The sequence below is a fragment of the Ensifer sp. R1-3 genome, assembly GCF_056739175.1.
In genome coordinates this window covers 969,132-1,084,180 of sequence record NZ_CP096516.1, presented here as the reverse complement: position 1 = coordinate 1,084,180, position 115,049 = coordinate 969,132, and the positions used below count along the sequence as shown (strand labels likewise).

The following is a 115,049-nucleotide window of genomic DNA, read 5'->3' as shown; positions in this document are numbered from 1 at the left end:
TGAACAGCAGGCGCTCGGATACTGCCAACCGCTTGGAGCGTCGTGGGCAAAGGCCGTCGTTGCGGACAGCCCGGCGAGTAGGAAGAGAAATCCGCGCATGGGGTCTCCTTTCAGGAGCAGTCACCAATCCGGACTGCAGCCGGCAGGTTCGCTACGGCGGCGGTGCGTCCAAGCGCAGAACCCGCCTAGCACTTTGCGTGCTCCATGACATTGGCCCGCAATCGGCTCCGATTTAAGGAATCATGCAGCAAGCTTCAAACCTGCGGATCGGTAAAATGATCCACCCCGGCCGGGCTTATGTCAGCCGCGACTTTCGTCCCCATTGACGAGAAAGCCGTCGCTTTCGCCCTCGACCAGCTCCATCGGCCAGACTGCGTTTACCAGCGCTTGCGGATAATGGTCCTTGAAAGCAGGCATCGTCGACAGCAGCGTTTCCGCAAGCGCTATGCCGAGGTCGCGCAGCGACAGGCGGAAGCAGGTGAGCGGCGGCGAGAGAAAGTGTGCATGCGGGCTGTAGCGCCCGATCACTGCAATGTCGCGGCCCGGCCTGACGCCCGCTTCGGAGAGGCCCTGGTAGAAGCCGATGGCGATCGTCTCATTGACGAGCAGGGCAGCCGTCGGCCGGTCCTTGATGGCCAGGAGTTCGCGCGCGATCTGATAGCCGCCGGTCTCGTTCGGCGTCGATCGGAAGATCAATTCTTCCTCCAGGGGAAGGCCATGCGCGGCAAGCGCTTCGCGGCAGCGGTCGACGAAGACATAACCGAGGTTGGCATCGTCGTGCGGACGGGTGACCGCGATGCGGCGATGTCCGCGCGCAACCAGACGGTCGATGGCGATCTGCGCCATCCCCTCGAAGTCGAGGTCGAGCCAGGGGCGGCCGGCATCCGTCAGGCTTCGGCCGAGCGTTACGAAGGGGATATTGCGTTCGGCCAGAAACTCTATGCGCGGATCGTGACGCCGGGTTGCCGAAAGGATCAACCCGTCGGCAAAACCGCGCGCGACGACGCGGCGCAGGTAATCGGTCGGATCTTCCTCGGACGAGCAGAGCAGGGCGACAAGGTCGAGCTTGTGCCTGGCGAAAACTGCCTGCACGCCGTCGAAGACGCTCATGAAGAACGTGTCGCCCTGACCGGTGATCTCCGTTCCGGTCTGCATCATGAAGCCGATGATGTTGGTGGTGCCCTGCCTCAGGCTGCGGCCGGACTGGTTCGCCACATAACCGAGCCTTTCAGCCGCCTCCAGGACACGCCTGCGAGTCTCCTCATTGACGTCGGGGCGGCCGTTCAGTGCACGCGAAACGGTTCCGATCGAAATATCGAGATGCTGCGCCAGGCGCCGAATTCCCTTCATGCGAAGCGCTTTTCCTCTCTAATCACCGGTCAACCCGGTCATACCGACCCGCAATCAACGCGACCGATATACTTTGAAGTTGAACCGGGCAGGCGGCCATAAGCAGCCCGCGATTTCCCTCTCATCGACCGAGCTTTCCGAATCCCTATTGACATGTTTCGGAAAGTCCGCATAGTTCCGTAAACGTTTACGGTGGCCGAAACAAGCCGGAAACCAAGGTTTGTGGGAGGAGAATGGTGATTTTGCGCGCAGTTCTGTGCGGGTGCGGAGCTATGGCCAAAGGTTGGCTCAAGGCGATCGCCGCGGACCGCGAACTCCAGTCGGCAATCCGGATCGTCGGGCTCATCGACGTCAATCCCGAAGCGGCTCGTGCGCTCGCGGCGGAGTTCGAGATCGAAGGCGCCGTTGTCGGTTCAGACCTCGATGCGGTGTTGACGGAGACGGCACCCGACATCCTTTTCGACATCGTCGTACCTGCTGCGCGCCGCGACGTGGTCGCCACCGCGCTCAGGCACGGCTGTCACGTGCTGAGCGAGAAGCCGATGGCCGCCTCGCTCGAGGCCGCCCGCGAGCTGATCGAACTCGCCAGGAATGCGGACAGGATCCATGCAATCGTGCAGAACCGCCGCTTCATCTCCGGCATACGCCGCATACGTCGCTTCATCGAAAGCGGCGCGATAGGAGATCTGACGGGCATCCACTGCGACTTCTTCATCGGCGCGCATTTTGGCGGCTTTCGCGAGGAGATGGAACATGTGCTGCTTCTCGACATGGCGATCCACACCTTCGATGCCGCCCGGTTCATCGCCGATAAGACACCGCTCGCCGTGTATTGCCACGAAGAAAACCCGCAGGGCTCCTGGTACGCGCACGGCGCGGCCGCCACCGCGATATTCGAGCTTTCCGACGATGTGACCTTCACCTATCGCGGTTCCTGGTGTGCCGAAGGCGCCAATACGAGCTGGGAGAGCGAGTGGCGGATTATAGGCACCAAGGGCACGCTGCTCTGGGACGGCGCCGAGGCGCTGAGCGCGAACCGTGTCGCCGGCAGCGAGGGCTTCTTCCGTCCGCTCGTACCGGTCGAAGTTCCCGAAGCAGCCGATCCGCTTGAGACGCACGGGCATGCCAGCGTCATCGCCGATTTCGTCGCTGCGGTCCGCTCCGGCACCAAGCCGGAAACGGCGGGCGACGACAATTTCAACAGCCTTGCCATGGTCTTTGCGGCGATCGAAAGCGCCCGCACCCGGCAACGCGTGACAATCTGAAGTGAGGCATCTGATGAGCAATCCAGCCAAATCCATCCGCGTCGGCACCATGGTCAGCGCCACAAAGGGCGAAGCCGCGAAGCGCATAGGCGAGATCGCCGATCTGGGGTTCGAAAGCTTCGAACCCTTCTTCTGGCAGACCACCAACGGGCAGGATCTTGCCGAGCTCGGCAAGCGCTGCCGTGAGGCAATCGGCGACCGCGACATCACGATCTCGACGCTCGGCATGTTCGGCAATCCGCTGGAGGAGACCGACATCGACCTCCAGAGCCTGCAGGGCTGGAAGGACTGCATCGACAACGCCCATCATTTCGGCGCGACATGCGTCGCCGGCTTTACGGGACGCATCCGCAACCGGCCGCTGACCGACAGTCTGCCGCGCTACCGCAAGATCTGGCGCGAGCTCGCCCAGCGCGCCGCCGATAAGGGCGTAAAGATCGCCTTCGAGAACTGCGCCATGGACGGCAACTGGGCGACCGGCGACTGGAACATCGCTCACAATCCGGACGCCTGGGAACTCATCTTCAACGAGACGCCGGACGACAACATCGGTCTGGAGTGGGAGCCTTGCCACCAGATGGTCTATCTGATCGACCCGCTGCCGCAGATCCGCAAATGGGCGCCCAAGATATTCCACGTGCACGGTAAGGACGCGACGATCCGCTGGGACGTCATCCGCGAGCACGGCATCTTCGGCAAGGAGAAGTTCGTCTTCATGCGCACGCCCGGGTTCGGCGACAGCAATTGGACCGACATCATCTCGGAACTCCGGCTCGCCGGCTGGTCCGGTTCGATCGACATCGAAGGCTGGCATGACCCGGTATACCGCGATGCGCTGGAAATGACGGGCCAGGTGCACGCTCTGAATTACCTGAAAGGCTGCCGTGGCGGCGACTTCGTCGCCGATCCGGCCTGAGACATGAACGACGGCCGGCACGGGGGGCGCCGGCCCTCGGAAAAACCCGAAAGAGGAGGAGTCCATGGGTATCCGTAAATATGCAATGCTGGGTGCATTCGCCCTTGCCAGTGTTTCCTTGCCGGCCTTTTCGGCAAGCGCTGAGGATGTAACGATCAGTGTCTGGTCGCTGGACCGGGACATCCAGCCGGCACCGAACTTGATAAAAGATTTCAACAAGCTGAACACCGGTATTAAAGTGGAATATCGGCAGATCCAGTTCGACGACGTGGTCAGCGAAGCGATGCGAGCCTATTCGACGGGGCAGGCGCCGGACATCATCGCTGTCGACAATCCCGAACACGCGCTCTTTGCGTCCCGCGGTGCATTTCTCGATCTGAGCCAGATGATCGCGAAGTCCTCGGTCGTCAAGCCGGAGAACTACTTCAAGGGGCCACTCGCCTCCGTGACCTGGGACGGGAAATATTACGGCGTCCCCAAGGCAACCAACACGATCGCCCTTTACTACAACAAGGACATGTTCAAGGCCAAGGGCCTGGACCCGAACAAGCCTCCGCAAACCTGGGACGAACTCGTCGAGGCGGCGCGCAAGCTGACCGACCCGGCTCAGAACGTCTACGGCATCACCTTCTCGGCCAAAGCCAACGAGGAGGGGACATTCCAGTTCCTCCCCTGGGCGCAGATGGCCGGCGGCGGTTACGACAACATCAACGCCGAGGGCGCGGTCAAGGCGCTGGACGTCTGGAAAACGATCATCGACCAGAAGCTCGCCTCGCCCGACACGCTGACACGCAGCCAATGGGACGCCACCGGTACCTTCAATTCCGGCAACGCGGCCATGGCGATCTCCGGTCCCTGGGAAATCGATCGTATGCTCGAGGAAGCGAAGTTCGATTGGGGCGTAGCGCTGCTGCCCGTACCGGAAGTCGGCGCTGAACGCTCTTCGGCCATGGGCGATTTCAACTGGGCGGTCTTCGCGAATACCGAGCATCCGGAAGAAGCCTTCAAGGTCCTCGAATATTTCGTTTCGCAGGACGACCGGATGTTCAAGGACTTCGGGCAACTGCCGCCGCGCTCCGACATCGCCATCCCGGCGACCGGCGAGCCGAAAAAGGACGCGGCTCTCCAGGTCTTCGTGGAACAGCTGAAATATGCGAAGCCCCGCGGCCCCCATCCCGCATGGCCGAAGATCTCCAAAGCTATTCAGGACGCCATCCAGGCGGCGCTTACCGGGCAGATGAGTTCCAAGGAAGCGCTCGACCAGGCGGCCGAGAAGATAAAGGCGGTTCTCGGCTGAGCCCGCAAGTGCTTTTCCTGGAATGATCTAAACGGCAAATGGAGTTCACTGGTGGATTGTAGCGACGATCCGCCCAGGATTTTCTCCCGAGAGAGGCGATCCCCGGCTTCGGCCGGGGTCGCCGCTGCATAGGCCGCGCAAGACTCGGCCAAGGGACAGGTGATCGCCAATGAAAAGAATTCTATCGAGCATTACGGATGGCAGGGGCTTCGATATCGGCCTTGTGAGCTTGCCGCTCGCATTCCTGTTCGTCCTCTCCGGACTGCCGCTTGTCTACAATGTCGTGATGAGCTTCCAGGAAGTCGACATGTTCAGCCTCGGCAGCTTTTCGCGGCCGTTCGTGGGCTTCAAGAATTATATCGACCTTTTCGCTCAACCCGAAACCTGGCCCATTCTCCTCAACACGGCCATCTTCGTGACCGCCTCGATCGCCGGGCAGTTCCTCATAGGCTTCGGTCTCGCGCTGTTCTTCTGGGTCAATTTCCCCGGTGCGTCGTGGCTGCGCGGCCTCTTCCTCGTCTCCTGGGTCATGCCGGGCCTCGTGGTCGGCGCCATCTGGAACTGGATTCTCTCGGGTGATTTCGGCGTCCTCAATTTTCTGCTGCGGGAAACAGGCGTGATTTCCGACAACATCTTCTGGCGTTCGGACCCGAACTATTCGCTCTGGGCCGTGATCATCGCCAATATCTGGCTCGGCACGTCATTCAACATGATCCTGCTTTCGGTCGGCCTGTCAGGTATTCCGAAGGACCTCTACGAGGCGGCCGAGCTCGACGGTGCCAATGCGTTCCAGCGCTTCTGGACGATCACTCTGCCGATGATGCGCTCGACGATCGGTGCCATTGTCGCGCTCGGGCTCATCTTCACTTTGCAGCAATTCGATCTCTTCGCCGCCATCACGTCCGGAGGGCCGAACAATACCTCCAATGTCACGCAATACTGGGCCTGGGACCTTTCCTTCCGCCAGTATGATTTCGCCAAGGGCGCGACGATCTCGGTGATCATGATCGTCTTCGTGATGTTCGCCTCCGTCGTCTATGTCCGCTCAACGCGCCATGAGGTCAGAGGATGAGCGACACTTTCCGCAACCGGTTGATGCTGGCTGTCGCGCTCGTGCTCGCGGCCATCTATCTCTTCCCGCTCTACTGGATGTACATCACCGCCCTGAAGACCGGGTCGGCGATGTTTGCGACCCCGCCGAAATTCTGGCCGAGCGAGCCACAATGGAGCATCTACGCCTTCGTCTGGGAGAGCCGCAACATGGCGCGGTATCTCTGGAATTCGCTCGTCATCGCTTTCGGCTCGGTGGCGCTGATCGCCGTGCTCGGCGTCGGTTGCGCCTATGTGCTCGCGCGCTATCGCAACGTCTGGGTGGACATCGGCCTGTTTCTCATCCTGATGCTTCAGGTGTTGCCCGCTTCGCTGATGGTGACGCCGATTTTCGTCGGCTTCTCGCAAGTGGGCCTCCTCGATACGCCGCGTCTTGCCGTGATCCTGGCGATCGCTGCCAAAAGCATGCCCTTCTTCGTGGTCCTCGTCCGCGCGACCTTCATGAGCGTGCCGATGGAGCTCGAAGAGGCAGCGCTCGTCGACGGCAATTCGCGCATCGGCGCCTTCTTCAACATCGTGCTGCCGCTCGCCCGGAACGGCATTCTCGTGAGCGCGATCCTGATCTTCATGCAGGCCTTCGGCGAATTCGTCTATTCGAAATCGATGATCCAGGCCGTCGAACTGCAGCCCGCAAGTGTCGGCCTCAACACCTTCATGGGGCCGAATACCAATGAATGGAACAATATCATGGCCTATGCCACGATCTATGTGACGCCCATCCTTGCCGCTTTCATCCTCTTGCAGCGCCGCATCGTTTCCGGCCTCACTTCAGGAGCCCTCAAATGACCCTTCAGATCGAGCTCAACGGCGTCAACAAATTCTACGGTTCCTACCACGCACTCAAGGACATCGATCTCGCGATAGAGGAGGGGACCTTCGTTGCCCTTGTCGGGCCTTCCGGCTGCGGCAAGTCCACGCTCCTGCGGTCTCTGGCCGGGCTCGAGAAGATTTCGGCCGGTGAGATGAAGATCGCCGGGGCGCGGATGAACGACGTTCCGCCGCGCAAGCGCGACGTCGCAATGGTCTTCCAGTCCTATGCGCTCTACCCCCATATGACGGTGGAGGAGAATCTGACCTACAGCCTGCGCATACGCGGCGTGAAAAAAGCGGAGGCCCTGAAGGCGGCGGCCGAAGTGGCGACGACCACCGGTCTTTCCCACCTCATGAAGCGCTATCCTCGCGAACTCTCCGGCGGGCAACGCCAGCGGGTTGCGATGAGCCGCGCCATCATTCGTCATCCCAAGGCATTCCTCTTCGACGAGCCCTTGTCCAATCTCGATGCGGCGCTGCGCGTGCATATGCGCAAGGAGATCCGGGCGCTGCATGACCGGCTGGGGGCGACCTCCGTCTATGTGACCCACGATCAAATCGAGGCAATGACCATGGCGGACCATGTCGTCGTCATGCGCGACGGGGTCATCGAGCAGCAGGGCCGCCCGCTCGATCTCTACGACAGACCGGCCAACCGCTTCGTTGCAGGTTTCATCGGCTCGCCGGCGATGAACTTCATTCCGGCGGTCGTGGAGGCGGACGGCAGCCATTTGGCTCTCGACCTCGGCGCCACAAGGGCGAGCTTCTCGCTCATCGACCCGGTTCGGCCGGGGGCATCGGTCACGGTGGGCATTCGGCCGGAACACATCCGCATCGTCGGCGCCGGGCAGGGTGCATTCGATATTCCCGTCGGCGTCGTGGAGTCGACCGGCTCGGCCACCTACATAACCTCCGCGACCCAGCCGGAACTCATGGTCGTGGAGACCGGACGCTCCGCTGCAGCGGGCGGGGAGCTTATCGGTCTGGCGATTGACCCGAAGCAATTGCATCTCTTCGATGCGGAAACGGGGAAGCGCCTCGAACCGCAAAAAGCGCCATTGGACGCCCAAATCACGTCTCGCGCCGCCCCTCATCCCGCTGCCGCGACCTTCTCCCCGTCTTGACGCGTCTTGACGGGGAGAAGGGGCAAGCGGCTGCGTCACAGGCCTCTCAGCGGCTCGTAAGTGAGGCGGAGGGTCCCGCGAGTCCTCTTCGCCCCGCCTGCGGGGAGAAGGTGGCCGGCAGGCCGGATTAGGGGCCATCGCCTCGCTAACTCTCCCGGCCCCTCAGATCCATGATCAACCGCTCCTGACCGACGCGGATCACGTGTTCCATCGCGTTGCGCGCGCCTTCCTCGTCGCGGCGGCGGATTTCCTCGACGATGCGGATATGCGCGATCGCGACGCGGTCGATCTCCGTTTCATCGGCTGTCGGGCTGGTAAGCTGAAAAACGCCCATCAGCGCCGCCTCGATCAGGCTGCCGACCGTCCGCATGAACGGATTGAGCGAGGCTTCCAGGAGGCGGAGGTGGAATTCGAGATCTGCGAGCGCCAGCGTGTGGGGGCTGTGGCTGGCATCGCCCATCGCGACGGCAAGCCGCATCATCCGGGCGATGTCCGCATCGCTGGCGCGGCGCGCCGCCAGTGCCGCCGCATAGGGTTCGAGGGCCAACCGCACCTCGCTCACATGACGCAGGAAATCCTCGTCGACACCGGCGCCGAAATGCCAGGTGAGCACGTCGCTGTCGAAGAGGTTCCAGTGCGCCCGGGGCAGCACGCGCGTGCCGATGCGGGCGCGGGCGACGACGAGGCCTTTGGCGGCAAGTGTCTTCATCGCTTCGCGCAGTACGGTGCGCGATACGCTGAAGCGCGCGGCGAGATCCGTGTCGCCCGGCAGCGTCTCGCCGATCGCAAACTCGCCGCCGACCACCGCCTGGCCAAGCTCCTCGACGACGAGCCTGTGGCTCGTGCGTTTGCCGCGTTGATTTCCGAAGGTCCCCGGCATGGCACCCGGTCCCGCGGCTACGCCCGCTGCCGTTCGGGGCGCGACAGGTGGATGATCCCCTTCTGCAACAGGATGAAGGCAAAGAGCAGGAGACCGATCAGGATCTTCGTCCACCAGCTCGAAAGTGTGCCGTCGAACGTGATGTATGTCTGGATGAGACCCTGGATGAGGATGCCGACCAACGTTCCGGCAACGAAGCCGGATCCGCCGGTAAGCAGTGTCCCGCCGATGACGACGGCGGTGATGGCGTCCAGCTCGACGCCGACGGCGGCCAGCGAGTATCCGGCGGAGGTATAGAGCGAGAAGACGATGCCCGACAGGCCGGCGAGCAGCCCGGACAGCGCGTAGATCCGGATCGTGGTGGCGGCAACCGGAACGCCCATGAGCTTTGCCGTCGCCGTGCCGCCGCCGAGCGCATAGATATTCGTGCCGAAGCGGGTCCGGTGGGCGATGAGAATGCCGACCGCGAAGACGAACAGCATCAGGCCGCCTATGAGGGTGATGCGGCCGCCGCCGGGCAACTTGAAATAGAGGCTCTTCAAGGTCGCGTAGAAGGGGTGCTTGATCGGAATGGAGTCGATCGACAGTACGAAGGCCATGCCGCGGGCGAGGAACATGCCGGCGAGCGTAACGATGAAAGCCGGCATTTCGAGATAGTGGATGATCGCCCCCATCAGCGCTCCGAACAGCGTCGTGATGGCCAGCAGCAACGCGAAGGCGACGAGCGGATGCATGCCGCCATGCTCGAGTACGACGGCCAGAAACACACCGGCAAATGCGATCACAGCGCCGATCGACAGATCGATGCCGCCCGAGAGGATGACGAAGGTCATGCCGACGGCGGCGATGCCGAGGAAGGCATTGTCGGTCAGAAGGTTTCCGATCACGCGGGTCGAGAGCATGTTCGGATACTGCGCGACGCAGAGCGCGTAACTTAAGACAAAGATCAAGATCGTCGCCGTAAGTGGAAGATATTTCTGCTTCATTTCGCTTCTCGCTCGGTCGGCTTGCCGGCTGCCTTCGGGATACTCAGAAACGAGACCCCCGTGCGGAAGCGCGGTGACTGGAGCACCAGGATGAAGATGATGATCGCCGCTTTGATGATGAGGTTGAACTCGGGCGGGAAGCCGGACAGGAGAATGCCGGTATTGATCGCCTGGATGATGACGGCGCCCAGCACCGACGCCGCAATGCTGAAGCGGCCGCCGAGCAGGGATGTGCCGCCGACGACCACCGCCAGAATGGCGTCGAGTTCCAGCCAGAGACCAGCATTGTTGGCATCGGCGCCCCGGATGTCGGCGGCGGCGATGATGCCGGCAATCGCGGCGCAGAGACCCGAGAGCACGTAAGCGGCCACGAGCAGGACGGGGGTGAGCACGCCCGAGAGCGTGCTTGCCTGCCGGTTGATGCCGATCGCCTCGATCAGCATGCCGAGCGCCGTCCGCCGAACGAGAAGGGCGACGAGCAGGCCGAAAACCAGCCAGATCACGATCGGCATGGGCAGGCCGGCAAAGGAACCGCTGCCGATGAAGATCAGGCCGGGATCATTGAAAGTTAGAATGGTTCCCTCGGTGATGAGCTGGGCTATGCCGCGCCCCGCCACCATCAGCACGAGAGTCGCGATGATCGGTTGGATGTCGAGGACGGCGACCAGAACCCCGTTCCAGATGCCGCAGATAATGCCGACCGCGAGCGTGGCGAGGAGGGTCTCGGCAAGCGAATGCCCCGACGTGATCAGCGAGGCGGCAACTGCGCCGCAGATCGCCATAACCGCGCCGACCGAAAGATCGATCCCCTTGGTAGCGATGACGACGGTCATTCCGATCGCCAGAAGAACGACGGGCGCGCCGCGGTTGAGGATGTCGATCATACTTCCATACAGACGACCATTCTGGATCTGCAGGTTTAGAAAACCGGGAAAGACGATTGAAATCGCTATGACAATTGCCGCTAATGCGATGAGCTGCGGCAGCAGGCGGCCGGCATAGGTCCGCATGATCGGAATCAAGACGCTTCCCTCCCGTTGGTCGCAGCGATCGCTTCGACGATCCGATGGGCAGTCAATTGAGCGCCATCGAGTTCGGCAACGTGGGCGTGGTCGCGAAGGACGACGACCCGCGTGCTGTAGGCGGCGAGTTCTTCTATTTCCGAGGAGATGACGATGAGCGACATGCCCTTCTCGCGCAGGCTCTCGATGAGCCTGATGATTTCCGCATGCGCCCCGACGTCGATGCCGCGCGTCGGCTCGTCGAGGATGAGCAGTTCCGGTTCGGTCGCGAGCCAGCGCGCCAGGATGGCCTTTTGCTGATTGCCGCCGGAAAGCAGCCTGATCGGTTTCTCGCGATCCGCCGTGCGGATATCGAGTGCCCGGATGTAGTGGTCCGCGAGCCGGTTCTGCTCCGCGCGCGGAATCGGGCGGGTCCAGCCGCGCCTTGCCTGAAGGGCGAGCACGATATTCTCGCGCACGGACAGGTCGCCGACGATGCCGGCGGTCTTGCGGTCCTCGGGGCAGAAGCCGAACTTCTGCCGGATTGCGGCACGCGGCGAGGAAAGATCGACGGTCCGGCCATCGATCTCGGCCGTACCGCTATCGGCGCGATGGGCGCCGAAGAGGATTTCGGCGGTTTCCGTCCGCCCTGAGCCGAGCAGGCCTGCCATGCCGACGACCTCGCCGGCGCGGACATCGAGATCGAAGGGGTCGATCTTTCCGCGGCGGCCAAAGTTTCGGAAACTGTAGCGTGGCTCACCCGCGACCGCGTCGGAATGGGCGGAATGGATCTCTGTCGCCAGTTCCCGACCGATCATCATTGCGATCAGCTCGCGCCGGTCGAGATCGGCCGCGTTGCGCGTGCCGACCAACTGCCCGTTCCGCAGAACGGTGATGCGATCGGAGATGGCGTAGACCTGTTCCAGGAAGTGGGTGATGAAGATGATGCCGAGCCCGCGTTCCTTGAGGCGGCGTACGATGCGGAAGAGCATCTCCACCTCGTGCGCGTCGAGGCTTGCGGTCGGTTCGTCCAGAATCAGGACCTTGCCGGAAAGATCCACGGCCCGGGCGATGGCCACGACCTGCTGAATCGCCACGGAGTAGCTCGCGAGATCACGGGTGACGTCGATATCGAGTTCGTATTCCGCGAGCAATTCCCGCGCCTTGCGATTCATGGTGCGCGTGTCCACCATGCCGAAGCGGCGGGGCTGCCGTCCGAGAAAGAGGTTCTCGGCAACGGTGAGGTTCGGCAGCAGGTTGACCTCCTGGTAAACGGTCCCGATGCCCAGCCTCTGGGCATCGAACGTGTCGCGCGGGTCGGCCTCGGCTCCGTCGAGCAGCATGCTGCCGCCATCCCGGCGATAGGCGCCCGTCAGGCATTTGATAAGCGTCGATTTGCCGGCGCCATTCTCCCCGAGGAGCGCGTGAACCTCGCCGCGCCGCAGGTGAAAATCTACCCTGTCTAGCGCCTTCGTGCCGGGAAAGCCCTTTTCGATCCTTGTGGCCGAAAGGATATTGTCACTGCTGGTCTGCATGGCTGCCGTCTCTGGATTGCCGCCCGACGAACGAGCGGGCGTCCGTTCGATGGAATGGCCCGCGGCGGCTGCCGCGGGTTCTGGCGCACTGCGCATCGGCCCGAAAATCGGTGCCGATCTTCGGGCCGAGCGCTGAGCGGGATCAGTAGCCAAGGCCCTTCTTTTCTTCGTAGACCTTCATCGGGTCGTCGGCCTGCGTGTAGAGCTTCGATTCCGTCTGGATCCATTTCGGCGGCTCTTTGCCGTCCTTCAGGAAGGCAGCAAGCGCATCGAAGGCGGGGCCCGCCATGTTCGGCGTGAGCTCGACCGTCGCATTGGCTTCGCCGGCAGCCATCGCCTGGAAGATATCCGGAACAGCGTCGATCGAGACGACGAGGATGTCCTTGCCCGGCTTCAGACCGGCTTCCTTGATCGCCTGAATCGCGCCCACCGCCATGTCGTCGTTATGGGCGTAGAGCGCACAGATGTTCTTGCCGCCGTCCTCGGCTTTCAGGAAGCTTTCCATCACTTCCTTGCCCTTCGTCCGGGTGAAGTCGCCGGTCTGGCTGCGGACGATCTTCAGATTGTCGTTGCCGGAGAGCGCCTGCTCGAATCCCTTCTTGCGGTCGATCGCCGGCGAGGAGCCGGTGGTGCCCTGAAGTTCGACGACGTTGCACGGCTTGCCCGCAACGGTATCGACAAGCCATTTGCCGGCCACGCTGCCTTCGTGGACGAGATCGGAGGTGACCGCCGTCAGATAGAGATCGTCGGAGGCGTCGACGGTGCGATCGAGCAGGATGACCGGGATCTCCGCGTCCTTGGCCTCCTCGAGAACTTCATCCCAGCCGGTCGCGACGACCGGAGCGAGAAGGATGGCATTCACCCCCTGCGCGATGAAAGAGCGGATCGCCTTGATCTGGTTTTCCTGCTTCTGCTGCGCGTCGGCGAATTTTAGGTCGATGCCGCGCTCTTCCGCCTGCTGCTTCGTCAGCGTCGTTTCAGCTGCACGCCAGCCGGACTCCGATCCGATCTGAGAAAAGCCGACGACGAGTTCGGCGGCCGAAGCGCTGCCGAAAGTGCAGGCAGCAAGGATCGTTGCACTCGCAAGTGCCTTCACGATTTTCATGATTTCCTCCCAAAGAAAGCTGCTCTTCCATGCAGCTGACGAGAAAAAATCATACTATATTACTTTTGTAAACTCACTTTTGTTGACGGCGTGACGGGCCGGTGGATTAGACTAGCCCACAGATCGTGCGGTGCGCGAGATCCCGAAGGCACCTCCTCAAAGGACCGCCAATGTGCGGTTCGGAATGGCCCCGCGGTAGAGCTCCTGGATTCGCACTTTGTTTTCCAGCGCGATCATGATGTCTTCGCTGAAGTCCACACCGTGGAGCGCTGCAATCTCTGGAAGACCGCCCGGCGTGAAGACGTTGGCTTCCAGCACCTTGTCACCGACTATATCGAGCCCGACCAGGAACATGCCGTCTTCGATGAGCTTGGGACGGAGCCGTTCCGCGATCTCTAGGATCTCAGGCGTAACGGTCGCGGCTTCGGGCGTGCCGCTCACATGCATGTTCGAGCGTACGTCGCCCTCGGCAGGAACGCGCCGGAAGGCGGCGTAGACGCCGTCGCGCTCGAGCGGTCTGCCGTTCAACAGGAACAGACGAATATCGCCGGCGACCGCGTCGGGAATGTAGTTCTGCGCGATCAGGTAGCCGCCGCCGCTGGCGACCTCGAAGATCTGGTTGAGATTGGCCTCGTCCTTGGAGTTGATCTTGAAGACGTTCTTGCCGCCGGAGCCTTGCAAGGGCTTCAGGATAGCCCCGCCCGGATGATCCTCGATGAAGCTGCGGATTTCCTCGATGCTTCTCGAGATCAGGCTGGTTGGCCGGATGATCTCGGGAAATTCCTGAAAATAGAGCTTGTTCTGCGCGAGCGACAAACCGTCCGGGTCGTTTACCACCAGAACGCCGCGTGCGGCGGCGAGTCGCCCGAAATTCGTGCCGACATAGACTGCCCATGGCCGCGTGTCCGCGTCTTCGGAAGGGTCGTTCCGCAGAAAGAGCACCTGTACCTCATGCAGGTCGAGCGTGCTGATCTTTGCCTGCTCGCCCTTGAGCGCTGTGAGCAGCGTCTCCGGCTTCTTCGGCTTCGTACCTTTCAGGGTCGTTGCGCGGATCAGCAGACTGTCGTCAGGGCGCAGCACGAAATCCCCCGGCGTGACGTAGCAGACCTCGTGACCGCGTGCGAGCGCCGCGAGCGCCAGCCATGTCGTCGTATAATAGGGGGCTTCGCCTTCGACGGAGTTGACGAAAAAAGCGATGCGCATGTGGGCCGCTCCTATTACCGCAGCATATCGAGTGGAGCCATCCGCTCGCGCGCCCTGGCAAGCCGCGACGGCGCTTCCGGACCATCCAGAAACATGGGTCGAACCGAAGGGCCGCCGAGCAGGCCGCGGGCATGCAGTTCCTGCATGACGGCAAAATGGGAGGCGGCTATCTTGCCCATCCAGAAGGGCTCGAGCGCGCCCCCTGCTGCGAGATGATCGAGCAGCTGCAGAAGTCCCCGCAGGTAGATCGCGTCCTTGACGAGACCGCCGCCGCGATAAACGCGCAGAACAACATTGAAGGCGTCCGCCCTCTGGAATCCGTGTTCGTGGACGAGCAGGTGGTAGACCTCCGGCAAGGACGCGCCATCGATCATCGCGGCGCAGGCGAGCACGCGGGCGGCGAGGAGACGCAGCCGCTCGCTCGTCATTCCCCCCGAAAGATATTCCGCGAATACCGCAAGGCCCTCCTGCATTCCTTCATACCCGGCAAGACCGGAGCGAAACAGGCGAAGCCCCTGCGCCGATCCATTGAAGTAGGTCAGAAGGTGAACGCCGATTTCGTGGCTGAGGATCGGACCGACGCGATCGGACTCCATGATCGTGCTGCGCGCGATCAGGAGCCGCCTTCCCGAAACCAGCAACCCGGCGGGAAGATCGTCCCGCACCTCCACGAGCGCTTCGAAGCCCTCGTAGCGCTGGGCATATGCGGCGATCATCTCGCCCGCCCGCATTTCGACGAAATGGCTGTCGGCACGGCGTTCGGCGGGTGCTTGCGGGTCCGCGGCGACCTTCTGGCTGCGGGCGAGGATCTCTTCGGCTGCGCTGAGGAGGTTCGGCTCGACGGGACCGTACAGTGCACGGCCGAACTCGATGAACTTCCTCGTTTCACGGGCGGAGAGCATCGTCAGCTGCAGATCGACTTCCTGCTGCTTTTCACGGTAGAGTTGGTAGAGCACCGGGTCTTCGAGGTGATCGAAGGGGATCGAGAACAGCGTCTTCTTTGCGGCTTCGATCTCGATGATCAAAGGCCGATAGAGGAAACGCGGCGCGCGCGCGAAATCGCTTGCCGCGAATTCGCTCCAGGCGGCTTCCGCATTTATCGGCGTAACGGCGAGAAGAAAATCGAAGCTGGAGGCGACGTCGTCGATGCTGCGGTCGGTGCGCTCCACGGCATCGATGAATGCCTTTCTGCCGAGCGCGCGATGGGTCGGGAATTCGAGGCTGCGCGTCGATCGCGCGAAGGCAGCGAAGGCGTGCAGGGTGGCATCGAAGATGCTCGCGATCAGCCGCTCGCGCACTTCCGGGAAGATCCGGCCGGAATTGTGCTGCCGGTAGACGGGTGCGAAACGAACCCGCATTGAAGGGAATGGCAGATCGAGCGTCTCTCCCTCTAGTGTGGATTCCTGCGGCCATTCATGGAGCTCGACCCGCGGCGTTCGGAACTTCGCGGGGATCGCTTCGACGGCGTCGACGAATGCCATTGCTGCGGCTCGGATATTTCCCTCGGCGCCGGCCATCACTTCGACCTTGAAGGGCGGCAGCAAAGGAGCATTGTCGGTCAGGAGCTCATCCTGGGCGAGTTCGTCCATTTCGAGCACCATGAAGGCGCCGAATCGACGCTCGAGCAGTTTTCCGACGGCGGCGACGATAGGTTTCGCCGTGGCAGCGCCTGGTGCGAGCAGGTGAGAGGCGTTCGCGCGGACCACTTCGCGCGCAACAGGTGCCTCGTCGCTGCGGGTAAAATGCACGCAGAGAAAGGGCAGGGCCCGGTCAATGTGAAGGCGTCCGCCGCCTTCGAACTCCTTGCGGACAGCTCTGCCTGCCTCGATTGCGGCCAACGCATCCGCAAGCCAGTCGGGTGGATCGGCCTCGAGTTGGATGGGTGCGCGCGCAAGCTTCATCGACCTCGCTCCAAAGCGTCGATAAGTGCCGGCAGGGTCGAGGCGAGCAATCTTCTGAGCGCTACGAGCACCTCGGGGCACGGCTCGCCCGTCCATTCCTCCATGAAGACTTTCTTGAATTCGACGGCAATGGCGCAGCCCGTGTCGGGGAAATGCTCATGGATGAAGCGCGTCTGCTCGCCCCGCCCCTGGAAGGCGATGTTTTCGCGCACGTCCAGTGGTCCGCCTGGAAAATCGAAGGAGCGAAGCGCCGCCATGAAGCTGTCGACCACATGCGCCCATTTTCTGCGTTCCATCGAGATGGTGCCGATGTTGATGTCCGGCGCATCGGTCGAAAGCGTCGGCTCCGCTTCAGGCCCGGCACGGCGATGATTGTAGCTGTGAACGTCGAGGACGACGAAGCATCCGTGGCAGCGTTCGATACCGGCAAGGAACGATGCCAGCATCTCATAATACTCGTCGTGCACGGAAAGGGATGCATCGACGACGGCCTGCGGCGGTTCTTCCGCCCATACTTGGAGACCCCAGGCCTGTTCCGGCGGCAGGTAGACTGCGCCGCCGCGGGGACGGTTGACGTCGACTTCGAACCGCGAGCGATGGACGATGATCCGGTTGGCGAAGTCGCGGATCAGGAACTCGGTGAAGGGGTCCTCCTCCCGCAGGCGTTCTTCTTCGGAAATCGCGAACATGCGCCGCACCGCGGCGCGCGTGGCATGGCCGTCGTGAATGGCGGTCGCGACGACGGGTGTATCGCCGCGGTGCTGGGTCCACCAGGCGGATGTGGCGGGTGGCGTCAGATCCGCCAACAGTTCTGAGACACGGTTCATGTCCATCGCTTCCGCAGACACGTTCATGGATTACAATTCCGGATCGCGATTTCGGTTCCAAGCGCCTCAGGCACGATTGATCGTCGGAAGGAGGAGTTCCACTTCGCGCTGCATCTGCGGCGACAGCGTCTCGATGTTGCTCTTCCAGAAGTCCTCCGCCTCCTTGGGCTCGTTCTCCCAATTCCTAATCGAGGTCTGGTTATCATCGATCACCACTCGGCGATGGCCGCCGAGGCGCAGGTACTCGGTCGCAAGTTTACGTGCGTTCGTCAGTTCCATGGCTGTACTCCAGGTCTTGAGATTTCGGGACGCCAGCCGGCTGCCACATATTCGAAAACGCTCCGGGCTCTTGGACGTTCCCGGTAGATTGCGACTTTGATCTTGCTCCCGGTTCTTCCGGCCCGGAAGAAAAATCCGGTTTGACACCAATGACTAAGCCACCGGTCTCACGACGTCAGAAGCCGGTAGGCCAAATAGGCGACGGCGAGACTTGCAGCAAAGCCGAGCGCCATGAGGAACCCGTTTCTGACCAACAGTCCCAGCCCGAATATGGCAACAATGGTCATAGGAACATTCGTTAGAAAGGGGACGAATTCGAGAAGGGGAACGGGTACGGCCAGGAGGATGCAAATCAAGCCGGCGAGCCGGTCGAAGGGCCGCTGAGTCAAAGGGCGCAGTCCGCGCGTCAGCCATGGATCCAGCCAGCGAGACCACTTTTTCATCGTCCTGCCCGTCCCTTCGACAAGCCGCCGAGACAGGGTCTTCCGGCGCAGAAACCGCGGCATCCAGATATGCCGCTGGCCAGCGACGATTTGCAGCGAAACGAAAGCGACGACCGCTGCGAGCAGCGTGGACGCTGCCGGAATCACCCCGGCCGGTGAGAGGTTCGCGCCCGCCGCCAGGACCAGAACGGCGCCGAAACTTCGATCGCCAATCAGGAGCAGCAATTCGCCCAGCGACAAAGACGGCTGCCGGGCAGCCCCGGCGACGAGCGCATCGGCGAGAGTACCGATCGATGGAGCGTCCTTCCTGTCGCGCCGGCCGCCTGAGCGAACAACATCGGTGGGGCGAGCCTTCATGAATCGATAACGCCTGACGCGATCGGATTGTTCGCGTAGGCGTGGTCCGTCGAAGGCGCAGCAGAACAATCTTATCCGTCTTCCGATACGTTCCTCATGCCGCCTCGAGGCCGACTTTCTTGGCCTCGCCTTGCGGCGTGGAGGCGGTCTGCCTCAGGACACCCGGAAGGTTCTGGTAAATGTCGAGATAATCGCGTGTCATCCGTTCGGTAGTGAACCGTCTCTCGAAGCTCTCGCGAACCTTGCGCCTGTCGAGTTCCAGCACGCGTCCGAGGCTTTCGACTGCTTGCTCGACCGTGTCGACCAAGATCCCCGACACGCCGTCGTCGATCACCTCCGGCGCCGAGCCATAGCGGAAGGCAAGCACCGGAGTGCCGCAGGCCATCGCCTCGATCATCACGAGGCCGAAAGGTTCCGGCCAGTTTATCGGAAAAAGGAGCGCTGCGGCATTGCCGAGGAAGTCCGCCTTCTGGCCTTCGTCTATCTCGCCGATGTATTCGACATTGGAATGGCTTGCGATGAGAGGTTCGACGACTGCTTCCCAATAAGCGCGGTCCTGGGCGTCGATCTTCGCAGCGATCTTCAGAGGCATGCCGGACCGTGCCGCGATTTCGATCGCGCGGTCGGGACCCTTCTCCGGTGCAATGCGCCCGAGGAATGCCAGATACTCGTCAGATCGTCCTTCCCGCAGCGGCAAGACCGTCGGGTCCAGTCCATGCAGCACAGTGCCCCTCCAGTTGACCGGAGGCATCGGCACTCGCTGATGCTGCGATATCGAAACCAGGGGGATATCCGGGAAGGCCAGATAGAAAGGCTGCAGATCGGGCAGATCGAGGCGTGTATGAAGTGTCGTCACCGTCCTGTCGGCGAAATCTCTGATCAGGGGGAAATGCAGGAATTCGATATGGAAATGCAGAACGTCGAATTGAGGCGCGCGGCGGCGGACCTCTTCCAGCATCGCGATGTGATGGGGAAGGAAATCTTGCACTCTCGGATTGAGCCTGAGCGCGACGTCGCAACAGGGCACCAGCTCGGCACTTGTAAGCGAATCGCCGCTGGCAAAAAGGGTCACGTCATGGCCCAGTCTTACGAGTTCTTCGGTAAGGCAATGGACGATTCGCTCCGTGCCTCCGTAAAGCTTCGGCGGGACGCGTTCTGCAAGGGGTGCGATCTGCGCAATTTTCATCGCTCAACTCCTGATATCGAGGGGCGTCGGCAGGACGTCCCTCGGCGATAAGAAGGATGTTCTCACCCCTGCACAATTGTCGGGGAGCCACTCTTGTTCCGGAGTGCCAGCTGTGCTTGCAGAGTTGGGCCGCGCGCATGCACCCGCGGCTGCATGTGCGGACGCCATGCAGCCGCAGGGAAGCTGCGCGCGCTACTGCCGATAGTGATGGTGTGACGAGAAGAACCGAGAGTTTAGGATGATTTCGAAGAGGCCTGAACGCAGATGATCGCAGCTTATGTAGGCCTCTTCGTCGTCGCCTTCGGGGCGGCCACCGTCCTGCCGTTCCAGTCCGAGCCGTTGCTGGTGGGGCTGCTCGCATCCGGCAAGTTCTCGCTCGTGGCACTTGTCGCCGTGGCGAGCGTCGGCAATATCCTCGGGGCCCTATGCAACTGGTTCCTCGGGAGGTTCATCGACCGTTTTCACGACAGACCGTGGTTCCCGGTGAAGAAGACGTCGCTGGAGAGGGCAGGCGGATGGTACCGGCGTTATGGCCGCTGGACACTCCTTTTCTCCTGGATGCCCCTTTTCGGGGACGCCTTTACCGTGATCGCCGGCGTGTTGCGCGAGCCGCTCTGGTCCTTCCTGATCCTCGTCGCCATTGCCAAGACAGGCCGATACGTCTTCCTTGCCGCGGCCACTCTCGGCGCCAAAGCCGTCCTAGGCTTCTGATGCGCTTACGTCAGCCATATCCGCACGCCTCCCAGTTTCAGGAATGCTATTTCAGCGCGGCAACGCCGAAGCGGGGATTGACCTCCATATTCACTTGGGCGGACCCGTTCGCGATTTCCTCGATGATCGGGCAGTCCGGCCGATCGTCGCCGTGGCAATGGCCCGCGAGATGCTTGAGCGTCCGCGTCATTTCCTGGATGGCGGCTATCTTGCGTTCCAGTTCCGCGATGTGTTCGAGGGCGACCGCCTTGACGTCGGAACTCGCCCTGGACCGATCGCGCCAGAGAGCAAGGAGCTCCTTGATCTGCTCCACCGAGAATCCCAGATCCCGTGCCCGGCGCACGAAGCGAAGCGTATGGACGTCGTTGTCGCCGTAAGTCCGATAGCTGGACTCGGTTCGAAGGGCGGGACTGATAAGCCCGATCTGTTCGTAGTAGCGGATCATTTTGGAGGAGACGCCGCTGGCTTTGGAGGCTTCGCCGATATTCATCTGTTTCTCCTTTTCTGCGAGCGTGGCTTGCGGCAGCCGGTCGCCCTCGCATCATGCCTTCAGGCCGGGTTGACCGATTTCAGCCGCAGCGCATTGCCGAGGACGAAAACGCTCGACATCGCCATGGCCGCTGCCGCGAAAATCGGCGAAAGCAGAATGCCAGTCACCGGGTAAAGGACGCCGGCTGCGACGGGTATCAGACTGACGTTATAGGCGAATGCCCAGAACAGATTTTGCTTGATGTTCAGGATCGTCGCCTTGCTGAGCGCGATCGCCTTCGCAACGCCGTTCAAGTCGCCGGACATCAGCACGACGTCGGCGCTTTCTATCGCGATGTCGGTTCCCGTCCCGACTGCGATGCCGACATCCGCTTCGGCGAGAGCCGGCGCATCATTGATGCCGTCGCCGATGAACGCGACCGACCGGCCGCCCTGCCGAAGCTTTCTGATCGCCTCGACCTTGCCTTCCGGCAAGACCTCGGCGACGACCTCGTCGATGCCGAGCTTTCTGGCGATCGCCTCGGCGGTGCGGCGGTTGTCCCCGGTGATCATCGCCACCTTGAGGCCGAGCTCGTGCAGGGACCTGATCGCCTGAGGCGTCGTTTCCTTGACCGGATCCGACACTGCGACGATCGCCGCCAGCCGACCGTCGATGGCCGCATAGAGCGGCGACTTGCCGCTGGCGCCGAGCAGCTCGGCCTCGGTTGAGAAACCGGAAACGTCGATCCCGTTGGTGGCGAGCGCGCGGTCCGCACCGACCAGCACCTGCCGCCCGGACACCGATCCGCTTACGCCAAAGCCGGGCGTCGCTTCGAAGCCGTTGACCGCGGCCGTCGCGATCCCTTTGGACTTTGCCGCCGACACGATGGCCTCCGCGATCGGGTGCTCGGAAAGCGTTTCGAGACTCGCGACGAGGAAAAGCACTTCGTCGGCCTCGAAGCCCTCTGCAGCGACGAGGTCGGTCAGTTCCGGGCGGCCCTTCGTCAAAGTCCCGGTCTTGTCGAGCGCGACCACATCGGCGTCGCGCAGCCTCTGGAGAGCCTCTCCCTTGCGGAACAGGATGCCGAGTTCGGCGGCGCGGCCGGTACCGACCATGATCGAGGTCGGCGTCGCCAGGCCCATCGCACAGGGGCAGGCGATGATCAGCACCGCGACGGCATTCACGAGGGCGAATGAGAGCGCAGGCGAGGGGCCGAAAGTGTACCAGGCGGCAAAAGTCAGCACCGCTGCGAGAATCACGGCCGGAACGAACCATCCGGTAACCCTGTCGACCAGGGCCTGGATCGGCAGCTTCGAGCCTTGGGCGGTTTCGACCAATTTGATGATCTGCGCAAGCAGCGTGTCGCTGCCGACCTTGGTGGCCTTGAAGGTAATGGACCCGGTCTTGTTGATCGTGCCGCCGACCACCGCGCTGTCGGCCGTCTTCTGGACGGGAAGGGGTTCACCGGTGATCATCGCTTCGTCGACATAGGAGCTGCCGTCGATGACCGTACCGTCCACAGGGATCTTCTCACCCGGCCGGATGCGGATGACGTCACCGGCAACGACCTCGCTGATTTGCGCCTCGACGAATTCGCCGCCGCGCAAGACGAAAGCCGTCTTCGGCTGCAGGCCGACGAGCCGCTTGATCGCCTGGCTCGTGCGACCCTTCGCCCGTGATTCCAGATAGCGGCCGAGGAGAACCAGGGTGACGATGACGGCGGCCGCCTCGTAATAGACATTCGCCGTTCCCGAAGGCAGAACTCGGGGAACGAAGGTCGCAACGACCGAATAGCCCCATGCGGCCGTGGTCCCGAGGACGACAAGCGAGTTCATGTCGGGCGTCCAGCGCAGAAGATTCGGCACGCCCTTCCGGAAGAACCGCAGCCCCGGTCCGAAGAGGACGAGCGTGGCGAGCGCAAACTGTAGGTACAGATTGTTTCGCATGCCGATCGTGCCCATGATCAGCTCATGGACGCCTGAAATGAAGTGTGACCCCATCTCCATCAGGAAGAGCGGAAGGGTCATCAGCACCGAGATCGTCACCGCGGATTTGAGAGAGCCAAGCTCGGCCGCGCGATGGTCCTCGTCTCCTGCCGAAGCCTCGGCAGGCTTGGTCTTGCGAAGCTCGTATCCGGCACCCCGGACCGCAGCTTCGAGGGCGGACAGATCGGCGGTTCCGGAAATCAGGCTCACGGTCGCCTTCTCGGTCGCAAGATTAACGGCTGCATCCGCAACGCCGGGAACGGCCTTCAGCGCCTTCTCTACGCGAGAAACACAGGAGGCGCAGGTCATGCCCTCGATCTGGAGTTCCTCAGTGGCGATCCTCGGCGCGTAGCCGGCTTTCTCGATCGCGTGGAGCACCGCAAGCGTGTCCGGTTCTCCATCGAATTGAACCGTTGCCCGTTCCGTCGCCAGATTGACATTCGCGGACGCGACGCCCGGCACCGCGGTGATCGCCTTTTCGACGCGCCGGACGCAGGAGGCACAGGTCATGCCCTCGATTCCGAAGTTGGTGGAAACCGGAAGCGGAGCGGCTTTTTCGATCTTTTTCAGTGCAGTCATCGGAACGTCCTTTCCCAAACTGCACCCTTCATAATCCTTCCAATAATGGGAAGGTCAAGCGCCTTTGCGCGTTTTCTTCCGGCCACGCACAAGACCGTAGCGGGAGGCTTAGAGCGGTTCCAGGAAAGTGCAGACGGTTTTCCGCCCGAAGCGCGTCGCTCTTAAAAAATTAGAGCAGTTCAGTGCTTCAATGAAACACTGAACTGCTCTAGCGGTGCACGGCATTCAGGCCCCTTGGCTGCAGCAAGCGTTGCTGGCGGACGCCTTCTAGCCGGCATCCTCGATGGCGGCGACAAAGGCAGCGAGACCAATGTCGGATTCGATCGATGCGGTTTTCGCCAGGAGGTCGACGGTGACCCTGGCGTTCGGATCGACCGATTTCACCGCCGTCTCGACGGTACCGGCGCAGTGGCTGCAGGTCATATCGGATATGCTGAGACTGTACATGGAAACACCCTTGCTTCACGAAACCGCCACAGCATGCATCTTCCAACGATGTCAGGGTCAAGGGAGCGCCCGGATTTCATTTTCGGACGCTGCGGCGCGTTCGCCGGCAAGTCAGCGCGAATGCCGGCCGTCGCTCCATACAAGAGCCAGCTGGCCGGCATTCATCCAACCGCGTCAGTGGCGAGACCACCCGAGTGCTGCAAACGGCTTCGACTTAGGCGCCGTCAGCCAGCCCGGCTCGGATGGCCGTTGCTTCATTCGACAACGCAATCGTCAGACTTCGCGGCGGCTGCCTGCTCGCCTGACTGCTGAGCTTCGGCGTCCTGCTGCGACGTAGCGAGGTTCTTGTCTCCTCCGCCTTGTTGGTTGGCCAGAGGCATCGTCTGACCGTCCTTGCTGGCAGCATTGTTCTCGGTCTCCAGCGGGGCCTTGGTTCCGTCCTTGGCTATCCCCGGCTTTTCAGCATTGATGGAAGCGGTGGTGTCCGTCGAAGTCCCATCTTTGCAGGCGCCCGTGGCTGAACCGGATGCGAGGCCCACAATCGAAATTGCTGTAAAGATCGTGGCGAGTACCCTCATTGTAATCTCCTTTATCTCCGAACCAGATGTGTGAAAACAAATCGGCAGGCCGATCGTTCCATGGCTTGCGCGGATCAAGGATTTGAAGGTCAGGAAGCGTGATCTCACTTCGGGCTTGTCGATCTGCGTCAGGTCGGCTACGCATTAATTTGATTATTGTAGGAAGATTGAAATATGGAAGAGCGACAAGCCCGATCGTCCTTCGCCGCCCTGTCGCAGGAGACGCGCCTGGGAATTGTGAGAACACTCGTCGTCGCGGGACCGGTCGGCATGGCTGCGGGTGCGATAGCAGAAAAGATGGGCGTCTCACCCTCGAACGTCTCCTTCCACCTGAAGGAGCTGGAGCGGGCCGGATTGATCACGCAGAGGCGCGAATCGCGCTCGATCGTCTACAGTGCCAGCTACGACGCCCTTGCCGATCTTGTGAAGTTCCTGATGGAGGACTGTTGTGTCGGACACGCCAGCGTACGTGCATCACTGAACGAGCAAAACCCGTGTCGCGTGGCATCCTCCACGCCGGCCGAAGGCGGGAACGGCTGATATGAAGTCCGGGGTCCCCGCGGGCATCGTCGCCGCACTCGGTCTCACCCAGATCATCGGCTATGGCACGCTCTACTACAGCTTCAGCATCCTTGCGCCCGCAATGGCACGCGACCTCGGCCTGACCGTCGAGCAAGTGTTCGGCGTGTTTTCCGCTTCGCTGCTGGTGGGCGGCCTATCGGCTCCTCTCGTTGGAGGATGGATGGACCGGTTCGGCGCGGCGACGATCATGACTTTCGGCTCGGCCGTCTCCGCTCTGGCTCTTTTGCTATGCGCCTGGTCTCCCTCGACGGCTGTGTTCGCCATCGCCATAGTCCTCCTGGAAGTGGCCTCCAGCATGGTGCAATATCAGGCTGCCTTTGCGGCACTTGTGGAAATCCGTCCCAAGGCGGCTTCACGCAGCATCACCTATCTGACGTTGATCGGGGGCTTCGCTTCGACGATCTTCTGGCCGATTGCCGCGAGCCTTGGAGAGTTTCTCTCGTGGCGCGAAATCTACATCGCTTATGCGCTGTTGAACCTGCTTGTCTGTCTCCCGCTGCATCGCTGGATCATGCGAAGCCGGACGCCTGCAGCGATCGAATCTTCCGGCCTGAACCGGGAAGCGATTGCCGGCGCGCTTCCCGTACAGGCAAGGCGGCGCGGCATGCTTCTTGTCTCGTTGGCCTTTGCCTTACAGGGGTTCACACTTTCCGCGATACTGACGCATATGGTTCCGATGCTGGGAGCGATCGGCTTCGGGGCGGCAGCCGTGATGATCGGCTCGCTCTTCGGACCTTCACAGGTTCTGAGCAGGCTCATCAACATGACATTCGGCGCAAACTTGCTGCCCCCCATGCTCGCGACCCTGTCGGCCACGCTCATCGTGGCGAGTGTCGTCGTCCTCGGTCTTTCCGGAACCTGGTTGCCAGGCGCCGTGGTCTTCGCGATCTGTCTGGGTCTCGGCTCCGGCGTCAACAGCATTGCGCAGGGATCGCTTCCGCTCTGGCTGTTCGGATCGGTCGGCTATGGTGCGATTACGGGAAGAATGGCCGCCGCACGGCTGGCGGCAGGCGCGATGGCACCCTTTGTCTTCTCCGTCCTGATGGAACGCTTCGGCACGGATGTCGCCTTGTTGGCCAATGCCTGCCTCGGCGCGGTCGGTATGGGGGCCTTCCTGGCGGTAGCATTGGCCGCCAAACGTCGGCCGGACGCTCTCACGCTTTGACGCTGCGCACTTCCGCACGGAAAACCGTCAACCCCTTTCCTGCACGTGCTCCAGAGGTGCGATTGCCCGAGATGCGGACACTTGTTCGCGCCATCTTAGGTATGAAGTCAGATTAGGTGAGGGGGGTGGAGTCCAGTCACCGTCTACCCAAGGAGGTCAGCTCTTGGGTGGACGGCATTTGGAAACGGTCTGGCAGGGTTCCTTCTCCGTGTCCTGATCATGGGTTTAGCAAGCTCACTTTGAGCCAACTGCTCAGCAACTTTACAAATATTCAAACTCCGCGGCTCTTTCGAAAACCGCCAGCGGACCAAGACTCGGGTCCACCGGTATACGGATCAAATTCGGGACGGTTATCAGTGACGAAAGAAGTGGGTCAGGCGCCGAAAGCGGACGATCCGACTGCGACCGGAAAGCTCACGGTGCATACGAGGCCTGTACGGTTGTCGGACAGAAAAATTTGACCACCGTGCAAATCCGCGACGGCTCTCACCAGACTCAGCCCCAACTCGGTTCCGGGTGAACCGAGCGTCTTGTCGAGGCGGTAGAAACGCCCGAAAACCTTCGTCCGCTCGGCAGCCGGGATGCCGAGGCCATTGGCACAAACGATCAACTTCACCCATTCCGCGTCGCTGGAAAGTGTGAGTTCGACCGCCGGCCCGCAAGGAGTGTGGCGAGTAGCGTTGGTAAGAAGATTGACGCAAAGCTGCTTTACCAAATCAGCATCGCCAAAGATGAAACCGGAGCTTTGGAGATTCAACGAGAACCGATACCCGAGGAAGCGAAGTAGGGGCCGCCATAGCCGCCATGGTAGTCAAACCGAATTTCGGCGTAGGTCTTTAGCGCGCCGTTTCGGTGTCCGAAGCGGTCAAGAACCCGGGAAGCGCGCTTCACGACGCGGTCCAAGTCCGACCCCGATGTAACGTTCCGCACTCGACAATGGAACGGTCGAGCGGACGAACAGCCGGCTTGGTACTGTCTTTATTACCAGGCGGAATGGAGCCGGACGTCGCTCAGCAGATGAGCGTTCGGTTGCGTAGCGGGGGCAATACCCGAGAGGGAGGGTGGCGCGACCGTAAGCGCTACTCACCCGGCGGGGTGAAAGCTCTTGAACAACGGTGCGAGATCCGGCTCCTAAGCTGTTTCGATCGGGTCTCGAGTCATCGGAGGATGCGACGTTCAGTCGATGAACTCGGCGACCACCCCTGGCTTGACCATCGCCGCAAGTTCCTCCGCGTCCCAGTTCGTCAGGCGAACGCACCCGTGTGACTGAGCTTTATCGATCAAGGACGGTTCGGGCGTGCCATGGATTCCATAGGTGGGCTCCGTCAGATCGATCCAGACGGTTCCCACCGGGTTATTGGGGCCTTTGGGAAGCGTCAGGGCCTCGTCGTTGTCGCCCTGCTTGAAGTTGACGTCGGGGTCGTATTCGTAAGGGGGCATTCGCGCGACCCCCTTGACCTTGTGGGTGCCCGTGGGGGAGGGGGACCCTTCGCTGCCGATGGAGGCAGGATACGCAGCGAGCGGCGAACCATCTTCGGCGAATGCCAGAACTTGCCCGGCTCGCTTGCGCACTTCTATCCTTTTGACCTCGCCTTCCTTTGCGGCGCCGGGCTTTGCAACCCAAACTGTCTCACCGACGGCAAACGACGAACCTGGATTCAGCGCCTTCAACAGGTCGAGGTCCATGTGAAACCGCTCGGACAATCTCTCCTCGACGCTCGTATAACCCAGGTGATCCATCTTGGCCTGCTTGGAATAGTCGTCGGGAATCTCGTCGACGAGATCCTTGGCGTCCTCTTCCGTGATGGCATAGGACTGGATGACAGGCTGGTCCTGCGGAAGCCGGCTGAAGACCTCAGGGTCCAGCTTTCCATCGACAGGAAGACGCTGCATTGCCTCGTATCCCGCAACGGCCTTGGTGACATTCTCGCCGTAGTAGCCGTCGATCACCCCGGGAGAGGATCCCGCGCGATCCAGAAGAATCTGGAGGTGGACGATGGCCGGATCCGGGTGAGGCGGTTCCTTCGGTGGCCGTTCCGGCGCGATCGAGGCAATCGGAGCATTGTTGATCGCTTCCGGCTGAAGGTCTTCAGCACTGGCGGTGGAATGGAGGCCCAATGACAGGGCGGCTGCGACAAGAATGATGTTCTTCATGAACATCAAATGGACAGCCCGCCCGACTTGTTCCGCCCACTGATTTCCTTGCCTTGGCAGTGGATGCGGCGTGCATCTTGCACGCCGCACGGAGAAAGGCCGTCAGAGCGCCGCTTTGATCTTCTCGGCGGCTTCAGGCGAGACCCACTTCGACCACATGTCCTCGTTCTCTTCGAGGAAGCGCTTCGCACCTTCTTCACCACTGGCCTGATTGTCGGTCATCCAGGCCATGAGTTGGCTGACGGTCTCGTTGCTCCAGGAGCGCTTGGTCAGATAGTCCATGACCTCGGGGCCGACCCGCTCGGAGAAGGGCTTGGCAACCAGCGTCACGATCGTGTCGACCGGCCATGCATTCGGCTTGGGGTCGGGGCAATCCGCTACGGTGTTGCAGCGTTTCCATTCGGCCGCGTCATGGGGCACGCCGGGGTCCAGCTTGACCATCTTGTATTTACCGAGGAGGGCGGTAGGAGACCAGTAATAGGTAAGAAGACCCTCCTTGCGTTCATAGGCCTTGGCGATGGCGCCGTCCAGGCCGGCCGCGGAGCCGGTGTCGACCAGGGTGAAGCCGGCCTTCTCGCCGTCGAAGGCGCTAAAAAGCTGCGTCGTCACCACCGTTCCGCCCCAGCCCTGTGGCCCGTTCAGGATCGCGCCCTTGCTGGGGTCCTCGGAGGCAGGAAAGAGCTCGGGGTGCTTCAGCGCGTCGCCGATCGTCTTGATGTCCGGGTGTGCGTCGGCGAGGTATTGCGGGATCCACCACCCCTGTACGCCGCCGTCAGGCAGCGGGGAGCCGACTGTGATGATACGACCGTCGTCCTGGCCTTTCTTGACGACATCGGGCAGGAGGTCGATCCATGCTTCCGGCGCGATATCGGGTTGGCCCTTCTCGGCCATGGAGGTGATCGTCGGCACGGTGTCGCCGATCGTGATCTCGGCACTGCAGCCGTAGCCTTCATTGAGAATGAACTTGTCGAGGTTGGAGAGGACCTCCGCACTCTGCCAGTTCATGCTGGCAATGGTGACGGTCCCGCACTCGGCGGCACTCGACGTCGATGCTCCTGCGATGAGACCAAGCATCAGACATGTCGACGCAAGCAGCTTTTTCATTACATTGTTCCCTCTTCTTTTTGCGGCGTCTTATCGGAAGAGCAGGGTGCCGCGTATACCCGCTCCTGCCTCGCTCGTTCCTTATCCTCCTTTGTCGCTATCCGGAGTAGCCATGCCGGGCGAAGAAGCGGTCAAGCTCTCTCTGCTCCGGGACTTGTCCGGTGAAGATCTCCACATATTCCGGGATGCGCTTCATCCGCACGGATACGTCTTCCTTCGTCTGCATCGAGATATAGCCGATCTGCACGAGATAGATCGTGCGCGCACGTACATCGGCCCGCGCCTCGTCATGCCCGAACCGCAGGAACATGCGCGTGAGCGCGTCGAGTCGCTGCTGATCGGCGCTCTGGACTTCCGCAAGAATTTCAGGCGACTGCAGAGCCCAGCTTCGCACCGCGAACTCGAACTGCGAATCGAACAGGCTGCCATCAAGCCAGCAGTCGAAGACGTTGAGCATCGCTTCGGCAATCGTCTCAGCATAGGCCTCGGATTGTCTTACCAGATTGCCGGTATTCTTTTCGCGCCAGCGCGAGACGAGCCTGTCGAGCAGTTCCTCGCGGTCCTTGAAAAACCAGTAGAAGCTCGTCCGCGACAGATTCAGCTTCTTCGCGAGCGGCTGGATCTTCACCGCATCGATGCCGGCATCGAGCAGGGATTCGTAGGCCGCTCCAAGCCAGACATCCGGGGAACCGCGCCAGCCGCTGTCGCTCGTGATCTGCTCCATCGTTACTGTTTAACAGATCGAAGGATACCCCGCAAGAAAAATGTACATCAGTGTCTCCGTCCCCGACTGCAATGCCTGATTTGTTGACACATATGTACATTTTCACATAGGCTGCCGACAGACCAAGCCGGAGACCCGCAGATGCCGAACGACCCCCTCCTTCAACCGTACCAGCTGAAGCACCTGACGCTGCGTAACCGCATCATCGTGACGGCACACGAGCCGGCCTATCCGGAGGACGGCATGCCAAAGGAGCGCTATCGCGCCTATACGGTGGAGCGCGCGCGGGGCGGCGTGGCGATGACGATGACCGCCGGTTCGGCGGCCGTCTCGAAGGACAGCCCGCCGGTCTTCAACAATCTGCTCGCCTACAGGGACGAGATCGTGCCGTGGATCAGGGAGATGACCGACGCCGTGCACGAGGAGGGGGCGGCGATCATGATCCAGCTCACCCATCTCGGCCGGCGCACGCGGTGGGACAAGGGAGACTGGCTTCCGGTCGTCGCTCCCTCGCATCACCGCGAAGCGGCGCATCGCGCCTTCCCCAAGAAGATCGAAGACTGGGATATCGACAGGATCATCAAGGATTTTGCCGATGCGGCGGAGCGCATGAAGGCCGGCGGAATGGATGGCGTCGAACTCGAGGCCTACGGTCACCTCATCGACCAGTTCGCCTCGCCATTGACGAACGAACTCGATGGTCCCTACGGCGGCTCGCTCGACAACCGCATGCGCTTCTGTTTCGACGTCCTGAAGGCGATCCGGGCACGTGTCGGAGACGAGTTCATCCTGGGCGTGCGATACACGGCCGATGAATGCCTTCCCGGGGGGACGGACAAGGCGGAGGGCCTTGAGATATCGAAACGCCTCAAGGAAAGCGGACTTATCGACTACCTGAACATCATTCGCGGCCATATCGATACCGATCCCGGACTGACGGATGTAATTCCTATTCAGGGCATGGCCAATTCGCCGCATCTCGACTTCGCCGGCGAGATACGCGCAGCGACGAACTTCCCGACCTTCCATGCGGCGAAAATCCCTGACGTCGCGACCGCGCGCCACGCGATTGCGTCCGGCAAGGTCGACATGGTCGGGATGACCCGCGCCCACATGACCGATCCGCATATCGTCCGCAAGATCATCGAGAAGCGGGAGGAAGACATTCGCCCCTGCGTCGGTGCGAACTACTGTCTCGACCGCATCTATCAGGGGGGCGCCGCCTATTGCATCCACAATGCTGCGACCGGACGGGAGCTGACGATGCCGCACAGCATCGCAAAGGCGCACTGTCGCAGGAAAGTGGTCGTCGTCGGGACCGGACCGGCTGGTCTCGAGGCGGCACGCGTGGCGGGGGAGCGTGGCCACGAGGTGATTGTGTTCGAGGCGGCGAGCGATCCGGGCGGCCAGGTCCGCCTGACTGCGCAGAGCCCGCGCCGGCGGGAAATGATCAGCATCATAGATTGGCGCATGAGCCAGTGCGAGAAACTTGGCGTCACCTTCCATTTCAACACATGGGCGGAAGCGGAGGCCATTCAGGCGGAAAGTCCTGACGTCGTCATCATCGCCACCGGCGGGCTTCCGCATACGGAGGTGCTGTCGAGGGGCAACGAGCTCGTCGTGTCCGCCTGGGACATCATTTCCGGGGACGCAAAGCCGGGCACCAATGTTCTGATCTTCGATGACGCCGGCGACCACGCCGCTCTGCAGGCCGCCGAATTTCTCGCCACTGCCGGCGCCAGGGTCGAGATCATGACGCCCGACCGCTCCTTCGCGCCGGAGGTCATGGCGATGAACCTCGTGCCTTACATGCGTTGCCTGCAGAAGCTCGATGTGACCTTTACCGTCACCTACCGTCTGGAAGCGGTAGAGAAGAGCGGCAATGAACTGGTCGCCCATGTCGGCAGCGACTACGGGGGTATCTCCAAACAGCGGACTTTCGACCAGGTGGTGGTCAATCATGGGACCATCCCGCTCGATGAACTCTATTTCGAGCTGAAGCCCTTCTCCAGCAATCTGGGCGAGATCGCGCACGACCAAATGATCGCCGGGGAACCGCAATCGGTCGTCCGCAACGCCGAGGGCAAGTTCCAGCTCTTCCGTATCGGCGATGCGGTCGCGGCGCGCAACACCCACGCCGCGATCTACGACGCTCTACGCCTTCTCAAGGATATCTGACGCCAGGCAGGTCCCCAGACCTTTTCACTCCTAGAAGGACCTATCAATGTCACCTCGCAGCGATGCCCTTCAGTTGTTCATCGACAGTGCCTTTGAAGCGTTCGATCATTTCGCGCAGGCTCCGCAATCGCGCCGCTCGATCCTGCAGATTTCTTCTGCGCTCGAGGTGCCGGGTGTGGAAAGGCGGGGCCACGGAAGCCGCCTGCCGGTGTGTTCCCACCTTGAGCCGGCGCTCTCCATCGAAACGGAACACGAGCCGCTGCGACGTCTGATCGATCGGTTCAGGGCAGTCGAGCCCTTTCTCGCATGGCGCCGGCGCACCGGTTGCGACGGTTCCGCGAGCGCGAATTTCCTCGAGGGCCATGCGAACGCGATGATCGTCGGACCTGGCGGTCTCGAAGAGCGCAGGGACGTCTGGCTCGGAGTTACATTGATGGCGCCGCATGTGCGTTATCCGGACCATGAGCACGCGCCTGAGGAGGTCTATCTCGTTCTGTCGAAGGGAGAATTCCGGCAGGGGGAGGGAGAATGGTTTTCACCGGGCCTCGGCGGCTCGTTCTACAACGAGCCGGGCATCAGGCACGCAATGCGGTCGGTCGACACGCCGCTACTGGCATTCTGGGCATTACTGGCGGAGCCGACTTAGGGCCTGTTGAGATTCGGGATACCCGCCGCGACTGTTTGATTTCCTCATCCCTGTGCTCGTCACAGGTATCCAACCAGACCAAGTCCTTGGTCTGAAAGAACTCTCCCTGCCCCGCAGACGCGGCGCTGCTGGATCTCTGTGACAAGCACAGAAACGAGGGCGAGGACAAGCGCCATCATCCATCTCGCAGCAGCCGGAGCGGGAAGACGCAAGCGTCCTTTAACGCCGAAACTCAGTGAATGTTGAATTCGCCATCCACCTGCCGCCACTCGTTCGGGCCGATCAGCCGTTTGTGGGTGAATCGCACGGAGTGGAGCGGCCCGTCGAGATTAGTCTGCCAGAAATCGAGGAACTTTCGCATCTGGGGAAATTCAGGTGCGAGGTCGTAATCCTGCCAGACATAGGTCTGCAGGACGGATTCGAAATCGGGAATGCGGTAGAGGATATGCGCGGTTGTGAGACCGTAACCGTTGAGCTGGCGCTCGAGATCCGATGAAAATCGCATGCTTCATCTCCGTTACATATCATTCGCCGGCTCCCGGCTGATCTTGCGCGGGCGCCCCGGCATGACCTTAACGTCACAGCGAAATTCGGGTTCCTTTCCAGTCTGTTAGCAGCCGCCTCGAAGCGCTGCTAATTTTTTTGCCGGGGCCTCTTGAAATCCATTTTTAGCCCAACCAGATCATCCCGCGCGAAGTGCTCGAACGAGGCTTCGCACCCGTCCGGATTGGTCATCCGGTCCGGGATGGGGAACAAGATCATCAATGTTTGTCCATGGAGGAAAACATGGCGTTTCGACCGCTTCATGATCGTATTCTCGTCCGCCGCGTCGAGTCCGAAGAGAAGACCAAAGGCGGCATCATCATCCCCGACACTGCCAAGGAGAAGCCCCAGGAAGGCGAAGTCCTCGCTGTAGGTCCCGGCGCGCGCGGCGAAAAGGGTCAGATCCAGCCGCTCGACGTCAAGGTGGGCGACCGCATCCTGTTCGGCAAGTGGTCCGGCACCGAGATCAAGATCGACGGAGAAGATCTCCTGATCATGAAGGAAAGCGATGTCATGGGAATCATCGAGGCCCGGGCCGCCGAGAAGATAGCCGCCTGATAACGCGAAGATACAGTCAACAAGCTGCCTATCAAGGAGTGAAGAAATGGCTGCGAAGGAAGTCAAATTCCAGACCGACGCACGCGAGCGCATGCTGCGTGGTGTCGACGTGCTGGCCAATGCCGTAAAGGTAACTCTCGGTCCGAAGGGCCGTAACGTCGTTATCGACAAGTCGTTCGGTGCGCCGCGGATCACCAAGGATGGCGTCTCCGTCGCCAAGGAAATCGAACTCGAGGACAAGTTCGAGAATATGGGCGCGCAGATGCTGCGCGAAGTCGCATCCAGGACCAACGACCTTGCCGGGGACGGAACGACGACCGCTACGGTGCTCGCACAGGCAATCGTCCGGGAAGGTGCCAAGGCCGTCGCCTCGGGCATGAACCCGATGGACTTGAAGCGCGGCATCGATCTCGCAGTCGATGCGGTCGTGAAGGAATTGAAGAACAACGCCAGGAAGATCTCCAAGAATTCCGAGATCGCTCAGGTCGGTACCATTTCCGCCAATGGCGACACCGAAATCGGACGCTATCTCGCCGAAGCCATGGAGAAGGTCGGCAATGAAGGGGTGATCACGGTCGAGGAGGCCAAGACGGCCGAGACGGAACTCGAGGTCGTCGAGGGTATGCAGTTCGACCGCGGCTATCTCTCTCCCTATTTCATCACCAATCAGGACAAGATGCGCGTGGAACTGGAGGATCCCTATATCCTCATCCACGAAAAGAAGCTTTCGAACCTGCAGGCCATGCTGCCGGTGCTCGAAGCGGTCGTCCAGTCCGGCAAGCCGCTCCTCATCATCGCCGAGGATGTGGAAGGCGAGGCGCTCGCCACCCTCGTCGTCAACAAGTTACGCGGCGGCCTCAAGGTTGCTGCCGTCAAGGCGCCTGGCTTCGGCGACCGCCGCAAGGCCATGCTGGAAGACATCGCCATCCTGACCGGCGGCACCGTCGTTTCGGAAGACCTCGGCATCAAGCTTGAAAGCGTCACGCTCGACATGCTGGGCCGTGCTAAGAAAGTCTCGATCGAGAAGGAGAACACCACCATCATCGACGGTGCGGGTTCGAAAGCCGATATCGAGGGCCGTACCGCGCAGATCCGCGCCCAGATCGAGGAGACGACCTCTGACTATGATCGCGAGAAGCTGCAGGAACGCCTTGCCAAGCTCGCCGGCGGCGTCGCAGTCATCCGCGTAGGTGGCTCTACCGAAGTCGAGGTGAAGGAAAAGAAGGACCGCGTCGACGACGCGTTGCACGCGACGCGGGCGGCAGTCGAGGAAGGGATACTGCCCGGCGGCGGCGTCGCGTTGCTGCGGGCGGTCAAGGCTCTCGACGGCCTTAAGACCGCCAACCACGATCAGCGCGTCGGGGTCGATCTCGTGCGCCGCGCTATCGAAGCTCCCGTCCGCCAGATTGCGGAAAACGCCGGAGCCGAGGGCTCGATCATCGTCGGCAAGCTGCGCGAGAAGACGGAGTTCTCTTATGGCTGGAATGCCCAGACCAACGAATATGGCGATCTCTATGCCATGGGCGTCATCGACCCGGCCAAGGTCGTCCGCACCGCGCTTCAGGACGCAGCGTCGGTTGCCGGTCTTCTCGTCACGACCGAAGCCATGATCGCCGAAAAGCCCAAGAAGGAAGCCGCACCGGCGCTTCCGGCCGGCGGCGGCATGGACTTTTAAGCGATGGACCGGGCCCGCCCTTGCCCTCGGGGCGGGCCTCCCTTCCGAGGGCATGTTCCTTAAGGCCTCGCTAGTCCTGGTTCCGGAACGCCGCCTCTCCGGCGTCCGACACTTCGACCCACTTCTTGTCCGGCTCGGCGTCTTTGACGTAGCTGTCGTGCCAGTTCCACCATTTGTAGGTCGGGGTCTGCGGATAGCCTTCGGGCGAATCCTCCCAGACTTCCTGCCGGCCGAGCGGCGTGATGTCGAGGTAATTCCACGTGCTGCCCATCTGCTCGTCGCCGCGATTGTTGATGAAATAGGTACGGAAAACGCGGTCGCCGTCGCGATAGAACACGTTCGTGCCGTGCCACTCGTCCACCCCGAAATCGGCGTCGAAGCTGTCCGTCACGGTAAACCACGGGATCTGCCATCCCATGCGCGCCTTCAGCCGGGCGATGTCCGCCTGGGGTGCCCGCGAGACGAAGACGAGGGTTGTGTCACGGGCGTTCAGGTGGGCAAGGTGCGCCACCTGATCGGCCACCATGGAGCAGCCTCTGCAGGCGTGATCGGGCCAGCCGAAAACGCCCGGTTCGAAGAAGGCGCGGTAGACGATCAGCTGTCGCCGACCCTCGAACAAGTCGACGAGGCTGACACGGCCCTCCGGGCCTTCGAACGCATATTCCTTCTCTACAGCCATCCATGGCATCTGCCGGCGCTCGGCGGCCAGCGCGTCGCGCGCCCGCGTCAGGGCCTTTTCCTTGACGAGCAGCTGCTCGCGCGCAGCCTCCCAGGCCTGCGGCGGGACGACGGGTGGCGTGTGCATTGGTTTCGTCATGGCTCGGCACCTCCAGTTTGTGTGCTTTGGCAATCTGTACGCATTGGCGCCTCCTGGAGGCGCGTTCCCGATCGCGCCATGGCCTGGCTGTCGGGCTTGAAGTAGTTTGGCACCGGAACGCCGATGATGGGAGTAACAAGTGTGGCGCCATTCCACTGGAGCTGCTGGTGGCCCGCGCGGCATTCCGACATATCGCGTGAGGTCGCCTTGGACATGTCGATCGAGCGGGACTGACCTAGATTACGTTGGTACATTGGAGGAACGTGGCCGCGAATGATCGTATTCCTGGACTTCGAAGCGTCCTCTCTGAACAAGAAAAGCTTCCCCATAGAGGTCGCCTGGGTCTTCCAGGACGGCCGCTCGCGTTCCTATCTGATACGGCCGGCTCCGGATTGGACCGACTGGTCCGCCGAAGCCGAGGAAGTTCATGGCATATCGAGGGGTATGCTTCGCGCGGAGGGGCTCCCTGTCGCGTTCGTCGCCGAAGAAATGATCCGTGAGCTGGCCGGACACCGGCTTTATGCCAGCGCACCATCCTGGGACGGCAAATGGCTGAGCGTGCTGCTGAGAGCTGCCGGGCTGCCAAGGCATGCTCTACGGCTGAAAAGGTCCGACGAGGCCTTCCTCGATGCGGCACGGCGCAAGATGGGCGACAGATTTTCGGATCAGGAGATATCGGACCTGGTCCTCGGCGTCATCGGCGCAACCGGGCCGCCGCCCGTCCATCGAGCGCTTCCGGATGCGTGCCTCGAGCTGGATCGATTGAGAATGGTCACCAAGGCGGCGGCGGAGCGTGCCGGATCGTTGTAGCCCGTGCTCGCGTCCCCAGTCTACGGCGCCGCGGCTTTACATTTCTTTACATTCGCCCAGAACGGTCGAAACGTTGCCCGGTTAGCTTTCCTCCATCGCAGCAGGTGCTGCGGAGCAAAGGAGACTGGCAATGGAAAACGAAGACAATGACCTGTCGGGCCGGGGCGCCGGCAAAGCCGTTTCGAAAGGATGGGGACGGCACGCCGCGATCGGCGGCCTCGCAGCCGTCGCGGCCGTCAGCGCGGTCGGATTTGCAGCCGCGCGTAGCGACGATTTCGGCTTCGGCATGGGCCGTTTCGGCATGGGCGGCCATGTGATGCACGCGCATATGGGAGGTGGCGGCTTTATGGAACACCGGATCGGCACCATGCTCGACGAGCTCGATGCGACACCCGAACAGGAAGACAAGCTTTGGGACATCATCGATGATGCCCGCGCCGAGATCAGGCCGACGTTCCGGGACTTCCGCGAGACGCGCGAAGAGGTTATCGAACTCCTGGGCGCGCCGGGCATCGACCGGGCCGCCGCCGAGAAACTTCGCAGCGAACGCATCGCAGCCATTGACGAGGCCTCACGCAAGATGACGACCGCGCTGCTCGACGCGGCCGAAGTGCTGACGCCGGAGCAGCGCGCCAAGCTCGTCGAGCATTTGAAGAAGCGCAGGGGCCACGGCCGGTGGTAAATATGAGTCGGGCGGAAGATTGAGCGGAGCGCAGGGATGGCGGAACGGGTCTTGATTGTTGACGACGACACGCGCCTGTCCGCCATGCTCTCCGACTATCTCTCCGGAAATGGCTACACCGTTCATACCGCGGCGACCGCCACGGCGGGCATCGCCGAACTCGGGCGCCGCACCCCTGACGTCGTCATCCTCGACGTCATGCTGCCGGATTTCGACGGCTTCGAGACCTGCCGACGCATACGCGCGGTCTCGGACGTCCCCGTCTTGATGCTCACGGCTAAAGGCGAGGAGACGGACCGGATCGTCGGGCTGGAGCTCGGGGCCGACGACTATCTGCCCAAGCCCTTCAATCCGCGCGAGCTTCTGGCGCGGCTGAAGGCGATCCTGCGCCGCCGAAACGGCAGCGCCGCGGTTGCGCGGACCCTTCGCTTCGGACGGCTCGAGATCGATCCCGGTTCCCGCTCCGTCAGGATCGACGGCCGCGAGTGTACGCTGACCAGCTACCAGTTCGATGTGCTTGTGGCGCTCGCCGAAAATCCCGGCCGCACGCTCTCGCGCGAACAGTTGATGGATGCAGTCAAGGGCGAGGAGCTGGATGCTTTCGACCGCTCGATCGACGTCCATATTTCGCGCATCAGGGCGGCCATCGAGAGCGATCCCAAGCATCCGAGGCGCATCATTACCGTGCGCGGCGCCGGCTATGTCTTCGCCCGCTATCAGGACGATACGAGATAGAGCGATGCGCAGCCGGCTGTTCCTGAAAATCTACCTGACACTGCTCGCGAGCCTTGCCGCGGTTGCCGTCGCCAGCGCCGCATTCGTATGGCTCGGGCAGGGCGAGGAGGAATCCGGCTGGCAAAGCCAGCGCGCCCGGTTCGTCGCCGCGCTCATTCCGCCGGACATGGACGACCGGACCGTCGAGGCGACCATCGAGCGGTTTTCACGCGCTTTCGATGCCGACATTGCCGTATACGACCCGCGCGGCAGGCTGATCGCAAGCGGCGGCAGCCCGATTCCGCGCGACATTCTCGACCAGCCTTGGCGCCACGGCCCGGGCAATTTTCACACCATGGTGACCGAACTGCCCGACGGCCGTACCGTGGCTGCGCGCATGGAGCGGCCCTTGCGTCCGTCCGGCCGCAATCCGCTCGCCTACCTGGCTTTGATCGCCGGTGTCATCGGGCTGGCCGCCTATCCGGTGGTCCGTCACCTGACCCGCCGGCTGGAGCGGCTGCGCGTGGGCGTGGATGCCTGGGGCAAGGGCGATTTCGTGGTTCGCGTGCCGGAGGACGGCAGCGACGAGGTGGCGGCGGTGGCCAAGAGCTTCAACAGGGCCGCCGACCAGGTCGAGCGGCTGATCAAGTCGCACCGGGCCTTGCTCGCCAATGCCAGCCATGAATTGCGCTCGCCGCTTGCGCGCCTGCGCATGGCGATCGACCTCTACGAGCAGGCGCCGAACGACGATCGCAAGCAGGAAATCATCCGCAACCTTTCCGAACTGGACACGCTGATCGAGGAGATCCTGCTGGCAAGCAGGCTGGACCACGTCGAGAAGCTCGATGCGCTGGAGTCCGTCGACCTTCTGGCTCTCGTATCGGAAGAGGGCGCGCGCAACGATGTAGAGGTTTTCGGAATGCCTGCGATCGTCGCATGCGATGCTCGCCTGCTTCGCAGGCTCGTGCGCAACCTCCTGCAGAACGCACTGCACCACGGCGGTCCACCTGTCACAGCCGCTGTCGCGCAGGCAGACGATGCTGCGATCCTTAGGGTCCGCGATCACGGGCCCGGCATAGCGGATAGCGAGAGGCATCGCGTTTTCGAGCCTTTCTACCGCCCGTCGGGACGTAGCGAGGCCGCGGGCGGCTGGGGTTTGGGACTGGCGCTGGTGCGCCAGATTGCCGAACGTCACGGCGGCGCCGTCAGCTACGAATCTCCGCCGGACGGCGGTGCCTGCTTCGTCGTGACGCTGCCGGTGCAAAGCAAGCCTGTGAGGGATCGGTAAGGCGCCGGGGTCACCACCGCGTGCAAAATTCGGAGAGAGGGGGCAGGGCACTCTTACTTTGAGAGATCACGGCATCTCGACGCGGCAGTTGGACTGCGGCAAAGTGGTGATGTGCGCTTATGTGCAAAGTGGTGTCACGCTGAGCCGTTATCCGACCTCGTGCAAGTACACGCTACCGCCCACACGAGCCGTCACTTCACCAAACTGTATATTTTGCAAATATTCGAGCATGCTAGCATCCGCGAAGCTTGGGTTAGCTGCAGATTAAGAAGAGGGGACAGCCATGGGCGGGAAAGCGCTTGCGGATACGACGGCCCACATCCGTCGTTTGCAGCGGGGCTTATCGCCACCCCTTGTTGCAGAGGTGTTTTCGGATGATACGCGACTGGTCGGCCGGTGGTGGAACAAACCGTTCGAGTATGAGTTGCCGCCGCTGAAGGACCATGTGCTTTCTGCGAAATACTCCGGGCAGGGCATGGCCTCGGTGAAGATCGGCGGTCAAACGATTTCCGCTCCCGCGGCGATGGGGACGATCACGTTGGCACCAAGAGGCCACGGTGGCTTTTGGCGTGCCGACGGCCATGTCGAGGTCTCGAACATTTTCCTGGGCCACAAGCGCCTTCTAGCCAGCGCGGATCAGGTGGGAAATGGCCGGGAGCCCGAGCTGCTTGACCGGGTCAACTTCAGCGATCCCAAACTGTTCACCATCATGGCTTTGATCAATGACGAGATAAATTCGGGAGACGCGATCTCCCACTTGTACATCGATCAGCTCCTCGACCTTGTCTGTCTTCAGCTCCTCAGGGCTCATTCCGCAAGTTCAATGCCTATCTCGCCTGGACCGCAGCGTGGTCTTTCGGGTTGGCAGGTCAAGCGTGTCACCGGCTATATGCGCGAAAATATGGCGGAGGATATCCGGATTCAGGAACTGGCGGACCTGGTAAACTTGAGCCGGTTCCACTTCTGTACGGCCTTCCGTATGGCCACCGGACAGACGCCATACGGATGGTTGACTCGTCAGCGCATCGCCTACGCCAAGACGCTGCTGAGAGATATGAAGCTGCGCGTCAACGATATCGCTCTGGCCGTGGGCTATGAAACACAATCCGCTTTTGCCGCTAGCTTTCGGAAAGCGGTGGGGATCACACCGACCGAGTTTCGCCGTCGGCTCTGACATCTTGCACCGGTCTCATCGGCGGAATGCTTCAGCAATGCCTGTGTTTGCGGCAGCTTGTTTGATGGCTGATGGCTGACTCTCGCCGCAGTTCTTGATCGTCACAGCAACATCCGAACAATTCCGAAAGACCGGAACAGTGAACTCGCGGCGCACGTCCTATTCTCTCTCGCCATTACTGAGCCGAAGGGGACCTTTCATGACTGACGAAACAGCAGAATTGCATCCGCCTGGTCTTACCATGTCACGCCGAGAAGCGCTTCAGGCAACCGCCGGGGCCGTGGCATTTGCCGCGCTGCCGCTCCCGGCCGAGGCAGCAGCGGATTCAACCGCAACGCCCGCGCCTCCCACGCACACGCTGCCGTTGGAAGTGACCGTGAATGGTCGAGTCCATCAGCTGGTTGTCGATCCCCGCTTGTCTGTTCTGGATATGCTGAGGGAGAGGCTCTCTCTGACCGGCACCAAAAAAGGGTGCAACCAGGGTGCGTGCGGGGCCTGCACGGTGCTGATAGACGGCCAGCGCGTCAATGCGTGCCTGGCGCTCGCCGTCATGTATGACGGCGCGAAGATCACGACCATCGAGGGTGTCGCAGAAGGAGAGGCGCTGCATCCGCTGCAGGTGGCCTTCATCGAGCATGACGCCTTTCAATGCGGCTATTGCACATCGGGACAGATCATGTCGGGGCTCGGCTGCATCAGCGAGGGTCATGCATCCTCGGCCGAGGAGATCAGCTACTGGATGAGCGGCAACATCTGTCGCTGCGGTGCCTATCCCGGGATCGTTGCGGCCGTCGCCCAGGCTGCCAAGGAGGATCGCACATGAGACCCTTCGAATTTCAACGGGCGGCCAGCGAGTCCGAAGCGATCGCCGCAGGCGCTGCCGGAGCCAGATATCTTGCCGGCGGGACGACCCTCGTCGACTTGATGCGAGAGGAGGTGGAGACGCCGGAAAAGATCGTGGACATCAATCGCCTGCCGCTGAATTACATCCGGGCCACGGATGAAGCGATCGTCATCGGCGCGCTGGCCCGCATGTCCGAGGTCGCCGCCAATCAGGATGTGCGCAGATTGCAGCCGCTCATCCCGGAGACGTTGACCGAGGGTGCATCGCCGCAGCTCCGCAATGTGGCGTCGATCGGCGGCAATCTGCTGCAGCGGGTCCGCTGTCCCTATTTCCGCATGCTGGACGCGCCTTGCAACAAGCGCGTACCGGGTTCGGGATGCTCGGCAATCGACGGCTTGAACGCTGGCCATGCAATTCTCGGCACCAGCGAGCACTGCGTCGCCACGCATCCATCCGATCTGGCCGTTTCTCTCGTCGCCCTGGGAGCGATGCTCTCCTTGAAGGGGCCGCGCGGCGAGCGGACCATTCCGGTAGAGGAGCTCTTCCGGCTTCCGGAGTCGACGCCTCATCTCGAGCACACGCTGGAACCAGGCGAACTCATCGTGGAGGTCCACATTCCAAACGGTCCCTATGCGAGAAAGGCGCGCTATTTGAAGGTCCGGGACCGATCCTCCTACGAGTTTGCGCTCGTATCGGCGGCAGCGGCTCTTCACGTGGAGAACGGAATAATCAAAGAGGTCCGCATCGCCGCGGGGGGCGTGGGCACCCGCCCGTGGCGCATGAACGCTGTCGAGCAGGCGCTGGTGGGAAAACCCGCCGCCCGCGCCAGCTACGAGATCGCGGCGGCGGTTTCGACCGAGGAGACGCGTCCTCTCTCCCACAACGGATTCAAGGTGAAACTCCTTCCCGCAACGATCGTACGAGCACTCGAAATGGCAGGAGATGTGGCATGACGACGGCTATCGGTAAATCCTTGTCGCGCATCGACGGCCGCCTGAAGGTCACTGGCCAGGCCACATACGCGGCCGAGTTCAACCAGGAAGGCCAAGCCCACGCAGTCATCGTGGGCAGTACTGTCGGGCTCGGTCGAATAGAATCGATTGACAGCGCAGCGGTTGAGAAAATGCCGGGCGTCGTGGCTGTCATAAGCCACCTCAACGCGCAGCGGCTTGCCTACAACGAACACCGCGGACCTATCGATCCGCCGGCGGGAGAACGGCTTCACGTGCTGCAGGGCTCCGAAGTACGCTTCTTCGGAGAACCGGTCGCCATCGTCGTCGCCGAAACGCTCGATCAAGCGGAGCATGCGGCCAACGCGCTCAAGGTCACCTACTCCGCCCGCCCGCCGCAGGTCGATGCCCATGCCGGCGAGCAGGTCGTCCCGGCGGTCGCGCGCCGGCCGGGTGCCCGGGCCGAAGCCGATGTCGCCCGCGGAGACGCCGACAAGGCGCTCGAAACCGCGGCCGTGAAGGTCGAGGCGGAATATGTCATCGCGCGCGAGAACCACAATCCGATGGAGCCGCACGCGACCATCGCCGCCTGGGACGGCGACCGCCTGACGCTTTGGAGCAAGAGCCAGTTCGTGGTCAACGAACAGGCCGAAATCGCCGCCGTCTTCGGGCTTCCGCCGGAGAATGTGCAGGTGATCTGCCCCTTCATCGGAGGCGCTTTCGGTACCAGTCTGAGAACCTGGCCGCACGTCACCCTGGCGGCTCTGGCCGCGCGGCACGTCAACCGTCCGGTGAAGCTCGTGCTCACCCGCAAACAGATGTTTTTTGCGACGGGGCACAGGCCTTACACGCTACAGCGCATCGCCCTGGGGGCGCAGCCCGACGGCAAGCTCATCGGTATCGTCCACGAAGGGGCAGGGGAGACGAGCCGTTACGAGGAATTCATGGAGGCGCTCACGTCCGTGACGAGCTTCATGTATTCCTGTCCGAACGTGCGCACGAGCTATCGCCTCATTCCCCTGGACGCGAGCACACCGACCTATATGCGGGGCCCCGGCGAGGCGAGCGGTATCCACGCGCTCGAATGTGCGGTCGACGAACTGGCCTATAAGCTTCAGATGGACCCGATCGACTTGCGGCGGATCAACGAGCCGCAGATCGACGAAGGGCGGCAGGTGCCGTTCTCCAGCCGATCGATGCTGAAATGCTACGATCTTGGAGCCGAACGCTTTGGCTGGAGTCGCCGGACGCCCGAGCCGGGCTCGATGCGGGACGGGCGCCTTCTGATCGGTTATGGAATGGCCAACGCCTCTTATCCATGCCTGTTTGCCCCGGCAAGCGCCCGAGTAAGACTTCTCCCCGACGGGACGGTGGAGGTTGAGGCGGCGGCAAGCGACATGGGGCCGGGCACCTACACCTCGATGTCGCAGGTCGCCGCGGAATATCTGGGAATTCCCGTCGAGAGAATCCGGTTTTCTCTTGGCCGCTCCGATTTTCCGGCGACGCCGCCCCATGGCGGGTCGATGACCATGGCTTCTGTCGGCTCCGCGATCAGAGCCGCATGCCTCGATCTTCAGGCGAAGGCGGCCGTGCTTGCGGCAAAAGGCGGCGGCAATGCGGGGCTCGCCGGGCAATCGCCGGAAGCGCTGGAATGGCGCGATGGCATGCTGTTCGTGAAAGGCCGGTCCGATCGAGGCGTCACCTATGCTGACCTCGTGTCCTATGGCGGGGAGAGCCCGCTCGTCGGGGAGGGGACTGCCGCCCGTGACGCCGAAACCGGACAGAAATATTCGATGCATTCATTCGGCGCGGTCTTCGCCGAAGTCGCCATCGATCCCGACGTGAAGACGATCAAGGTCAGGCGAGCCCTGGGCGCCTACGGAGTCGGCCGGGTCGTCAACCCGAAGCTTGCGACGAGCCAGTGCATCGGCGGCATGATCGGCGGCATCGGCATGGCCATCATGGAGCGAACGCTGCTCGACAGGCGCAACGGGCGTCCGATCAATGCGCACATGGCCGATTATCTCGTGCCGGTGAACCTCGATACGCCGCATATCGAAGCCCACTTCATCGATGAGGAAGACACGATCGTCAATCCGCTGGGGGTGAAGGGGCTCGGTGAAATCGCGCTTGTGGGAATGTCGGCGGCGGTCTCGAACGCCATTCATCACGCCACCGGAAGGCGGGTGCATGAACTTCCGATCATGATCGAGAGCCTGCTGTAGAACGTAGCCGCTTTCGTTTCCTCATTCCTGTGCGGGTCACAGGAATGAGGATCGCGGCTTCGACGCTGCCTCTGCTTCGTTCACGCCGAACCGCCGGGCGGCACGGCCTCCACCGGCTCCAATTTGCCGCTGAAGAGCGGCCGCCCGGCATAGAGGCCGCCGACCAATTCGAGCTCGAGCCGCTTCTCGTCCCGCTGCCGAACCTTCTCGATGATTTCGGCGACCTCCGGCAGATCCGCTCCCAACGCCTCCAGTGCTTTCTGCCCGAGAACCAGCGAGGATTCGAACGTCTCACGGATGTGGAAATCGGCGCCCGCGGTGATGAGATCCAGCGCGTGCCGCCGGTCAGAGGCACGCGCGAGAACCGGGATGAGAGGGAACTCCGCCTTGATGAGCTCGACGATTTTCGTGGCGTCGTCCGCCTTGTCCACGCAGACCACGATCGCACTGGCGCGCTCGGCGCCCGCCGCATGGAGGATGTCGAGGCGCTTGCCATCACCGTAATAGACCTTGAAATCGAATTCGCGCGCGGTGTTGATCATCTCCACGTCGGTATCGATGATGGAGATGACGTGACCTCGTGTCAGAAGGACCTGACTCACGATCTGGCCGACACGGCCGAAACCGATGATCAGGACATTGCCGCTGAGGTTCTCGGGCCGCTCCACGCCGTCCGTCGAGAGCGGAATGTTCCTTTCCACGAGACGCAGCGCCGCGATCAGCAGCGGCGTCACCATCATCGATACGATGATGATCGCCGTCAGAATGGCGTTCTCTTCGCTGCTGATGATGCCGGTGCCGAGGGCCGCGGCATAGAGCACGAAGGCGAACTCGCCGCCCTGCGCCATGAAAACCGCACGCTCGATCGCCTCCCAGTTGGACGCCCTGAAGAGCCGCGCCACAAGGTAGATGACGATGGCTTTCACGACCATGTAGGCGGCCACGTAGAACAGGATCATCGCCCAGTTCCGGGCGATGACGCCGAGATCGAGCGACATCCCGACCGCAAGAAAGAAAAGGCCGAGCAGAATGCCCCGGAACGGTTCGACATCGGCCTCGAGCTGATGCCTGAACGTCGACTCCGACAGCAGGACACCGGCGAGGAAGGCGCCCATCGCCATGGAGAGACCGCCGAGCTGCATGACATAGGCCGACCCGAGCACGACCATCAGTGCTGCCGCCGTCATCACCTCCCTGGCTTCGACGCCTGCAATGAGGCCGAAAAGCGGATTGAGCAGATAACGCCCGGCGAGGACGAGGCCTGCAATCGTAACAAGCCCGATCGCGATCGAAAGCCAGTCGATCGCCCCGGACGCGGCAACGCTTCCGGGCACGATCGGTGCGAGGAAGGCGACCAGCGCAAGCAAGGGCACGATGGCCATATCCTCCACGAGGAGAATCGACACGATGCGCTGCCCCTTCGGCGCCGCCATCTCCCGGCGTTCCTCCAGCAACTGCATGACGATCGCAGTCGAGGTGAGCACGAAGCCGGCGCCGGCGACGAAGGAGGGGGCTACCGGAAAGCCGGTCAGAACGCCGACGCCCGTCAGAAGCAGCGCGCAAAGGGCGACCTGTACGATGCCGAGCCCGAAAATCTCGCGGCGAAGCCCCCAGAGGCGCGAGGGCCGCATCTCCAGTCCGATGATGAAGAGGAACATCACCACGCCCAATTCGGCGACGTGAAGAATGGATGACGGCTCCTGGAGCAACCGAAGCCCGAAGGGGCCGATGGCAATCCCGGCGGCGAGATAACCGAGAACAGAGCCGAGTCCGATGCGTTTGAAAAGCGGAGCCGCGACGACGGCCGCTCCAAGCAGGGCGATAACCGGCAGCAGGTCTATGCCGTGGGACTCAGCAGCCATGTTTCGCTCCGAATTTCCAGATGACGAGCGCCTCCTAGAGCGGCGCCAGCGACCGTTGAGGCCCGGACATCCTTCCACTCAACTTGCTTTGAATCAAGTTCGATCACTTGCGACAGAACCTCGATCCGCTGCAGATACCGCTTACTCATCGCAATCAATCCCATCCGCAATCTCCTACGACGTCAAAACGCCGGGAGAGTGACGTTCTTACTTTGCAGGATCAGGACACTTCAACTTTGCGGTGTAAGCGGCGGGCGTAGCGCCGTCGGGCATGCCTCGGCCTGCGCCTCGCACGACGCTGCGGCAGGGCTTCTCGGCGATGACGGGGCGCTCAGGCCGGCCGATCGCCAGCGAGCGATCCTGCGACGTTCATCCATATCGATCTGGGAGTAGGTGCGCTCATGAGCCATTCCTGAGCGTGATAGTCCATTGGCATCTATCGTAAGTCGCACTTAATCCTTAGTCCGCAACTATAAGGCGTAAAATCAGATAACGCATGTTATGGAACATCCAGGCGGTTTTGTTCCTTTCGACGGCATTTGATCATTTGATTGACGCGACAATGATCATCGAACACGCTGATGGTCGCCGATTCAGTTTGGATGGTGCACCTACCTTGTACACGTTGAAGCCCGGCATAAAAAAGGACCCGGTGCGGCGCTGGGCTCTGCCTGACCGCGTCTTCTTCGGAAATGGCGCGTGTGCCATTCTCGCCGGTGTGTTTTTGAGCGAGGCACCCCTTCCCGGATTTTATGCCGAGCGCATCATCCCCGGCGAAGGCTTCGCCGGTAACCATATTTTCGTGACCGACGGCGTAATCGCTTTCGACCACCACGGCTACTCGCTTCGGAGCCGACTGCTGACATACCACACGAACGGATGGGCGGGCCGATCTCCGGAAGGATGGAATTGCCGCCTCGAACGCGTCACCTTTGATCTGCTCGACAGGCGCGATCTCAATGACAACCAGATGCTCGGACCGGAGCAGTATCTGCACGACCCGATCGTGCGTGCCAAGACATATCTTGGCAGGGTGAACCATGCCGAAGCGAGCGCGCGTGCACGCGCAAAGAATGGCGCAGCGATTTAAGCAACAGAAGGCAATCCTGGGCCGCTTCTCTGGCTCGAGGTAGTTCGCCGACAGCTCGTAACTTCAGGTCCGCAAGCCGGTCGTCGTCGATACCCGTGATAACCGAGACGGTCGAGCGCATTACGGCCCAGTTCGGCTTTAAGTCCCAATCCCTCTAAATCGGTCGGTCGAATGAAAGTAGCAGACTTTCCACGCCGCGCTCGATGACGTCTCGATACGGCAGAAACCCTGCGGACAGCGAACCACGAATAGCTATTTTGTTCTCTTTAGCGTGACAGATGAAGCATTTGCAGTCTTGCGGAAAAATGGAAGGAACCACGTTCAGCACATAGGAGCGAAGCATAGCCTTCCCAAAGCCCTTCCCTATGAAACGCTCCTCACCGATAAATAGGTCGACGGCTACGCCGTCTTGCTCGCCTATCTCAGACGCGAAATCGGGATAGTTGCGAAGCGAATAGCACTGCAACATTCCAAAAGGCTCACCATTATATCGGGCTATATGGCAATGGGTGGGATGGCTTGGGCTCAGGCGCTCAGAATACTTCCCCTGAACTTCCTCGATCGTTATCGGCGTCTTCTGATAGTGAGCACGCATATGAGGGCTATTTAGCCATTCACACAACATCAGAAAAATCTGCTTCGGTCAGTGACCTGAATTCAATCATCCGGTTGTACCTTCAGGTCGGTAGCGCCGATTCCATAGAACGCCTGTGATTACAGGACTTTCCAGGCACTCATTCACCCAGATTCGGAGCCGGAACCGCACTCTTTGGAGCTTTGGCGTGGAATTAACGGGATATGCTTGATCGTCGTTCGCCGCATCTAGTCTAGCGACCTGAGAGCTTGAACTCCGAAGTGACTTCCAGCGCGCGGTCCTGGCGCGCTTCGACGCTTTCGGGCTGACGGTGTGCCAGCAAGGTGCGGTCACGCTCGCGGATCAGTTCGGTTATTTGTTGCTCGTAGGCGGTGAAAATTGCCGTCAGCCAACGGTTCACGAGATAAGACGGCCGCGGCATCTGCACGTCGAAGCGCGGCAAAAGAGCGATCGTGCCTTCCGCGCCGAGCCAATCATCGCCGACCACCCACTGGTTCACCGTGAAAAGCCGCAGAAGGCGCCCGTGAGCGTCGACCCCCACAGCCGCGAGATGGTGGATCGGCCCTTGCGGTCCTTGCGGTCGCAAGAAGCAGTGGAAATGGCCGTGTTCTTCCGCCCCCTCTTCAGCCGGGTGGCAGTGATAGAACCACTGCGCGCCGCTCGTCGGGTCGAACACATCGCCGGTCGGGTAGTGGTCCCAGGCCTTGATTTCAGCCGTGTCGCGAAAGGTCTCGCTGAGCACGTTGAGGCCGCCCTTGGCGAGCAAGGTTTCGCAGTAGGCGATCTCGCGGCGCGCGAGTTCTACGGCTTCCTCAGCCATTTCCCTGTACCGGCAAGGGAGCGGGCGGCGGAGGCGGCGGAAGCTTCTTCCCCTCGGTCGGCAGGGGAGCCGGCGGCGGCGGAGGCGCGAGCTTGGGTGCCACTGCCGTTGAGGGCGCTCCGGCGGCACAAGGCATAGAGGGCATTGGCGCGGGCGGTGGAGGTGGTGCTGCGAGCGGAGCGCCGGCGGCGCACGGCGCGGCAGCGGAGCACGGGGCACCTGCGGCACAGGGTGCTGCCCCTCCTGCCGAACCGGAGGTCGCTGCTGGCTGGGCGCGCGGAACGGGATGATTGTGGTGATCGACTGCCACAGCGGCGGTCGCCGCCGCCAGCGCTGCACCGAAAAGAAGCGTGTTCCTTGTCGTCATTTCTTCTTGAACCCGTCGAGACCGAAAAGCGGACGCATCCAGATGCCGACGAATGAGCCGACAAAGGCAGTTGCAAACCACAGCCAGCCATGCAGGCTGCCCGAAGCGATGCCGGAGAACAGCGCGCCTATATTGCAGCCGAAGGAAAGCCTTGCGCCATAGCCCATCAACAAACCGCCGACGACGGCCGCGAGCATGGAGCCAAGCGGGATTTTCGCCTTCGGCGCGAATTTTCCGGCAAGACTCGCGGCGGCTGCCGCGCCAAGAACGATACCGAAATTCATCACCGATGTGACGTCGGCGAGCACGCTTGCACTGAGCGCCGCTTGCGGCCCCGGCCAGTTCCAGAACTCCCACGTCGCGACCGGAACGCCGACCGCTTGCGCCGCCTTGGCGCCCCACAGGCCGAAGCCGAACGTGACCGACCAGGGATGGCCGGCAAGGAGCAGCGTGGCGACGTTGAGCAGAGCCATGAGCAGCCCTGCCCCCACCAGGGGCCATGGACCGTAAAGCAGCCAGGTCCAACCCGGACGCGACGGTTCCGGCTCCCTTTCGATGTTGCCATGCGCCCGCCGCTCGATCAGCGCCGTCGCCAGGGCGACGAGGCCGAGGCCTGCGAGCGTCGCGAGGATCGCAGTGCCGGTCCCGAGCTGCCGGCCGAGATCGATCGTGCCGAAGGATGGAAGCGTCAGCCACCACGGAAGATGTGCCGAGCCGATGAGCGCGCCGACGATGAAGAAGGTAAGCGTTACGAGCATGCGGGCCGAACCGCCGCCGACCGTGAACAGTGTGCCCGAACCGCAGCCGCCGCCAAGCTGCATGCCCAACCCGAACATGGCAGCCCCGACGAGTACCGAAACCCCGACCGGCGCCAGCGCGCCGACGAGCGGCTGGCCACCGAGGCTGCCCGCCGAGATCAGCGGGATCATGGCCAATGCCGCCACGCCGATCATCAGCATCTGGGCGCGGATGCCGCGCCCGCGGCGCTCGACCACCATCCGGCGCCACCCGCCTGTGAAGCCGAAGGAGCCGTGATAAAGGGCGACCCCCAACAGACCGCCGACGACGAAGAGGGCCGCCTGCCGCAGATCGATCAACTGCGCGATGACGAGAAGGCCTATCAGCAGTGCGCCGCCGGCTACGAGCGCCGGCCCACGGTCGACAACCGCCGACGGCAAATATCGCGAACGATCAAAGGAAATGTCGGTCATTTCGAAATCCCGCCGCCTATGCGGCATTGGTCAAATCCCAATGTCCGCAGCTTGCGGACATTGGCCTGTTCTTCCGTTGGCGCGGATCGGTCCTGGTCCGCTGGCGTCAGGTGCCCGACTTGTTCTCGACCGGGCGCGCCGGATCGGCCGTCCATTCGGCCATCGAGCCGTCATACATGGTGGTGTTCTTGTTGCCTAGCACCTCGGACAGGGCGAACCATGTTACGGATGCCCAATGCCCTGTGTTGCAGAAGGTGATGTTTTCCTCCTCCGCAGCCAGACCGGCGGCCTCGGTCAGGGCCTTCACAGTCTCGGGGCGGGCGAAGAGCGCGTGGTCCTGGCTGTAGAGCTTGGAGTGCTCGATGTTGATCGACCCCGGAATCGTGCCGTTGGCGCGCACGACCGGGCTCTTCGACTTGCCCTGGTGCTGCTCGGCCGGCCGGCCATCGATGAGCTTGACGCCGGCCTTGAGCGCGGCGGCGACTTCCTCGGTCGTCGCCAGCAGCTTTTCCTGCGGCTCGGCGTGGAACGTCGCCGGTTCGGGCTTTACAGCCTCGGCAGAGCGTGTCCCGCCGGCGGCGTCGTATTGCCGCCACCCGCCGTCGAGGATCGAAACTTCCTCATGGCCAAGATATTTGAACGTCCAATAGACGCGGGTCGCGCCACCAAACTCGGTCGAATCGGTACCCCAGGGCACGATGACGACGTGATCGTCATTGTCGATGCCGAGATCGCCGATCAACTTGGTGATCTGCTCCAGCGGCGGCAGCATGCCGGGGACGCCACCCACCTCGGTGCGCCAGCCGGCGCTCGCATAGGGTGCAACAACCGCGCCCTGGATATAGGGTTTGTCGCCAAGTTCCGTCTCGGCGACCTTGTCGCGGATGTCGAGGATGACGACGTCTTTGTCGCCGGCATTCGCCTTGACCCATTCGGCGTCGACGAGCGGGCTTATGTCGGCAGCGAGCGCGGACGAGGCAAGGACGGACAGCGTGAATGCTAATGATGCGATGCGCATTTTCATGAGGCTCCCGAATTCGTTTGTCGAACCTCGTCTACCCCGCGATCCGGGCCGAGTCAGGACATGGCTTGGCCGGAGATCCGCTGACTTTGGAAAATCTTTCTGTTTGGAAAATCTTTCCGTGCCGGAACAGTGATGCGAAGCCGCGTCGAGGACGCCCCGCCCGGAGCGTCCGCTGCTCCTGTGCAGCTGCATTGTCTCGAGTCGTCTCCTCAGAACTTGTGGCTCAAGCGCAGCGAACCGGCATGACTGTTGTAGGTATCCGAGAATGAGCCGTTATATTCCACGCGGAGACCGAAGCCGCTATCCGTTGCAAGATCGAGGCCCGCGGTTACCCGCCCGACCACATCTGCCAGCGGCACCTCGCTGTCGAACATACCGATCCTGGCCGGTGCACCGGCCAGCCGGGCCGAGGTATCCCAGCTATCGACAGTGCTGAAGCTCACTCCGGCGCCTGCAAACGCCCGCATCACCGTCGTTTCGTTCACCTCCACCCGCGTGCCGACCTCGATCGCCGGGGTTGCGTGGAAGCTCCATTGGCCGGCATCGTCGACCAGGAGGTCGAGCGCGCCGGTTCCCGACTCGCGATATCCGCTGGCATGCGAGTAGATCAGATCGAGATCGACCAGGGGCCGCACATAATAGGGGTCCTGGGCGAAGGTATAGGCGGCGCGCACACGGGTGCTGAGGTTGTAGATCTCCGGATCGCCCTCGGCCTGGCCGGCGAAGCCCGGGATGCGGATCGTGCGCGTGTTGTCGTACCAACCATAGCTGCCGGCGACGGCGCCCGAAAGAAGCCACGGCCCGATCTCATGTTTCAACGAGGCGCCGGCATAGATGATGTCGCCGTCGGCGTCGACCCGGCCGTCGTCGCCGCGAATGGAACTGCGGTCATAGCCGCCGGCGATGCCGACGAACCAGTCCGGCGACACCTCCATTTGGGCCCCCGCCCGAAGAGCGTAGGTCGTCGTATCGAAGCCCGACATGCCGCCGCTGGCCTTCTGGTCGAGTGTTTGTGCGCCGGCCTGGCTCCAAACGCAACTGGTCTCGACCAGAGCCGAGGTGCCATCGGCAAACATCGGACAGCTCAACAGCAGGTCGAGACGCTGCTGCGTCATGGCGATGCTGCCGGCCGCGGCCGCGCCCGAAATGCCGGGCGACATGTCGGAGAGAGCAGCCGCGTAGTCGCCGGAATTGCGGTCGGCCAGAGATCCGAGCGTTCCGAAAAGCGTGCCGAAGGAACCGCCGCCGGCGTCCCAAACCTCCTGCAGATGGCCGGCGACATTGATCTGGTCTTCGTTGAGCATGGCGCCGGGATCGGTGAAGTGAGCCGAGTCCGCTGAAACCGACAGCTCGTTTCCCGCCCGGCTGATGGAATAATCGAAGATCGACGACTCGGCGCTCAGCGCATGGTCCAGCGTGCCTGCGACGGTGAGGAACGGCAGACTGATGTCGGGCAGGACGCTGATGGCGTTCACCGTGAACCTGCCGGCGAGCGTCGCGTCGCCGTCGATGATCAGCCGGTCCATCCGGAAGCCGGCGAAGTCGGCGGTGAACCCCAGTATGCCACCTGCATCCTGCGTGAGGTCGCCGGTGATTCGGGTGGCGTCGATGCCGCCGGATTGGCCGATCGTCAGCCGGCCATGATTCATCACGTCGGCCTCGTAGATCTCCGCATCCGTCAGCACGCCGCCCGTCTTGTTGACGACGGAGACTACGGTGTCGCGGCCGGAGCGGGCAAGCCTCGGCATTTTGGCCGCGACGGTTAGGGCCCCCTTCACGCTGCCGCTGATCGTACCGGCGTTATTCACCACCAGGGCGCTGTCTTCGGGCGAGTTCATGCCGGCGGTATATTGCACGGCGACACCCGAAGCGGCCGAGACATTGCCTCCGGAATTGACGGTCACCACGTTGTCTTTCCCGGCCGACACCCAGATACCGGCGCCGTTGTCGCCGGAGCCGCCGGTGACAGTACCATTGACGGTCACATCGATCGTGCCGTTGTTGTCCGTCCCTGCATCGCTCTGCGCGAATATGCCGATCGAGTCCTTGCCGGACGCCTGGATGGTCCTGCCGGCATCGAGGCTGACCGTCACATTGCCGCTCTTGCCGTCCGACGAGAGATTTCCGTTGGAGCCGATAAAGGCACTCGTCGCGTTGCCGCCGAAACCGCCGCCGCCGCCGATCGACTGCGCCAGCACGCCGAAGGCGTAGTCGCCGCGCGTGAAGATGCTGCCGTCGGCCGTGACGGCGACGTCGCCACCGTCACCGTAGCTGCCGGGGCTGTTGCCGGTGAAGGAGAGCGGCGCACCCGAGGCGGCGCCGCCGACGCCGCCGCCGCCGCCGATCGACTGGGCGACGACGCCATGGGCGGCTATGCCCTGCGTGGTGATCGAGCTCTGGCTCGTCAGGTCGACCGTGACGGCGCCGCCGTCTATTGTTCCACCGCCTGAGCCGCCCACCACCAGCGAGGCAATGCTGTCGGCCTCGCCGGCGCCCCCGATGCCGCCGCCGCCGCCGATCGACTGGGCGACGAGGCCCAATGCCCGGGCGCCGGAAGTGCTGAGGGTCGTGCCGACGCTGAGATCGACCTCGCCGCCGCTACCGCCGACACCGCCGCTGCCGCCGACGACGAGATCGATCGTGTGGCTGTGCTCTTTTTCGGCGGCCGTGCTGCTTCCGGCGCCGCCGACGCCGCCGCCGCCGCCGATCGACTGCGCGACGATGCCGTGCGCGTCATCGCCGCTCGTCGAAAGGTTGATCCACCCCTTGGCGGTGACCATGCCGCCGCTGCCGCCCGCACCGCCGCTGCCGCCGAAGCCGCCGCCGACGGTGATCCTGCCCGCCGCCTCGTCGGAACCGTCGCCGCCCTGCCCGCCACCGCCGCCGATCGACTGCAGCAACACGCCATAGGCGCTGTATCCCGCGGTGCTGATGCTGTTGCCATGGTTATCGTCGAAGGTGATGCCGACCGCGCCGCCATTGCCGCCCGCACCGCCGCTGCCGCCGACACCGACGGTGATGTTGGCCGTCGCCTGGCTGCCGGACGCGGTGGAGGTGCCGCCCGCACCGCCGCCGCCGCCGATCGATTGGGCGACGATGCCGTCTGCCCAGTCGCCCGCGGTGGCAATGTGGCCGGCATGGGTCAACGTGACCGCGTTGCCATTGGCGGCCGTGCCGCCAGTGCCGCCATCGTCGATGGTGGCGCCGACACTGACGCCGAAGCAGTAGCCGTGTCCGTCATCGCCATTGCCGCCTTCGCTGGCGCACTCGCTGTCGCCTTCGTCATCGAGTGGTTCGGAATCGCCGGAAGACGCCTGCCCCACCGAACCACCCAACCCGCCGCCGCCGCCGATCGACTGTGCAAGCACCCCGTCGGCGTCCGCGCCGAAGGTAGAGATTGTACCCGCGGTGGTGACGTTGACCGTGCCGGACGAGCCGCCGCTGCCGCCGGTCCGGCCAACCGAAACGCCGACGGATGCGGAGAAGGCGCCGCTGCCCTCTTCGGATTCTTCCGCTTCAGCGGCTTCCTCGCCACCGCCGGGCAGGCTGGCGCTGGCCGACAGCCCGACGCTGGCGCCCTGCGAAGTGCCGCCGCCGCCACCGATCGACTGGACGATTACGCCGCGCGCGCCGGACCCGCTGGTCTGCAGGTGGGTACCGCTGTCGAGGCCGACGATCGCGTTTCCACCACTGGCTCCGCCGCTGCCAGACCCGCCGACCCCGACGTTTGCCGTCAGGTTGAAGCCGCTGCCGATCTCCTTGCTGTTGACGCTGCCTACGCCGCCATTGCCGCCGCCGCCGCCGATCGACTGCACCACGATCGCATTGGCATAGTCGTCGGCCGTCGTCACCGAGGCGCTGTCCTTGAGAGCGGCCGTGACGGCGCCGCCATTGCCGCCGGCGCTGCCCGAGCCGCCGACCGAGACGCCGATGTCGGCGCTGATCGTGTCCACCGTGCCGGCGGTCGAAGACATCGACGACGCACTGCCGCCATTGCCGCCGCCGCCGCCGATCGATTGCGCCAGGAGGCCATGCGAAGAATCGCCTTTCGTGAAGACGGCGGTGCTGCCGTCCAGCGTCAGCGACACCTCCTTAGCAGTCCCGCCTGATCCACCACTGCCCCCGACCGCCGTGGCGACGCTCATCGCCAGAGAGACGTCTTCGCCGGTCGGCACCGCCACGGTGAGCGCGTCGGCAATCGATGAGCCGCCATTGCCGCCACCGCCGCCGATCGACTGCGCGAGCACGCCGATGGCGTCGGTCACGTCTCCACCGCCCTGGCCGGTCCTGATGGCGCTGTCGGTCAGGCTTACGGAGACCTCGCCGCCGGCGCCGCCATTGCCACCGGTACCGCCGACCGCCACGGACGCCGTGAAGCCGATACCGGCGGAATAGGAACTGGCGGTGCCGCCGGTGCCGCCACCGCCGCCCACCGACTGCGCCACGATCCCCGCGGCGTGCGAGCCCTGGGTCGTCAGGGTCAGCCCCTGGAAACCGACGTTTGCGGTATTTGCGTAGCCGCCACCGCCACCGCCACCGCCAATCTGGAAGCTGCCGAACCCGGCATCGCCGCCGGTGGCGTTACCGCCATTGCCGCCGCCGCCGCCGATCGACTGCGCGAGTATGCCGACCGCGCCGGCACCCGCGGTCGCGATCGCGACGGCCTGCGGCGCTCCGGAGCCTGTAGAACAGTCGCCGCCCGAATTTTCATTGGTGACGCAAACCCACCCGCCGCTGCCGCCGCCCGTGGCGCTTCCACCGACGCCCAGCGCCGGAATCCCGACCGACATGTCGATCACACTGCCGCCGTTGCCGCCGCCACCGCCGATCGATTGCGCCATGATCCCATGCGCCATCTCGCCCCGCGTGGCAATCGAGCCGCCGTTCAGCCATACGCTGGCGTAGGTGCCGTAACCGCCGGCGCCACCCGAGCCTCCGACTGTCGCGATGCCTTTGGCACCGCCGCCAGAGCCGCCGCCACCGCCGATCGATTGCGCCAGGATGCCGATCGCCGCGTCGCCGCCGGTGCTGATGGCGCCTGAACTCTGGACCTCGGCATTCCCCGCGTAGTTGGCGTTGCCGCCGGTGCCGCCGATCGACAGAATGCCGCCAGCGGTGCCGGCAGCGCCGCCGCCGCCGCTGATCGACTGCGCCAGGATGCCATGCGCCGAATAACCGTCGGTGGTGATTGCGCCTGTATTCTGGACACTGGCCGCCCCGGCAGAACCGCCCTCGCCTCCATCGCCGCCCAGTTCGAGCGTCAATCCTTCGGCGATTCCGCCTGTGCCGCCGCTGCCGCCGATCGACTGCACCAGGATACCGTAGGAATGCCCGCCCGAGGTGCTGATCGTCCCGCCAGCATTGTTGATGGTAGCGGTGTTGCCGTTGCCGCCATTGCCGCCATTGCCCGCGCCACCGCCGAGCACGTCCGTGAAGTCGCCCCCCGTCCCGCCGCCGCCGCCGATCGAGTGCAGAGTGACCGCAGCGGAAAAATCCCCTGTTGTCGTGATCTTGGAGCCGGTGGTGACATACGCGCCGACGCCGCCGGCATTGCCACCGAAGCCGCCGCCGCCGCTCGTTCCGACAACGGCCGTGTCGTCGCCACCATTGCCGCCCTGGCCCCCGATGCTTCCGCCCAGCAGGCCGTAGGCCTGGATGCCATCTGTCTCGATAGAACCGCCATAGACGTTGATCTGAATCGCGCCGACGTCGCCGCCTCTACCGCCGGAGCTGTCCTTCTCGCCGCTGGCGCCGTCGCCGCCGCGCCCGCCCTGGGCCAACCCGACGACGCCGGCGACATAATCGCCCTTTGTCGAAACCGTGACACCTGATTGGACGCTCAGGGTAGAGCCGAAGGCAGAGCCGTTCCCACCACGGCCTCCGGTCGTTGACGCGGTGCCGGCGCCGCCATCACCACCCTGACTGATGGCAACGATGCCGCCGGACAGTTCGTTGGGGTCGGAGCCGGTGGTGACCACGGCTATATCGGAATAGGTGTCGATGCTGAACTGGCCGCCGTCCGCGCCGGCGCCGCCATCGTCGGATGAATCCTGAGAGGCCGTGCCATAAGAGCCTTGGCTGAATGCATAGATGCCGCGCGCGCTGTCGGCGCTGTTCGAGTAGATGTTGATCGCACCGATCGAGGCATTTCCGCCGGATGAACCGTTGTGAATTTGGATGGCGCCACCCGCGCCACCCGCGCCATTGTCGTGCCCCCCCGCCTGGCCGATGGACTCGGCGGCGAGACCCCAGACATAGTCCAGCCCGTTCAGCGGGTTGGTCGCGCTGCCGAGATTCACCTGCCCGGTGTTGGTGATGCTGATGCTTCCGCCGCTGCCGCCGACCCCCCCGAACTGGTCGCCCGCCGCGCCGCTGTTCTGATTACCGCCGGTGCCACCCTTGCTCACGGCATGGATGCCGGCCATGCCCCTGGCCGTGTTCGGGCTGAGCGACTCTACGCTCAGCGCGCCGTAGTTGGTGATCGTCAGCGAGCCTCCCGACCCGCCAGCTCCACCGTTGGACTTGTAGTTGTCGTTATCCCCGTCCCCCGAGCCGCCGAAGCTCGTTGCCGAAATCAAGCTGCCGATCGAGCCTGGATCCGTCGAGGTGGTCAGGGTTATGGGGCCGTAATTGGTGATCGTCACGGCGCCCCCGGCGCCGGCGGTTCCCTCGTCGACGCCAGCGCCACCCATTGTGTATGTCATGATGACACCGCCGACGGAATCCCAGGGCATGGTGTAAGGGAGACTGGCGCCGGCCGTGTACGACGCCTGGGTGTTGATCGTTATGCTCGCTCCGGGATCACCGTTCTTCTCATCCTTGTCATCGACACCACTGTCGCCCCAACAGGCCGACCATGTGTATCCATAGTCGACCTGGCCGATCGTCTGGGTTGCATTTCCATTGCAACCCGCATACGCCTCGCCGGCCAGGGCCGCCCCGCTGAGCCCTACGGCCAGCACGATCAAAAAATGCGACGTGTTCCGCTCGGACGGAAACGCAGCTTGGACGCCGGGTCCGAATGCTGCCAGCGAAGACCTCGGCCGGGCTTTCCTGGTTCTGGTGGCGTGCTTCATCCGATGTATCCCCCCGAAAAATGGCGCTCATACATCGACACACGGCGGCAAACCTTGCACCACCATGCTCAACGTGCGAGTGTGCGACGCGCTGAATATGCGACTCCTTATAGGTATTAATGATGCGCCCTCCGCGCATAGACACGCCCTATTCGATGAACCGGTCGATCTACTCGGTGAAGAAACCAATCCTGCCCCGGGATGACGGCAATTAGGGAATTACAGCTCGATGGTTGTTATTGCCGAGCCCGATCTGCTTCCCGATCTGAGTGGAAGTCACATCGCGGATCCAAGCTACAGGCGGAGCCGGACGAAGCGAAAATTCAACGGGTCGGGTACCGTTCTGGTGGGTGCGCTCGGTTCGTTCTGGCGGGCGCAGACGGCCGGCTGGCTCTTCGGCGCGCTGTTCGCCGTCGTCAGCCGTATTCTCGCATTCGAGGACGTGGCGTTCGCGTTTGCATTGACCGCCGTTCTCGAGCCGCTTGGGTTCGCGCTCACTACGCTTGCTTACCGAATATTCCGTCACCGGATCGGCGGCGTCACGCTGACGGTCGTTGCAGTCGCCCTGGCGCTCTCGATTGCCGGTGGCGTGCTGCAGATGCTGATCGCCAACGCAATGAAGGACGTCCTGCAGCCGAACATCGATCCGGACTATGGCGCCAATGGCTCGGTAATCCCGGCCATCTACTATACCCTTATCTTTCTGGGATGGTCTCTTGCCTATCTCTGGATCAAGGCGGATGCCGACGCCCGAAAGCAACGGATGCGGCGCCACCGGGCTCGTGAGGAGGCGCTGCGGGCCGAGCTTCACCAGCTGCGCCTGCAACTCGATTCACACTTCCTGTTCAACGTGCTGAACACTGTCGCGATGGAGATTCCGGAGGAGCCGGACACCGCGCTTGAGATGATCCATCGGATCACGGCGTATCTGCGCTACTTGCTCGAGAACCAAACGCGTCGCATCTGTCCGCTCTCGGACGAGATCGAAGCGATGATGGCCTACATCCGTATCCAGGAGTTGCGGTTCGAAGGTCGCCTCGATTGCGTGGTCGAGGTGGACCCCGCCGCCCGGCCGGTCGCCGTGCCGCACCTCATTCTACAGCCGCTGGTCGAGAACGCCGTGAAGCACGGACTGCGCTCGCCGGCCAGCCGCTTCGCGGTCGGCATCACCGTAGAGTGTCGGGATGCCGACCTCTTCATCGAGATCAGCAATCCCGGCCGGCTGGAGGCGGGCGAGCGTGACCGTCCGCCGATCGGTCTCGCCAACATTCGCCGCCGGCTGGAACTGCACTATCCACTCGGCCACGCACTCACACTGATCCAGGCCGGCGACAAGGTGATCGCGCGACTGATGCTGAGGGGGGCTGCATGCTTCGCGTGATGGTTGTCGACGACGAGCCGCCGGCCCGGCGCGGGCTGAAGCGACTCATGCAAGCGCACCCGGATGTCGAAGTCGTCGGCGAAGCCGGCTCACTGGATCAGGCGCATCAACTGACGCACGCCTTGCGGCCAGATGCGATCTTCCTCGACATCGACCTTGGCGACGATGACGGCTTCGGCCTCATCAAGCGGCTCGATCAGGTGCCCGCGATCGTCTTCGTGACCGGACATGGCACCTACGCGCCTCAAGCCTTCGATGTCGCAGCGCTCGACTTCCTGCTGAAGCCGGTCGAGCGGCAGCGCCTGGCGCTGACCCTCGAGCGGTTGCGGCGTTATCGGCACGCACTCGAACTCGGCGGCAAGGTCCTCGATGACACGGCAACCGTGCTGCCGGTGGTCATGCCGGGCAGGCGACGCTTGCACATCAGGATGGCGGGCCAAACACTCGTCCTGCCGACCGACGGGATCGCCATGCTGGCCGCCGAAGCGGACTTTACGCGCATCGTGATGGCGGATGCACGGGACCATCTGGTATGCCGGTTGCTCGGCCAGTTCGACGCAGAGCTTCCGACGCCGCCATTCTTCCGCGTCAGCCGCTCTCTGATTATAAATCTGGATCGGGTGGTGCGCGTGAGATCGCAAGACAAGGGGCGCTCGCTCCTGTCGCTCGGCCGGTCCCTTACGCCAATCATGCTCGGTCGGGTCGCCACCACTCGCTTGCGGCGTGCGCTCGATGGATTCCAGCGGGTCGGAACTGTCCCTGACGGGTGATGATCCCGCTCGACTGATCACGTGTGCCAAAGTGCTACAGCGACCTTTGCGCGTCTGATAAGACGCGCGGCGCTGTAGTCTTGGCTCTTCAATACATAACTGGATTGAGCGTGACGTAGACAGGCGAACCCGCCTCGAACCGTGTGCTGCCGCGCGCGACCAGCCAGCCATCCGCGCGCTCCAGGCGCGCAACGATCCGCAGCGTTGGCGAAGCATTCACGCTGGCGGGCGGGGACAAGGAAAATGCTATCGACGTTGACGTGCCGTCGCTTTTGATGCGCGTTTCCGTGGCGCGACGTCGCGCTTCGTCCTGAATGGCAGGATCCTCGAGGTAAATTTCTAGATGACCTTCCGGGACCGCGCCGCCCTCGAATGTGACTGCGCCACGAATATCCGGCGATTGCGCAGCGACTGGCCCGGCGACCGCGGCGACGGCCGCAGCTCCGGCGGTCATCAATACTGTGCGGCGGTTGGTCGGGCGCTTCATCACACACTCTCCCATGGACGCCCCGCGAAACCCCTACGGTAGCGGCACTACCGCTCGGCTTGTAATTCGAAAGGATGCACGACGCAGTGGATGGGGCGCCTGAAAGCGCCCCATCCACTATCAGGTTAGATAATAATGAAGTCGGCCGCCGAAAGCTTCAGATTTGTGCTCAGCTGCGCATATTGAATCGCCGCGATTTCTCCGGCGCCATCGGCGTCATAGGACAAGACGCCGCTATCGGCATCGTAGATGATGCGGTCGTCGGCGTCATGGGCGACGCCCCCCGCACTCCCGTAAAATGCACCCAGGGCGAGAGCGCCTTCGCCACCCACGCTCTCGAAGATGAGGTTGTCCAGCAGGATCGTGTCGTCGATGACATTGAAGTCCTTGATCCAGTCGACATTGCCGTTTCCAAGCGCCGTCGAGAAGCGGAATGTATCCTCTCCCGCGCCGCCGGTGAGCGTGTCGGCCGCCAGACCGCCGTCCAGCAGATCGCTGCCTCCGCCGCCAATGAGCGTGTCGGATCCCGCAACACCCGGCTGGGCCGGCTGAGGGGGGAACTCGACCGATACGTTCAACTCATATGTCGAGCCTGCCGGCACGGCTTCCGCCCAGCCATCGCCCGGCGCCGTCGGTGACCAGCTGCCTTCCAGTATGTAATAGGTGCCGGTCTCCTGAGCTACGAATACCAGGCTGGAATCCCGGTTGCTTGTAGAGCCGGGGTCGCCGCCGCCGTCATCGTTCTGAGCGACGATGTTGCCGGCGCTGTCGAGCAGCCTGACCCAGCTGTCATGGACATTCGGATCGGCAATTCCGTCAATGTCGATCGTAATGACCGTACCGGCCGCCAGATCGATCTTGTAGTACCCGCCCCGGCCGTTTCCGGTGGCGTTGACGGTCGTATGAAGGATCGTTGTCGAATCGAAGATATCGGGGTCGCTGGTCAGGGAAAAGTTGTTGGAAATGTCGAACGCGGCTGCGATGGAGTTGTTCGCCGCGTCCGGTCCAAGCGTGGCGTAGCCGCTTCCCATGCCCGGACGCGGCGGCGCGTCCCCCTGATAGGCAAAATCGCCGAGCAGGGTGTCGTCACCGCGGCCGCCGTCGATCGTGTCGTTTCCGCCTTGGCCGGTCAACACATTGGCTGCGCCGTTGCCGGTCAGCCGGTCGCCGAATCCCGACCCCGCAAGATTCTCGATGGAGACATATGTATCTCCGCCGGACCTGCCTCCAGCGAGACTGAGCCTCACGCCGCTCGTCGCGTCAGCGTAGTCCGCCGTGTCGCTGCCGGCGCCGCCGTTCAATCTGTCGGCGCCGCCGCCGCCGGTCAGCGTATCGTCGCCAGCACCGCCGGAGAGCTCATTGGCCAGGGCATTGCCGATGAGATGGTCATCGAACGATGAACCGGCGGCATTTTCGAAGCCGACGAGAATATCGTGCCGGATGACTGCGCCTCGGCCGACGATTTGCACCGGACCATCACCGTCGCCGCCGCTGGCCGTGCCGTTGGCAAGATCGATCGTCACGCCGTCCGGGCTGCCCGCATAGACGACCGTGTCGATACCGGAACCACCATCCAGATAGTCCTGACCGGCGCCACCGATGACCGTGTCGTTGCCGGCTTCGCCATACAGGATATCGCCATCGTTGCCGCCATCCAGAATGTCATTGCCGCCGCCGCCATTGAAATAATCCCCGCCGCCTTGGCCCCAGAAATGATTTGCGGCGGATGTGCCGATGAAGCGGTCGATGCGGTCATCGGAACCGATCAGGTTTTCGATGCTGTGGAAAGTGTCGCCTGAGGCGGTGCCGCCGCTGGCGACATTCGTGGCAAGGTTGACGAGCAGTTGGAAAGGGCTCTCCTTGCTGAAATCGACAGTATCGACGCCTGCCCCGCCCCTGAATATGTCCACGCCGTCCTGGCCGCTCAGCACATCGTCGCCGGCGCCCCCGTCGAGAATATCGTTGCCCTGGCCGCCAAGAATGGTGTCATTGCCGCCGCCGCCGTAGAGCGTATCGTTGCCATCGTCGCTTTCGGTCTGGTCTTCAAGATCTTCGACATCGATCGTGTTGTTGATATCGCGGCTGGCGAGCGAGTCGCGGCCGCCGATGATCAGGTCGTCTCCTCCCTTGCCGAAAATCGTGTCGTCGCCGGCGCCGCCGTCGAGCGTATCATTTCCGTTGCCGCCGAAGATGATGCTGGTCATCGTGTTGTCCCCGGCGATGGGCGGAGACGCGCCGCCGCCGCCCGGCTGGGTTGTCGACTCGTCGGCGTAGATGATGTTTTCGACGTTGGCGATTTTCCTGATTTTCAGGTTCCTGGACAGGAGGATGACCGTGTCGTTGCCGCCATTGGCCTCCTCACGAACGATGTCCTCCAGCGAATCGACGAAATAAGTATCGTCGCCGCCGTTGCCAGCCATGCGGTCGCCGCCGCTCCGGCCGTCCAGGGTGTTGGCGCCGTCATTGCCGATCAGGATGTCGTCAAACCTGCTGCCGATCCCCGTCTCGATGTAATAGTCCGCCGCATCCGCATTGTGGCCGGCGAAGATCGACACATTATTGCTGTGACCGTTGACACTTGAGAACTGTCCGGCGCGCAAGTCGAGGATCGTACCCGCGGTCGAGCCGGAGAAGTCGATCGTGTCGACCCCGCCGGTGTCATGAATGGCAAAACCGATGTCGTGCTGCATGCCGGACGAGGTCAATTGGTAGCCGTACTGCGTGCTCCCGAAGCCGTAGACATTGTCCCCTGTGTTGAGGTCGATGTGCTGATAGGTACGCACTCCATTCTCGTCGACGGTTGAGAAAAAGCGGCGGATGACGGCCTCTATGTCGGCCATGAGCGGGGTCGAGGCAGACCAGCGGCTGGTTTCCCCGACATCGATCCCATCGAAATAGGACATGACGCTGTATTGCTGGCGATCATAGGTCCAGGTCGCATTGTTCAGGTAGTTGATCTGCACGCCGCCGGGACCGCTGTAATTGTAGAGCCCGGGATGGTTCAGCCCGAATTCATGGCCGAACTCATGGATAAAGGAATCGAAGACATAGCCGCCGATATCCGTCTTATTGGGTTCCGTGTCGTGGAAACGCTGACCGATGCTGACATAACGGTTGCTCGAATAGGCGCTGCCATCGTCCTCCTCGCCGAGCTCGGGGCTGACGACCTCCATCCAGTCCGTCGTGCTGTCGAACGGTGTGTCGTCGACGATCTCGAACTTCAGTGGGGTGACGGATGCCCACATCTGCAAGGCGCCTATCGCGGCGGCCTTGTACTCGGGGTGATCGTTGAGCTCGTAAACGTTGATCCTCAGCGTTCCCGCAGCCATTTCCGGCGTCAGACTGCGGGGCAACGCCCCAAGGTAGTCGAGAAAAGACTCATAGTCCTCGCTCTTGCCGTAAGGGTTATCCGGCGTCTGATCGTTGATCCACCAATTGTCGCTGGTCTGGCTAGGGTTCGGCATCGTAAGCTTCCCTCTCTGACGATTGTGCGCATTTACGGCTGTGCCGTTCTGCAGCTGCCAATTTTCCACCCCGCACGCATGGCGTGCGCCTGCCCGTCAGCCCCACCCGAAATAATGAGATTGGAAACTTCGACTTGTCACCCCCACAAAGGCGGGGGTGACGTCACGTTAGCCGGCTCGGCGGTCAGTGCGGAACGGTAGCCGCTGCACTCTGCGATACACGCCGCCAGCCCTGTGTGCGGGCAAGAAGAAGCCGCGATACAAACGCGTGAAGAAGTTTTGCCGCGACATTGGTGTAGAAGATCATCATGCCCATCGCGGCCGCCGGGGCTATGTCGCCCGCATCGTCCATGTTCAGGATCGCAACCGAGGCGAGCTTGGTGTCCGTGGCATAGAGGAACACGACCGCCGAGACCGTCGTCATGGCGTTGACGAAGAGATAGATCGCGATCTCCAGCACGGCAGGGAGGCAAACCGGCAGTGTGACCCGGAAGAAGAGCTTGTAGAAAGGAATCTTCAGAGAACCCGCCACCGCCTCGAACTCCGGGTCCAGCTGCTTCAGCGCAGTGAGCGCCGTCAGATGGGCGACGGTGTAGAAATGCGTGACCGTGCACAGCACCAGGATCGTCATCGTGCCGTAGATGCCGTGAAGCGGGTTTGCGGCACTGTTGAAGAAGAAGATATAGGCAAGACCCAGCACCATGCCCGGCACGGCCATCGGAAGCATGGCGAGCATATGGAATGTCGCCCGGCCGAGCCCGAAGCCCTTGGTCTTTTCGACCATGTAGGCGCCGGTGAACACGATCAGTGAGCCGATGACAGCCGTCATGAGAGCGAGCCGGATCGAATTGTAATAGGAGTCCCAGCCGCCGCCATCCATGAGATCGAAGGCATAGTTGCGCAGCGACAGGCTGAGATCGTAGGGCCAGAACTTCACGAGCGCCGCGACCTGGCACATGCCGATCATGCCGAGCACGAAGACTGCGACCAGCGTGCAGAAAGCAAAGCATGCCGCATCGAAGCCGCGCCGCGGTTTCGGCTCATAGGGTACGGCGCGCGCAGACAGCAGGGCCACCTGCCGGCGCTGTGTCAGGCGATCCACCGCGAAGGCCAGAAATGCCGGAACGAGCAGAATGACCGAGACGACGGCGCCCATTTCGAAATTTTGCTGGCCGATGACCTGCTTGTAGATGTCGACGGCAAGCATGCCATATTGCCCGCCGATGACCTTGGGCAGGCCGAAATCGGTTATGACCAGGGTGAAGACGACGAAGGCGGCGGAGATCAAACCGTATCGGGCGCCGGGCACGGTCACCGTCCAGAAGGTCCGCCACTTGCTTGCGCGAAGCGACGTCGCCGCCTCGTAGTGACGGGCGTCGGCGACCCAGAGCGCCGTCGATATGATCAGAAAGGCGTGCGGCAGCGTGAAGAATACCGAGCCCACGACGATGCCGAGCGGGCCATAGATCGAATGGCCGAGCAGCAGATCCCTGAAGACGCCCTGGTTGCCGAACAGGTACACGAGCGCGATGCCCGGCAAGAGGGACGGAACGAGGATCGGGATCGTGACGATGAGCTTGAACAGCCCCTTCCCCGGCATCCGGCTCCTGTTCAGGGCATAGGCGAGCCCGAAAGCGACGACGAGCGTGACTGCGGTGCTGATCAGCGCCATCGTCACCGAATTCTTGATCGAACGGACCAGAGAAGGCGTTGAAAAATACTCGGCGAAGTTGGAGAGCCCGATCGAGCGCGAGGGCCGCAGCATCACCCGGCGGAAATTGTTGCTGTCATATTCCTGCCACTCGGTACCGCGCACCAGCTGCGAACCGGCAAGGAAGTGCGTCTCGTCGCTCGTGCCGCGGATGCGATATCTGACGGGGCTGCGGAAGCTGAAATCCGGGAAAAGCTTCGCCGCCTGCAGCCGCCCGTCGGCGCTGGCCTTGAGGTCGCTTTCCGGGAAGGCGGCGACGGCGGCATTGAGCGCCGCGGCGGTAACGGGATCGCTCCACCCCTGCCCGCTTTGGTCGCTCACCTGGAACTCGAACTGGTGGAGATCGAACGTGTAGGTGGAGAACGACTTCGACAGCATCACGAAGAGCGGTAGCGCAAGTGCAACAACCAGATAGATGCCGACGACGAGCATGACTGCGCGTTTGAGCCAGTCATCGCCGGAAATCTGCTGCCGAACGGCTCGGCCGGGCGGAAGGAAATCGACAGCAAGCGTCATTCGCGTCAGGCCTTTGCAAAAAGGAGCAGGCGTTCCTGCGGGATTTCGACCTGGATGGCGCTGCCGATCTCGATGCTCAGGCGGCGAACCGCGTTCGTCGAGAAGTCCGCCACGAGCGCCTTCTCTTTCAGGCGCGGGGCCGAGAGCCGTGTGCGCCAGAACATGCCGAGAAACTCCATATCCTCCACATGCGCGTCGATGAGATTGTCCGCATTGCCTACGGCATCGAGCCCGGTCGCCCGATGGGCGGCGGCGCCGTGCGGGATGATATCGGCCGGCCGGACAGCGGCTACGACCGATGCACCTGATGGCAGCCGGTGCTCGGCACAGGCAAATCGCGTGTGCCCGATCTCGACCTGCGCCCCCTTCCCGACCGTTGCGGGGAACTGATTGGTCTCTCCGATGAAGTCGGCGACGAAGAGTGTCTTCGGGTGGCGATAGATCTCGGTCGGCGTACCTACCTGTTCGATGCCGCCTTGGTTCATGACGACGATGCGGTCGGCCATGGCGAGCGCCTCTTCCTGATCGTGCGTGACCATGATCGTGGTGACGCCGAGCTTGCGCTGCAGCTCCTTGATCTCGTGTCTCAGATGCACGCGCACCTTGGCGTCGAGCGCCGACAGGGGCTCGTCGAGAAGCAGCAGGCCCGGCGAGATCGCCATGGCGCGGGCAAGAGCCACGCGCTGCTGCTGTCCGCCGGATAGCTGGGCCGGGTATTTCCGGCCCTGGCTGCTCAAACCGACGAGCTCCAGAAGCTCAGAAACGCGTGAGGCGATTTCGCGCCGCGGGCGGCCGATATTCTCGAGCCCGAAGGCGATGTTCTTCTCGATGGTAAGATTCGGGAAGAGCGCATAGGACTGAAAGACGATGCCATAGTCCCGCTGCGCCGGCGGCAACCTCGAAATATCCTGTCCGCCTTGGCAAATGGTGCCCCGCGACTGGATGTCGAGGCCGGCGATGGCCCTCAGTAGCGTGGTCTTTCCGCAGCCGGAAGGTCCGAGGAAACAGATGAATTCGCCCTCCTTCACCTGAAGGTCGATGTCGCGCAGCGCGACGAAATCGCCATAGGCCTTCCAGAGGCCGTCGATTTCGAGGAATGGCCGTCCTTCGATCTGACGGGTAGCGGAGGCGGGCATGGCCGGCTCCGCGGGGGCTGTTGCATGTTTCATCCGCAAGCTCCTGGGCAATATGCATTCGATGGACTTGACGGGAACGCTCGTGGCCAAGCGCCGAACGTTCCCGGGAGATGCATGCGGATCAGGACTTGGGCTCGGATTTCGCGTCGTAACGCTTCTGCCATTCCTTCAGAATGCGGGCGCGGTTGTTTGCGGCCCACTCGAAGTCGTTCTTGATCATCTTGTCGGCGACGTCGTCGGGAAGGTTCTCGATCGGCTTTGCGACCCCGGGATAAGCCACGACGGCATAGCCGACATTGTACATCTCGTTGGCTTCCTTGCTGATCGACCAGTCGACCAGCGTTTTCGCCGCCTCGAGATTGGCCGTCCCGGCGATGATCGCCGTGGCCTCGGCTTCCCAACCCGATCCTTCGGAAGGAAAGATGATATCGATGGGCGCACCCGACGTCTTGGCCTTGGCGCCCGGGAATTCGAAGGATACGCCGATGACTGTTTCGCCTGATGCCGCCATCTTGCAAGGCTTGGAGCCCGAATGAGTATAGGCGGCAATGTTCTCGTGCAGAGCGTCCATGAAAGACCAGGCTTCCTCTTCGCCGAACGTCTGAAGCCAGGCGGAGACGTCGAGGAAGCCTGTGCCGGAGGAATTGGGGTTGGGCATCACGACATGGCCCTTGTATTCGGGCTTCGTGAGATCCTTCCAGCTGGTTGGCGGCGTCAGGCCGAGCTTCCCGGCCTCCACGGTATTGTAACAGAGAGCCGCCACATATGCGTCCATGCCCACCCAGCTCGGCGGCTTGTCGCCGTCCACGAATCTCGGGTCGAGCGCCTCTACATTCTTCGGAGAATAAGGTTCGAGCATGCCCTCTGACTTCAGCAGCAGCAGCGATGTCGCAGCCACGCCCCAGACCACGTCGGCCTGCGGATTGTCTTTCTCCGCCAGAAGCTTGGCCGTCATGACGCCGGTGGAGTCGCGGACCCAGTTGATCTTGATGTCGGGGTGGGCCTTTTCGAAGGTCTCCTTGTAACGGTCGAGGTCGACCGCTTCGATGGACGTGTAGACCGTGAGCTCGGTTTCGGCATAGGCGGCGGAAGATGCGAGGATGAGGGCAGTCCCCGCACCCAGGAAGATCTTTGAAAACGGCATGCTAATTCCCCTTTTTGTTGGCATTCGAATTGGCAAGCTCTCGCGGCGGCAACGGCGACTTGCGCGCCCTGAAATCCGCCCTGCCTGGGAAATCTGCGGGGGATAGATCGATAAGTAAAATCTATTTATTTTATATAAGTATTGTTCCAGCTTATATAGCTTCGCGCAGGGTCTCGAGACGAAAGGAGCGGCCATCGGGCCGCTCCCTTCCTCTACTACTGGACTAGGGCATATACACATCTGACCCTCCCGCGGGACCATTGCCTTGGGGCAGACGATAAACGGTTTGACCTTCGCATGCCCAAAACGATGCCACGGGCAGAACGCAGAAGCGGGAGCGAGGGCCCGCCGCAGGTATTCTCCCCCCTTGTGGGGGAGATGGCCGGCAGGCCAGAGGGGGTCTGCTCTCCTGCTCGCCCATCAAGACTACGTGACGCAGTCGTATGACTGCATCTTCGGAGTGCTGCAGGGTATGCTCGCGGCAAATTCGTCTGCGGCGGCATTGCAGAGTTTGGCGTTCAACCCCCTCTGGCCTGCCGGCCATCTCCCCCACAAGGCCCCCACAAGGGGGGAGACGACAAGCGGCTTGACCTTCACCTCTCCCAAGCGATGCCGTCGGCAGACCGCATAACTGGAAGCCGGTTTCTCCCCATGGCAACGGCTCCCGCCAGAGGAGCAGATATGAACATGCCCTAGTACTACTCGGGGGCAAGTTTCCTTACGGCCAAGGGAGCGAAAAAGTCTTGACGTTGGTGAAGCTTTTCATCGCCTCGATCACGCCTTCCTTGTAGCCGTTTCCGGAGTCCTTGATTCCGCCGAAGGGCGACATTTCAATGCGATAGCCGGGCACTTCCCAGATGTTGACCGTTCCGACCTTCAGCCCGGCTATGTATTTCTGCATCCTGCGGTAATCATTGGTGCAGACGCCGGAGGAGAGACCGAAGGCCGTGGAGTTCGACAGGGTGATCGTTGCGTCATCGTCGTCGGGAACCCGCACGATCGGTATGATCGGACCGAAGGTCTCCTCCAGCACGAGGTCCGACTGATGCGGCACCCGATCGACGACGATCGGTGGCAGGAGCGCGCCGCTTCTCCCGGGATGGTAGAGAATGTCGGCCCCCTCCTCCGCCGCACGCATCACCCTCTCTTCGAAAAGTGCCGCCGCCTTTTCGTGAATGACGGTCCCGAGATCGGTAGACCGGTCCATCGGATCCCCGAAACGCAAGCGTTTCGCCCGTTCGAGAACCAACGGCACGAAACGGTCCGCGACGCTCTCCTGGCAAAGAATGCGTTTGACTGCCGTGCAGCGCTGGCCGGAATTTTTCGTGGCCCCGGCGACCGCAAGGTCGGCGGCCCGGGCGAGGTCGTCGTCGGACAGGTCGTTGAGGATGATCAACGGGTCGTTGCCGCCGAGTTCGAGTACCTGGCGTTTGTAGTGCGCATTGGCGGCGATCAGCTTCCCGACAGGAACGCTGCCCGTGAAGGTGACGAGATCGACATGCGGGTTGGTGATCATTTCCATGCCGATATCGGCAGGCCAGCCGGTGACGACCGAAAGCATTTCCGGCGGCAGGCCGGCCTCGTAAAGAATGTCGGCGAGCAGCAGCGCCGTCATCGGCGTGAGCTCGGTCGGCTTCACCACCACGCAGTTGTTGGTCGCAATCGCCGGCGCGACCTTGTGCGCCACCATGTTCAACGGGTGATTGAACGGGGTGATCGCCGAAATTGCGGTCAGGGGTTCGCGCATCGTAAAAATCTTGCGCGCCTTTCCGTGGGGCGTGAGGTCGCAGGAGAAGATCTCGCCGTCGTCGCGGATGCACATCTGGCCGGCAAGCGTAAAGACGTCGAAAGCGCGCCCGACTTCATAGAGCGAGTCCGCCTTCGAGATGCCGAGTTCCAGCGTGATGACGTCGGAAATCTCCTCCTTGCGGGCGGCCAGCGCCTCCGCGGTCGCCAGCAGGATTTTCTGTCGCTCGTAGCGCGTGAGCTTCGGCTGATAGGCGGCCGCGATCGCAAAAGCCTCTCTTGCGTGTTCGGCGCGGCCGGCGGGTACGGTGCCGACGACAGTGTCGTTCCAGGGATAGCGGACTTCTACGCGGTCGTCCGTGTCGACAAGGCGGCCGGCTATTCGCATCGGTTCGTGGCGCACCGCGATTGTGACCTCCGCCTTCGTCATAGCCCGCCCTCCGCACCGGCCTCGGCCGCCGCCGTGACCGCGTAGAAAAACGCATCGAAGTTGCGCAGCCGGGGAGCGTTCGGGAGTTCGGGCAGCACGCGGTTGACGATGAAGGGAACCTCCTGCTCGGTCAGCCCGCCATGGGAGCGCAACGGTTCGTCGAGTGCGGCCAGGTCGTGCCGGTGCTCGCTGGTGCCGAGCGTCTTGTTTTCGGATGAGACGAGGACGATGTCGCCGATGCGGTCTTCCGGCAGCTCGAAGCGCCGGCACGCCTCCTCGCGGCCGAGCACGACGTCGACGCCTTGGATCGCTTTCAGCCTTGCCATGATCTCGCTGCGGTCACATCCGTCCGGAAGATAGGCGGTGGCAAAGGACCCGAGCGCGCCGTGATGCACGACATAGGGGTCGGTGATCGGCAGGATGACGCGGGCCGCATCCTTGCCCAGCCATTCGTCGAGCAGGTCCTGAACATAGATGACGTCGGGTGAGCCGTCCGCCTTGTGCTTCGGCTTCATGCCGTGATCGGCGGTGACCACGATGGCTGCTCCGAGCCCGTCCAGTTCGGCGAGATACCGGTCGAACATTTCGTAGAAGGAATTGGCTTCCGGGACGCCGGGAGCATATTTGTGCTGAACATAGTCGGTCGTCGTCAGATACATGATGTCGGGACGAAACTCCCTGAGCAGCTTGACGCCCGCAGCGAAGACGAATTCCGAAAGCGCTGCCGAATAGACCTCGGGAACCGGCCGGCCGAGCCAGGCGGAAGCATTGTCGATTCCGTGCTCCGCGCGGGTCGCCTTGTCCGATTTTTCGGACGAGAAGCAGACGGCGCGACCTTCGTGGAAACGGAGCCCTTTTCCGAGCAGCGCCCGCAGCTTGTCCTTCGCCGTGACGACCGCGACCCGGGCGCCTGCATCATAGAAAGCCTGGAAAATGGTGGGCGCGCGCAGGAACTTCGGATCATTCATCATCACCTCTTCGCCCGTCGACGGCTCGTAGAGGTAGTTCCCGCAAATTCCGTGCACCGCCGGCGGACTGCCGGTTGCAATCGAGAGATTGTTGGGATTGGTAAAGCTCGGGATGACGCTGTGCGCCAGACGCACGGCGCCCCGTTCCTTGATGCGTTTCAGCGCGGGCATCAGCCCGGCGTCGATCGCTGCATCGAGATAGGCCGGCTCGCATCCGTCGAGGCAGACCGCAATTGCCGGTACGCGGGGCCACGGATAGCGGCGGCCATTCACCGTCACCGAAATCTTGGACATCTGGTTCATCTGTTGTGCTCCTGGAGGGGTGATCGGTCAGGCGGCGAGGCGGGCGCGCTCGGCGAGCGCGAGCGCCGGCGGGGTGGCGGTGTCGACCCTCATCTTCGCGAGGCTCTCGGCGGCGGCGGCGACCACCTTTTGCATCACATGCGAGTCCATCTGGCCGATGCAGCCGATCCGGAAGCTGTCGACGACGGTGAGCTTGCCGGGATAGATGATGAAGCCCCTCGCCTTCATCAGTTCGTAGAAGCGCTCGAACTTGAAGTTCGGATGGGCGGGGCTGAAGAAGGTCACGATAATGGGCGAGAGCCATTCGTCACCAAGCAGTGTCTCGAAGCCGAGCTGGCGCATGCCGGCGACCATGACGTCGCGGTTGTTCGCGTAACGCGCGCCGCGTCCGGCAACGCCGCCTTCCTTGCGATGCAGCCGCAGCGCCTCGAGAAAGGCGGCGACGACATGGGTCGGCGGAGTAAAGCGCCATTGACCCGTCTTGTTCATGTAGGCCCATTGCGCATGGACGTCGAGACTCAACGAGTGGCTGCGGTCCTTCGCAGCCTCCAGTTCCGATTTGCGCGCGATGACGAAGCCGAAACCCGGAACGCCTTCGATGCATTTGTTGGCGGAGGAAACGATCGCCTCATAACGGAAATCGCCGACACCGGCGGGCACCGCGCCGAAGGCGCTCATGCTGTCGACCAGCAGCTTGCGGCCGCGGCTGTAGACTGCCTCGGAAATCTCCTTGAGGGGATTGAGAATGCCCGAACTCGTCTCGCAATGGACGACCACGACATGGGTGATTGCCGGATCTGCATCGAGAGCGGCCGCAACCTCGCTGCCGCGCGGGGGCATATAGTCGCCCTTGTCGATCGAGACGTGAGCACGGCCGAGATATTTGAGCGTCTGGGCGATGCGCTGACCGTAGGCTCCGTTCATCAGCACCAGAACCTTGCCGTCGCGGGGAATGAAGCTGCCGAGCATGGCTTCCACGGAGAAGGAGCCGCTGCCCTGCATGGGGACGCAATCGTATTGGCCGCTCTCGTCTCCGGCAATCGCAAGCAGTTCGCGACGCAACTCGGCCGTCATGCCCCGGAAGTCACCGTCCCATGACCCCCAGTCGCGCAGCATCGCCTCCTTTACGGAAAAGGCGGTGGTCAGCGGTCCAGGCGTCAGCAGGTACGGCTCACCCAATCTCGGCGCTTCGAGAACGTCATTCGTCTTTGCATCTGCGGGCATCTGGTTTCTCTCCTTTGAGAACTGCCGGGACAGGGCGAGGATGGCGATCTCGAATGTATCTGTAAAATCGATATTTCATATTGATACATCGATTTAGCTTATCACCCTTTGACGAGCGCAAGCCGGCTCTCGAGCAGATCCCCTCGCTGCTTCAAGATCGGATAGGCGAGCGTGGCCAGGAGGGAGTTCACCTCCTTGAGTGCCCGCGCGACTTCGAGGTGCATGTTGCTGGACTCGACGCTTTCCGCGCGCCCGGCCCGCAATCTCGCCAGATGCCGTTCGTGACTTTCCCGCACGAGCGCGCGTACCCGCTCCTTCTCCCGGACGAGCTTTCGCGCCATTACCGGGTCATCCGACACCAGCAGGTTGAATGCGAGACGCATGTTGTCGCGCACGCTGGCGTGAAGCGCCTTGAGCTCGGTCCAGCCCTCGTCGGAGAAGTTGTTGCCGTTCTCCAGCTTGTCGCGGGCGATTTCGACCAGGGTCTTGGATACGATGTCGCCGGCATGTTCGAGATTGATGGCGATGTCGATGAGTTCTACACCCCGCCGCGACTGACGCTCGTCGAGCACGCCGCGATGGATTGCTGCGAGATAGAGCTTGATGTCGCGGTGGGCGCGGTTGACATATCCGTCGAGCCGGCGGATTTCCTCGATCTTCGCCGGGCTCGGATGCTCCAGAAGCTCCATCACCGGACAGAGCATCCGCTCGACCACCTCGCCCATGAACAGCACCTCGCGCGTCGCGGCGGCGAGGGCCGCGTCGGGGCTGTCGAGCAGAGCCTGGTCGAGCGCGCTGATTCGTCGCGCAAGCGTGTCGCTGTCTTCGGAGCTCTTGAGATCCGATTTGATGAGCGACGTAACGGCGCTGGCGGCAAGCTGCGAGAGCGGCAGGCAAAAGATCACGAGGCAGGCGTTGAAGGCCAGATGAAAATGAACGAGCTGCTCCGCCGCGGTGGCGCCAAGATGTTGAAGTTCTGCCGAGAAGGGGCCGATCACCAGCAAGGCGATCGCGGCGCCGAAAGCCCGGAAGAGGAGATTGCCGGCCGCGACGCGCCGCGCCTCGGCTGAAAACCCGCGCGTCAGCCACATGGCGATCAACCCGCTGCCGAGATTGGCGCCGAGGATCAGCGGCAGACCTGCCTCGACCGGCAAAAGTCCCTGTGCGGCAAAACCCAGGATGAGGATCAGGACCGCGACGCTCGAATGCACGATCCAGGTGAAGAGCATCGCCGCCGCGAAGGCCGTCACCTGGTCCTCCGCGAGATAGCCGACGACGGCGGGCAACACGTCGCTCTGCTTCAACGGCAAGGTCGCCTCGCCGATCAGCTTCAGCGACATGAGGACGAAGCCGATGCCGAGCAGCATGCGGCCGAGTTCGCGGGGCTTGTCGCTTCTGCCCTTCAGGTAAAGCAGCCCGCCGGCCGCAAGCAGGAGCGGCGACAGCCAGCCCAGGTCGAACGAAAGAACACGAACCACCAGCGCCGAGCCGAGATCCGCTCCCAGCAGGACGGCAAGGCTGGTGTTCAGGGTAAGATAGCCGCTCGCCGAAAGACCGGAGGCGAGCATTGCCACGGCGGTCGAGCTTTGCAACAGGACTGCAAGGACCGTGCCGCTCGCGGCGGCGTAAATGCGTCGCTCCCCTCCCCTTGCAAGCACACGCTTCAACGACGTGCCATAGGCGTTCTCGACGCCGCTGCGGACGAGATGCACCGCGTAGAGCAGCAGTACGGTCGCGCCGGCGAGATGCAGCGAGAGGGCAACGAGAGTCATTTTCAATCGCTCCGGAAACCAATCCGAAGACCGTCACTTTTCCCTTTACATAAATCAAATCGTTCGTTTCTATCGTTTGATTAGATCAGCTTATGATTGGGAGGGCCCATGCGTTACGTCCAGCTTCGCGCGTTCCACAATGTTGCGGTTTGTGGAGGCTTCTCCCGTGCGGCAGAGGCGCTGTTCCTGACGCAGCCGGCCGTGTCGGATCAGGTGCGCAAGCTGGAAGAGGAATATGACGTGCTCCTCTTCAACCGGAACAAGAAACAGGTGACGCTGACCCAGGCCGGTCACCAGCTGCTGGAGATCACCCGCCGCATGTTCGACACCGAGCAGCAGGCGCTCGATCTGCTTTCGGAATCGCGCGCATTGCGGGCCGGCACGCTTCGCATCGTTGCCGACGCCGCCCACCATCTGCTTCACATCCTCGCGGCCTTTCGTCAGAAATATCCGTCGGTTCAGATCTCCCTGAGGGCCGGCAACACGGAAACGGTCATCACCAGCCTCTATTCCTACGAGGCCGACATCGGCGTGCTCGGCGAGGTTCCCGAAAGCCGGGAGTTCGACATCGTCAAGCTGAACTCGACGCCGATCATCGCTTTCGCATCGACCGAACATCCGATCGCCCGGCGAAGTACCGTCAGTCTCGAGGAACTCTCGGGCCAGCCGCTGGTGATGCGCGAGCGCGGTTCGAAGACGCGGCAGAAGCTCGAGGATTTCGCAGCCGCCGCCGGCGTCGCCCTGAAGTCCGCCATCGAAGCGGAAGGCCGGGAGGCCGTGCGGGAGATCGTCGCGGCCGGTGCCGGGGTAGGCTTCGTCTCAGCCGCGGAATTCGGCCGGGACGGACGTCTCGCGCCGATCGAGATCGTGGGCGCCGAAATGCTGATGGACGAGGCGTTGATCTGCCTGAAGGAGCGCAGCGGCGGAAAGCTCGTGCGCGCCTTCTTCGAGATTGCCCGCTCGCTGGCGGAGAGGTGATTGGAGCAGCCCGCTTCAGGCGGCGGCTCGCGGCTCCCCGGCATCCGCCCGCACGCGCTCCGACTTCGGGTCATAGGGGCACTTCAGGTGAGCGGTTGCCGGGTGGCGCTCACCGGCAAGATCGATCTCGAAACTTCCGCTTGCGATGAACTCCCGATCGACCCCTCCACGATCCTCGATGAGACCGAGTGCGACCGAGAGGCCAAGCGTGTGGCCATAGGCGGCTGAGCGGACTTCGCCGACAGGTTTGCCGTCACGCAGGATGAGTTCCCCGCCCCAAAGCATCGGCTCGGGATCATCCAGGGTGAACTGCACGATGCGTCTGACAGGGGCGCCGGCGTGCTTTGCCCGCATCAAAGCCTCGCGGCCGATGAAGCCGCCCGGCTTGTCGAACGATACGGCGAAGGCGAGCCCCGCTTCGTGAGGATTGATGTCGGGCGTCAATTCGCGGCTCCAGGCGCGAAAGCCTTTCTCGATGCGGAGCGCCTCGAGAGCGTAATAGCCGCAATCGACGAGCCCTAGATCGCGCCCCGCCTGGTGCAGCGCCTCGTAGACGCCCACGGCAAATTCACTGGGCACGATCAGTTCCCAGCCGAGTTCGCCGACATAGGTCATTCGGTTGGCGTAGGCCGTCGCATAGCCGATGTCGATCTCACGGATGGTCGCAAAGGGAAAGCCCGCATTCGAGAGGTCGGCGGAGGTGATCCGACCGAGTATGTCGCGCGCATTCGGTCCCATCAGCGCCAGCACCGCGTAAGCCGAGGTCACGTCGGTGAGGGTGACATGGGCGTCCGGTGAGGTGTTCCTGCGGATCCAATCGGCGTCGTGCACCGCCTGCGCCGATCCGGTGACGATGAGGAACCGGTCGGCGGCGAGCCGCATCACCGTCAGGTCGCTTTCATAGCCGCCCCGTTCGTTGAGCATGCCCGTATAGACCGACCGGCCGATCCCGACATCGACGTCCGCGGCGCAGATGCGGTTGAGCGCCTTCGCTGCGTCCCGCCCCTGCACAAGCAGTTTGGAAAATGACGTTTGATCAAATATCCCAGCAGCTTGTCGCGTCGCGTTCATCTCCCGCTTTACCGCCTCATGCCAGTTCTGCCGACCGAAGGCATAGTCCGTTTCCGATCTTTGGCCTGCTTCGGCAAACCAGTTCGCGCGCTCCCATCCCATCTTCGAACCGAAGCATGCACCCTTGGAGGCAAGCCGGTCGTAGAGCGGCGAGCGCCGGAATGGACGCGCCGTGTGCAGCTCGCGGTTCGGCCATGGCATCGCATAGTGCAGTCCGAGCGTTTCCTTCACCCGGTCGTGCAGCCAGCGCGGGTTGTTGTTGAAGCTCGCGAAGCGGCGAATGTCGACCGGCCAGAGATCCATCGTCGGCGCACTGTTGACGATCCATTCGGCGAGAGCCCGCCCGGCGCCGCCCGCGCTGGCGATGCCCATGGAGTTGAAGCCTGCGCCGACATAGAAATTCCGCAGTTCCGGCGCCTCGCCGAGAATGAAATTATTGTCCGGCGTGAAGCTCTCCGGGCCGTTGTAGAATTTCCTGACTTCGGTCGTTTCGAGCTGCGGCACGCGCACGAGCGCGTTCTGCATCAGAATCTCGAACTGGCCCCAATCATCGGCCAGCAAGGCGAATTCGAAGTCGTCCGGAATGCCGTTCATGCCCCAGGGCTTAGCTTCCGGCTCGAAGCCGCCCATGACGAGACCTCCGACTTCCTCCTTGAAATAGATGTAGCCGTCCGGGTCGCGCAGCACCGGCAGGTCCGGATGCACCCCCTCGATCTTGCCGGTAACGATATACATGTGCTCGGCCGAGTGCAGGGGGACCGTCACGCCGCACATCAGCCCGACCTTGCGCGCCCACTGGCCGGCGCAATTGACGACGATTTCGGCGGCGATATCCCCCCGGTCGGTCTCGACGCCACGCACCGTCCCGTCCTTGACCGTGATGCCCGTCACGCGCACGCGCTCGATAATGCGGGCGCCGTGGTTGCGCCCCCCCTTCGCCAGCGACTGGGTGAGGTCCGTCGGATTGGCCTTGCCGTCTCCCGGAAGCCAGACGGCTCCGACGAGATCGTCCATCGCCATCACCGGCCAGAGATCGGCGGCTTCCCGCGGTGAGATCACCTCGACGGCAACCCCTTGCGCCCGCGCCGAGGCTGCGGTCCGCTTCAGCACGGTCATGCGATCGCTCGTGCGCGCAACGGCGAGCGAGCCGCAATTCTTCCAGCCCGTCGCAAGGCCCGTCTCTGCCTCCAGCTCACTGTAGAGCTGCGTCGAGTATCGGATGAGGCCGGTCATGTTGGCATGGCTACGCAACTGCCCGACAAGGCCGGCCGCATGCCAGGTGGTCCCGCCGCTGAGTTGCCCCTGCTCCAGCAGGACCACGTCGGTCCAGCCGAGCTTCGTGAGATGATAGGCGACCGAGCAGCCTATGATGCCGCCGCCGATGATGACGACCCGCGCCTGTGTTGGAAATTCCTGCGCCATGAACCGACCTCCCAATGGACTGGTGTCAGCATAGTCACGGAGTCACAGAATGCAACAACAAATGCAACAAAATGCAACATCACTCTGCGGCGACGACGAGGCGCGGGCCTTTTCGCCCGAGTGCTTCCGAGATCGTCGGGGGCGGCGGCGTATCCACGATCACACCGGCCGCCTGATGGAACCCGGGTATGCGAAGGGGAGTCAGCCGTCCGAATTTCGAACTGTCGAGGACGAAGTAGGCTTTGCCCGCCATGGCGATCATGCGCGAGCGCTGCTCGGCGCCGTTGCGGGTGAAGTCGGTAACCTCGCCGTCAGGAGAAAGTCCTCCCCCGCCCAGAAAGGCGATGTCCACTCGGAAGCGGCCGATTGCCTCCAGCGCGTCGAGGCCCACTGCCGCCTCCTCGGCAGGGTCGATCTCGCCGCCCAGCATATGCACCCGGACTTGCGGCTGGCGGCACATGTGCAGCGCTATGGCGAGGCCGGTGGTGCAGACGGTCAGGTCACGCAGACCGCTCAATGCATGCGCGACGGCCAGCGTCGTCGTGCCGGAATCGAGGAAGACCACCATGCCGTCCTTGACCAGTTCGGCCGCCTTGCGGCCGATCGCTGCCTTTGCAGCGGCGTTTTCCCCGCTTCGCAGGACCAGCGCCGGCTCGGTTGCTTCGAACAGTGTGGCGCCGCCATGCACGACATCGAGCTGGCCGCGATCCGCCAGCAACTTCATGTCCCGGCGGATCGTTTCGCGCGAGACGTCGAAATAGGCGGCAAGCTCGGCAATGCTCACCGAGCCTTCGGAAGCGACGCGCCTCAATATTTCTTCGTGGCGGCGGGGCGCGAGCGCCCGGGTGTTCGGCAATTTGGACATGCGGACAATGTTGCAATATTTGTGGCGCGCCGCAAGCCACGTCGCGGACATGAAGCGCGCGGTGCAGGACGGCTGCGATTCGGTGCATAATTTGCGATTTGTGATGTTTTGTGAGCCGTAAGGCGGCACGGCGAAACGGAGGTCATGCGGCCTGAACGACGGTCACGGCAATCATATGGAAGACGTCGGCCGCAGTGCAGCCGCGCGAAAGATCGTTGGCGGGCCGTGAAAGTCCCTGGAGGATCGGGCCGATTGCCGTCGCGCCGCCGATCCGCTGGGCGATCTTGTAGCCGATATTGGCCGCGTCCAGGTTCGGGAACACGAAGACATTGGCCTCCCCGCGCAGCGCCGAATGCGGCGCCTTGGTCAGACAGACGGCCTCGACGAAGGCGCTGTCGAATTGCAATTCGCCGTCGATGATAAGATCGGGCTCGGCGCGCCGCGCCATGCCGGTCGCCTCGACGACCTTCGAAACGCGCTCGTGAGCGGCACTGCCGCCTGTCGAGAAAGAGAGCATCGCGACTTTCGCCCGTTCTCCTGCAAGCATTTCATAGGACTTGGCCGACATGCGCGCGATGTCGGCGAGACCGGCTGCGTCCGGGTCCACGACCAGGCCGCAATCCGCAAAGACGAAGGCGCCCTTCCGCGCGTGATGGGGCTCGCAGAGCATCATGAGGAAGAAACTGGAGACGAGCCCGACGCCGGGCGCCCTGCCGATCACCTGCAATGCGGCACGAACCGTGTCTGCGGTCGTCGCGACCGCGCCGCCGACAGTCCCATCGGCTATTCCTTCGCGCACCATCATCGCGGCGAAGGTCAGCGGTGAAAGGACGGCCGCCCGAGCCGCGGCCGCATCGACACCTTTGCTCCTTCTGCGTTCGAGATAGGCAGTCGCAAAATCATCGGTAAGCGGAGAGCACGCCGGGTCCTCGATCCGGAATTCCTGCGGGATCGCGTCCAGGGCTGCGAGCCTCTGCGTGATCACCTCGCGGTTTCCGACCAGCGTAATCGCCGCCAGGCCTTCCCGCCTCGCCTGCACGGCGCCGGCGACGATCCGGGGGTCCTCGCCTTCGGGAAGGACGACGTGCCGCGGCGCTTTCCTTGCGGCGTCGATGATGCGATCGAGAGGTTTCATCAGCTGTGTCCCAGATAGTACATGCCGGCGAGGATGAAGACGGCGATGAACAGCGTTTCGGCCACGACGAGCGCAACGGCATCTCCGCCAACTTCGAGGACGCGGCGCAGCGACGTCTTCATGCCGACGGCGACGATGCCCGCCAGCAGCGCCCATCTCGATATCGCCATTCCGACCTCGCTTGCGAGCACCGGCACCAGCCCGGCGGAATTGAAGCCCGCGAGAACGAGGAACGCCAGGACGAAGCCCGGCACGAGCGGCGCGCGCTTTCCGATCGACGCGCCCTCCTGCGGAACGCCGCGCAGGACGAGGGAAAAGATCAGGACGACCGGCGCCAGCATCGTCACCCGGATGAGCTTGACGAGCGTCGCGGTCTCGCCCGCCTCCGGCGAGACCGAAAAGCCGGCTCCCACCACCTGGGCGACATCATGGATGGTGCCGCCGAAAAAGATGCCGGTGGCCTGACCGTCGAGCCCGAGATACTCGGCGACGATCGGATAACCGATCATCGCAAGCGTGCTGAGCACGGTCACCGACAGCACGGTGAAGATCAGATTGCGCTCGGAAAACTCGTTGCGGGGCAGCACGGCGGCGATGGCCATGGCGGCCGAGGCGCCGCAAATGGCGACCGCGCCGCTGGTGAGAAGCGCGAGACGCCACCCCCGGCCAAGCAGGCGGGCAGCCACGAGGCCGAACAGGATGGTTGCCACGATCGCCGAGACGAGCAGCAGAATGGTGCCGCCGCCGAGGCCGATCAGAAGGTCTACGCTGATGCGCATGCCGAGCAGCGCCACACCGATCCTCAAGACCAGCTTTGCCGAAAGCTCGATGCCCGCGACGCAACGGCCTTCTTCCGCCAGGAAGTGGAAGGCGATCCCCAGCAGCAGCGCCATCAGCATCGCCGGCGCCCCGTAATGCTCCGACAGGAACTGCGCAGCCATGGCGACGGCGGCCGTCACCAGCAGACCCGGTCCATAGGTCGACAGGACGACCGACAGGGATTGCTTCCGTCGCTCGGTTTTGGAGATCGCGTCCATCTTTTCTTCCCGTTGAATGAGCTCGGCGGTGATCACCGCCGAGCGAGTCGCGAGAGTTTCTTACAGACGTCGCTGGGTGCGCATGTCGGCGCGATCGATGCCGGCCACCGCTACCGGCTTCTTCATCGCATCGCGGCGGAAGGGCTCGCCGAGTTCCTGGTTGAGGACGACCTCGACAAAGGTGGTGATCCCCTTGGCCTGGTCCTCGATCGCCTTTGCAAGCGCCTCGGTGAGTGCGGCCGGCGTGTCGACCGTCACGCCCTTGAGGCCGCAGCCATCTGCAACCTTGGCGTAGCTCAGGTTCGGATTGAGCTCGGTGCCGACGAAGTTGTTGTCGTACCAGAGCGTCGTATTCCGCTTCTCCGCTCCCCACTGGTAGTTGCGGAAGATCACCATGGTGATCGCCGGCCAGCCCTCGCGGCCGATCGACGTCATCTCGTTCATCGAGATGCCGAAGGCGCCGTCGCCGGCAAAGCCGACCACCGGCACGTCCGGGCAGCCGATCTTGGCACCGACGATCGACGGGAAACCGTAGCCGCAGGGGCCGAACATGCCCGGCGCCAGATATTTCCTGCCCTGTTCGAAGCTCGGATAGGCGTTGCCGATCGCGCAGTTGTTGCCGATGTCGGTGGAGATGATCGCCTCTTTCGGAAGCACGGCCTGGATCGCCCGCCAGACCTGGCGAGGCGACATGCGATCGGGCTCGCGCTGGCGTGCGCCGACGTTCCACTCCGTGCCCGGATCGTCATCCTCATGGTCCATCGACGAGAGCTGCTGCAGCCAGGCCGAGCGCGTCTGGTGGACCAGCGCCTTGCGCTCCTCGCGGTTTGCGTCGCCGGCGGCGGGCGCAAGCTGCTGAAGAATCTGCTGCGCCACCTGTTTCGCATCACCGCAAATGCCGACCGTCACCTTCTTGGTCAGGCCGATCCGGTCGGCATTGATGTCGACCTGGATGATCGCCGCATCCTTCGGCCAATAGTCTATGCCATAGCCGGGCAGTGTCGAGAACGGATTGAGCCGCGTACCCAATGCCAGCACGACATCTGCCTTGCTGATCAATTCCATCGCCGCCTTCGAGCCGTTGTAGCCCAAGGGCCCGACCGACAGCCGGTGGCTGCCGGGAAAGGCGTCGTTGTGCTGATAGCCGCAGCACACCGGCGCATCCAGCTTCTCCGCCAGTGCCATGGATTCCTGGATGGCGTTGCCGATGACGACACCGGCGCCGTTGAGAATGACCGGGAACTTCGCTTCCGAAAGCAGCCGCGCGGCTTGGGCGATGGCCGCAGGTCCGCCGGCCGGCCGCTCGAAGCGGACGATGCGCGGCAGGTCCACGTCGATCACCTGAGTCCAGAAGTCCCGCGGGATGTTGATCTGCGCCGGTGCGCAACCGCGCCATGCCTTCTCGATGACCCGGTTGAGGACTTCGGGAATGCGGCTCGGATCGCGCACTTCCTCCTGGTAGCAGACCATCTCCTCGAACATCGCCATCTGGTCGACTTCCTGGAAGCCGCCCTGGCCGATGGTCTTGTTGGCGGCCTGCGGCGTGACCATGAGCAGCGGCGTATGGTTCCAGTAGGCCGTCTTCATCGCCGTGATGAAACCGGTCACACCGGGGCCGTTCTGGCCGATCGCCATCGACATCGTGCCGGTCGCCCGGCTGAAGCCGTCGGCCATCATGCCGGCATTGGTCTCGTGGGCACAGTCCCAGAACCGGATGCCCGCCTTCGGAAACAAGTCCGATACGGGCATCATCGCCGAGCCGATGATCCCGAACGCATGCTCGATGCCGTGCATCTGCAGGACTTTTACAAACGCCTCTTCGGTCGTCATTTTCATGTCATGTTCCTTTCGCGTTGAGGGTAAGGCCGACCGGGCGGCTAAAGAATTTCGTCCTTGAGGTAGTACCAGCGATACATGCCCCACTGGCCGAGGCGTCTGAAAGGCGTGAGCAGGCCATGGCTCGGGAGCGGCGACGTGAAGATCGGCAGGTCGAGTGCGCCGCCCTTGCCCGCCACCATCTGGGCCATGCGGCGGCCGGCCTGGGCGGAATACATGACGCCGTTGCCGCCATAGCCCATCGCATAGAACAGCGGCTGTTTCGGATCGGGCCGGAAGATCCGCGGCATCATGTCGTGGCTGACATCGACCCAGCCCCACCAGGAATAGTCGATCGTGATCCCCTTCAGGATCGGAAACTTTCGGTAGAGCCCTTCGAGCAGCCGATCGAGATGTTTGGGGTTGACCGCATCGCGGCCGGTGATGGCGCTGCGGCTGCCGATCTGCACGCGGCCGTCCGGCATCATCCGGTAGTAGTGGCGCAGCGTGCGCGTATCGGTGAGCGGGATCCGCGTCTTGAAGTTCAGTTCGGCGCGTTCTTCCTCGGTCAACGGGCGCGTGACGATCGAGTTCGAGAGGATCGGCATCAGCCGGTGCCGCGTCAGCGTATGCAGGTCCGGCGAGGTATAGCCCGCCGTCGCAATGCAGACGGCGCGCGCACGAACGGTGCCGCCCGGCGTAGTCAGATGATAGGCGCCGTTCTTCCAGTCGCAGCCGAGAACGGGGCTGGCCGTGTGGACCCGCGCACCGAGCTTGCGTGCCAGATTGAGGTAGCCGAAGGCGAGCTTGGCCGCGTGGATGCCCATGCCGTCCGGTTCGTACATCGCCCCCCTCGCCTCCACGTCGCGTACGAAGTCGCGGTGGACCTCATCGCGACCGACGATACGCGACCGGTAGCCGAAAACCTCGTTGAGAAGCCGAGACTCGGCTTCGAGCGCCGGCATCACCTTGTCCCGATGGGCGATATAAAGATGGCCGCCGTCCTGAGGGTCGCAGTCGATCTCGGGCGAGCGAATCAGGTCCCGGAACAGATCGAAGGCTTCGCTGATTTCGCCATGCAGCCTTTTGGCCACATCGACGCCCCAGCGCTCGATCCATTGCGAACGCTTGAGCCGGCCGGCGGAAATCTGCGCCTGACCGCCATTGCGGGTGCTGCAGCCCCAGGCGACGCCATTGGCTTCGAGCACCGTCGCCTTGATGCCATGCTCCTGGGCCAGATGGATCGCGCAGGAGAGCCCCGTATATCCGGAGCCGACGATAGCGACGTCGACGTCCATATCGCCGCTAACGGGCCCATCGTCGGCAGGCGGAGTGCCGGCCGTGCCGATCCAGTAGGTCGGCGCATAGTCCTTGCCGTCGCCCGGATTGGGCGCGCGGATCGGATCATAGGTCGGATCGAAGGGCTTCCGCGATGCGATCGGTCTGGCCAGTTGGTGTTCCATGTCGTGATCCTGCCCTGGAGGCTCTCAGTATCTCGGCTGCGGTTCGATGAGCGGTCGGTTCTTTCGGAATGCCTGCTTGCGGACGATCTTTCCGTCGCGAAGCGTGAAGAGATCGCAGCCTTCTGCGACGATGCGCGTACCGTCCTCATTGGTCCCCGAGAACGTCCACTCGGAGACGGCGCGATCACCGTGGACGAAGTGGCTGTGATGATCCCAATGGGCATCCCGCATTGCCGTCCATACGCCTGAGAAGGCATCGGCGATCGCTTCGGCGCCGGCGATGCGCTTGCCGCAGGCCTCCGGGCCGGCAACGGCGTTGAAGACGCAATCGGCGGCGAAAAAGGCCATCACGTTGTCGATGTCGTGCCTGTTGAAGGCGTCGAAAAGCTTTGCAAGATCTTCGGCGGTCATGTCGAAATTCCTTGTTCACGCCTGGGCATGGCTTCGCCGGGCGGGCGGCCGTGGGCCCGTTGAAATGCTTGAGAAGAGGTTGTCCGGGGCGGCCGACTAGGTCCGAGCGGCTGCCGTCACACTTTGCCCTTCCAGGGAATGAGCGCCTTTTCGAGGTAGCGGATCATGAGATCGAAGGCGAAGGCGAAGACGCCGATGACGACGATGCCCATGATGACCGTATCGCTGGCGAGGTATTCGGCGGCATTCAGCACCATGAAGCCGAGGCCACGATGGGCGGCCACCATTTCGGCGGCGACGAGCGTGGTCCAGCCGACCCCGATCCCGATACGCATGCCGGTGAATATCTCCGGCAGTGCAGCCTTCAGGATCACATGTCCGATCACCTGGGCTCGCGTCGCGCCCATCGCGTAAGCCGCATGGATCTGTTCCGTCGAGACCGAGCGGACACCGGCTCTGGCGGCGATCGCCATCGGCGCGAAGATCGCCAGATAGATCAGGAACACTTTCGGGAATTCACCGATGCCGAGCCAGATGATGATCAACGGCAGATAGGCGAGCGGCGGCAGCGGCCGGTAGAATTCGATGATCGGGTCGAAGAGCCCGCGCACGACCCGGTTGACGCCCATCAGGATGCCGACGGGAACGGCCGTGACGAGTGCCAGCAGGAAAGCTCCGAGCACGCGGCCGAGACTTGCCAGCGTATGCTGTGCCAACGTGGAGTTCGAGACGCCTTCGGTAAGCGCGATCACGAACTTGTCCCAGACGGCGAGCGGCGACGGCAGGAACAGCGGCTTGATCCAGCCCATTTCGGTCACGAGCAGCCAGAGCGCGATGAACGCAAGGGCCGTGAGCAGGCTGATGTGGCCGCTCATGCCGTCGCCCGGCGCACCGTAGATCCTGCCCGGACGAACCGGTTTGCTCTTTGCGACACCCTCAAGCATGGAGGAGCTCCGGGTTGCCGGATTGGAGCTCGTCGCCATAGATGATGCCGAGGATTTCTTCACGCATGTCGATGAAGTCGCGGCTGGATTTGATTGCGCGTGCATTGCCGTTCTCCAGGAAGCGTTTGTTAAAATCGAGCTCGTAGGTATGGGTGATGCGGCCCGGACGGGGCGACATCACGATCAGCCTGGAGCCGAGGAACAGCGCCTCCTCGACGCTGTGGGTGATGAAGAAGAACATCTTGTTGGTGAGTTGCCACACTTCCAGCAGCAATTCCTGGATGGTCTCGCGCGTCAGCGCGTCGAGGGCAGCCATAGGCTCGTCCATGAGCAGCATCGCCGGATCGCAGGTGAGCGCGCGGGCGATGCCGACACGTTGCTGCATGCCGCCGGAGAGGTGATAAATCATGTGCCGGTGGAAATCCTGCAGCCCGACAAGCGCGAGATTTCTCGTCGCCAGGTCTCGCCGGGTCGCCTTGTCGACACCCCTGAGCTTCAATCCGAACTCGGTATTGTCGATGACGTTGAGCCACGGGAGAAGCGCGTGCTTCTGGAAGACGACGCCGCGGTCGGCGCCCGGGCCGGTGATGCGGCGGTCTCCCAGCATGATTTCCCCGTCGCTCGGCGCCATGAAGCCCGCCATCAGGTTGAGGAGCGTGGTCTTGCCGCAGCCCGATGCACCGAGCGCGACGACGAAATCGCCGCTTTTGATTTCGAGATTCACGCCCTTGAGCGCGATAACCGCCTGGTCCGAATAGAGACCGGGATAGGTCAGACTGACATTGCTGACGTTGAGCGTTTCCAATTCGCAGGCCTTCCTGGAAAGTGCTGTGTCGAGGGTATCAGCGGCGCTCCTAACCGCGCACGACGCTCGGGCGGGAGCGCGTCGTCTGCTACTTGGCGGCTTCTTTCGCATAGGCGCTGTTGACGAAGGGTGCGTAGTCGTCGAGCGCAGTGTCGATCTGTTTCTGAGCGACTAGGAACTTGGCGCTCGCCTCCAGCGCCCGGACAGCGCCGCCGCCAAGCCACTTATCGGAGACCTGTTCGTCGGCGGTCGGGAAGGACAGGAGGCTCAGTGCCTGGACGATACCCTCGGCGTCGCCGCCGATCAGCTTGACCATGCCCTGGACCTGCGGCGAGTCGGCCTTCCAGCCGCTGCCATTCGCCTTGTAATCGGCATAGGCGTCCGCGAGCACCTTGGTGAAGGCGGCCATGAATTTGGGGTTTTCCTCCGCCCATTCCTTGTCGGCCACAAGCCCGTCGAAGGTCGGCACGCTCGCGGCGCCGATCGCCTCGGAATCGGAGATGACCTTGCCGCTCTTCAGGAGTTCCGACAGAGCCGGCGGCCAGACATAGGCGGCATCGATATCGCCGCGCTGCCAGGCAGCGACGATCTGCGGCGGCTTCATGTTGAGGATGTTCACTTCCCTCGGATCGGTTTTCCATACCTGTTCGAGGCCGACCAGCAGATGGAAGTGCGACGTCGAGACGAAGGGGACACCCACATTCTTTCCCTTCAGGTCTTCCGGCTTTTCGATGCCGGATCCTTCTCGTGCGACGAGCGCTTCCGACTTGCCGATATTGTCGAGGATCCAGAAGAGTTCGAGCTCGACGCCGCGGGACGCTGCGGCTGTCGTTCCGGTCGAGCCGATGACTCCTATCGGCACGTTTCCGGAGGCGAGCGCCGTCGAAATGTCACCGCCGGAGCTGAACTGGCGCCAATCGATCGTATAGCCGGCTTCCTTCGCTGCGGCATCGAAACGACCGTCGGCAATCGCCGAGATGAACGGACCGACGATCTGCTGATAGCCCACGACGACGCTGGTTTCCGCTTGGGCGGCGAAGGAAGTGAGGACGCCGGCGGCGATAGCCACGGCTCCGGACAAGTGCTTGAACCTTCTAAGGTGGATCATGTCGTTACCCTCTTTGGTTATGTCGCCCCGCTTTTTGCGGGGTCGCGCCGTACATTGAATGACGGTCTTTGCTTGCTGAATAGAAATAGGCCCACGCTTCGGATTGCCTTATATCCAGATAGGAAGTTAGATGAGTCCAGTTGGGCGAGGTGAACAATGGCGGGCTCGACCGTCTCCGAAACGATCTTTTTCCTTGACCGGGCCAGCCAAACGGGCCTGCAGGCGCAGATCCGCGAAACGATCGTTTCGGCCGTATTGTCGGGCCGCCTGGCGCCGGGCGCCCAATTGCCCTCCAGCCGCAAGCTTGCGGCCTATCTGAATATTTCGCGGATCACCGTAACGCTCGCCTATCAGGAACTCGCTTCCCAGGGCTATGTGGAGGCGGCGAACCGGAGCGGCTACCGTGTGGCCGGCAAGCCCCCAACGACAGCCATCGCGATGCAGGCCGCCCATGCTGCGGCCGATGCCATCGACTGGTCGGCCAAGTTACGCTCGACCTTCATCGTGGCCAAGCAGATGCGTAAGCCCCTCGACTGGCGAACCTACCCTTATCCGTTCCTATACGGTCAGATGGACCCGTCGTTGTTCGACCTCACGGCCTGGCGCGACTGCGCGCGACGGGCGCTGGCGCGCGAGGATTTCGAGCTGATGGCGGGCGACTTCGCGGCGGCGGACGACATCCAGCTTGTCAACTATATCTGCTCGCGCACATTGCCGGGCCGCGGCATCCGCGCGAACCCCGACGAGATCCTGGTGACGGTGGGCGCGCAGAACGCCCTCTGGATCGTCATCCAGCTCCTGTTGCGTCAGGGCGCCCATGCGGTCTGCGAGAACCCCTGCCATCCCGACATGAGTGCATCGCTTCGCTTGAGCGGCGCCGGGATCACCTTCGTCGACGTGGACAAGGACGGCCTGCCGCCCGCCGCGCTTCCAGAAGAGGTCGATGCCGTGTTCGTCACGCCCAGCCATCATTCGCCGACCGGCGCGACGATGCCGATCGAACGGCGGGCGGCCTTGCTCGAGGCGGCCGCCTCCAAGGACTTCATAATCGTCGAGGACGATTACGAGTTCGAGATGAGCTTTCTGGCGCCCCCCTCCCCGGCCCTCAAGGCCTTCGACCGCTGCGGCCGGGTCTTCTACATCGGCAGTTTCTCCAAGTCGTTGTTTCCCGGCCTGCGTCTCGGCTATCTGGTGGCGCCGGCTGCCGTGATCCGGGAGGCGCGGGCACTACGGGCCTTGATGTTGCGGCATCCGCCGGGGCACCTCCAGAGAACGGCCGCCTATTTCCTGGCGCTCGGACACTATGATGCCGTGCTGCACCGCATGCGCGAGGAGTATCATCGCCGCCACATCATCATGGACGCTGCCCTCCGGGATGCCGGATTGGAGATCGCCGGATCTGCGGCTTTCGGCGGCACGTCCTTCTGGATCGAGGGGCCGGAAGGTCTCGATGCGGACTTGCTGATGAACGCTTTGCGAAAGGACGGCGTGCTGATCGAATCCGGGTCGCCCTTCTTCCCGAAGGACGACGGCCCATGCCGCTTCTTCCGCATGGGCTACTCGTCGATCGCGCGCAACCGCATAGCCGACGGCGTGGCCCTGACTGCGGCGCGGATCGCGGAGCGGGGTTAGAATGAGCCTTGCAGCGGGGTGTTCGTGGAGGACATTGGCCACGACGCTAATGAAGCTCTGCGCCCAATGCATCCGCTTGAGAGTGCTTGAAGATTGATGAAATGGCTCGAGCGCGGAGAGCGTCCTGCTTTGGCGGCATGTTGAAGAGCCGACCATACTCGCGCGTGAACTGGGAAACGCTTTCATAGCCCACTTCGAATGCCGCGTTGCTTGCCGAGAAGCCTTGGTCGAGCATGAGACGTCGTGCTTCGATGAGACGCAGTCGCTTCTGATACTGTCCCGGCGTCAACGAGGTCATCATCTTGAAGTGCTTGTGAAATGCGGTGAGGCTCATCGCCGCTGCCGCTGCGAGGCGTTCGACAGGCACGCGCGAGCGATACTCGGTCCTGAGAATCGCTATGGCGGCAGCCAGGCGGCCGGCATAACTGTCGGGGTCGGCAAGCGTCCGCAGCGCAGGACCATGCGGACCCGATAGGAGCCAGTAATGCAGTTCCCGCATGATGCCGGGCCGCAGAATCGGCACCGCGTCCGGTCGGTCCAGAAGATGCATCAGGCGCGACGCGCAATCGAGCATCGCTCCTTCGGTATCTTCCGCGAACAGCGTTTGCATTCCCGATGAACGTAGTGAGCAAGTATCGCCGATCTGGGCCGCGACTTCGCGCAGGAGCGCCATCTCCAGTTCCACTGCGATCGCAAGATAGGGCGCACCCGAGCTCGCCTCGACGATCCGTCCGACCACAGGCATGTCGGCCGCCACGATGACGGATTGTCCTCCGTAGAATACACGTTCTTCGCTTCCCACTATCATGCGCTTCGCGCCTTGCAGCACGAAACAGACGAGTGGCCGGTAGACGGAGTGTAGGTCGCCGGCCGGATCTTCAACGCACATCGTGCGCAACCCTGGCACGGTAGTGACGGCCAAGCCGTCGCGGTTCGCGTGGCAGCGTGCATAGGTCCGGACAGCTTGCTTGAGCGCATTCATATCGCTTGTTCCTGCTTTTCGGCCTGAACGTAGCACGTCAGCGAGGGAGTTTCACCGCCCCTGCAGGATAAGGCAAGTTATGCGCAGGCCAGGGCAAGCTTCCATGCTCGCGTTCGCTGTAAAAAACTCCTGACAACGTGGATGCAGATCCTCTTGCTTTCGGATGTCCGCCACCGAAATGGCAGACCTATGGGGAGAGCAACGGTCCGCAGATAGAGGTGGAGAAAGTTCAAAGTGAAAACGACGGGAAACACAATTCTCATTACCGGCGGCGGCTCCGGGATTGGCCGGAAGTTGGCCCAGCGTTTCAACGCGCTCGGAAACACCGTGATTGTAGCAGGCCGGCGCATGGAGACGCTGGAGGAAACGATCGCCGGCCGCCAGGACATGTACGCAGTGGCGGTCGACGTTGACGATCGTGACCACATCAGGGAATTCGCCGGGCGCGTGCTGACCGAGCACCCGGCCCTGAACGTACTGGTCAATAATGCCGGCATCATGCGTCGGGAGGACCTGTCCGGGAAGCGTGACCTGCGTGACGCAGAGCAGACGATCACCACTAATCTTCTGGCACCGATCCGGCTGACGAACGAGCTGATCGATCATCTCATCAGGCAGTCGGAGGCGACCATCGTCAATGTGAGCTCCGGTCTTGCCTTCGTGCCTATGAGCAGCACGCCGACCTACAACGCCACAAAGGCGGCAATCCATTCATACACGGTCTCGCTGCGCGAACAGCTCAAGGGAAAGGTCGAGGTCATCGAGCTTGCACCGCCTGCGGTGCAAACCGAACTCACACCCGGCCAATCTACGCGCGAAGGCTATATGCCCTTGGCCGCCTTTATCGACGAGACAATGACGCTGTTCCTCCAGCAGCCGACGCCCCGAGAAATTCTGGTGGAACGGGTCGGCTTCCTGCGCTGGGCGGAGCGAAACGGGAACTTCGACAAGGCCGTCGAGATGCTCGGTTCAAGCTGAGTGAGACGCTCTCGTGTGATGCCGCGATGAAGCGTGCGCCTTTGAATTCACCGGTTATGGGAAACTCGGTCGACGCAGCGTCGACTCAATCGCCGAAAAGGAGATGAAAGTGACAGATAACCAGAATGTGTCCGGTACCAATGCGGTGTCGCGGCGCAAGCTGCTGGCCGGAGCTGGCGTTCTTGCCACATCGGCCGCCATGGCAGGCTTGGCTCAAGCGCAGTCCGCGGCAACGCCGGACGGAACGGTGCCGGGAACTGCCGGCCGTCCAAGAGTTGCACTGGTAACTGGCTCGTCCAGAGGAATAGGTGCGGCAACGGCACGACAGCTAGGCCGCGACGGCTATCGAGTGGTGGTAAATTGCGTGGTGAACAGGGATCTGGCAGCCCAGGTCGCGCGCGACATCGAGGCCAGCGGAAGCCCGGCTATCTGGCGGCAGGCGGATGTGCGGGATCCCGCAGCCGTGCGAGCGCTGTTCGATGCCGGCGAAGAGGCGTTCGGCGGCATCGACGTCGTGGTGGCAAACGCCGGGGTCATGCATCTGGCACCCTTCGCCGACATGTCCGACGAAGACGTCAACCACATGTTCGACGTCAACATCCTCGGGAGCTTCCACACGTTGCGCGAAGCCGCGCGGCGCGTTCGCGACGGTGGCCGGATATTCCCGCTTTCCTCCACCATTACCAGGTTCCGCACGGAAACCTACGGACCTTACGCGGCCTCGAAAATGGCTCAGGAACTGTATGCCACCGTTTTGGCGAAGGAGCTGGCGGGGCGGAACATCTCCGTCAATGCGATTGCTCCGGGCGTGGTCAACACGACACTGTTCACCGACGGCAAAACTGAAGCGGAGCTCGCTGGTTTTGTAAAACGCACGCCCCATGGACGGCTCGGCGAGCCGAACGACATCGCCAATGTCATTTCTCTCTTGTGCAGCGGCGGTGCGTCTTGGGTGAACGGTCAAGTCGTATACGCGAATGGTGGCATTGCGTAGATGACGTGCGGTAGCGATCTGCTTTTGCGAGGTGGTCAACAATATCATGGCTTCCGTAGCCCGACATCTGGGCGCGGAGGTGCCGCTGCCAAGGGTGTTGGTCATCGAGATCGGTTCGATGCCGGCGAGCCCCGCATCCCGACGCCACCGCCAACACATGCCAACTTTTCGCTCTGCGTGAACAAAGGGTGCGCAGCCCTTCAACTGGCGAAGCACCTTAGCCAAAGGAAACGATGATGAACTTGAAAGGGTTTCCAGCCGCCGGTGCCTTGCCCCTGGGCAAGATGTTGAGAAGGACCGCGGGAACAGGGTTGCTTCTGGGCCTCATCCTGGTCGGCATCGCGCGAGCCCATCACGGCTTCGACGGGCGGTACAATCTTGCCACACCCGTCTGGGTCGAGGGGTTGGTGGTCGAAGCGTATTTCGGCAATCCACACTCCGAACTTACCGTCGAGATCTCCAGCGATTTGTCCATGCCTGCGCCCCTGCCCGACCTTGGTCCTGCAGCCAGCTTTCTCGACGCGCAATCGCTGACGGTTCCTGAAGACGTCGTTGGACAGACTGTTGTCCTCGAACTGCCGCCGACGGCCCAATATTCATCGCTCGGCGACCGCATCGCTAGAGGAGACCGGATTGCTGCGGTCGCTGTACGGAATTGCGACCCGCCACGCCAACTCAACGTCCAGTGGCTGCAGCTGCCGGGGGGTGAGGTGGAGAGCCGTACCGTCGCAATGAGCTATATGGTCGAAGAATGCTGACTGAGATCCTCGATGTTGTCGCCGGTTCGTCGCAGATCGGCTATCTCCGCGCCAGCCGGGTTGCCTATGCCTCGGTCAACGCTGCACATGTCGTCGGGATCAGCTTTGCTCGTCGGTGCAATCGTCAGCTCCGACCTGAGAACCGCGGGCTTGTGGGTGGCGGATCGTTGGCGGGAATGGTTGGCGACATGCGTGCCGGTTGCCGCTTTCGGGCTGGCGCTCGCGCTGATCTCCGGCATGATGCTGTTTTCCGTCCGGGGTGGAGCTTACATCGCGTACCCGGCCTTCCAGCTCAAGACGCTGATCCTGGCTGCAGGGCTGGTGAATGTATTCGCTTTCCGGCCGCCTTAATATATTGATGCTCAAGGGACCAAACCCATGAAACAGACGCGCAGAACTGTCCTACAGTCATTGCTGGCCGCACCGCCAGCTATGATTTTCACCGGATCGTCCGCCCATGTTTGGGCGCAGCTCTCGGCACTCCCTCTCACGCCTGCATGCGAAACGGGATCAGTGTCCACGCCGCAGCAGACGCAAGGTCCATTCTACCGTCCCAACGCGCCGCAAAGAAACGATCTCACGGCCGATGCCGGATCGCGACGTCGGTTTTCCCTGCGCGGTTTTGTGTTCGATACCGGCTGCCGGCCAGTGCCGGAGGCGATGGTCGAGATTTGGCATGCAGACGAGCGTGGCGAATATGACAACGACGGCTATCGCTGGCGCGCCTATCAGCTTACCGATGATGCCGGTCGGTGGGGTTTCGACACGATCCTGACGCAGCACTATTCGTTCCGCACGGCCCATTATCATATCCGCGTGCAACCACGAGGCGGCGAGGTGTTGACTACCCAGCTCTACTTTCCCGACCATCCTAGAAACCACGGCGACAGGCTGTTCGATCCGAGGCTGGTCATGGCGCTCGACGATGACCGGAGCACTGGAAGGTTCGACTTCGTCGTCCCAAGCCTCTGAAGGCCGTGCATCCCTGACGATTGCAGGTTGCGGCGATGCCGGAAGCCGTCATTCGGCGCTTGCCGAGTTACGGGCCTGCCGCTTAGCTTTCCTCGATCGAATCCACCCGGTCCGGATAGAACGCCATGTGGTCCTTGATTTCACGGACCGCGTCATGCGGATTCTCATAGGTCCAGACGGCATTCTTCGAGCGCTCGCCACCGGCTGCGATGCTGTAATAGGACGCATCGCCTTTGTAGGGGCAATAGGTCCCATGATCGGTGCGCGCAAGCAGCGACATGTCGACGTCGTTGCGGGGGATGTACTGCACGGGCGGATAGGACGCCTCGCGCAATGTGAGCGCGTCGCGCGTATCGGCTACGACGCGGCCATCGAGCTTGACGACGACGCGTCCGGGATTGCGTTCGACAGTGATCGGATGGTCGGGGCCTGGAATTCTGATCGGCTTTTCTGACATGAGCCTTCGCCTTCAGGTGGTTGCACCGCCTCTTAGATAGGGTCACGCCGCCCGCTCCCCAAGGGCCGCATGCCCCGACGGCTGGGATGGCTTCCTGTCCGGCCAAAACAAATCATGAAACATCGGAGATTTGAAAGAGTTGGAGCGGGATGCGGGCGGAACGCGCATGCGCCTTTCCTTGATCCCGCTCGAAGTCCAGCCAGATTGGAGATGCCAGCAGATGATTACGAGAACAGGCGGGTGCCTTTGCGGAGCGCTGAGATATGAGGTGAGCGGAGAACCTTTGCGGGTGGGACTTTGCCATTGTGCGGACTGCCGCAAGGAAAGCGGCTCCTCTTTCGTGACCTTCGCCGTCTGGCCCACCCGGGCTTTCAAGAGCTCTGGCGAAGTCAAGATATTCGCCGGCCGTGGCTTTTGCCCCGACTGCGGATCGCGGCTCTTCAACCCGGGAGAAGAGGAAACCGAAATTCGCGTCGGTTCACTGGACGACGCCCCGGCCGCTCTCAATCCGCAATACGAGATCTGGGTCGTCCGGCGGGAGAGCTGGTTGCCTCCCCTTCCCGTGCCGCAATATCCGGGGGATCGAAGCTCCGGCTAATATTTTCTCGTGCGCTCATCTTTATTGGTATGCGTACTTTTTAAAATTGACGCGCGGTAAGTTTTGTGATGTTTACTCCCTGCCAAGGTCAGGGACGGGAGGCCTGCCTGCCTGGTTGCAAACGTTGAAGGCCCGCCGTTTCCAAGGGAGGGAACCATGAACATGCCCCGCATTCTCAAAACTCTCGTCGCCGGCACCGCGCTCACATTGCTGGCATCCGGCGCCTTCGCCGACGGCATCGGCGCATCGCTCCTGACCCAGCAGCACCCGTTCTACATCGAGCTCGCCGAGGCGATGAAAGCCGAAGCCAAGGAGAAGAACGTCGCGCTCGAGGTGGCGATCGCCAATCAGGACCTCAACAAGCAGCTCGCCGACGTCGAGGACTTCATCGTCAAGGGCGTTGATGTGATCGTCATTTCGCCTGTCGACAGCCAGGGCGTACGCGCCGCCATCGCAAAGGCGGAAAAAGCCGGCATCAAGGTGATCACCGTCGACGTTCCCGCTAATGGCGCGACGGTGACGTCGCATATCGGCACCGATAATTTCACCGGCGGCGTGAAGGCGGGCGAGCTCATGGCCGAGGTTCTCGGAAACAAGGGCAAGGTCGCCATTATCGACTATCCGACCGTTCAGTCGGTGGTCAATCGCGTCAACGGCTTCAAGGAAGCGATCGCCAAGCATCCGGAAATGGAGATCGTCGCGACGCAGACGGGCATCACCCGCGCCGAAGCCCTCGCTGCCGCACAGAACATGCTGCAGGCCAATCCCGACATTACCGGCATTTTCGGTTTCGGCGACGATGCGGCCCTTGCCGCGGCCGTTGCCGTCAAGGCCGCCGGACTGGAATCGCAGGTCAAGGTCATCGGTTTCGACGGCATGAAGGAAGCACGCGATGCCGTCGATGGCAATCCGGTGATGGTCGGCGTGATCCAGCAATTCCCGGACCAGATGGGCAAGCAGGCGATCGACACCGCCGTAAAGGTCGTCGCCGGCGAGACGGTACCGGCCGAGCAGCCGATCGTACCGGGCGTCTATACCGGGAAATAGGTCCCTCCCAGGACGGCTGCCGCCTCGGGGCGGCGGCATACCACGAGCGTATCCGGCGCATGGTGCCGGATACGCTCCGGTCCGGCTGAAGGAGGCCCGCCATGCATGGTTCCGCTGCGGATACCATTCTCAAGATCACCGATGTCACCAAATCCTTCGGGCAGGTCGCCGCCCTCAAGGGGATGCGGCTCGAAGTCCGGCGCGGCCGGGTTCATACGCTGCTCGGCGAAAACGGCGCCGGCAAATCGACATTGATGAAGATTCTCGCCGGCGTGCACGGGGCAACGTCAGGAGAGATCGTTCTCGACGGGCAGGCCTACCGGCCCGCCAACCCGCAGGAGGCCGCCTCGCTCGGGCTGGCGATCGTCTTCCAGGAATTGAGCCTCTGCAACAATCTGACGGTCGCTGAGAATATCCTCGCCACGCGCGAGCCGCGCCGTTTCGGCTTCATCAACGACAAGGCGCTCGTCGCGAAGGCGCACCGGATCGTAGCCGACCTCAGACTTCCCATCGACGTGACGGAGAAGGTCGGCAATCTCTCGATTGCCCAGCGACAGCTCGTCGAGATCGCCAAAGGCCTGAGCCATGATGCCAAGGTCGTCATTCTGGACGAGCCGACTTCCTCACTCAGCGACAGCGAGGCCGAGATCCTCTTCGAGATCATCGGCCGGCTGAGGCAGCGCGGCGCCGCGATCATCTATATTTCGCACCGCATGGAAGAGATCATGCGGCTCAGCGACGACATCACCGTCATCAGAGACGGCGAATATGTCTCGACGCATGCGCGCGACGAGGTCACCATCGAGACGCTCATCGCGTTGATGGTCGGGCGCCGCATGGACGAAATCTACCCACCGCCGGTGCACCATGTGGCGGCGGACAGGGCCCCGGTCCTTGCAGTCGACCGGCTGACGCGCGAAGGCGAGTTTCAGGACGTGTCCTTCGACGTGCGCGCCGGTGAGATCCTCGGCTTCTTCGGGCTTGTCGGTTCGGGCCGCTCGGAGGTGATGAACGCGCTTTTCGGCATGAAGAGCGCCGCAGGCACGGTGCGCCTCGATGGCGAGGTCGTGCGGTTCCGTTCCCCGGACCAGGCCATCGCCCGCGGCGTCGGTTTCGTGACGGAGAACCGGAAGGAAGAGGGCCTCGTCCTCGGCCATAGCGTCGAGTGGAACATATCCATGGCGGCTCTCGCAGACTTCGCCGGAGGGTTGGGCTTCATCCGCAACGGCGCGGAACGGGCCGCGGCATCCGAACAGGTCGGGAAGCTCTCGATCAAGACGAACTCGCTGGAAACGCCGGCGGGGGCGCTCAGCGGCGGCAACCAGCAGAAGATCGTGCTCGCCAAGTGGCTGCTCACGCGACCCAAGGTGCTGATCCTCGACGAGCCGACCCGCGGCGTCGACGTCGGCGCGAAATTCGAAATCTACAAGATCATCCGCGAGCTGGCGGCCGAGGGAACGGCAATTCTGCTGATCTCCTCCGACCTGCCCGAAGTCCTGGGAATGAGCGACCGCGTGGTCGTCATGCATGAGGGCGCGCCCGGCGCCACGCTCGAAGGCTCTGCCCTCACTCCAGAGACGATCATGGCTCACGCGACAGGTTTTCAATCATGACACAGAACACAGCAGCCAAAGCCGCCCTGGTTCGGGCTCTCAAGCAATATGGCGGCATCTTCCTTTCGCTGGTGATGCTCTGCATCGTCTTTTCCTTCTTCAACCCGCGCTTCATGACGGTTGTAAACTTCATGAACATCCTGCAGCAGGTCGCCGTTGTTGCGATCGCGGCCTTCGGGATGACATGGGTGATCCTGCTCGGCGAGATCGATCTTTCCGTCGGCTCGATCATCGCGGTGGCAGGAATGGTCGGGGCGCAATGCTTTGCCTTCGGAATGGGTTTCGCGCCGGCAATCGCGCTGACGCTCGCCGCCGGCGCCCTGATGGGAATGTTGAACGGGGTGCTGACGGCCAAACTGCTCTTGCCGTCCTTCATCGTCACGGTCGCGACCATGGGTATCTATCGCGGCATGGTCAGCCTGCCGACCAACGGAGCACCGGCCATGATCGAGAACGAAACCTGGACCGCAATCGGTACCGAGAGCTTCCTGGGACTGCCGATCATCATCTGGGTCGTCGCCGTTCTCTTCGTCATCAATCAGATCGTGCTCAGCAAGACGAGCTTCGGCCGGCGCGCCTATCTGACCGGCGGCAACCGTGAGGCGGCCGTCTACTCCGGTATCAAGGTCGACCGGCTGAAGATCCTGATCTTCATGATCTCCGGCGTGATGGCGGCCATCAGCGGCGTGCTGCTTTCCTCCCGCCTGTTCTCCGCACAGACCAATGCGGGCATGAGCTACGAGCTTGACGCCATCGCCGCGGCCGTTCTCGGCGGCACCAGCCTTGCGGGCGGCGTCGGAACCATGGTCGGCACGCTGATCGGCGCGCTCATCATCGGCGTCATGAACAACGGCATGAACATGCTCTCCGTCCCCTACTTCTACCAGCTGATCGTCAAGGGACTGGTGATCCTCGTCGCCGTCTGGCTCGACGTCCGTGCCAAGCAGGCAAAGCGCTGAACCCCGACACGAGTGACATCCACATGCACAAGATACTGACGATCGGCGAGATTCTCGTCGAGATCATCGCGACCGAGAAGGGTGACGGGTTCCGGAAGGCGACGCCGCTCATCGGCCCCTTCCCTTCCGGTGCACCGGCCATCTTCATCGACCAGGCCGGCAAGCTCGGTCAGCCATGCGCGATCATCTCCCGCGTCGGAGGGGATGATTTCGGCACGGTCAACCTCGAACGCCTCAAGCGCGACGGCGTCGACATTTCCGGCATCGAGGTCGATCCGCTCGCCACGACCGGCAGCGCCTTCGTCCGCTACCGGCCCGATGGCAGCCGCGCTTTCGTGTTCAACATCCGCGACAGCGCCTGCGGCAAGATCACGCTCGACGAGCGCATGACCCGGCTCGTCGGCGAATGCAGCCATGTCCATGTCATGGGCTCTTCGCTCTACGCGCCGAGCGTGGTCGAGAGCATTCTCGCCGCGATCGGCATCGTCAAGGCCGGCGGGGGCACGGTCTCCTTCGACCCGAATCTTCGTCCGGAGATCCTCAAAAGCCCCGGTATGCGCGAGGCGCTGCTTACGGTGCTCGCCGAGACCGATCTCTTCCTGCCGAGCGGAGACGAGCTTTTCCTCTTCACCGAAGCAAAGACGGAAAGTCAGGCGGTTGCGGAACTCCTCGCATCCGGCATCAAAGCCGTCGTCGTCAAACGCGGCGCGGCGGGCGCCAGCTATTTCGATGCCGGGGCGGCGCTCTCCCTGCCGGGCTTCCCGGTCGAGGAGATCGACCCGACCGGGGCCGGCGATTGCTTCGGAGCCACCTTCGTCAGCTTCTGGCTCAACGGGGCGAGCCCTCGCGAGGCCCTTGAATTCGCCGCCGCTTCCGGCGCCCGCGCCGTCATGCACTTCGGCCCTATGGAAGGCGCTTCGACACGCGCGGAACTCGAACGATTCATCAGCGAGCAACAGGCCTGATCATGCAAGAGAACCATCTCATCGACATCGCCCGGTGGAGCGAGCGTCCCGGCCCGCGCGGAATACCGTCGATCTGTTCCGCGCACCCGCTCGTCATCGAAGCTGCCATGCTGCGCGCACACCGGGAGAAAGCGCCGGTGCTGATCGAAGCGACCTGTAACCAGGTCAATCAGGACGGCGGCTATACGGGCATGACGCCTGAGGATTTCACCCGCTTCGTCGGCGCCATCGCCGACCGGATCGAATTCCCCCGGGAGAAGATCCTGCTCGGCGGCGACCATCTCGGCCCCAATCCCTGGAAGCATCTCCCCGCCGATGAGGCGATGGCCAAGGCAGAGGCGATGATCACGGCCTATGCGAAAGCCGGCTTCACCAAGCTGCATCTCGACACCAGCATGGGATGCGCCGGCGAACCGACGGCGTTGCCCGACGCCACCACGGCGGCCCGCGCGGCGCGGCTGGCGGCCGTCGCCGAGGATGCCGTCGGCGGCCGTGGGGGCGTACTCCCGGTCTACATCATCGGCACCGAAGTCCCGATACCGGGCGGCGCGCTCGAGGAGCTAGACACCCTCGAAGTGACTGCTCCCGAAGCTGCCATCGAGACCGTGCGCGTCCATCGCGCGGCGTTCGAGGAGGCCGGCGCCGCCGGGGCCTTCAGCCGCGTCGTTGGCGCCGTCGTCCAGCCGGGCGTGGAATTCGGCAACGAGAACGTCATTGCCTATGATCGTGCCAGGGCCGAAAAGCTCAGCGCCACTCTGGGCCAACTTCACGGGATGGTCTTCGAGGCCCATTCCACCGATTACCAGACGCCGGATGCGCTTCGCGAACTGGTCGCCGACGGCTTCGCGATCCTGAAGGTCGGACCCGGCCTCACCTTTGCTCTTCGCGAAGCCCTCTACGGCCTCGACCAGATCGCTGCCTTTCTCTTTCCGGCTGCGCGTGAGCGGACGCTTGCCGAAGTCACGGAAGCGGTGATGCGCGAGGAACCGGCGAACTGGGCAAAATACTACCACGGCTCGGCGGAAGAGCAGCGACTTCAGCGGCACTTCTCCTATAGCGACCGCATCCGCTATTACTGGCCGCATCCGAAGGCCGCTGCAGCCGTCGACGAACTCATGTCTCTGCTCGACGGCGTCGCGATCCCGGAAACGCTGATCAGCCAGTTTCTCGCCGGCAGCTACGCGCGCGTTCGCAATGGCGAGGTCGCGCCGCAGGCCAAGCCGTTGGCACTTGCCGCCGTCGACGCTGTTCTGCAGGATTATTTCGCAGCGTGCCGGGTCTAGATCAAGAAGTTGAGACGCGGGATGCGGGCGGCGGAAAACCGCTGACACTTTTCCTCAACCCGCTCTAGCGGAAGCGCCGTGATCGGTGAATATTCCGAAAGATCAAATCAGATGAGCGGGGACGCTTCGACCGTGACGAGACAGATCAAGACGATGGAGGATTTTTCGGAGTTCGTCGGCCTGTCGCGCCCCACCGTCTCCAAATATTTCAACGATCCCTCATCGGTGCGCAAGAAGACGCGCGACGCCATCGAGGCGGCAATAAAGCAATCCGGCTTTCGGCCGAACATCTTCGCCGTCAACCTGAACCGCCGCCGAACCAACATCCTCGGGGTCATCGTGCCCAATTCGACGGACCCGTTCTACATGGCTCTGACGCGCCGGATCGAGCACATTGCCGATCAGGCGGGGTTCCTCGCCTTCGTCCTTTCCTCGGACGGCAGGCCGGAGATGGAAGAACGGGCGATCGAAACCTTCAAGTCGATGAACGTCGCCGGCGCGATCATCGCGCCGCTCGGCGTCCAGTCGCATCACCAGAAGCTGAGTGCGCTCGGACAAAGCATCCCGCTGATCTATGTCGACTCGCCGCTCGACGACAGTTCCTCCTTCGTCGGAACCGACAACCGGCAGAGCTTCAGGCTGATGGTCGACTATCTCTGCCGTTCGGGCGGGCCGCCCTGCTATCTCGGCATGCCCCCGGTCAACAACAACGCCATGGCGCGCCAGGACGCTTATGTCGAGGCCATGCGGCAACTGAAGATGAAACCGGAGGTCGTGGAGACGACGGCATATGCCTCCTGGGACTTCGAGAAGTTCGGCTTCGACGAGACGCTCCGCATCCTGTCAAAGGGCGGTTTCCCGACGCAAACCGTTCTTTGCGCCAACGACCGCGTCGCCTTCGGCGTCATTGCCGCCGCGTTTCAGTCGGGCCTGAAGGTCGGGCGCGATGCCGACAGTGATCTGAGGGTCGCCGGCCACGACGACCATCCCTTGTCCCGCTACACCTGTCCGCCACTGACGACGGTCGCGCAGAACTACAACGAAATCGGCAGGCTGGCGATCGAACTGCTCCTGTTCAAGCTCGGCGAAACATCCGGCAACGGCGAAGCCTTTCGGGAGGACGAACGCATTTTGCTGAGCGCGGAGATCATGTTGCGCGGTTCGGCTTAGATATCACCTGAACTGTGCGCATGGCGCAAGCGCGAGTGCTCCCGAGCCGGTCCACAGGACACCCGTTAGGGCCAGGACTGTCAGAAGGCGTTCCGCGCGGATCAGGAAGGGCTGGTCGTCTCCCTGGTCGGCACAGCGCAGCGCTTGCGCGAGCTTTCCCGGAAACGAGAAGGCCAGCAAGAGTGCTCCGGCCGCGGCGAGTGTGGCCACAACGATGGATCCCGGAACGATGGTGGTCGCCCACGGGCCCCCGGCGGCGCATGCCACGGCGTGGAAGGTATAGACGGCAAGCAGATGTCCACCCCAAAGGATCGGCCCGGCCAGAAGAAAGAGAATTGCGCCGGCAATGGGTGGTTCGCGGATTGGATCGTTCATGACGCACCTATCCGATCAGTCGCGGGAAGCCGTGAATCAGTCCGAGGCCCAGCAGCGACTGGGCGACGGTGTAGTGATAGAGCAGCGCGTAGCTGTCGTAGGTCACCCGCCGGACGGCATCCAGCTTCGCGGCCAGATGCCGCGCCATTGCGAACAGCCCCATGATCACCAGGGCGAAGACGAGCTGAGCGAAGAGAACGGCGCCGAGATAAACCATGGCTCCGTAGGCGTTCCCCTTGGGGCTCAAGCCAGTCGCCAAGTGTCCCCGGAGTTCAAGTGCGAACGCACCCGTCAGGCAGGCGAGCGAAAGAAGCAGAGCGACCGACATTGCCACGCGCGACGCCGAGAACACGCCCAGCCTGCGGCTGACAAGCCATAGGATACCCGAGCCGGCGAGAAGCAGCGCCGCGGACCCCAAGGGCCAGCCAAGCGGCGGTGGTTCCGGGGAACCGATTGGTGCCCAGACCTCCGGCGAGACGACCCAGAGGAACAGGTAGGAAAAGACATAGGCGAGATAGAGGGACGCCGCAACGAACATCAGGACCACCATCGCCCACCAGGAGTGCGACGTCGGGCCGCTCATATAGGTGGGAAGACGGACGCCCTTGGCGATTTCGATCATGCCTTTCGAAGGCCCGGGGTCGAGCCCCCAGGCCCAGACTAGGATGAAGGCGATGGCGAGAACTCCGCAGATGGTCGCGATCGTCACCATCTTGACCGTCAGCAGCAGGAAGAACGCGGCCGTGAAGACGGCCGCGAGGAAAGGCGGCCAGCCGGGACCGGGCATCTGGATGACATATTGCGGACGGGCATGGATCGGCGAGGTCACGATCGTTTCTCGCCAGCCGGTCGGAGCGTTTGGAAGATAATGATGGCCGTCGCGTACCTCCTGAGGGAGGCTCGGCCGGTCCCAGAGCGGTTCGCGACTGGTAATGTGGGGAATGCTTCGGGTCGAGTAGACGTCGTTCGGCAGCCATTCCAGTGTGCCCGCGCCCCAAGGGTTCTCCTGAGGCCCATTCCCGAGGCGAAACTTCGCGGCGAGATCCACCAGAAAGACGAGAACGCCGACGGCAAGCACATAGGTCCCCACCGTGGAGATGAGGTTCAGCGTGTCCCAGCCCATTTCGCCGGGATAGGTCCAGACTCGCCGCGGCATTCCTCTGAGTCCGGTCAGATGCATCGGCAGGAAGGTCACGTTGAAGCCGATGAAGATCAGCCAGAACACCCACCGGCCCAGCCGTTCCGAGAGCATCCGGCGGCTGAAGAGCGGCATCCAGTAATAGATCGCCGCAAACAGCGGAAATACGAAACCGCCGATCAGCACGTAGTGGAAATGTGCAACGACGAAATAGGTGTCGTGTACCTGATGGTCGAAGGGCACCATGGCCACCATGACGCCGGTAAGCCCTCCAAGGGTGAAAATGAACAGGAAGCCGAGAATGAACAGCGATGCGGTCGTGATCCGGAAGCGCTCCCGTCCCGCGGCGATGGTCGCGATCCAGGAAAAGACCTGGATGCCCGAGGGAACGGCGACCGCCATGCTGGCGGCGGAGAAGAAGGCGAGGCTCAGCGCCGGAATGCCTGTCGTGAACATGTGGTGCACCCAGAGCCCGAAGCTGAAAAACCCGGTGCCGATCAGGGCGACGACGATCAGGTGATAGCCGACGAGCGGCGTGCGGGCCATCGTCGGTACCATCATCGAGACGAGGCCCGCGGCCGGAAGGAAGATGATGTAGACTTCCGGGTGCCCGAAGAACCAGAAGAGATGCTGCCAGAGCAGCGGATCTCCCCCGAGTGCGGCTGTGAAGAAGGGCCATCCGAACGCCCGCTCGATCTCCAGCATCATCGTCGCCAGGATCACCGCCGGGAAGGCGAACATGATCATGCTGGCGAAGATCAGCATCGTCCAGGCGAAGATCGGCATCTTGGCGAGCGACATGCCCGGCGGCCGCGTCCTCAGCGCGCCAACGACGATCTCCACTGCCCCGGCGATCGCCGAAATCTCGATGAAGCCGATGCCGAGCAGCCAGAAATCGGCGTTGTCACCCGGCGAATACTCCATGAGCGTCAGCGGCGGATACATGAACCAGCCGCCTTTCGGCGCGAGGTCGTAGAAGATGGTCGAGAAGAAGACCAGCCCGCCGACCACGTAGGCCCAGATGGCGAAGGCGCTGAGGCGCGGAAAGGGCAAGTCGCGCGCCGCCAGCATCTGCGGCAGCAGCATGACGCCGAGCGCCTCGACCGCCGGCACCGCAAAGAGGAACATCATCGTCGTGCCATGGACCGTGAACATCTGATTGTAGAGGTCCTGGTCGACGAGGCGATTGTCGCCGAGGGCGAGCTGCGTGCGCATCACGACGGCCAGCAGACCGGCCATCAGGAAGAAGAGAAACGCGACGCCGAGATAGAGAAGACCGATCACCGTATTGTTGACAGCCGTCACCAGCCGCCAACCGCGCGGCGTCGCCCAGATGCGCTCCAGTTCGCGGACCTCGCCTTCGGGCCGGGGATCGGGATTTGGCAGTTCCATCATCCGCCTCCACCGCCAGTGTCGCGCAGGAAATAGAGGACGACCAGCCCCGCCAGGTAAACGCTGAGGACCGCAAAGGAGTCGTAACCCATCCTGAGGATTGTCCGGTCCCGCCGTTCGACCAGTCCGATGAAGAAGATCGCCGTGACCGTGATCGCGATCAGCGCTGCAAACGCCTCGAAGCGCCCGGCGCCGTTCATCACCGCGTCGGCACCTCCGGTGACATCGATGATGAAAAGAAGGGACAGATCTATGAGGTTCGTGCCGAAGATGTCCGACATGGCCATGGTATAGAGGCCGGCACGCGTGGCGCTGAACACCGTGCTGACTTCCGGCAGCGACGTGGCAATCGCCACGAGGACCGCACCGATGAAGCTCTGGCCGAGTCCGGTCGCTTCGGCGATCGCGTCTCCCGAACGCGACAGCAGATAGCCTGCGACGATGATGACGGCGCCGCAGCCCGCAGTCGCCCAGCCCACCTCACGCAGCGATTTCTTCTTGCTGTCCTCGGCCTCCTTCCGCGCCCTCTCTTCCTCCTTCTCCGGCGTGACCTCCTCGTCATTCGCTATCCAGGGCCTGTCGCGCTGCGTCCGTGACAAGACCCACATGCCGAAGCCCGTGACCGCTGCAAGCAGCCACATCCACAGGCCCGAGAAAAGCACCGGCACGTCGCCCACCACGATCGAGGCGGCGACGATCGACAGGAGAAGGATTTTGAATCCGCCCTGCAGCATGACGACCGGGTCGGGAATGACCGAGGTCAGTGCCCGGCGGCCGATCAGCATGTCGGCAAGGGCGAGGATCGCCACCTGCATGGCGATGCCGCCGAGGATGCTGTTGACCGCGAGACTGGCGTCACCGCTGAGCGACGAGGTCACGCCTACCGCCAGCTCCGGCAGGGAAGTGATGCCGCCGAGAAGCACGACGCCAATGAAGGCTTGGCCTACTCCCGTCTTCTCGCTGATCGCATTGGCATAACCAGTGATTTTGACTCCTGCCATCCAGACTGCCACGGCCGCCCCCGCGAAAATCGCGAGATTCAGCCAAAGTCCAAGGCCGGCGAAGTCAAGCATAGGTCACCTCAACTGGTCCAGATAGGCGGCGAGCTGCCGCAATTCGTCGTCGGTGAAGATTTCGAATGGCGGCATCAGATTTTCCGGCTTCACGTGCTGGCCGTCGCGGATCCAGCGGACGAAGGCGGCGACGTCGTTTTCGAGCGTCGCGGCGGCAAGCGAGTGCCGGCTGCCCACATGCGTGAGGTCGGGGCCGATCGTACCCCGGGCATCCGTGCCGCGGACCCGGTGGCATGCGGCGCAGCCGGAGGAGAGGAAAAGCGCCTGCCCTGCGGCCTGATCCGGCTTCGCAGCCGAGGCGTCGCCGGCTTCGCCTGCGAGCCAGGACGAAAACTGGTCTTCCGGCATGGCGATCACGTAAAAGGACATGAAGGCATGCGGGCCGCCGCAATACTCCGCACATTGGCCGCGACTGATACCGGCCTTCGTCGCTTGAAGCGTCAGCGTGTTGGTATGGCCGGGAATCATGTCGAGCTTTCCGGCGAGCCGCGGCACCCAGAAGCTGTGAATAACGTCTGCCGATGTCAGTTCCAATTCCACCGGCCGCCCGACAGGCAGCCGGATTTCGTTGGCGCTCTCGATGCGGCGTCCGGCCTCGTCCACATAGGTCACCCGCCACCACCAGCGCTCGCCCACGACCTCGATGCGCAATGCGCCCTGCGAGCGGGCCTCGGTGGTGCCAGGTGACATAAGGTAGAAGCCGTAAATCAGCAGGACGCTGAGAGCCAGGATCGGGAAAACGAGCCCGCCCCCGATGACTATCCTTTCGCCCGCGATGCGGGCACGCCAGCGCTCACCGCCGAAAAGCGCGACCGCCGTGATCAGGCAGACCGCGACGAGAATGGCGGTCGAGAAGAGGACCAGCAGCCAACTGAGCGTGCCGATGCGCTCGGCTTCCGCGCCGGAAGGATCGAGGGCGGACTGCAGTCCGGCGCAGCCCTGCAGCGCGAGAGCGCTCGCCGCCGCGAAATATCGGGCGAGCCTCATCGGTTCACCTCCGTCATCGGAGCCGTGGCGCTTCCCGGAGGCAGTGAACCCAGATAGGCGGCGACGTCTTCGATCTGCGCCTCGTCCAGTGCGCCGGCAACCGCCGTCATGATCCTCCCATAAGGGGTCCCGATCCGCCCTCCGCGCCGCCAGAGCCGTATCTGCTCCTGTATGTACTCGGCATGCTGGCCGGCGAGCACCGGAAACTGCTGCGATTGACGTCCGGAATGGCAGCTCAGGCAGGCCGGTACGCCCTGATGCGCGATGCCGCGATTGGCAATGGCTTCGCCACGCCTGAGTTGCTCGGGATCAGGAGGCGCCGATTGATTTCCGGCGGTTGGCCGAAGCGCGGAATAATACGCTGCCAGCTCCCGCATGGCGTCCTCCGACAGAAGGTCGGCGACCGGCTCCATGGCACCGCTCGGGCGGGTCCCCTTCGCATATTCCTGGAGGCTGCGCAGGAGATAGGCTTCCGGTAACCCCGCGAGCCGCGGGATACGGTCGCCGTTCGTGCCTGTGCCTTCGCGTTCATGGCAGCGCCCGCAGGCGGTCAATGCGCTGCCGCCCACGGATCGCTCATCGCTACTGGCCTGGCTGCGCGTGAGGCCTGCCAGTTCGCGATAATTGCCTGCCGTTGCGGGCAGGCTCGCGAGGAATGCCGTGACGGCCCAGACCTCGTCGTCGCGCCGCGTAGTCGGCCATGCGGGCATGCCGGTATATTTGAGGCCGTGCTTGACGATCCAGAAGATCTCCTCCGGCGGGCGGCGCTTGCCGATGTCCATCAGATCCGGAGGCGGGGGCAGCATGCCGCTGACGATCGGGTTTATCTCTTCGCCGGGGCGGTTGTGGCACGCTACGCACGCACCTTCGAAATGGGATGCCCCAAGTCGGATCATGCCGTCGTCATCGAGCGGCGGAACCTCGATCGTAAAGCTTCGGTTGGCGATCGATCGTTCGCGGATCAACGTCAGGATCCAGGTCGTAATCCGCAGATGGTCCTTGGAGGCCGCGACGTTGTAGACCCCGGACCAGACGAACACGACGCCCGCGGCCACGAGCAGCACGGCGCCGAGCCCGACGATTTTCGCAACGGCCGTCCAGTGCAGGTTTCTCAGGTCCACGCCGCTGCACCTGTTCTGGATCCGGCCTCGTCTTTCTCCATCGTCAGAAGCCAGCGCGCAGCAATCACGATCCCTGCGAGAACATAGGTCACCGGACAGGCGACCAGCATGATAAGCCCCGCGAGCTGCTGATCGGCCAAAGTGGCGTTCACGGCTCCGGTCGCATGCGCCGCGTGGGATGCAGCGAAAGCGGGGTAGAGCGCTCTCGGCGCGAAGACGAAGAGCACGGCGAGAAGACAATAGAGCTTGCTGGTTATCAGAAGGGCGACGATCGGTTGCCAGGAGCGTTGACCATGAAGACGCAGGACCACCCGCCAGAATAGGAATGCGGTCAGGAACAGGCTGGCATTCATCAGCAAATGAACCGTGGGAAATTCCAGTGCCCGGTTGAGAGAAGGCGGCGCATGCCAGGCCCAGAGGGCGGCGATCTGCGCAAATGTCGCAAGCGCCAGGGCCCACCCGGCGATTTCCCGCCGCTGCAGCCGAACCCGCGTCACGGCGAATGCAGCCAGGGGCGCGGCGAGGTTCATCAGCAGGATATGCACTGCCATATGCGTCGCCAACGGCCCCATCACTCCCCCTCCTCCGAGCGGCTGACCAAGACCGCGACGGTCAGGTTTCAGAAAGGTCGCCGGCGCAGGCGGCCGGTCGAAACACGGCATCGAAAGACCGTGTCGCAAGGCGAAACTGTTTGGGGTGCTTCATGGTTCCAATCCGCACCTCCTGTGGTTGCGAAGCCGGCCGAACCACCCGACGCGGACCGCTCACGGAACAAATAGGCAGGCCCGAGGTTTCAACCGTCGACCGAACAGGAGGCACCGATGAGCCTGAATTCCGCATCGACTGCCGCGACCGTCACCACCCCGGTCCATTCGTTGCTCGTGCCGTTTCCAGTCGTCTGTTTTACGCTCGCCCTTCTGACTGATATCGCCTTCTGGCAGACGGGACATCTCATGTGGCAGAACTTCTCCGCCTGGCTGCTCTTTGCCGGTATCATCGCCGGCGTGATCGCCGGTCTAGCCAGTGTGTTGGAGTTCCTGTTTCGAAGGGAGCGACGCAGGCAAGGGGCGGTTTGGCTCCATGTCGTCGGCTACATCCTCGTCTTCGGCCTCGCCTTCGTCAACAACCTCGTCCATGCCGCCGATGGCTGGACGGCTGTGGTGCCCTACGGGTTGATCCTCTCCGCGGCGACGGTGCTTCTGACGATACTCTTCGCTTTGCTTGGCCGCGCCACCCTCTATCGCAGGCAATCCGGAGTGAGCGGTTATGAATAGCTCTGCCTTCTTGGGTGCAAGATTCTTCATCGGAACCGGCCTTCTCCTCCTGGCGCTCGCAGGCTGCAGCGATGACGGCGCGGATTTCGATGTCTCGCAGCAGATCGGCCCCGATCCGGTCCTGCCGGAACCGACATCGGAGCTCCTGCCGGACATGAAAGTCGCCGAGGTCGTCGGCTGGCAGGACGGCAAGACACCGAGCGTTCCCGACAATCTCGTCATTGCCGCCTACGCGAAGGACCTTGCCAATCCGAGGACCGTCCATACGCTGCCGAACGGCGACGTTCTCGTCGTTCAATCGCGCGAACCCTCGGGCAAGCCGATAGAGCGTCCGAAGGACATGATCCGAGGTTGGGTCATGTCCATGGCCCATGGCGGTGGTGCCGGACCCGAAAAGGAAAGCAACCTGATCACGCTGCTCCGCGACACCGATCGCGACGGAACGGTGGACGAACGCCACGACCTGCTGACAGGGCTCCATTCTCCTTTCGGAGTTGCGTGGCACGACGGAACGCTTTACGTGGCGGCAGCCGATGCAATCCTTGCCTACCCCTACCAGCTCGGGCAGGCGGAGATCACCGGCGAGCCGCGGGTTCTTGCGCCGCTTCCGGGTGGCCCGATCAACCATCACTGGACCAAGGACCTGGCCCTCAGCCCCGACGGGCGCTACCTCTATGCCTCCGTCGGCTCCAACTCGAACGTAGCCGAGCGCGGGCTCGAGGCCGAGAAAGGCCGTGCTGCAATCTGGCAGGTAGATCGGGAAACGGGTGCGGCCCGCGTCTTCGCGTCCGGCCTGCGCAATCCGAACGGGCTGATCTTCCATCCCGAGACCGGCGTGCTCTGGACGGTCGTCAACGAGCGTGACGAACTGGGGCCGAATCTCGTGCCGGACTACATGACTTCGGTGCAGGAAGGCGCCTTCTACGGCTGGCCATGGAGCTATTTCGGCGCCCATGTGGACGAGCGGGTCCATCCGCCGCGGCCGGACATGGTCGAGAAAGCGATCCCGCCGGACTACGCCCTTTCCAGCCACGTCGCCGCCCTGGGTCTGGTCTTCTCCAACGGCTCCGCCTTGCCGGAGCCCTTCGCCAACGGCGCCTTCATAGGCGAGCACGGGAGCTGGAACCGCAGCAGCTTCAACGGTTACAAGGTCGTCTATGTCCCCTTCGAAAACGGCCGGCCGGCCGGAAAGGCTCAGGACGTCGTGACCGGCTTCATCGAAGGCGATCAGGCACGCGGTCGTCCGGTCGGCGTAGCGATCGACGGGACCGGGGCGCTGCTCGTTGCCGACGACGCCGGCAACACCGTCTGGCGCGTCGCCGGGGCCGACGGCAGGGTGACGCCGGGCCCTGTCGGTACGGACGGTCAGAGGGATAGCCCGGTCACCAGCGAAGCCAGCCCACCGGCGGGTGAGACAGGAGGAACAGCCGGAGAGGCCGCTCCTCCCGCAGCTGGTGCCACGCCTCCGGAGCCGCCGCAGACCGACGTCGCGCCGGCTACTCTGCCGAGGGCTACGGAACAGGGATCACCGGAGCAACAGCAATAATCCGCAATCTAATCCTCGGCGTCGCCGACCGTGTCGGCGACATAGGCATCGCGCTTCCCGAGCTCCCTGGGCCGGCCTGTCGTTGAATCCCTCGCCGTCTGATGTTCCAGCTCGGCATTGAGTTCAGCACCGATGATGACGATCATGGTTGATATCCAGATCCAGAGCATGAAGCCGATCAGCGCGCCGAGAGCGCCATACGTGGCATTGTAGTTCGCAAAATTGTCGATGTAATACGAGAACGCCAGGGATGCGCCGAGCCAGCAGATCGTGCTCAGGGCCGCACCCCAGGTAAGCCACCTGAGTTTGGCTGGCTCCCGGCTCGGACCGTAGCGATAGATCAGGGTGATGCCCGCCGCTATGAGCAACAGCATCACGGGCCAGCGTACGAATCTGAGCAGACCTTCCAGTTCCAGGTGGAGAAAGGCCAGCACTGCCGGCAATACCGCGATGGCCGCGATGAGGACGGCGGTCAGGATCAAACCGGCCAGCGTGAAGCCGATGCTCAACAGAGTCAGCCGGATGAAGCTGCGCTTTTCGGTCTCGTCGTAAGCGATATTCATCGCCTCGAAGAGCGCCCCCACGCCGTTGCGTGCGCTCCAGAGCGCGAAGAGCAGTCCGGCTATGAAGCCGAAGCTCAGGCTGGAGGTTTTCTGCGACGACAGGGTTTCCAATTGATCGGTCATCATTTGAAGCGACTGCGCCGGAAGGACGGCCGCGAGCAACGTAGCCTGCTCTGCGATCGTGGCCGGATCGGAAACGAGACCATAGATGGAAACGAGCGAGGCGAGCGCTGGAAATACGGAGAGGAGCACATAAAAGGTGACGCCGGCGGCAATGAGCGAAATCCTGTCCTCGCTGATCTGTGAAACCACGCGCCAGAAGACGTCACGCAGGCCCCTCGCGGGAATTTCGCCCGGGCTGTCGGCCGCGCGTCCCCTGCCCGCGTCTTGTGCCTGTTCGTCGGTTCCCCTCTTTGCGTCACCGGATTTCATCTGATTGTCCTCGCGCGTTCGAAAGTTCGCCCTGCCCCTGATCGGCCTTACCGACGGGCGATCGCGGATGGCATTCGAACACGCTAAGCGATGCCTTGTTCCTTGCGATCTCCGCTATTCGGCATCGCGCCGTGAAACCCTTATTTCACGGCGCAGCTTATTTTCTCATAAGAAGTGCTCCATGCTCTCGTCGTGCGTTTTCGGATTTAGAAGAGCTGGATCATGAAACCTGCGACGCTGCGAATAACCGGCATATTTTTGTTTGCGGCTATTCCGTGTCTTCCGGCAAGCGCTGGGAATATGCAGCACGAAAAGGGAGAGGATCGAAGGCAAAGCCTTGGCATGAAGAATTTCGTTGATGCCAATCCCGATTGCCTCGAGTTTAATGACCAATGCTCTGTTTGTTCGTTGACCGGCGGAGTGGCCGAGTGCTCCTCACCCAAGATCGCCTGTGTCAAGGGGGAGTACCGCTGCACGATGAGATCGAAATAGTAAGGATGTCATTTCGCCCTCGTCCGGAACCGAGCCCCGCGTCATCTCGGTATGATGCTTATGCCCCCGTCGGCCTCGAGAACCGCGAATTTGATCTGGTCGAGGCGAGCCAGGCCCTGCTGCTCCCGGGCGGCGACAAGTATGTCCTCGATGTTGACCCGGGCTCTTCTCAAGGCACGTTCGTCGACCTTGCCGTCTGCGATGAGCACCGTCGCCGTTCCGTCGAGGAACAGAGCGATCTTCGGCGACCATTGCTTGAGGTAGGAGAGAACGATATCGACGCCGAAGAGCGTCAGGATGAGCAATGTTGCGTTGACAATGGAGAAGTCGTCGCCAAGCAAGGCCTGCTGGGTCGTCTCCGCGATGATGAGCAGCAGCACGAAGTCGAAGGTCGTCATCTGAGCAACCGTGCGCCGGCCGGAAAGCCGGAGCGCGGCAAGGAGTATAAAATAGATCGTAATACCGCGAACGACGGAGTCCATGGCGTATCTCCTAGATCACGATGCTTTTAGGTCGGGTCGACCTAAAAGCATTAACGTGACCGATTCCAATAAGTTAGAGCGGGATGCGGGCGGAAAACCGCGCACACTTTTCCTCATCCCGCTCTAGGGCCAGACGATCGTTCGCACTGCCTGCGCCGGCTCGTCATCCATGCCTATTCGATAGGAAACGACACCCGGACTTTGGGCGCGAAGGTGCAGAGTCAGCACGAGGGGTTGTCGCGAAGCGGACCGGAAGCGGTATACCAGCCCTTCATTGCCTGCTTCGGCGGCGATCGGTGGCGGATCCATGTCCTCCACCTGAAAGCTCCTGAAGAATTCAGGCGACAAGATCAGGCGACGTTCGTTCCCGCCGCCGGCCAATGACGCGTTCAGCGTGTCGGACGCCTCCCAGCGGCTGAAACGGGGCACATCGACAGA

General features: G+C 62.7%; 99 protein-coding genes (2 of these 99 cut by a window edge). 40 read left to right on the top strand and 59 right to left on the bottom strand.

What is annotated here, in order from left to right:
- Both M1D43_RS22275 and M1D43_RS22270 read right to left on the bottom strand, forming a co-directional pair.
- On the bottom strand, window positions 1–99 hold the beginning of the coding sequence (locus tag M1D43_RS22275; protein WP_004434550.1) for a hypothetical protein. The gene continues 201 nt to the left of window position 1, outside the view; 99 of the gene's 300 nt are visible here — the first part of the coding sequence; the start codon lies at window positions 97–99; its stop codon lies off the left edge, out of view.
- A gap of 201 nt (window positions 100–300) precedes the next feature.
- The gene (locus tag M1D43_RS22270; RefSeq protein WP_010975880.1) at window positions 301–1,350 is read right to left on the bottom strand and encodes a LacI family DNA-binding transcriptional regulator; all 1,050 of its coding nucleotides are present in this window, start codon (window positions 1,348–1,350) and stop codon (window positions 301–303) included.
- A gap of 272 nt (window positions 1,351–1,622) precedes the next feature.
- Here M1D43_RS22270 and M1D43_RS22265 point away from each other — a divergent pair, with 272 nt between their 5' ends.
- From M1D43_RS22265 to M1D43_RS22240, 6 genes are all read left to right on the top strand, one after another.
- Entirely contained in the window at window positions 1,623–2,615 is a 993-nt protein-coding gene (locus tag M1D43_RS22265) for a Gfo/Idh/MocA family protein (RefSeq protein WP_014530352.1), read from the top strand.
- A gap of 13 nt (window positions 2,616–2,628) precedes the next feature.
- Window positions 2,629–3,531 (top strand): sugar phosphate isomerase/epimerase family protein, encoded by a 903-nt coding sequence (locus M1D43_RS22260; RefSeq protein WP_010975878.1) that lies wholly within the window; start codon window positions 2,629–2,631, stop codon window positions 3,529–3,531.
- Between the two features lie 64 nt (window positions 3,532–3,595).
- Window positions 3,596–4,828, top strand: coding sequence for an ABC transporter substrate-binding protein (locus tag M1D43_RS22255; protein WP_013850587.1), 1,233 nt, complete (start codon window positions 3,596–3,598; stop codon window positions 4,826–4,828).
- Window positions 4,829–4,997: 169 nt separating this feature from the next.
- On the top strand, window positions 4,998–5,900 hold the full coding sequence (locus M1D43_RS22250) for a carbohydrate ABC transporter permease (protein WP_010975876.1): 903 nt from the start codon (window positions 4,998–5,000) through the stop codon (window positions 5,898–5,900).
- Window positions 5,897–6,724: a carbohydrate ABC transporter permease gene (locus M1D43_RS22245; RefSeq protein WP_004434577.1), complete on the top strand. Its 828-nt coding sequence runs from the start codon at window positions 5,897–5,899 to the stop codon at window positions 6,722–6,724. Before M1D43_RS22250 ends, M1D43_RS22245 begins: the two co-directional genes overlap by 4 nt.
- Window positions 6,721–7,872: an ABC transporter ATP-binding protein gene (locus tag M1D43_RS22240; protein ID WP_010975875.1), complete on the top strand. Its 1,152-nt coding sequence runs from the start codon at window positions 6,721–6,723 to the stop codon at window positions 7,870–7,872. Before M1D43_RS22245 ends, M1D43_RS22240 begins: the two co-directional genes overlap by 4 nt.
- A gap of 145 nt (window positions 7,873–8,017) precedes the next feature.
- Here the strand turns inward: M1D43_RS22240 and M1D43_RS22235 are convergent, their stop codons facing one another.
- The 11 genes from M1D43_RS22235 to M1D43_RS22185 form a co-directional block, all read right to left on the bottom strand.
- Complete coding sequence (locus M1D43_RS22235) at window positions 8,018–8,752, bottom strand: FadR/GntR family transcriptional regulator (RefSeq protein ID WP_014527115.1); 735 nt, start codon at window positions 8,750–8,752, stop codon at window positions 8,018–8,020.
- Window positions 8,753–8,769: 17 nt separating this feature from the next.
- Complete coding sequence (yjfF, locus tag M1D43_RS22230; RefSeq protein WP_010975873.1) at window positions 8,770–9,738, bottom strand: galactofuranose ABC transporter, permease protein YjfF; 969 nt, start codon at window positions 9,736–9,738, stop codon at window positions 8,770–8,772.
- Window positions 9,735–10,748 carry an ABC transporter permease gene (locus tag M1D43_RS22225; RefSeq protein ID WP_033045625.1) on the bottom strand — a complete coding sequence of 338 codons (1,014 nt, stop codon included), beginning with the start codon at window positions 10,746–10,748 and terminating at the stop codon, window positions 9,735–9,737. The genes yjfF and M1D43_RS22225 overlap by 4 nt, the downstream gene beginning before the upstream one ends.
- A gap of 8 nt (window positions 10,749–10,756) precedes the next feature.
- Window positions 10,757–12,274, bottom strand: a complete 1,518-nt coding sequence (gene ytfR / locus M1D43_RS22220) for a galactofuranose ABC transporter, ATP-binding protein YtfR (RefSeq protein WP_013850593.1) — start codon at window positions 12,272–12,274, stop codon at window positions 10,757–10,759.
- Window positions 12,275–12,416: 142 nt separating this feature from the next.
- On the bottom strand, window positions 12,417–13,379 hold the full coding sequence (gene ytfQ, locus M1D43_RS22215) for a galactofuranose ABC transporter, galactofuranose-binding protein YtfQ (protein WP_010975870.1): 963 nt from the start codon (window positions 13,377–13,379) through the stop codon (window positions 12,417–12,419).
- Between the two features lie 156 nt (window positions 13,380–13,535).
- The gene (locus M1D43_RS22210; RefSeq protein WP_010975869.1) at window positions 13,536–14,582 is read right to left on the bottom strand and encodes a glutathione synthase; all 1,047 of its coding nucleotides are present in this window, start codon (window positions 14,580–14,582) and stop codon (window positions 13,536–13,538) included.
- A gap of 14 nt (window positions 14,583–14,596) precedes the next feature.
- On the bottom strand, window positions 14,597–16,483 hold the full coding sequence (locus tag M1D43_RS22205; RefSeq protein ID WP_014527117.1) for a flavohemoglobin expression-modulating QEGLA motif protein: 1,887 nt from the start codon (window positions 16,481–16,483) through the stop codon (window positions 14,597–14,599).
- The gene (locus tag M1D43_RS22200) at window positions 16,480–17,337 is read right to left on the bottom strand and encodes an N-formylglutamate amidohydrolase (protein ID WP_498814240.1); all 858 of its coding nucleotides are present in this window, start codon (window positions 17,335–17,337) and stop codon (window positions 16,480–16,482) included. The genes M1D43_RS22205 and M1D43_RS22200 overlap by 4 nt, the downstream gene beginning before the upstream one ends.
- Window positions 17,338–17,376: 39 nt before the next feature.
- A complete protein-coding gene (locus M1D43_RS22195) occupies window positions 17,377–17,589 on the bottom strand; it encodes a hypothetical protein (RefSeq protein WP_004434611.1) in 213 nt (70 codons plus the stop codon).
- A gap of 167 nt (window positions 17,590–17,756) precedes the next feature.
- Window positions 17,757–18,389, bottom strand: a complete 633-nt coding sequence (locus tag M1D43_RS22190; protein ID WP_010975865.1) for an exopolysaccharide biosynthesis protein — start codon at window positions 18,387–18,389, stop codon at window positions 17,757–17,759.
- A gap of 94 nt (window positions 18,390–18,483) precedes the next feature.
- The gene (locus M1D43_RS22185; RefSeq protein WP_014527118.1) at window positions 18,484–19,575 is read right to left on the bottom strand and encodes a glycosyltransferase family 4 protein; all 1,092 of its coding nucleotides are present in this window, start codon (window positions 19,573–19,575) and stop codon (window positions 18,484–18,486) included.
- Window positions 19,576–19,839: 264 nt separating this feature from the next.
- Between M1D43_RS22185 and M1D43_RS22180 the strand changes: the two genes are divergently transcribed.
- A complete protein-coding gene (locus tag M1D43_RS22180) occupies window positions 19,840–20,286 on the top strand; it encodes a YqaA family protein (protein ID WP_010975863.1) in 447 nt (148 codons plus the stop codon).
- Window positions 20,287–20,332: 46 nt separating this feature from the next.
- On the opposite strand, the gene cueR is transcribed toward M1D43_RS22180, so the two are convergent.
- From cueR to M1D43_RS22160, 4 genes are all read right to left on the bottom strand, one after another.
- Entirely contained in the window at window positions 20,333–20,776 is a 444-nt protein-coding gene (cueR, locus tag M1D43_RS22175; protein WP_014527120.1) for a Cu(I)-responsive transcriptional regulator, read from the bottom strand.
- A gap of 59 nt (window positions 20,777–20,835) precedes the next feature.
- A complete protein-coding gene (locus M1D43_RS22170; protein ID WP_014530357.1) occupies window positions 20,836–23,319 on the bottom strand; it encodes a heavy metal translocating P-type ATPase in 2,484 nt (827 codons plus the stop codon).
- 267 nt (window positions 23,320–23,586) lie between these two features.
- Window positions 23,587–23,766 (bottom strand): heavy-metal-associated domain-containing protein, encoded by a 180-nt coding sequence (locus M1D43_RS22165; RefSeq protein WP_042709621.1) that lies wholly within the window; start codon window positions 23,764–23,766, stop codon window positions 23,587–23,589.
- A 254-nt stretch (window positions 23,767–24,020) separates the two neighbouring features.
- Complete coding sequence (locus M1D43_RS22160; RefSeq protein WP_014527123.1) at window positions 24,021–24,344, bottom strand: hypothetical protein; 324 nt, start codon at window positions 24,342–24,344, stop codon at window positions 24,021–24,023.
- A 174-nt stretch (window positions 24,345–24,518) separates the two neighbouring features.
- Between M1D43_RS22160 and M1D43_RS22155 the strand changes: the two genes are divergently transcribed.
- Window positions 24,519–24,884, top strand: a complete 366-nt coding sequence (locus tag M1D43_RS22155; RefSeq protein WP_014527124.1) for an ArsR/SmtB family transcription factor — start codon at window positions 24,519–24,521, stop codon at window positions 24,882–24,884.
- Window position 24,885: 1 nt separating this feature from the next.
- Window positions 24,886–26,091, top strand: coding sequence for an arsenite efflux MFS transporter ArsK (arsK, locus tag M1D43_RS22150; RefSeq protein ID WP_014527125.1), 1,206 nt, complete (start codon window positions 24,886–24,888; stop codon window positions 26,089–26,091).
- A gap of 373 nt (window positions 26,092–26,464) precedes the next feature.
- Here arsK and M1D43_RS22145 read toward each other — a convergent pair whose 3' ends face one another.
- From M1D43_RS22145 to M1D43_RS22130, 4 genes are all read right to left on the bottom strand, one after another.
- The gene (locus tag M1D43_RS22145; RefSeq protein WP_014527126.1) at window positions 26,465–26,848 is read right to left on the bottom strand and encodes a sensor histidine kinase; all 384 of its coding nucleotides are present in this window, start codon (window positions 26,846–26,848) and stop codon (window positions 26,465–26,467) included.
- Window positions 26,849–27,267: 419 nt separating this feature from the next.
- Entirely contained in the window at window positions 27,268–28,251 is a 984-nt protein-coding gene (locus tag M1D43_RS22140; RefSeq protein ID WP_013850605.1) for a L,D-transpeptidase family protein, read from the bottom strand.
- Window positions 28,252–28,347: 96 nt separating this feature from the next.
- Window positions 28,348–29,349 carry an ABC transporter substrate-binding protein gene (locus tag M1D43_RS22135; protein ID WP_004434654.1) on the bottom strand — a complete coding sequence of 334 codons (1,002 nt, stop codon included), beginning with the start codon at window positions 29,347–29,349 and terminating at the stop codon, window positions 28,348–28,350.
- Between the two features lie 97 nt (window positions 29,350–29,446).
- Entirely contained in the window at window positions 29,447–30,073 is a 627-nt protein-coding gene (locus M1D43_RS22130; RefSeq protein WP_004434671.1) for a TetR/AcrR family transcriptional regulator, read from the bottom strand.
- 141 nt (window positions 30,074–30,214) lie between these two features.
- Here M1D43_RS22130 and M1D43_RS22125 point away from each other — a divergent pair, with 141 nt between their 5' ends.
- Together M1D43_RS22125 and M1D43_RS22120 are read left to right on the top strand one after the other, a co-directional pair.
- Entirely contained in the window at window positions 30,215–32,251 is a 2,037-nt protein-coding gene (locus M1D43_RS22125; RefSeq protein ID WP_014527128.1) for an NADH:flavin oxidoreductase, read from the top strand.
- A gap of 46 nt (window positions 32,252–32,297) precedes the next feature.
- The gene (locus M1D43_RS22120; protein WP_010975853.1) at window positions 32,298–32,897 is read left to right on the top strand and encodes a dimethylsulfoniopropionate lyase; all 600 of its coding nucleotides are present in this window, start codon (window positions 32,298–32,300) and stop codon (window positions 32,895–32,897) included.
- Window positions 32,898–33,129: 232 nt separating this feature from the next.
- Here M1D43_RS22120 and M1D43_RS22115 read toward each other — a convergent pair whose 3' ends face one another.
- Window positions 33,130–33,402 (bottom strand): usg protein, encoded by a 273-nt coding sequence (locus M1D43_RS22115; protein ID WP_013850607.1) that lies wholly within the window; start codon window positions 33,400–33,402, stop codon window positions 33,130–33,132.
- Window positions 33,403–33,683: 281 nt separating this feature from the next.
- Between M1D43_RS22115 and groES the strand changes: the two genes are divergently transcribed.
- Window positions 33,684–33,998, top strand: coding sequence for a co-chaperone GroES (gene groES, locus M1D43_RS22110; RefSeq protein WP_013850608.1), 315 nt, complete (start codon window positions 33,684–33,686; stop codon window positions 33,996–33,998).
- 46 nt (window positions 33,999–34,044) lie between these two features.
- A complete protein-coding gene (gene groL, locus M1D43_RS22105; protein WP_014527129.1) occupies window positions 34,045–35,673 on the top strand; it encodes a chaperonin GroEL in 1,629 nt (542 codons plus the stop codon).
- A gap of 70 nt (window positions 35,674–35,743) precedes the next feature.
- Here groL and M1D43_RS22100 read toward each other — a convergent pair whose 3' ends face one another.
- A complete protein-coding gene (locus M1D43_RS22100; RefSeq protein ID WP_014530360.1) occupies window positions 35,744–36,490 on the bottom strand; it encodes a DUF899 domain-containing protein in 747 nt (248 codons plus the stop codon).
- A 273-nt stretch (window positions 36,491–36,763) separates the two neighbouring features.
- Between M1D43_RS22100 and M1D43_RS22095 the strand changes: the two genes are divergently transcribed.
- The 8 genes from M1D43_RS22095 (at window position 36,764) to M1D43_RS22060 (ending at window position 45,177) form a co-directional block, all read left to right on the top strand.
- On the top strand, window positions 36,764–37,300 hold the full coding sequence (locus M1D43_RS22095; protein WP_013850611.1) for a 3'-5' exonuclease: 537 nt from the start codon (window positions 36,764–36,766) through the stop codon (window positions 37,298–37,300).
- A gap of 130 nt (window positions 37,301–37,430) precedes the next feature.
- Complete coding sequence (locus M1D43_RS22090) at window positions 37,431–37,982, top strand: Spy/CpxP family protein refolding chaperone (RefSeq protein ID WP_010975846.1); 552 nt, start codon at window positions 37,431–37,433, stop codon at window positions 37,980–37,982.
- Between the two features lie 36 nt (window positions 37,983–38,018).
- On the top strand, window positions 38,019–38,717 hold the full coding sequence (locus M1D43_RS22085) for a response regulator (RefSeq protein ID WP_013850612.1): 699 nt from the start codon (window positions 38,019–38,021) through the stop codon (window positions 38,715–38,717).
- Window positions 38,718–38,721: 4 nt separating this feature from the next.
- Window positions 38,722–39,984: a HAMP domain-containing sensor histidine kinase gene (locus M1D43_RS22080; protein ID WP_014527131.1), complete on the top strand. Its 1,263-nt coding sequence runs from the start codon at window positions 38,722–38,724 to the stop codon at window positions 39,982–39,984.
- 283 nt (window positions 39,985–40,267) lie between these two features.
- Complete coding sequence (locus M1D43_RS22075) at window positions 40,268–41,158, top strand: helix-turn-helix domain-containing protein (protein WP_010975843.1); 891 nt, start codon at window positions 40,268–40,270, stop codon at window positions 41,156–41,158.
- Window positions 41,159–41,357: 199 nt separating this feature from the next.
- Entirely contained in the window at window positions 41,358–41,981 is a 624-nt protein-coding gene (locus M1D43_RS22070; protein ID WP_010975842.1) for a (2Fe-2S)-binding protein, read from the top strand.
- On the top strand, window positions 41,978–42,955 hold the full coding sequence (locus M1D43_RS22065; protein ID WP_010975841.1) for an FAD binding domain-containing protein: 978 nt from the start codon (window positions 41,978–41,980) through the stop codon (window positions 42,953–42,955). The genes M1D43_RS22070 and M1D43_RS22065 overlap by 4 nt, the downstream gene beginning before the upstream one ends.
- Window positions 42,952–45,177 (top strand): xanthine dehydrogenase family protein molybdopterin-binding subunit, encoded by a 2,226-nt coding sequence (locus M1D43_RS22060; RefSeq protein WP_014527132.1) that lies wholly within the window; start codon window positions 42,952–42,954, stop codon window positions 45,175–45,177. Before M1D43_RS22065 ends, M1D43_RS22060 begins: the two co-directional genes overlap by 4 nt.
- Before the next feature lie 80 nt (window positions 45,178–45,257).
- Here M1D43_RS22060 and M1D43_RS22055 read toward each other — a convergent pair whose 3' ends face one another.
- The gene (locus M1D43_RS22055) at window positions 45,258–47,039 is read right to left on the bottom strand and encodes a monovalent cation:proton antiporter-2 (CPA2) family protein (protein ID WP_010975839.1); all 1,782 of its coding nucleotides are present in this window, start codon (window positions 47,037–47,039) and stop codon (window positions 45,258–45,260) included.
- Between the two features lie 496 nt (window positions 47,040–47,535).
- Here M1D43_RS22055 and M1D43_RS22050 point away from each other — a divergent pair, with 496 nt between their 5' ends.
- Window positions 47,536–48,129 (top strand): hypothetical protein, encoded by a 594-nt coding sequence (locus M1D43_RS22050; RefSeq protein ID WP_015243019.1) that lies wholly within the window; start codon window positions 47,536–47,538, stop codon window positions 48,127–48,129.
- A 154-nt stretch (window positions 48,130–48,283) separates the two neighbouring features.
- Here M1D43_RS22050 and M1D43_RS22045 read toward each other — a convergent pair whose 3' ends face one another.
- From M1D43_RS22045 to M1D43_RS22025, 5 genes are all read right to left on the bottom strand, one after another.
- Window positions 48,284–48,724: a GNAT family N-acetyltransferase gene (locus M1D43_RS22045; RefSeq protein WP_231198593.1), complete on the bottom strand. Its 441-nt coding sequence runs from the start codon at window positions 48,722–48,724 to the stop codon at window positions 48,284–48,286.
- Window positions 48,725–48,956: 232 nt separating this feature from the next.
- Complete coding sequence (locus M1D43_RS22040) at window positions 48,957–49,544, bottom strand: DUF6969 family protein (protein WP_015008257.1); 588 nt, start codon at window positions 49,542–49,544, stop codon at window positions 48,957–48,959.
- A 363-nt stretch (window positions 49,545–49,907) separates the two neighbouring features.
- Window positions 49,908–51,122: a YeeE/YedE family protein gene (locus tag M1D43_RS22035; protein ID WP_013850618.1), complete on the bottom strand. Its 1,215-nt coding sequence runs from the start codon at window positions 51,120–51,122 to the stop codon at window positions 49,908–49,910.
- 106 nt (window positions 51,123–51,228) lie between these two features.
- Complete coding sequence (locus tag M1D43_RS22030) at window positions 51,229–52,140, bottom strand: sulfurtransferase (protein WP_013850619.1); 912 nt, start codon at window positions 52,138–52,140, stop codon at window positions 51,229–51,231.
- Window positions 52,141–52,355: 215 nt separating this feature from the next.
- Window positions 52,356–59,222, bottom strand: coding sequence for an autotransporter (locus tag M1D43_RS22025; RefSeq protein ID WP_027990786.1), 6,867 nt, complete (start codon window positions 59,220–59,222; stop codon window positions 52,356–52,358).
- A gap of 229 nt (window positions 59,223–59,451) precedes the next feature.
- Between M1D43_RS22025 and M1D43_RS22020 the strand changes: the two genes are divergently transcribed.
- Both M1D43_RS22020 and M1D43_RS22015 read left to right on the top strand, forming a co-directional pair.
- Entirely contained in the window at window positions 59,452–60,603 is a 1,152-nt protein-coding gene (locus tag M1D43_RS22020) for a sensor histidine kinase (RefSeq protein WP_010975831.1), read from the top strand.
- Window positions 60,591–61,373, top strand: coding sequence for a LytR/AlgR family response regulator transcription factor (locus M1D43_RS22015; protein ID WP_014527139.1), 783 nt, complete (start codon window positions 60,591–60,593; stop codon window positions 61,371–61,373). Before M1D43_RS22020 ends, M1D43_RS22015 begins: the two co-directional genes overlap by 13 nt.
- Window positions 61,374–61,461: 88 nt before the next feature.
- Here M1D43_RS22015 and M1D43_RS22010 read toward each other — a convergent pair whose 3' ends face one another.
- The 9 genes from M1D43_RS22010 to M1D43_RS21970 all read right to left on the bottom strand — a co-directional run bounded on the left by M1D43_RS22010 (window position 61,462) and on the right by M1D43_RS21970 (window position 76,274).
- Window positions 61,462–61,860, bottom strand: coding sequence for a hypothetical protein (locus M1D43_RS22010; RefSeq protein ID WP_010975829.1), 399 nt, complete (start codon window positions 61,858–61,860; stop codon window positions 61,462–61,464).
- Between the two features lie 125 nt (window positions 61,861–61,985).
- On the bottom strand, window positions 61,986–65,324 hold the full coding sequence (locus M1D43_RS22005; RefSeq protein ID WP_015243022.1) for a M10 family metallopeptidase C-terminal domain-containing protein: 3,339 nt from the start codon (window positions 65,322–65,324) through the stop codon (window positions 61,986–61,988).
- A gap of 184 nt (window positions 65,325–65,508) precedes the next feature.
- Window positions 65,509–67,551 (bottom strand): putative 2-aminoethylphosphonate ABC transporter permease subunit, encoded by a 2,043-nt coding sequence (locus M1D43_RS22000; protein WP_014527141.1) that lies wholly within the window; start codon window positions 67,549–67,551, stop codon window positions 65,509–65,511.
- A 5-nt stretch (window positions 67,552–67,556) separates the two neighbouring features.
- The gene (locus tag M1D43_RS21995) at window positions 67,557–68,720 is read right to left on the bottom strand and encodes a putative 2-aminoethylphosphonate ABC transporter ATP-binding protein (RefSeq protein ID WP_014527142.1); all 1,164 of its coding nucleotides are present in this window, start codon (window positions 68,718–68,720) and stop codon (window positions 67,557–67,559) included.
- 88 nt (window positions 68,721–68,808) lie between these two features.
- Window positions 68,809–69,831, bottom strand: coding sequence for a putative 2-aminoethylphosphonate ABC transporter substrate-binding protein (locus tag M1D43_RS21990; RefSeq protein WP_010975825.1), 1,023 nt, complete (start codon window positions 69,829–69,831; stop codon window positions 68,809–68,811).
- Window positions 69,832–70,549: 718 nt separating this feature from the next.
- Window positions 70,550–72,007, bottom strand: a complete 1,458-nt coding sequence (gene phnY / locus M1D43_RS21985) for a phosphonoacetaldehyde dehydrogenase (RefSeq protein ID WP_027990785.1) — start codon at window positions 72,005–72,007, stop codon at window positions 70,550–70,552.
- Window positions 72,004–73,278, bottom strand: coding sequence for a phosphonoacetate hydrolase (gene phnA / locus M1D43_RS21980; RefSeq protein WP_014530373.1), 1,275 nt, complete (start codon window positions 73,276–73,278; stop codon window positions 72,004–72,006). Before phnA ends, phnY begins: the two co-directional genes overlap by 4 nt.
- 27 nt (window positions 73,279–73,305) lie before the next feature.
- Complete coding sequence (locus M1D43_RS21975; RefSeq protein WP_014527145.1) at window positions 73,306–74,502, bottom strand: 2-aminoethylphosphonate--pyruvate transaminase; 1,197 nt, start codon at window positions 74,500–74,502, stop codon at window positions 73,306–73,308.
- 101 nt (window positions 74,503–74,603) lie between these two features.
- Window positions 74,604–76,274, bottom strand: coding sequence for a Na/Pi cotransporter family protein (locus tag M1D43_RS21970; RefSeq protein WP_014527146.1), 1,671 nt, complete (start codon window positions 76,272–76,274; stop codon window positions 74,604–74,606).
- A gap of 108 nt (window positions 76,275–76,382) precedes the next feature.
- On the opposite strand from M1D43_RS21970, the gene M1D43_RS21965 reads away from it, so the two are divergent.
- On the top strand, window positions 76,383–77,252 hold the full coding sequence (locus tag M1D43_RS21965; RefSeq protein WP_498814235.1) for a LysR family transcriptional regulator: 870 nt from the start codon (window positions 76,383–76,385) through the stop codon (window positions 77,250–77,252).
- 15 nt (window positions 77,253–77,267) lie between these two features.
- Here the strand turns inward: M1D43_RS21965 and M1D43_RS21960 are convergent, their stop codons facing one another.
- The 10 genes from M1D43_RS21960 to tauA form a co-directional block, all read right to left on the bottom strand.
- Window positions 77,268–79,745, bottom strand: a complete 2,478-nt coding sequence (locus M1D43_RS21960; RefSeq protein ID WP_027990784.1) for a GcvT family protein — start codon at window positions 79,743–79,745, stop codon at window positions 77,268–77,270.
- Window positions 79,746–79,824: 79 nt separating this feature from the next.
- Window positions 79,825–80,610 (bottom strand): DeoR/GlpR family DNA-binding transcription regulator, encoded by a 786-nt coding sequence (locus M1D43_RS21955; RefSeq protein WP_033053044.1) that lies wholly within the window; start codon window positions 80,608–80,610, stop codon window positions 79,825–79,827.
- A 142-nt stretch (window positions 80,611–80,752) separates the two neighbouring features.
- Window positions 80,753–81,745 carry a phosphate acetyltransferase gene (gene pta / locus M1D43_RS21950; RefSeq protein WP_010975816.1) on the bottom strand — a complete coding sequence of 331 codons (993 nt, stop codon included), beginning with the start codon at window positions 81,743–81,745 and terminating at the stop codon, window positions 80,753–80,755.
- Complete coding sequence (locus M1D43_RS21945; protein WP_017263877.1) at window positions 81,745–82,782, bottom strand: YeiH family protein; 1,038 nt, start codon at window positions 82,780–82,782, stop codon at window positions 81,745–81,747. The genes pta and M1D43_RS21945 overlap by 1 nt, the downstream gene beginning before the upstream one ends.
- Before the next feature lie 60 nt (window positions 82,783–82,842).
- A complete protein-coding gene (gene xsc / locus M1D43_RS21940; protein WP_014527149.1) occupies window positions 82,843–84,618 on the bottom strand; it encodes a sulfoacetaldehyde acetyltransferase in 1,776 nt (591 codons plus the stop codon).
- A 41-nt stretch (window positions 84,619–84,659) separates the two neighbouring features.
- Window positions 84,660–86,060 carry an NAD(P)/FAD-dependent oxidoreductase gene (locus M1D43_RS21935; protein WP_027990783.1) on the bottom strand — a complete coding sequence of 467 codons (1,401 nt, stop codon included), beginning with the start codon at window positions 86,058–86,060 and terminating at the stop codon, window positions 84,660–84,662.
- Window positions 86,061–86,084: 24 nt separating this feature from the next.
- Window positions 86,085–86,471, bottom strand: coding sequence for a nuclear transport factor 2 family protein (locus tag M1D43_RS21930; RefSeq protein ID WP_010975812.1), 387 nt, complete (start codon window positions 86,469–86,471; stop codon window positions 86,085–86,087).
- 116 nt (window positions 86,472–86,587) lie between these two features.
- Window positions 86,588–87,415, bottom strand: a complete 828-nt coding sequence (locus tag M1D43_RS21925) for an ABC transporter permease subunit (RefSeq protein WP_010975811.1) — start codon at window positions 87,413–87,415, stop codon at window positions 86,588–86,590.
- Window positions 87,408–88,220 carry a taurine ABC transporter ATP-binding protein gene (locus M1D43_RS21920; RefSeq protein WP_010975810.1) on the bottom strand — a complete coding sequence of 271 codons (813 nt, stop codon included), beginning with the start codon at window positions 88,218–88,220 and terminating at the stop codon, window positions 87,408–87,410. Before M1D43_RS21920 ends, M1D43_RS21925 begins: the two co-directional genes overlap by 8 nt.
- An 88-nt stretch (window positions 88,221–88,308) precedes the next feature.
- Window positions 88,309–89,328, bottom strand: a complete 1,020-nt coding sequence (gene tauA, locus M1D43_RS21915) for a taurine ABC transporter substrate-binding protein (RefSeq protein WP_014530382.1) — start codon at window positions 89,326–89,328, stop codon at window positions 88,309–88,311.
- A gap of 156 nt (window positions 89,329–89,484) precedes the next feature.
- Between tauA and pdxR the strand changes: the two genes are divergently transcribed.
- A complete protein-coding gene (gene pdxR, locus M1D43_RS21910; protein WP_010975808.1) occupies window positions 89,485–90,960 on the top strand; it encodes a MocR-like pyridoxine biosynthesis transcription factor PdxR in 1,476 nt (491 codons plus the stop codon).
- Between the two features lie 46 nt (window positions 90,961–91,006).
- On the opposite strand, the gene M1D43_RS21905 is transcribed toward pdxR, so the two are convergent.
- On the bottom strand, window positions 91,007–91,942 hold the full coding sequence (locus M1D43_RS21905; protein WP_010975807.1) for an AraC family transcriptional regulator: 936 nt from the start codon (window positions 91,940–91,942) through the stop codon (window positions 91,007–91,009).
- Window positions 91,943–92,176: 234 nt separating this feature from the next.
- Between M1D43_RS21905 and M1D43_RS21900 the strand changes: the two genes are divergently transcribed.
- From M1D43_RS21900 to M1D43_RS21880, 5 genes are all read left to right on the top strand, one after another.
- Window positions 92,177–92,920, top strand: a complete 744-nt coding sequence (locus M1D43_RS21900) for an SDR family oxidoreductase (protein ID WP_010975806.1) — start codon at window positions 92,177–92,179, stop codon at window positions 92,918–92,920.
- A gap of 103 nt (window positions 92,921–93,023) precedes the next feature.
- The gene (locus M1D43_RS21895) at window positions 93,024–93,914 is read left to right on the top strand and encodes an SDR family oxidoreductase (RefSeq protein WP_017268117.1); all 891 of its coding nucleotides are present in this window, start codon (window positions 93,024–93,026) and stop codon (window positions 93,912–93,914) included.
- Window positions 93,915–94,150: 236 nt separating this feature from the next.
- Window positions 94,151–94,672, top strand: coding sequence for a hypothetical protein (locus M1D43_RS21890; protein ID WP_014527152.1), 522 nt, complete (start codon window positions 94,151–94,153; stop codon window positions 94,670–94,672).
- Between the two features lie 105 nt (window positions 94,673–94,777).
- Window positions 94,778–95,023: a hypothetical protein gene (locus tag M1D43_RS21885; RefSeq protein ID WP_231198595.1), complete on the top strand. Its 246-nt coding sequence runs from the start codon at window positions 94,778–94,780 to the stop codon at window positions 95,021–95,023.
- Window positions 95,024–95,050: 27 nt separating this feature from the next.
- Window positions 95,051–95,644 (top strand): dioxygenase family protein, encoded by a 594-nt coding sequence (locus M1D43_RS21880; protein ID WP_010975802.1) that lies wholly within the window; start codon window positions 95,051–95,053, stop codon window positions 95,642–95,644.
- Between the two features lie 82 nt (window positions 95,645–95,726).
- Here the strand turns inward: M1D43_RS21880 and M1D43_RS21875 are convergent, their stop codons facing one another.
- A complete protein-coding gene (locus M1D43_RS21875; RefSeq protein WP_014527154.1) occupies window positions 95,727–96,101 on the bottom strand; it encodes a DUF427 domain-containing protein in 375 nt (124 codons plus the stop codon).
- Between the two features lie 166 nt (window positions 96,102–96,267).
- On the opposite strand from M1D43_RS21875, the gene M1D43_RS21870 reads away from it, so the two are divergent.
- The 7 genes from M1D43_RS21870 (at window position 96,268) to M1D43_RS21840 (ending at window position 103,736) form a co-directional block, all read left to right on the top strand.
- Complete coding sequence (locus M1D43_RS21870) at window positions 96,268–96,699, top strand: GFA family protein (protein WP_020479509.1); 432 nt, start codon at window positions 96,268–96,270, stop codon at window positions 96,697–96,699.
- 156 nt (window positions 96,700–96,855) lie between these two features.
- Window positions 96,856–97,746, top strand: coding sequence for a substrate-binding domain-containing protein (locus M1D43_RS21865; protein WP_010975799.1), 891 nt, complete (start codon window positions 96,856–96,858; stop codon window positions 97,744–97,746).
- Between the two features lie 101 nt (window positions 97,747–97,847).
- Complete coding sequence (locus tag M1D43_RS21860) at window positions 97,848–99,359, top strand: sugar ABC transporter ATP-binding protein (RefSeq protein ID WP_010975798.1); 1,512 nt, start codon at window positions 97,848–97,850, stop codon at window positions 99,357–99,359.
- Window positions 99,356–100,318, top strand: a complete 963-nt coding sequence (locus tag M1D43_RS21855; protein ID WP_010975797.1) for an ABC transporter permease — start codon at window positions 99,356–99,358, stop codon at window positions 100,316–100,318. The genes M1D43_RS21860 and M1D43_RS21855 overlap by 4 nt, the downstream gene beginning before the upstream one ends.
- 23 nt (window positions 100,319–100,341) lie before the next feature.
- Window positions 100,342–101,283 carry a tagatose kinase gene (locus M1D43_RS21850; RefSeq protein ID WP_010975796.1) on the top strand — a complete coding sequence of 314 codons (942 nt, stop codon included), beginning with the start codon at window positions 100,342–100,344 and terminating at the stop codon, window positions 101,281–101,283.
- 2 nt (window positions 101,284–101,285) lie between these two features.
- Window positions 101,286–102,566: a D-tagatose-bisphosphate aldolase, class II, non-catalytic subunit gene (locus M1D43_RS21845; protein ID WP_010975795.1), complete on the top strand. Its 1,281-nt coding sequence runs from the start codon at window positions 101,286–101,288 to the stop codon at window positions 102,564–102,566.
- Between the two features lie 111 nt (window positions 102,567–102,677).
- Entirely contained in the window at window positions 102,678–103,736 is a 1,059-nt protein-coding gene (locus tag M1D43_RS21840; RefSeq protein ID WP_003532415.1) for a LacI family DNA-binding transcriptional regulator, read from the top strand.
- A 3-nt stretch (window positions 103,737–103,739) separates the two neighbouring features.
- Here the strand turns inward: M1D43_RS21840 and M1D43_RS21835 are convergent, their stop codons facing one another.
- The 6 genes from M1D43_RS21835 to M1D43_RS21810 are packed head-to-tail and all read right to left on the bottom strand — an operon-like array spanning window position 103,740 to window position 110,394.
- On the bottom strand, window positions 103,740–104,111 hold the full coding sequence (locus M1D43_RS21835; RefSeq protein ID WP_010975794.1) for a hypothetical protein: 372 nt from the start codon (window positions 104,109–104,111) through the stop codon (window positions 103,740–103,742).
- 7 nt (window positions 104,112–104,118) lie between these two features.
- The gene (gene ctaD, locus M1D43_RS21830) at window positions 104,119–106,641 is read right to left on the bottom strand and encodes a cytochrome c oxidase subunit I (RefSeq protein ID WP_014527159.1); all 2,523 of its coding nucleotides are present in this window, start codon (window positions 106,639–106,641) and stop codon (window positions 104,119–104,121) included.
- Window positions 106,641–107,714: a sodium:calcium antiporter gene (locus M1D43_RS21825; protein WP_010975792.1), complete on the bottom strand. Its 1,074-nt coding sequence runs from the start codon at window positions 107,712–107,714 to the stop codon at window positions 106,641–106,643. Before M1D43_RS21825 ends, ctaD begins: the two co-directional genes overlap by 1 nt.
- Window positions 107,715–107,717: 3 nt before the next feature.
- Window positions 107,718–108,701, bottom strand: a complete 984-nt coding sequence (locus tag M1D43_RS21820; RefSeq protein ID WP_010975791.1) for a cytochrome c oxidase subunit II — start codon at window positions 108,699–108,701, stop codon at window positions 107,718–107,720.
- Window positions 108,698–109,822 (bottom strand): c-type cytochrome, encoded by a 1,125-nt coding sequence (locus tag M1D43_RS21815; RefSeq protein ID WP_027989842.1) that lies wholly within the window; start codon window positions 109,820–109,822, stop codon window positions 108,698–108,700. Before M1D43_RS21815 ends, M1D43_RS21820 begins: the two co-directional genes overlap by 4 nt.
- Window positions 109,813–110,394: a cytochrome c oxidase assembly protein gene (locus tag M1D43_RS21810; protein ID WP_010975789.1), complete on the bottom strand. Its 582-nt coding sequence runs from the start codon at window positions 110,392–110,394 to the stop codon at window positions 109,813–109,815. The genes M1D43_RS21815 and M1D43_RS21810 overlap by 10 nt, the downstream gene beginning before the upstream one ends.
- A gap of 249 nt (window positions 110,395–110,643) precedes the next feature.
- Between M1D43_RS21810 and M1D43_RS21805 the strand changes: the two genes are divergently transcribed.
- Together M1D43_RS21805 and M1D43_RS21800 are read left to right on the top strand one after the other, a co-directional pair.
- The gene (locus M1D43_RS21805; RefSeq protein ID WP_014527163.1) at window positions 110,644–111,096 is read left to right on the top strand and encodes a DUF2231 domain-containing protein; all 453 of its coding nucleotides are present in this window, start codon (window positions 110,644–110,646) and stop codon (window positions 111,094–111,096) included.
- Window positions 111,089–112,642, top strand: coding sequence for a PQQ-dependent sugar dehydrogenase (locus tag M1D43_RS21800; RefSeq protein WP_498814230.1), 1,554 nt, complete (start codon window positions 111,089–111,091; stop codon window positions 112,640–112,642). The genes M1D43_RS21805 and M1D43_RS21800 overlap by 8 nt, the downstream gene beginning before the upstream one ends.
- A gap of 8 nt (window positions 112,643–112,650) precedes the next feature.
- On the opposite strand, the gene M1D43_RS21795 is transcribed toward M1D43_RS21800, so the two are convergent.
- The 3 genes from M1D43_RS21795 to M1D43_RS21785 form a co-directional block, all read right to left on the bottom strand.
- The gene (locus M1D43_RS21795; protein ID WP_013850655.1) at window positions 112,651–113,637 is read right to left on the bottom strand and encodes a YihY/virulence factor BrkB family protein; all 987 of its coding nucleotides are present in this window, start codon (window positions 113,635–113,637) and stop codon (window positions 112,651–112,653) included.
- Between the two features lie 533 nt (window positions 113,638–114,170).
- Window positions 114,171–114,611, bottom strand: a complete 441-nt coding sequence (locus tag M1D43_RS21790; protein ID WP_003532425.1) for a DUF421 domain-containing protein — start codon at window positions 114,609–114,611, stop codon at window positions 114,171–114,173.
- A gap of 123 nt (window positions 114,612–114,734) precedes the next feature.
- A protein-coding gene (locus tag M1D43_RS21785; protein WP_010975783.1) for a hypothetical protein crosses the window boundary here: on the bottom strand, window positions 114,735–115,049 show its 3' portion. The gene runs 186 nt beyond the window's last position; only the last 315 of its 501 coding nucleotides appear in the window; its start codon lies beyond the right edge, outside the window; it ends in the stop codon at window positions 114,735–114,737.

What these genes read in the sequence shown, in the direction of transcription:
- cueR (WP_014527120.1), bottom strand. Translation starts at nt 20,776, where the DNA reads ATGAATATCGGCGAAGCCTCCAAAGCCAGCGGCGTCTCCTCCAAAATG.
- M1D43_RS22055 (WP_010975839.1), bottom strand. Translation starts at nt 47,039, where the DNA reads ATGGCTGCTGAGTCCCACGGCATAGACCTGCTGCCGGTTATCGCCCTG.
- M1D43_RS21990 (WP_010975825.1), bottom strand. Translation starts at nt 69,831, where the DNA reads ATGCCGTTTTCAAAGATCTTCCTGGGTGCGGGGACTGCCCTCATCCTC.
- yjfF (WP_010975873.1), bottom strand. Translation starts at nt 9,738, where the DNA reads ATGAAGCAGAAATATCTTCCACTTACGGCGACGATCTTGATCTTTGTC.
- M1D43_RS21810 (WP_010975789.1), bottom strand. Translation starts at nt 110,394, where the DNA reads ATGGGGCCGTTGGCGACGCATATGGCAGTGCATATCCTGCTGATGAAC.
- ctaD (WP_014527159.1), bottom strand. Translation starts at nt 106,641, where the DNA reads ATGGAACTGCCAAATCCCGATCCCCGGCCCGAAGGCGAGGTCCGCGAA.
- ytfQ (WP_010975870.1), bottom strand. Translation starts at nt 13,379, where the DNA reads ATGAAAATCGTGAAGGCACTTGCGAGTGCAACGATCCTTGCTGCCTGC.
- M1D43_RS21880 (WP_010975802.1), top strand. Translation starts at nt 95,051, where the DNA reads ATGAAACAGACGCGCAGAACTGTCCTACAGTCATTGCTGGCCGCACCG.
- M1D43_RS21965 (WP_498814235.1), top strand. Translation starts at nt 76,383, where the DNA reads ATGCGTTACGTCCAGCTTCGCGCGTTCCACAATGTTGCGGTTTGTGGA.
- pta (WP_010975816.1), bottom strand. Translation starts at nt 81,745, where the DNA reads ATGAAACCTCTCGATCGCATCATCGACGCCGCAAGGAAAGCGCCGCGG.
- M1D43_RS21865 (WP_010975799.1), top strand. Translation starts at nt 96,856, where the DNA reads ATGAACATGCCCCGCATTCTCAAAACTCTCGTCGCCGGCACCGCGCTC.
- M1D43_RS21860 (WP_010975798.1), top strand. Translation starts at nt 97,848, where the DNA reads ATGCATGGTTCCGCTGCGGATACCATTCTCAAGATCACCGATGTCACC.
- M1D43_RS22060 (WP_014527132.1), top strand. Translation starts at nt 42,952, where the DNA reads ATGACGACGGCTATCGGTAAATCCTTGTCGCGCATCGACGGCCGCCTG.
- xsc (WP_014527149.1), bottom strand. Translation starts at nt 84,618, where the DNA reads ATGAAAATGACGACCGAAGAGGCGTTTGTAAAAGTCCTGCAGATGCAC.
- M1D43_RS22210 (WP_010975869.1), bottom strand. Translation starts at nt 14,582, where the DNA reads ATGCGCATCGCTTTTTTCGTCAACTCCGTCGAAGGCGAAGCCCCCTAT.
- M1D43_RS21800 (WP_498814230.1), top strand. Translation starts at nt 111,089, where the DNA reads ATGAATAGCTCTGCCTTCTTGGGTGCAAGATTCTTCATCGGAACCGGC.
- M1D43_RS21840 (WP_003532415.1), top strand. Translation starts at nt 102,678, where the DNA reads ATGAGCGGGGACGCTTCGACCGTGACGAGACAGATCAAGACGATGGAG.
- M1D43_RS22245 (WP_004434577.1), top strand. Translation starts at nt 5,897, where the DNA reads ATGAGCGACACTTTCCGCAACCGGTTGATGCTGGCTGTCGCGCTCGTG.
- M1D43_RS22030 (WP_013850619.1), bottom strand. Translation starts at nt 52,140, where the DNA reads ATGCGCATCGCATCATTAGCATTCACGCTGTCCGTCCTTGCCTCGTCC.
- M1D43_RS22115 (WP_013850607.1), bottom strand. Translation starts at nt 33,402, where the DNA reads ATGCGATTTTCATCGGATCTCGAGCGCCAGCTCAACGGTTACGGTCTC.
- M1D43_RS22045 (WP_231198593.1), bottom strand. Translation starts at nt 48,724, where the DNA reads ATGCGTGCTCACTATCAGAAGACGCCGATAACGATCGAGGAAGTTCAG.
- M1D43_RS22205 (WP_014527117.1), bottom strand. Translation starts at nt 16,483, where the DNA reads ATGAAGCTTGCGCGCGCACCCATCCAACTCGAGGCCGATCCACCCGAC.
- groES (WP_013850608.1), top strand. Translation starts at nt 33,684, where the DNA reads ATGGCGTTTCGACCGCTTCATGATCGTATTCTCGTCCGCCGCGTCGAG.
- M1D43_RS21935 (WP_027990783.1), bottom strand. Translation starts at nt 86,060, where the DNA reads ATGGAACACCAACTGGCCAGACCGATCGCATCGCGGAAGCCCTTCGAT.
- M1D43_RS22180 (WP_010975863.1), top strand. Translation starts at nt 19,840, where the DNA reads ATGATCGCAGCTTATGTAGGCCTCTTCGTCGTCGCCTTCGGGGCGGCC.
- M1D43_RS22095 (WP_013850611.1), top strand. Translation starts at nt 36,764, where the DNA reads ATGATCGTATTCCTGGACTTCGAAGCGTCCTCTCTGAACAAGAAAAGC.
- M1D43_RS22270 (WP_010975880.1), bottom strand. Translation starts at nt 1,350, where the DNA reads ATGAAGGGAATTCGGCGCCTGGCGCAGCATCTCGATATTTCGATCGGA.
- M1D43_RS22190 (WP_010975865.1), bottom strand. Translation starts at nt 18,389, where the DNA reads ATGAAGGCTCGCCCCACCGATGTTGTTCGCTCAGGCGGCCGGCGCGAC.
- M1D43_RS22050 (WP_015243019.1), top strand. Translation starts at nt 47,536, where the DNA reads ATGTTATGGAACATCCAGGCGGTTTTGTTCCTTTCGACGGCATTTGAT.
- phnA (WP_014530373.1), bottom strand. Translation starts at nt 73,278, where the DNA reads ATGAACCAGATGTCCAAGATTTCGGTGACGGTGAATGGCCGCCGCTAT.
- M1D43_RS21870 (WP_020479509.1), top strand. Translation starts at nt 96,268, where the DNA reads ATGCGCCTTTCCTTGATCCCGCTCGAAGTCCAGCCAGATTGGAGATGC.
- M1D43_RS22260 (WP_010975878.1), top strand. Translation starts at nt 2,629, where the DNA reads ATGAGCAATCCAGCCAAATCCATCCGCGTCGGCACCATGGTCAGCGCC.
- M1D43_RS22085 (WP_013850612.1), top strand. Translation starts at nt 38,019, where the DNA reads ATGGCGGAACGGGTCTTGATTGTTGACGACGACACGCGCCTGTCCGCC.
- M1D43_RS21835 (WP_010975794.1), bottom strand. Translation starts at nt 104,111, where the DNA reads ATGAACGATCCAATCCGCGAACCACCCATTGCCGGCGCAATTCTCTTT.
- M1D43_RS22170 (WP_014530357.1), bottom strand. Translation starts at nt 23,319, where the DNA reads ATGACTGCACTGAAAAAGATCGAAAAAGCCGCTCCGCTTCCGGTTTCC.
- M1D43_RS22165 (WP_042709621.1), bottom strand. Translation starts at nt 23,766, where the DNA reads ATGTACAGTCTCAGCATATCCGATATGACCTGCAGCCACTGCGCCGGT.
- M1D43_RS22010 (WP_010975829.1), bottom strand. Translation starts at nt 61,860, where the DNA reads ATGAAGCGCCCGACCAACCGCCGCACAGTATTGATGACCGCCGGAGCT.
- M1D43_RS21875 (WP_014527154.1), bottom strand. Translation starts at nt 96,101, where the DNA reads ATGTCAGAAAAGCCGATCAGAATTCCAGGCCCCGACCATCCGATCACT.
- M1D43_RS22235 (WP_014527115.1), bottom strand. Translation starts at nt 8,752, where the DNA reads ATGCCGGGGACCTTCGGAAATCAACGCGGCAAACGCACGAGCCACAGG.
- M1D43_RS22160 (WP_014527123.1), bottom strand. Translation starts at nt 24,344, where the DNA reads ATGAGGGTACTCGCCACGATCTTTACAGCAATTTCGATTGTGGGCCTC.
- M1D43_RS22065 (WP_010975841.1), top strand. Translation starts at nt 41,978, where the DNA reads ATGAGACCCTTCGAATTTCAACGGGCGGCCAGCGAGTCCGAAGCGATC.
- M1D43_RS21855 (WP_010975797.1), top strand. Translation starts at nt 99,356, where the DNA reads ATGACACAGAACACAGCAGCCAAAGCCGCCCTGGTTCGGGCTCTCAAG.
- M1D43_RS22240 (WP_010975875.1), top strand. Translation starts at nt 6,721, where the DNA reads ATGACCCTTCAGATCGAGCTCAACGGCGTCAACAAATTCTACGGTTCC.
- groL (WP_014527129.1), top strand. Translation starts at nt 34,045, where the DNA reads ATGGCTGCGAAGGAAGTCAAATTCCAGACCGACGCACGCGAGCGCATG.
- M1D43_RS21975 (WP_014527145.1), bottom strand. Translation starts at nt 74,502, where the DNA reads ATGCCCGCAGATGCAAAGACGAATGACGTTCTCGAAGCGCCGAGATTG.
- M1D43_RS22075 (WP_010975843.1), top strand. Translation starts at nt 40,268, where the DNA reads ATGGGCGGGAAAGCGCTTGCGGATACGACGGCCCACATCCGTCGTTTG.
- M1D43_RS22225 (WP_033045625.1), bottom strand. Translation starts at nt 10,748, where the DNA reads ATGCGGACCTATGCCGGCCGCCTGCTGCCGCAGCTCATCGCATTAGCG.
- M1D43_RS21845 (WP_010975795.1), top strand. Translation starts at nt 101,286, where the DNA reads ATGCAAGAGAACCATCTCATCGACATCGCCCGGTGGAGCGAGCGTCCC.
- M1D43_RS21790 (WP_003532425.1), bottom strand. Translation starts at nt 114,611, where the DNA reads ATGGACTCCGTCGTTCGCGGTATTACGATCTATTTTATACTCCTTGCC.
- M1D43_RS22255 (WP_013850587.1), top strand. Translation starts at nt 3,596, where the DNA reads ATGGGTATCCGTAAATATGCAATGCTGGGTGCATTCGCCCTTGCCAGT.
- M1D43_RS22090 (WP_010975846.1), top strand. Translation starts at nt 37,431, where the DNA reads ATGGAAAACGAAGACAATGACCTGTCGGGCCGGGGCGCCGGCAAAGCC.
- M1D43_RS22015 (WP_014527139.1), top strand. Translation starts at nt 60,591, where the DNA reads ATGCTTCGCGTGATGGTTGTCGACGACGAGCCGCCGGCCCGGCGCGGG.
- M1D43_RS21945 (WP_017263877.1), bottom strand. Translation starts at nt 82,782, where the DNA reads ATGGACGCGATCTCCAAAACCGAGCGACGGAAGCAATCCCTGTCGGTC.
- M1D43_RS21955 (WP_033053044.1), bottom strand. Translation starts at nt 80,610, where the DNA reads ATGTCCAAATTGCCGAACACCCGGGCGCTCGCGCCCCGCCGCCACGAA.
- M1D43_RS22125 (WP_014527128.1), top strand. Translation starts at nt 30,215, where the DNA reads ATGCCGAACGACCCCCTCCTTCAACCGTACCAGCTGAAGCACCTGACG.
- M1D43_RS21825 (WP_010975792.1), bottom strand. Translation starts at nt 107,714, where the DNA reads ATGCTTGACTTCGCCGGCCTTGGACTTTGGCTGAATCTCGCGATTTTC.
- M1D43_RS21805 (WP_014527163.1), top strand. Translation starts at nt 110,644, where the DNA reads ATGAGCCTGAATTCCGCATCGACTGCCGCGACCGTCACCACCCCGGTC.
- M1D43_RS22040 (WP_015008257.1), bottom strand. Translation starts at nt 49,544, where the DNA reads ATGGCTGAGGAAGCCGTAGAACTCGCGCGCCGCGAGATCGCCTACTGC.
- M1D43_RS22070 (WP_010975842.1), top strand. Translation starts at nt 41,358, where the DNA reads ATGACTGACGAAACAGCAGAATTGCATCCGCCTGGTCTTACCATGTCA.
- M1D43_RS22025 (WP_027990786.1), bottom strand. Translation starts at nt 59,222, where the DNA reads ATGAAGCACGCCACCAGAACCAGGAAAGCCCGGCCGAGGTCTTCGCTG.
- M1D43_RS22195 (WP_004434611.1), bottom strand. Translation starts at nt 17,589, where the DNA reads ATGGAACTGACGAACGCACGTAAACTTGCGACCGAGTACCTGCGCCTC.
- M1D43_RS22250 (WP_010975876.1), top strand. Translation starts at nt 4,998, where the DNA reads ATGAAAAGAATTCTATCGAGCATTACGGATGGCAGGGGCTTCGATATC.
- M1D43_RS22120 (WP_010975853.1), top strand. Translation starts at nt 32,298, where the DNA reads ATGTCACCTCGCAGCGATGCCCTTCAGTTGTTCATCGACAGTGCCTTT.
- M1D43_RS22135 (WP_004434654.1), bottom strand. Translation starts at nt 29,349, where the DNA reads ATGAAAAAGCTGCTTGCGTCGACATGTCTGATGCTTGGTCTCATCGCA.
- M1D43_RS21930 (WP_010975812.1), bottom strand. Translation starts at nt 86,471, where the DNA reads ATGACCGCCGAAGATCTTGCAAAGCTTTTCGACGCCTTCAACAGGCAC.
- M1D43_RS22140 (WP_013850605.1), bottom strand. Translation starts at nt 28,251, where the DNA reads ATGTTCATGAAGAACATCATTCTTGTCGCAGCCGCCCTGTCATTGGGC.
- M1D43_RS21820 (WP_010975791.1), bottom strand. Translation starts at nt 108,701, where the DNA reads ATGAGGCTCGCCCGATATTTCGCGGCGGCGAGCGCTCTCGCGCTGCAG.
- M1D43_RS22185 (WP_014527118.1), bottom strand. Translation starts at nt 19,575, where the DNA reads ATGAAAATTGCGCAGATCGCACCCCTTGCAGAACGCGTCCCGCCGAAG.
- M1D43_RS21850 (WP_010975796.1), top strand. Translation starts at nt 100,342, where the DNA reads ATGCACAAGATACTGACGATCGGCGAGATTCTCGTCGAGATCATCGCG.
- M1D43_RS21895 (WP_017268117.1), top strand. Translation starts at nt 93,024, where the DNA reads ATGAAAGTGACAGATAACCAGAATGTGTCCGGTACCAATGCGGTGTCG.
- M1D43_RS22080 (WP_014527131.1), top strand. Translation starts at nt 38,722, where the DNA reads ATGCGCAGCCGGCTGTTCCTGAAAATCTACCTGACACTGCTCGCGAGC.
- M1D43_RS22130 (WP_004434671.1), bottom strand. Translation starts at nt 30,073, where the DNA reads ATGGAGCAGATCACGAGCGACAGCGGCTGGCGCGGTTCCCCGGATGTC.
- M1D43_RS21905 (WP_010975807.1), bottom strand. Translation starts at nt 91,942, where the DNA reads ATGAATGCGCTCAAGCAAGCTGTCCGGACCTATGCACGCTGCCACGCG.
- M1D43_RS21925 (WP_010975811.1), bottom strand. Translation starts at nt 87,415, where the DNA reads ATGCTTGAGGGTGTCGCAAAGAGCAAACCGGTTCGTCCGGGCAGGATC.
- arsK (WP_014527125.1), top strand. Translation starts at nt 24,886, where the DNA reads ATGAAGTCCGGGGTCCCCGCGGGCATCGTCGCCGCACTCGGTCTCACC.
- M1D43_RS21960 (WP_027990784.1), bottom strand. Translation starts at nt 79,745, where the DNA reads ATGGCGCAGGAATTTCCAACACAGGCGCGGGTCGTCATCATCGGCGGC.
- pdxR (WP_010975808.1), top strand. Translation starts at nt 89,485, where the DNA reads ATGGCGGGCTCGACCGTCTCCGAAACGATCTTTTTCCTTGACCGGGCC.
- tauA (WP_014530382.1), bottom strand. Translation starts at nt 89,328, where the DNA reads ATGATCCACCTTAGAAGGTTCAAGCACTTGTCCGGAGCCGTGGCTATC.
- M1D43_RS22155 (WP_014527124.1), top strand. Translation starts at nt 24,519, where the DNA reads ATGGAAGAGCGACAAGCCCGATCGTCCTTCGCCGCCCTGTCGCAGGAG.
- M1D43_RS22020 (WP_010975831.1), top strand. Translation starts at nt 59,452, where the DNA reads ATGGTTGTTATTGCCGAGCCCGATCTGCTTCCCGATCTGAGTGGAAGT.
- M1D43_RS22265 (WP_014530352.1), top strand. Translation starts at nt 1,623, where the DNA reads ATGGCCAAAGGTTGGCTCAAGGCGATCGCCGCGGACCGCGAACTCCAG.
- phnY (WP_027990785.1), bottom strand. Translation starts at nt 72,007, where the DNA reads ATGACGAAGGCGGAGGTCACAATCGCGGTGCGCCACGAACCGATGCGA.
- M1D43_RS22000 (WP_014527141.1), bottom strand. Translation starts at nt 67,551, where the DNA reads ATGACGCTTGCTGTCGATTTCCTTCCGCCCGGCCGAGCCGTTCGGCAG.
- M1D43_RS21995 (WP_014527142.1), bottom strand. Translation starts at nt 68,720, where the DNA reads ATGAAACATGCAACAGCCCCCGCGGAGCCGGCCATGCCCGCCTCCGCT.
- M1D43_RS21795 (WP_013850655.1), bottom strand. Translation starts at nt 113,637, where the DNA reads ATGAAATCCGGTGACGCAAAGAGGGGAACCGACGAACAGGCACAAGAC.
- M1D43_RS22100 (WP_014530360.1), bottom strand. Translation starts at nt 36,490, where the DNA reads ATGACGAAACCAATGCACACGCCACCCGTCGTCCCGCCGCAGGCCTGG.
- M1D43_RS22200 (WP_498814240.1), bottom strand. Translation starts at nt 17,337, where the DNA reads ATGAACGTGTCTGCGGAAGCGATGGACATGAACCGTGTCTCAGAACTG.
- M1D43_RS21970 (WP_014527146.1), bottom strand. Translation starts at nt 76,274, where the DNA reads ATGACTCTCGTTGCCCTCTCGCTGCATCTCGCCGGCGCGACCGTACTG.
- M1D43_RS22035 (WP_013850618.1), bottom strand. Translation starts at nt 51,122, where the DNA reads ATGACCGACATTTCCTTTGATCGTTCGCGATATTTGCCGTCGGCGGTT.
- M1D43_RS21890 (WP_014527152.1), top strand. Translation starts at nt 94,151, where the DNA reads ATGAACTTGAAAGGGTTTCCAGCCGCCGGTGCCTTGCCCCTGGGCAAG.
- ytfR (WP_013850593.1), bottom strand. Translation starts at nt 12,274, where the DNA reads ATGCAGACCAGCAGTGACAATATCCTTTCGGCCACAAGGATCGAAAAG.
- M1D43_RS22005 (WP_015243022.1), bottom strand. Translation starts at nt 65,324, where the DNA reads ATGCCGAACCCTAGCCAGACCAGCGACAATTGGTGGATCAACGATCAG.